At 59.4% G+C, this 110,955-nt stretch carries 113 protein-coding genes, 1 pseudogene and 1 riboswitch (2 of these 115 running past the window's edge); of the genes and pseudogenes, 76 read left to right on the top strand and 38 right to left on the bottom strand.

From position 1 onward, the window contains the following. The 8 genes from ACMG4N_RS07240 to ACMG4N_RS07205 all read right to left on the bottom strand — a co-directional run. Nucleotides 1–598: the start of an AAA family ATPase gene (locus ACMG4N_RS07240; protein ID WP_414433180.1), read on the bottom strand. Its footprint begins 1,118 nt before the window's first position; only the first 598 of its 1,716 coding nucleotides appear in the window; its start codon is at nucleotides 596–598; the stop codon falls past the left edge of the window. Nucleotides 599–630: 32 nt separating this feature from the next. Then, complete coding sequence (locus ACMG4N_RS07235; protein ID WP_414433179.1) at nucleotides 631–1,719, bottom strand: DUF4297 domain-containing protein; 1,089 nt, start codon at nucleotides 1,717–1,719, stop codon at nucleotides 631–633. 167 nt (nucleotides 1,720–1,886) lie between these two features. Further along, nucleotides 1,887–2,414: a hypothetical protein gene (locus tag ACMG4N_RS07230; protein WP_414433178.1), complete on the bottom strand. Its 528-nt coding sequence runs from the start codon at nucleotides 2,412–2,414 to the stop codon at nucleotides 1,887–1,889. A gap of 164 nt (nucleotides 2,415–2,578) precedes the next feature. Next, nucleotides 2,579–2,791, bottom strand: a complete 213-nt coding sequence (locus tag ACMG4N_RS07225) for a hypothetical protein (RefSeq protein ID WP_035249117.1) — start codon at nucleotides 2,789–2,791, stop codon at nucleotides 2,579–2,581. Nucleotides 2,792–3,072: 281 nt separating this feature from the next. After that, nucleotides 3,073–3,684: a TPM domain-containing protein gene (locus ACMG4N_RS07220; RefSeq protein ID WP_297770621.1), complete on the bottom strand. Its 612-nt coding sequence runs from the start codon at nucleotides 3,682–3,684 to the stop codon at nucleotides 3,073–3,075. Further along, the gene (locus ACMG4N_RS07215; RefSeq protein WP_297770618.1) at nucleotides 3,684–4,397 is read right to left on the bottom strand and encodes a TPM domain-containing protein; all 714 of its coding nucleotides are present in this window, start codon (nucleotides 4,395–4,397) and stop codon (nucleotides 3,684–3,686) included. Before ACMG4N_RS07215 ends, ACMG4N_RS07220 begins: the two co-directional genes overlap by 1 nt. 266 nt (nucleotides 4,398–4,663) lie before the next feature. Beyond that, on the bottom strand, nucleotides 4,664–5,254 hold the full coding sequence (locus ACMG4N_RS07210; RefSeq protein WP_297770616.1) for a LemA family protein: 591 nt from the start codon (nucleotides 5,252–5,254) through the stop codon (nucleotides 4,664–4,666). Continuing rightward, nucleotides 5,238–5,558, bottom strand: a complete 321-nt coding sequence (locus tag ACMG4N_RS07205) for a GIY-YIG nuclease family protein (protein ID WP_414433177.1) — start codon at nucleotides 5,556–5,558, stop codon at nucleotides 5,238–5,240. The genes ACMG4N_RS07210 and ACMG4N_RS07205 overlap by 17 nt, the downstream gene beginning before the upstream one ends. A 69-nt stretch (nucleotides 5,559–5,627) precedes the next feature. Here ACMG4N_RS07205 and ACMG4N_RS07200 point away from each other — a divergent pair, with 69 nt between their 5' ends. The 11 genes from ACMG4N_RS07200 to uca all read left to right on the top strand — a co-directional run bounded on the left by ACMG4N_RS07200 (nucleotide 5,628) and on the right by uca (nucleotide 16,641). Then, nucleotides 5,628–6,023, top strand: a complete 396-nt coding sequence (locus ACMG4N_RS07200; RefSeq protein ID WP_297770610.1) for a hypothetical protein — start codon at nucleotides 5,628–5,630, stop codon at nucleotides 6,021–6,023. Between the two features lie 131 nt (nucleotides 6,024–6,154). Continuing rightward, nucleotides 6,155–6,517, top strand: coding sequence for a HopJ type III effector protein (locus ACMG4N_RS07195; protein WP_414433176.1), 363 nt, complete (start codon nucleotides 6,155–6,157; stop codon nucleotides 6,515–6,517). Between the two features lie 71 nt (nucleotides 6,518–6,588). Continuing rightward, entirely contained in the window at nucleotides 6,589–7,131 is a 543-nt protein-coding gene (locus ACMG4N_RS07190; RefSeq protein ID WP_414433175.1) for a glutathione peroxidase, read from the top strand. A 78-nt stretch (nucleotides 7,132–7,209) separates the two neighbouring features. Further along, on the top strand, nucleotides 7,210–7,524 hold the full coding sequence (locus ACMG4N_RS07185) for a hypothetical protein (protein WP_035249130.1): 315 nt from the start codon (nucleotides 7,210–7,212) through the stop codon (nucleotides 7,522–7,524). A gap of 23 nt (nucleotides 7,525–7,547) precedes the next feature. Then, a complete protein-coding gene (locus ACMG4N_RS07180) occupies nucleotides 7,548–8,333 on the top strand; it encodes a dienelactone hydrolase family protein (RefSeq protein WP_414433174.1) in 786 nt (261 codons plus the stop codon). A gap of 243 nt (nucleotides 8,334–8,576) precedes the next feature. Further along, a riboswitch (guanidine-I (ykkC/yxkD leader) is annotated at nucleotides 8,577–8,719 on the top strand. Between the two features lie 56 nt (nucleotides 8,720–8,775). After that, a complete protein-coding gene (locus tag ACMG4N_RS07175) occupies nucleotides 8,776–9,840 on the top strand; it encodes a putative urea ABC transporter substrate-binding protein (protein WP_414433173.1) in 1,065 nt (354 codons plus the stop codon). Nucleotides 9,841–9,924: 84 nt separating this feature from the next. Further along, nucleotides 9,925–10,743 (top strand): ABC transporter permease, encoded by an 819-nt coding sequence (locus ACMG4N_RS07170; protein ID WP_035249136.1) that lies wholly within the window; start codon nucleotides 9,925–9,927, stop codon nucleotides 10,741–10,743. A 15-nt stretch (nucleotides 10,744–10,758) separates the two neighbouring features. Beyond that, nucleotides 10,759–11,550: an ABC transporter ATP-binding protein gene (locus ACMG4N_RS07165; RefSeq protein ID WP_035249140.1), complete on the top strand. Its 792-nt coding sequence runs from the start codon at nucleotides 10,759–10,761 to the stop codon at nucleotides 11,548–11,550. Between the two features lie 10 nt (nucleotides 11,551–11,560). Further along, nucleotides 11,561–12,277 (top strand): urea amidolyase associated protein UAAP1, encoded by a 717-nt coding sequence (locus ACMG4N_RS07160; RefSeq protein WP_414433172.1) that lies wholly within the window; start codon nucleotides 11,561–11,563, stop codon nucleotides 12,275–12,277. 46 nt (nucleotides 12,278–12,323) lie between these two features. Continuing rightward, entirely contained in the window at nucleotides 12,324–12,965 is a 642-nt protein-coding gene (locus ACMG4N_RS07155) for an urea amidolyase associated protein UAAP2 (protein ID WP_297770588.1), read from the top strand. Between the two features lie 85 nt (nucleotides 12,966–13,050). Continuing rightward, nucleotides 13,051–16,641: an urea carboxylase gene (gene uca, locus ACMG4N_RS07150; protein WP_414433307.1), complete on the top strand. Its 3,591-nt coding sequence runs from the start codon at nucleotides 13,051–13,053 to the stop codon at nucleotides 16,639–16,641. A 110-nt stretch (nucleotides 16,642–16,751) separates the two neighbouring features. Here the strand turns inward: uca and ACMG4N_RS07145 are convergent, their stop codons facing one another. The 3 genes from ACMG4N_RS07145 to ACMG4N_RS07135 are packed head-to-tail and all read right to left on the bottom strand — an operon-like array spanning nucleotide 16,752 to nucleotide 17,541. Then, on the bottom strand, nucleotides 16,752–16,943 hold the full coding sequence (locus ACMG4N_RS07145; RefSeq protein WP_035249149.1) for a DUF1272 domain-containing protein: 192 nt from the start codon (nucleotides 16,941–16,943) through the stop codon (nucleotides 16,752–16,754). Nucleotides 16,944–16,962: 19 nt separating this feature from the next. Beyond that, nucleotides 16,963–17,142, bottom strand: coding sequence for a hypothetical protein (locus tag ACMG4N_RS07140; RefSeq protein ID WP_035249151.1), 180 nt, complete (start codon nucleotides 17,140–17,142; stop codon nucleotides 16,963–16,965). A gap of 51 nt (nucleotides 17,143–17,193) precedes the next feature. Continuing rightward, entirely contained in the window at nucleotides 17,194–17,541 is a 348-nt protein-coding gene (locus tag ACMG4N_RS07135) for a DUF4345 family protein (RefSeq protein ID WP_414433171.1), read from the bottom strand. 195 nt (nucleotides 17,542–17,736) lie between these two features. Between ACMG4N_RS07135 and ACMG4N_RS07130 the strand changes: the two genes are divergently transcribed. From ACMG4N_RS07130 to ACMG4N_RS07115, 4 genes are all read left to right on the top strand, one after another. Then, entirely contained in the window at nucleotides 17,737–18,522 is a 786-nt protein-coding gene (locus tag ACMG4N_RS07130; RefSeq protein WP_414433170.1) for a helix-turn-helix domain-containing protein, read from the top strand. Between the two features lie 64 nt (nucleotides 18,523–18,586). Next, nucleotides 18,587–21,490: an RNA polymerase-associated protein RapA gene (gene rapA / locus ACMG4N_RS07125; RefSeq protein WP_414433169.1), complete on the top strand. Its 2,904-nt coding sequence runs from the start codon at nucleotides 18,587–18,589 to the stop codon at nucleotides 21,488–21,490. Nucleotides 21,491–21,742: 252 nt separating this feature from the next. After that, nucleotides 21,743–22,402: an alpha/beta hydrolase gene (locus ACMG4N_RS07120; protein WP_414433168.1), complete on the top strand. Its 660-nt coding sequence runs from the start codon at nucleotides 21,743–21,745 to the stop codon at nucleotides 22,400–22,402. A gap of 257 nt (nucleotides 22,403–22,659) precedes the next feature. Then, a complete protein-coding gene (locus tag ACMG4N_RS07115) occupies nucleotides 22,660–23,139 on the top strand; it encodes a hypothetical protein (protein ID WP_414433167.1) in 480 nt (159 codons plus the stop codon). Nucleotides 23,140–23,345: 206 nt separating this feature from the next. Here ACMG4N_RS07115 and ACMG4N_RS07110 read toward each other — a convergent pair whose 3' ends face one another. From ACMG4N_RS07110 to coxB, 4 genes are read right to left on the bottom strand one after another with little or no spacing between them, the layout of a single operon-like run. Continuing rightward, a complete protein-coding gene (locus tag ACMG4N_RS07110) occupies nucleotides 23,346–24,224 on the bottom strand; it encodes a cytochrome c oxidase subunit 3 (protein WP_414433166.1) in 879 nt (292 codons plus the stop codon). 29 nt (nucleotides 24,225–24,253) lie between these two features. Next, entirely contained in the window at nucleotides 24,254–24,829 is a 576-nt protein-coding gene (locus ACMG4N_RS07105; RefSeq protein ID WP_277673012.1) for a cytochrome c oxidase assembly protein, read from the bottom strand. Nucleotides 24,830–24,856: 27 nt separating this feature from the next. Then, nucleotides 24,857–26,464, bottom strand: a complete 1,608-nt coding sequence (gene ctaD, locus ACMG4N_RS07100; protein WP_290510014.1) for a cytochrome c oxidase subunit I — start codon at nucleotides 26,462–26,464, stop codon at nucleotides 24,857–24,859. A 14-nt stretch (nucleotides 26,465–26,478) separates the two neighbouring features. Next, a complete protein-coding gene (gene coxB, locus ACMG4N_RS07095; protein ID WP_414433165.1) occupies nucleotides 26,479–27,687 on the bottom strand; it encodes a cytochrome c oxidase subunit II in 1,209 nt (402 codons plus the stop codon). A gap of 400 nt (nucleotides 27,688–28,087) precedes the next feature. On the opposite strand from coxB, the gene ACMG4N_RS07090 reads away from it, so the two are divergent. Next, a complete protein-coding gene (locus tag ACMG4N_RS07090; RefSeq protein ID WP_297770556.1) occupies nucleotides 28,088–28,417 on the top strand; it encodes a DUF1820 family protein in 330 nt (109 codons plus the stop codon). 473 nt (nucleotides 28,418–28,890) lie between these two features. Here ACMG4N_RS07090 and ACMG4N_RS07085 read toward each other — a convergent pair whose 3' ends face one another. Next, on the bottom strand, nucleotides 28,891–29,148 hold the full coding sequence (locus ACMG4N_RS07085; protein WP_052042991.1) for a twin transmembrane helix small protein: 258 nt from the start codon (nucleotides 29,146–29,148) through the stop codon (nucleotides 28,891–28,893). A 161-nt stretch (nucleotides 29,149–29,309) separates the two neighbouring features. On the opposite strand from ACMG4N_RS07085, the gene ACMG4N_RS07080 reads away from it, so the two are divergent. The 8 genes from ACMG4N_RS07080 to ACMG4N_RS07045 all read left to right on the top strand — a co-directional run bounded on the left by ACMG4N_RS07080 (nucleotide 29,310) and on the right by ACMG4N_RS07045 (nucleotide 36,749). Further along, nucleotides 29,310–30,065 carry an SURF1 family protein gene (locus ACMG4N_RS07080; RefSeq protein WP_414433164.1) on the top strand — a complete coding sequence of 252 codons (756 nt, stop codon included), beginning with the start codon at nucleotides 29,310–29,312 and terminating at the stop codon, nucleotides 30,063–30,065. Beyond that, nucleotides 30,065–30,679, top strand: a complete 615-nt coding sequence (locus ACMG4N_RS07075) for an SCO family protein (protein WP_414433163.1) — start codon at nucleotides 30,065–30,067, stop codon at nucleotides 30,677–30,679. The genes ACMG4N_RS07080 and ACMG4N_RS07075 overlap by 1 nt, the downstream gene beginning before the upstream one ends. 13 nt (nucleotides 30,680–30,692) lie before the next feature. Continuing rightward, nucleotides 30,693–31,763, top strand: coding sequence for a COX15/CtaA family protein (locus ACMG4N_RS07070; protein WP_414433162.1), 1,071 nt, complete (start codon nucleotides 30,693–30,695; stop codon nucleotides 31,761–31,763). A 2-nt stretch (nucleotides 31,764–31,765) separates the two neighbouring features. Further along, a complete protein-coding gene (gene cyoE / locus ACMG4N_RS07065; RefSeq protein WP_414433161.1) occupies nucleotides 31,766–32,677 on the top strand; it encodes a heme o synthase in 912 nt (303 codons plus the stop codon). A 229-nt stretch (nucleotides 32,678–32,906) separates the two neighbouring features. Next, complete coding sequence (locus tag ACMG4N_RS07060; RefSeq protein ID WP_414433160.1) at nucleotides 32,907–33,362, top strand: DUF962 domain-containing protein; 456 nt, start codon at nucleotides 32,907–32,909, stop codon at nucleotides 33,360–33,362. 320 nt (nucleotides 33,363–33,682) lie between these two features. Continuing rightward, on the top strand, nucleotides 33,683–34,270 hold the full coding sequence (locus ACMG4N_RS07055) for a LemA family protein (protein WP_290510005.1): 588 nt from the start codon (nucleotides 33,683–33,685) through the stop codon (nucleotides 34,268–34,270). Nucleotides 34,271–34,280: 10 nt separating this feature from the next. Next, nucleotides 34,281–36,188, top strand: a complete 1,908-nt coding sequence (locus tag ACMG4N_RS07050) for a M48 family metallopeptidase (protein ID WP_414433159.1) — start codon at nucleotides 34,281–34,283, stop codon at nucleotides 36,186–36,188. A gap of 195 nt (nucleotides 36,189–36,383) precedes the next feature. After that, nucleotides 36,384–36,749, top strand: coding sequence for a hypothetical protein (locus tag ACMG4N_RS07045; RefSeq protein ID WP_297770533.1), 366 nt, complete (start codon nucleotides 36,384–36,386; stop codon nucleotides 36,747–36,749). A gap of 337 nt (nucleotides 36,750–37,086) precedes the next feature. Here the strand turns inward: ACMG4N_RS07045 and ACMG4N_RS07040 are convergent, their stop codons facing one another. Further along, a complete protein-coding gene (locus ACMG4N_RS07040; RefSeq protein WP_414433158.1) occupies nucleotides 37,087–38,133 on the bottom strand; it encodes a GNAT family N-acetyltransferase in 1,047 nt (348 codons plus the stop codon). A 268-nt stretch (nucleotides 38,134–38,401) separates the two neighbouring features. On the opposite strand from ACMG4N_RS07040, the gene ACMG4N_RS07035 reads away from it, so the two are divergent. Then, nucleotides 38,402–38,998 (top strand): cold-shock protein, encoded by a 597-nt coding sequence (locus tag ACMG4N_RS07035; protein WP_414433157.1) that lies wholly within the window; start codon nucleotides 38,402–38,404, stop codon nucleotides 38,996–38,998. 76 nt (nucleotides 38,999–39,074) lie between these two features. Further along, complete coding sequence (locus ACMG4N_RS07030) at nucleotides 39,075–40,619, top strand: sodium:solute symporter (RefSeq protein ID WP_414433156.1); 1,545 nt, start codon at nucleotides 39,075–39,077, stop codon at nucleotides 40,617–40,619. Here ACMG4N_RS07030 and ACMG4N_RS07025 read toward each other — a convergent pair. Further along, entirely contained in the window at nucleotides 40,571–41,221 is a 651-nt protein-coding gene (locus tag ACMG4N_RS07025; protein ID WP_414433155.1) for a hypothetical protein, read from the bottom strand. The genes ACMG4N_RS07030 and ACMG4N_RS07025 overlap by 49 nt on opposite strands. Continuing rightward, nucleotides 41,211–42,506, bottom strand: coding sequence for a sialidase family protein (locus tag ACMG4N_RS07020; protein WP_414433154.1), 1,296 nt, complete (start codon nucleotides 42,504–42,506; stop codon nucleotides 41,211–41,213). The genes ACMG4N_RS07025 and ACMG4N_RS07020 overlap by 11 nt, the downstream gene beginning before the upstream one ends. A gap of 244 nt (nucleotides 42,507–42,750) precedes the next feature. Here ACMG4N_RS07020 and ACMG4N_RS07015 point away from each other — a divergent pair, with 244 nt between their 5' ends. The 4 genes from ACMG4N_RS07015 (at nucleotide 42,751) to ACMG4N_RS07000 (ending at nucleotide 46,029) form a co-directional block, all read left to right on the top strand. Further along, nucleotides 42,751–43,458: an START domain-containing protein gene (locus tag ACMG4N_RS07015; protein ID WP_414433153.1), complete on the top strand. Its 708-nt coding sequence runs from the start codon at nucleotides 42,751–42,753 to the stop codon at nucleotides 43,456–43,458. Between the two features lie 96 nt (nucleotides 43,459–43,554). After that, entirely contained in the window at nucleotides 43,555–44,298 is a 744-nt protein-coding gene (locus tag ACMG4N_RS07010) for a lysophospholipid acyltransferase family protein (RefSeq protein WP_414433152.1), read from the top strand. A gap of 301 nt (nucleotides 44,299–44,599) precedes the next feature. Then, nucleotides 44,600–45,439 (top strand): SDR family NAD(P)-dependent oxidoreductase, encoded by an 840-nt coding sequence (locus ACMG4N_RS07005; RefSeq protein WP_297770514.1) that lies wholly within the window; start codon nucleotides 44,600–44,602, stop codon nucleotides 45,437–45,439. Continuing rightward, nucleotides 45,439–46,029, top strand: a complete 591-nt coding sequence (locus ACMG4N_RS07000) for a DUF938 domain-containing protein (protein WP_414433151.1) — start codon at nucleotides 45,439–45,441, stop codon at nucleotides 46,027–46,029. The genes ACMG4N_RS07005 and ACMG4N_RS07000 overlap by 1 nt, the downstream gene beginning before the upstream one ends. A gap of 8 nt (nucleotides 46,030–46,037) precedes the next feature. Here the strand turns inward: ACMG4N_RS07000 and ACMG4N_RS06995 are convergent, their stop codons facing one another. After that, entirely contained in the window at nucleotides 46,038–46,298 is a 261-nt protein-coding gene (locus tag ACMG4N_RS06995) for a DUF1145 domain-containing protein (RefSeq protein ID WP_052042996.1), read from the bottom strand. Between the two features lie 111 nt (nucleotides 46,299–46,409). On the opposite strand from ACMG4N_RS06995, the gene rhlB reads away from it, so the two are divergent. After that, the gene (rhlB, locus tag ACMG4N_RS06990) at nucleotides 46,410–47,666 is read left to right on the top strand and encodes an ATP-dependent RNA helicase RhlB (protein WP_297770507.1); all 1,257 of its coding nucleotides are present in this window, start codon (nucleotides 46,410–46,412) and stop codon (nucleotides 47,664–47,666) included. Next, nucleotides 47,641–47,961 (top strand): thiosulfate sulfurtransferase GlpE, encoded by a 321-nt coding sequence (gene glpE, locus ACMG4N_RS06985; RefSeq protein WP_297770504.1) that lies wholly within the window; start codon nucleotides 47,641–47,643, stop codon nucleotides 47,959–47,961. The genes rhlB and glpE overlap by 26 nt, the downstream gene beginning before the upstream one ends. A gap of 153 nt (nucleotides 47,962–48,114) precedes the next feature. Here glpE and ACMG4N_RS06980 read toward each other — a convergent pair whose 3' ends face one another. Next, complete coding sequence (locus ACMG4N_RS06980; protein WP_414433150.1) at nucleotides 48,115–48,798, bottom strand: OmpW/AlkL family protein; 684 nt, start codon at nucleotides 48,796–48,798, stop codon at nucleotides 48,115–48,117. 141 nt (nucleotides 48,799–48,939) lie between these two features. Here ACMG4N_RS06980 and ACMG4N_RS06975 point away from each other — a divergent pair, with 141 nt between their 5' ends. Beyond that, nucleotides 48,940–49,944 carry a hypothetical protein gene (locus ACMG4N_RS06975; RefSeq protein ID WP_414433149.1) on the top strand — a complete coding sequence of 335 codons (1,005 nt, stop codon included), beginning with the start codon at nucleotides 48,940–48,942 and terminating at the stop codon, nucleotides 49,942–49,944. Nucleotides 49,945–50,087: 143 nt separating this feature from the next. On the opposite strand, the gene ACMG4N_RS06970 is transcribed toward ACMG4N_RS06975, so the two are convergent. Next, entirely contained in the window at nucleotides 50,088–51,554 is a 1,467-nt protein-coding gene (locus ACMG4N_RS06970) for a PhoH family protein (RefSeq protein ID WP_297770492.1), read from the bottom strand. Nucleotides 51,555–51,880: 326 nt separating this feature from the next. Here ACMG4N_RS06970 and ACMG4N_RS06965 point away from each other — a divergent pair. After that, nucleotides 51,881–52,240 (top strand): annotated as a pseudogene (locus tag ACMG4N_RS06965) (methyltransferase family protein); the annotation flags it as partial. Here the strand turns inward: ACMG4N_RS06965 and ACMG4N_RS06960 are convergent. Next, complete coding sequence (locus ACMG4N_RS06960; RefSeq protein WP_414433148.1) at nucleotides 52,218–52,964, bottom strand: hypothetical protein; 747 nt, start codon at nucleotides 52,962–52,964, stop codon at nucleotides 52,218–52,220. The pseudogene ACMG4N_RS06965 and the gene ACMG4N_RS06960 overlap by 23 nt on opposite strands. Nucleotides 52,965–53,428: 464 nt before the next feature. Here ACMG4N_RS06960 and ACMG4N_RS06955 point away from each other — a divergent pair, with 464 nt between their 5' ends. From ACMG4N_RS06955 to ACMG4N_RS06945, 3 genes are all read left to right on the top strand, one after another. Next, nucleotides 53,429–54,475 carry a M14 family zinc carboxypeptidase gene (locus tag ACMG4N_RS06955; protein ID WP_414433147.1) on the top strand — a complete coding sequence of 349 codons (1,047 nt, stop codon included), beginning with the start codon at nucleotides 53,429–53,431 and terminating at the stop codon, nucleotides 54,473–54,475. Nucleotides 54,476–54,670: 195 nt separating this feature from the next. Continuing rightward, nucleotides 54,671–55,141, top strand: coding sequence for a hypothetical protein (locus tag ACMG4N_RS06950; RefSeq protein WP_035249227.1), 471 nt, complete (start codon nucleotides 54,671–54,673; stop codon nucleotides 55,139–55,141). A 217-nt stretch (nucleotides 55,142–55,358) separates the two neighbouring features. Further along, entirely contained in the window at nucleotides 55,359–56,063 is a 705-nt protein-coding gene (locus ACMG4N_RS06945; RefSeq protein ID WP_035249228.1) for a TorF family putative porin, read from the top strand. A gap of 148 nt (nucleotides 56,064–56,211) precedes the next feature. On the opposite strand, the gene ACMG4N_RS06940 is transcribed toward ACMG4N_RS06945, so the two are convergent. From ACMG4N_RS06940 to ACMG4N_RS06920, 5 genes are all read right to left on the bottom strand, one after another. Further along, a complete protein-coding gene (locus ACMG4N_RS06940; RefSeq protein ID WP_414433146.1) occupies nucleotides 56,212–57,066 on the bottom strand; it encodes an endonuclease/exonuclease/phosphatase family protein in 855 nt (284 codons plus the stop codon). Nucleotides 57,067–57,536: 470 nt separating this feature from the next. After that, nucleotides 57,537–57,944, bottom strand: a complete 408-nt coding sequence (locus ACMG4N_RS06935; RefSeq protein WP_414433145.1) for a hypothetical protein — start codon at nucleotides 57,942–57,944, stop codon at nucleotides 57,537–57,539. A 12-nt stretch (nucleotides 57,945–57,956) separates the two neighbouring features. After that, a complete protein-coding gene (locus ACMG4N_RS06930) occupies nucleotides 57,957–59,195 on the bottom strand; it encodes a hypothetical protein (protein WP_414433144.1) in 1,239 nt (412 codons plus the stop codon). 83 nt (nucleotides 59,196–59,278) lie between these two features. Further along, nucleotides 59,279–59,725 (bottom strand): copper chaperone PCu(A)C, encoded by a 447-nt coding sequence (locus ACMG4N_RS06925; protein ID WP_414433143.1) that lies wholly within the window; start codon nucleotides 59,723–59,725, stop codon nucleotides 59,279–59,281. Next, nucleotides 59,706–60,272 (bottom strand): SCO family protein, encoded by a 567-nt coding sequence (locus ACMG4N_RS06920; protein WP_414433142.1) that lies wholly within the window; start codon nucleotides 60,270–60,272, stop codon nucleotides 59,706–59,708. The genes ACMG4N_RS06925 and ACMG4N_RS06920 overlap by 20 nt, the downstream gene beginning before the upstream one ends. Before the next feature lie 91 nt (nucleotides 60,273–60,363). On the opposite strand from ACMG4N_RS06920, the gene miaB reads away from it, so the two are divergent. Next, nucleotides 60,364–61,701, top strand: a complete 1,338-nt coding sequence (gene miaB / locus ACMG4N_RS06915) for a tRNA (N6-isopentenyl adenosine(37)-C2)-methylthiotransferase MiaB (protein ID WP_414433141.1) — start codon at nucleotides 60,364–60,366, stop codon at nucleotides 61,699–61,701. 22 nt (nucleotides 61,702–61,723) lie between these two features. On the opposite strand, the gene ACMG4N_RS06910 is transcribed toward miaB, so the two are convergent. The 3 genes from ACMG4N_RS06910 to ACMG4N_RS06900 all read right to left on the bottom strand — a co-directional run bounded on the left by ACMG4N_RS06910 (nucleotide 61,724) and on the right by ACMG4N_RS06900 (nucleotide 65,095). Beyond that, complete coding sequence (locus ACMG4N_RS06910) at nucleotides 61,724–62,413, bottom strand: anti-sigma factor domain-containing protein (RefSeq protein ID WP_414433140.1); 690 nt, start codon at nucleotides 62,411–62,413, stop codon at nucleotides 61,724–61,726. Further along, nucleotides 62,410–62,964 carry an RNA polymerase sigma factor gene (locus ACMG4N_RS06905; protein ID WP_414433139.1) on the bottom strand — a complete coding sequence of 185 codons (555 nt, stop codon included), beginning with the start codon at nucleotides 62,962–62,964 and terminating at the stop codon, nucleotides 62,410–62,412. Before ACMG4N_RS06905 ends, ACMG4N_RS06910 begins: the two co-directional genes overlap by 4 nt. Before the next feature lie 130 nt (nucleotides 62,965–63,094). Further along, a complete protein-coding gene (locus tag ACMG4N_RS06900; RefSeq protein WP_414433138.1) occupies nucleotides 63,095–65,095 on the bottom strand; it encodes a hypothetical protein in 2,001 nt (666 codons plus the stop codon). Nucleotides 65,096–65,391: 296 nt separating this feature from the next. Here ACMG4N_RS06900 and ACMG4N_RS06895 point away from each other — a divergent pair, with 296 nt between their 5' ends. The 4 genes from ACMG4N_RS06895 to ACMG4N_RS06880 are packed head-to-tail and all read left to right on the top strand — an operon-like array spanning nucleotide 65,392 to nucleotide 69,112. Next, nucleotides 65,392–66,396 carry a PhoH family protein gene (locus tag ACMG4N_RS06895; RefSeq protein WP_297770457.1) on the top strand — a complete coding sequence of 335 codons (1,005 nt, stop codon included), beginning with the start codon at nucleotides 65,392–65,394 and terminating at the stop codon, nucleotides 66,394–66,396. Continuing rightward, nucleotides 66,368–66,877 (top strand): rRNA maturation RNase YbeY, encoded by a 510-nt coding sequence (ybeY, locus tag ACMG4N_RS06890; RefSeq protein WP_414433137.1) that lies wholly within the window; start codon nucleotides 66,368–66,370, stop codon nucleotides 66,875–66,877. Before ACMG4N_RS06895 ends, ybeY begins: the two co-directional genes overlap by 29 nt. Next, complete coding sequence (locus ACMG4N_RS06885) at nucleotides 66,877–67,758, top strand: HlyC/CorC family transporter (RefSeq protein WP_035249251.1); 882 nt, start codon at nucleotides 66,877–66,879, stop codon at nucleotides 67,756–67,758. Before ybeY ends, ACMG4N_RS06885 begins: the two co-directional genes overlap by 1 nt. Further along, on the top strand, nucleotides 67,730–69,112 hold the full coding sequence (locus tag ACMG4N_RS06880; RefSeq protein ID WP_414433136.1) for a rhomboid family intramembrane serine protease: 1,383 nt from the start codon (nucleotides 67,730–67,732) through the stop codon (nucleotides 69,110–69,112). The genes ACMG4N_RS06885 and ACMG4N_RS06880 overlap by 29 nt, the downstream gene beginning before the upstream one ends. A 343-nt stretch (nucleotides 69,113–69,455) precedes the next feature. Here the strand turns inward: ACMG4N_RS06880 and ACMG4N_RS06875 are convergent, their stop codons facing one another. Next, the gene (locus ACMG4N_RS06875) at nucleotides 69,456–70,832 is read right to left on the bottom strand and encodes a B-box zinc finger protein (protein ID WP_414433135.1); all 1,377 of its coding nucleotides are present in this window, start codon (nucleotides 70,830–70,832) and stop codon (nucleotides 69,456–69,458) included. Between the two features lie 186 nt (nucleotides 70,833–71,018). Here ACMG4N_RS06875 and lnt point away from each other — a divergent pair, with 186 nt between their 5' ends. The 6 genes from lnt (at nucleotide 71,019) to ACMG4N_RS06845 (ending at nucleotide 78,691) form a co-directional block, all read left to right on the top strand. After that, nucleotides 71,019–72,506 (top strand): apolipoprotein N-acyltransferase, encoded by a 1,488-nt coding sequence (lnt, locus tag ACMG4N_RS06870; protein ID WP_414433134.1) that lies wholly within the window; start codon nucleotides 71,019–71,021, stop codon nucleotides 72,504–72,506. 93 nt (nucleotides 72,507–72,599) lie between these two features. Continuing rightward, complete coding sequence (locus ACMG4N_RS06865) at nucleotides 72,600–73,466, top strand: MBL fold metallo-hydrolase (protein ID WP_297770446.1); 867 nt, start codon at nucleotides 72,600–72,602, stop codon at nucleotides 73,464–73,466. 12 nt (nucleotides 73,467–73,478) lie between these two features. Next, the gene (locus tag ACMG4N_RS06860) at nucleotides 73,479–74,702 is read left to right on the top strand and encodes a lycopene cyclase family protein (protein WP_414433133.1); all 1,224 of its coding nucleotides are present in this window, start codon (nucleotides 73,479–73,481) and stop codon (nucleotides 74,700–74,702) included. 26 nt (nucleotides 74,703–74,728) lie between these two features. Continuing rightward, nucleotides 74,729–76,477 carry a SulP family inorganic anion transporter gene (locus tag ACMG4N_RS06855; protein WP_414433132.1) on the top strand — a complete coding sequence of 583 codons (1,749 nt, stop codon included), beginning with the start codon at nucleotides 74,729–74,731 and terminating at the stop codon, nucleotides 76,475–76,477. Nucleotides 76,478–76,514: 37 nt separating this feature from the next. Further along, a complete protein-coding gene (locus ACMG4N_RS06850) occupies nucleotides 76,515–76,943 on the top strand; it encodes a TIGR01244 family sulfur transferase (protein ID WP_035249261.1) in 429 nt (142 codons plus the stop codon). A 2-nt stretch (nucleotides 76,944–76,945) separates the two neighbouring features. Continuing rightward, complete coding sequence (locus ACMG4N_RS06845; protein WP_414433131.1) at nucleotides 76,946–78,691, top strand: SulP family inorganic anion transporter; 1,746 nt, start codon at nucleotides 76,946–76,948, stop codon at nucleotides 78,689–78,691. Nucleotides 78,692–78,814: 123 nt separating this feature from the next. On the opposite strand, the gene ACMG4N_RS06840 is transcribed toward ACMG4N_RS06845, so the two are convergent. Further along, complete coding sequence (locus ACMG4N_RS06840; protein WP_297770436.1) at nucleotides 78,815–79,429, bottom strand: YdcF family protein; 615 nt, start codon at nucleotides 79,427–79,429, stop codon at nucleotides 78,815–78,817. Nucleotides 79,430–79,569: 140 nt separating this feature from the next. On the opposite strand from ACMG4N_RS06840, the gene leuS reads away from it, so the two are divergent. The 4 genes from leuS to ACMG4N_RS06820 all read left to right on the top strand — a co-directional run bounded on the left by leuS (nucleotide 79,570) and on the right by ACMG4N_RS06820 (nucleotide 84,761). Then, nucleotides 79,570–82,017, top strand: a complete 2,448-nt coding sequence (leuS, locus tag ACMG4N_RS06835; RefSeq protein WP_414433130.1) for a leucine--tRNA ligase — start codon at nucleotides 79,570–79,572, stop codon at nucleotides 82,015–82,017. 9 nt (nucleotides 82,018–82,026) lie between these two features. Beyond that, nucleotides 82,027–82,536, top strand: a complete 510-nt coding sequence (gene lptE / locus ACMG4N_RS06830; RefSeq protein ID WP_297770432.1) for an LPS assembly lipoprotein LptE — start codon at nucleotides 82,027–82,029, stop codon at nucleotides 82,534–82,536. Further along, on the top strand, nucleotides 82,536–83,537 hold the full coding sequence (gene holA, locus ACMG4N_RS06825) for a DNA polymerase III subunit delta (RefSeq protein WP_297770428.1): 1,002 nt from the start codon (nucleotides 82,536–82,538) through the stop codon (nucleotides 83,535–83,537). Before lptE ends, holA begins: the two co-directional genes overlap by 1 nt. A gap of 366 nt (nucleotides 83,538–83,903) precedes the next feature. Beyond that, nucleotides 83,904–84,761, top strand: coding sequence for a class I SAM-dependent methyltransferase (locus ACMG4N_RS06820; RefSeq protein WP_414433129.1), 858 nt, complete (start codon nucleotides 83,904–83,906; stop codon nucleotides 84,759–84,761). A 148-nt stretch (nucleotides 84,762–84,909) separates the two neighbouring features. On the opposite strand, the gene ACMG4N_RS06815 is transcribed toward ACMG4N_RS06820, so the two are convergent. Beyond that, nucleotides 84,910–86,199 carry an alpha/beta fold hydrolase gene (locus ACMG4N_RS06815; protein ID WP_297770423.1) on the bottom strand — a complete coding sequence of 430 codons (1,290 nt, stop codon included), beginning with the start codon at nucleotides 86,197–86,199 and terminating at the stop codon, nucleotides 84,910–84,912. 496 nt (nucleotides 86,200–86,695) lie between these two features. On the opposite strand from ACMG4N_RS06815, the gene ACMG4N_RS06810 reads away from it, so the two are divergent. The 23 genes from ACMG4N_RS06810 (at nucleotide 86,696) to ACMG4N_RS06700 (ending at nucleotide 107,140) form a co-directional block, all read left to right on the top strand. After that, nucleotides 86,696–87,952, top strand: coding sequence for a glutamate-5-semialdehyde dehydrogenase (locus ACMG4N_RS06810; RefSeq protein WP_297770421.1), 1,257 nt, complete (start codon nucleotides 86,696–86,698; stop codon nucleotides 87,950–87,952). After that, nucleotides 87,952–88,635 (top strand): nicotinate-nucleotide adenylyltransferase, encoded by a 684-nt coding sequence (gene nadD / locus ACMG4N_RS06805; protein WP_414433128.1) that lies wholly within the window; start codon nucleotides 87,952–87,954, stop codon nucleotides 88,633–88,635. Before ACMG4N_RS06810 ends, nadD begins: the two co-directional genes overlap by 1 nt. Next, nucleotides 88,625–88,981 carry a ribosome silencing factor gene (gene rsfS, locus ACMG4N_RS06800; RefSeq protein WP_035250109.1) on the top strand — a complete coding sequence of 119 codons (357 nt, stop codon included), beginning with the start codon at nucleotides 88,625–88,627 and terminating at the stop codon, nucleotides 88,979–88,981. Before nadD ends, rsfS begins: the two co-directional genes overlap by 11 nt. Continuing rightward, nucleotides 88,981–89,451 carry a 23S rRNA (pseudouridine(1915)-N(3))-methyltransferase RlmH gene (gene rlmH, locus ACMG4N_RS06795; RefSeq protein ID WP_297770418.1) on the top strand — a complete coding sequence of 157 codons (471 nt, stop codon included), beginning with the start codon at nucleotides 88,981–88,983 and terminating at the stop codon, nucleotides 89,449–89,451. Before rsfS ends, rlmH begins: the two co-directional genes overlap by 1 nt. A 27-nt stretch (nucleotides 89,452–89,478) precedes the next feature. Then, on the top strand, nucleotides 89,479–91,365 hold the full coding sequence (gene mrdA / locus ACMG4N_RS06790; RefSeq protein WP_414433127.1) for a penicillin-binding protein 2: 1,887 nt from the start codon (nucleotides 89,479–89,481) through the stop codon (nucleotides 91,363–91,365). Next, nucleotides 91,362–92,507, top strand: a complete 1,146-nt coding sequence (gene rodA, locus ACMG4N_RS06785; RefSeq protein ID WP_297770413.1) for a rod shape-determining protein RodA — start codon at nucleotides 91,362–91,364, stop codon at nucleotides 92,505–92,507. The genes mrdA and rodA overlap by 4 nt, the downstream gene beginning before the upstream one ends. Before the next feature lie 142 nt (nucleotides 92,508–92,649). Next, a complete protein-coding gene (gene mltB, locus ACMG4N_RS06780) occupies nucleotides 92,650–93,696 on the top strand; it encodes a lytic murein transglycosylase B (protein ID WP_297770411.1) in 1,047 nt (348 codons plus the stop codon). Continuing rightward, the gene (locus tag ACMG4N_RS06775; protein WP_297770408.1) at nucleotides 93,693–94,565 is read left to right on the top strand and encodes a septal ring lytic transglycosylase RlpA family protein; all 873 of its coding nucleotides are present in this window, start codon (nucleotides 93,693–93,695) and stop codon (nucleotides 94,563–94,565) included. The genes mltB and ACMG4N_RS06775 overlap by 4 nt, the downstream gene beginning before the upstream one ends. A 184-nt stretch (nucleotides 94,566–94,749) precedes the next feature. Then, the gene (locus ACMG4N_RS06770) at nucleotides 94,750–95,910 is read left to right on the top strand and encodes a D-alanyl-D-alanine carboxypeptidase family protein (protein ID WP_297770406.1); all 1,161 of its coding nucleotides are present in this window, start codon (nucleotides 94,750–94,752) and stop codon (nucleotides 95,908–95,910) included. 70 nt (nucleotides 95,911–95,980) lie between these two features. Next, the gene (locus tag ACMG4N_RS06765) at nucleotides 95,981–96,853 is read left to right on the top strand and encodes a D-amino acid aminotransferase (protein ID WP_297770403.1); all 873 of its coding nucleotides are present in this window, start codon (nucleotides 95,981–95,983) and stop codon (nucleotides 96,851–96,853) included. 3 nt (nucleotides 96,854–96,856) lie between these two features. Then, complete coding sequence (locus ACMG4N_RS06760; RefSeq protein ID WP_297770400.1) at nucleotides 96,857–97,126, top strand: YbeD family protein; 270 nt, start codon at nucleotides 96,857–96,859, stop codon at nucleotides 97,124–97,126. Between the two features lie 232 nt (nucleotides 97,127–97,358). Beyond that, a complete protein-coding gene (locus ACMG4N_RS06755) occupies nucleotides 97,359–97,661 on the top strand; it encodes a hypothetical protein (RefSeq protein WP_297770397.1) in 303 nt (100 codons plus the stop codon). Between the two features lie 480 nt (nucleotides 97,662–98,141). Further along, a complete protein-coding gene (lipB, locus tag ACMG4N_RS06750) occupies nucleotides 98,142–98,831 on the top strand; it encodes a lipoyl(octanoyl) transferase LipB (RefSeq protein ID WP_297770393.1) in 690 nt (229 codons plus the stop codon). Between the two features lie 16 nt (nucleotides 98,832–98,847). After that, nucleotides 98,848–99,828 carry a lipoyl synthase gene (lipA, locus tag ACMG4N_RS06745; protein WP_297770390.1) on the top strand — a complete coding sequence of 327 codons (981 nt, stop codon included), beginning with the start codon at nucleotides 98,848–98,850 and terminating at the stop codon, nucleotides 99,826–99,828. 149 nt (nucleotides 99,829–99,977) lie between these two features. After that, the gene (gene dacB / locus ACMG4N_RS06740) at nucleotides 99,978–101,486 is read left to right on the top strand and encodes a D-alanyl-D-alanine carboxypeptidase/D-alanyl-D-alanine-endopeptidase (protein WP_297770387.1); all 1,509 of its coding nucleotides are present in this window, start codon (nucleotides 99,978–99,980) and stop codon (nucleotides 101,484–101,486) included. Nucleotides 101,487–101,637: 151 nt separating this feature from the next. Continuing rightward, on the top strand, nucleotides 101,638–102,306 hold the full coding sequence (locus ACMG4N_RS06735) for a glutathione S-transferase family protein (RefSeq protein ID WP_297770385.1): 669 nt from the start codon (nucleotides 101,638–101,640) through the stop codon (nucleotides 102,304–102,306). 8 nt (nucleotides 102,307–102,314) lie between these two features. Continuing rightward, nucleotides 102,315–102,980, top strand: a complete 666-nt coding sequence (locus ACMG4N_RS06730; RefSeq protein WP_297770383.1) for a class I SAM-dependent methyltransferase — start codon at nucleotides 102,315–102,317, stop codon at nucleotides 102,978–102,980. Nucleotides 102,981–103,311: 331 nt separating this feature from the next. After that, nucleotides 103,312–103,749 carry a copper resistance protein NlpE gene (locus ACMG4N_RS06725; RefSeq protein ID WP_297770380.1) on the top strand — a complete coding sequence of 146 codons (438 nt, stop codon included), beginning with the start codon at nucleotides 103,312–103,314 and terminating at the stop codon, nucleotides 103,747–103,749. 374 nt (nucleotides 103,750–104,123) lie between these two features. Continuing rightward, nucleotides 104,124–104,795 carry a MotA/TolQ/ExbB proton channel family protein gene (locus ACMG4N_RS06720; RefSeq protein WP_272974393.1) on the top strand — a complete coding sequence of 224 codons (672 nt, stop codon included), beginning with the start codon at nucleotides 104,124–104,126 and terminating at the stop codon, nucleotides 104,793–104,795. Continuing rightward, nucleotides 104,785–105,165 (top strand): ExbD/TolR family protein, encoded by a 381-nt coding sequence (locus ACMG4N_RS06715; RefSeq protein WP_035250138.1) that lies wholly within the window; start codon nucleotides 104,785–104,787, stop codon nucleotides 105,163–105,165. Before ACMG4N_RS06720 ends, ACMG4N_RS06715 begins: the two co-directional genes overlap by 11 nt. Next, on the top strand, nucleotides 105,165–105,575 hold the full coding sequence (locus ACMG4N_RS06710) for an ExbD/TolR family protein (protein ID WP_297770839.1): 411 nt from the start codon (nucleotides 105,165–105,167) through the stop codon (nucleotides 105,573–105,575). Before ACMG4N_RS06715 ends, ACMG4N_RS06710 begins: the two co-directional genes overlap by 1 nt. After that, on the top strand, nucleotides 105,572–106,306 hold the full coding sequence (locus ACMG4N_RS06705) for an energy transducer TonB (RefSeq protein WP_297770375.1): 735 nt from the start codon (nucleotides 105,572–105,574) through the stop codon (nucleotides 106,304–106,306). The genes ACMG4N_RS06710 and ACMG4N_RS06705 overlap by 4 nt, the downstream gene beginning before the upstream one ends. A 114-nt stretch (nucleotides 106,307–106,420) precedes the next feature. Continuing rightward, nucleotides 106,421–107,140: a ZIP family metal transporter gene (locus ACMG4N_RS06700; RefSeq protein WP_297770372.1), complete on the top strand. Its 720-nt coding sequence runs from the start codon at nucleotides 106,421–106,423 to the stop codon at nucleotides 107,138–107,140. A 181-nt stretch (nucleotides 107,141–107,321) separates the two neighbouring features. On the opposite strand, the gene ACMG4N_RS06695 is transcribed toward ACMG4N_RS06700, so the two are convergent. The 4 genes from ACMG4N_RS06695 to ACMG4N_RS06680 all read right to left on the bottom strand — a co-directional run bounded on the left by ACMG4N_RS06695 (nucleotide 107,322) and on the right by ACMG4N_RS06680 (nucleotide 110,633). Further along, nucleotides 107,322–107,924 (bottom strand): flavin prenyltransferase UbiX, encoded by a 603-nt coding sequence (locus ACMG4N_RS06695; protein WP_297770369.1) that lies wholly within the window; start codon nucleotides 107,922–107,924, stop codon nucleotides 107,322–107,324. Beyond that, nucleotides 107,921–108,379, bottom strand: a complete 459-nt coding sequence (locus tag ACMG4N_RS06690; protein WP_297770366.1) for a DUF2214 family protein — start codon at nucleotides 108,377–108,379, stop codon at nucleotides 107,921–107,923. Before ACMG4N_RS06690 ends, ACMG4N_RS06695 begins: the two co-directional genes overlap by 4 nt. 35 nt (nucleotides 108,380–108,414) lie before the next feature. Then, on the bottom strand, nucleotides 108,415–109,767 hold the full coding sequence (gene mpl, locus ACMG4N_RS06685; protein WP_414433126.1) for a UDP-N-acetylmuramate:L-alanyl-gamma-D-glutamyl-meso-diaminopimelate ligase: 1,353 nt from the start codon (nucleotides 109,765–109,767) through the stop codon (nucleotides 108,415–108,417). Nucleotides 109,768–109,829: 62 nt separating this feature from the next. Continuing rightward, nucleotides 109,830–110,633 (bottom strand): helix-turn-helix domain-containing protein, encoded by an 804-nt coding sequence (locus tag ACMG4N_RS06680; protein WP_297770360.1) that lies wholly within the window; start codon nucleotides 110,631–110,633, stop codon nucleotides 109,830–109,832. 209 nt (nucleotides 110,634–110,842) lie between these two features. Between ACMG4N_RS06680 and ACMG4N_RS06675 the strand changes: the two genes are divergently transcribed. Continuing rightward, nucleotides 110,843–110,955 carry the beginning of an esterase/lipase family protein gene (locus ACMG4N_RS06675; RefSeq protein WP_414433125.1) on the top strand. It continues 844 nt past the right edge of the window, so only the first 113 of its 957 coding nucleotides appear in the window; the start codon lies at nucleotides 110,843–110,845; its stop codon lies beyond the right edge, outside the window.

The following is a 110,955-nucleotide window of genomic DNA, read 5'->3' as shown; positions in this document are numbered from 1 at the left end:
GGATTGTTAACTTGGCTGAAAGCTGATCTATTTTCTCGGACAAAAGAAAATACTCATTCGGTCTTATACCAGTAACGAAATTAATCAAATCTCTTTTGAATCCGCTGAACACACCGAGACCTTCAAATGAGTCCCATGGTTTTGTCCAGCTTTTATCTTGATCTATATAAAAAGGCAGAAACTGAATAGCCGGCGAAACAGGTATTCTTTGATTTGTTTGGGATTGTTTGAGCTTTAGTTTGTTATTAAAAAGCTTAGCAAAGTGAGGAGAAAGACCTTTAACAATACTGTTGAAAGATTGAATGAGATGGCCATTTTCATCAAAGAGGCCAAAATGATCTCTGGAGCGAAGCATCATGTAGTTTTTATTGCTGTATGAAAATGTAAGCAAGCTAATAGCGTCAGCTTTTTCCCATACACCATCAAAATGAACATCAGCCCCAAGGGAGTGATAGATTGACTTAATAATGGAGGATTTACCTACGTCATTCTCGCCTGTTATTAGGTTTCTTTGCGGGTGGAACGTCACTGTTTTTGCGGATTTCTCCGGTATCGACAGAATTGTTAGTTTCTTTATTAATAGCTGTTTTCGTTCCATTTTTTCGCAAATACCTTACAAGTTTTTTAAAATTATAACTGTTCACAGTATTGCCACAGAATGATGGAGTTTATGTAGTGGCCATCAAAAATACTTCCCACTTTTGACAGCTTTCCAGATATTTCTTTTCTAATTATCAAAATCACATCTTTAAAGGGTGGACTATCACCTAGCGAGGTTTTTCTCACTGCATCAGAAATGTCGCTTTCAAGGCTCTTCAGGGCATTATTGTCATAATCCAATCTATCAGTAGTGTATTTTTTCCAGCTACGCTGAAGTTTTATTAGCTCCTGAGGGGCGACCCCTTCATTTTGCAGCTGACATTTAATAATGTCCCAATTGTCGGCACCACTACTAGATCGGTTTACTCGATAAACAAAATCCTCTATTTCAGATTTAGTTATGCATTTATTACGAATCAAATCGTCAAATGATGTTATTTGATCTGACGGATAATTATTTTTTATTTTAATCTGGTCAGATATGGACTGATACCAAGGTGATACGGGGATATTATGTTCGATACCAAATAAGCTTTCAAAAAAGTTATGCAGAATACCCCGGATGTGTTTTTCATGGTCATCCACACTCAGGGTGCTTTGCTCTAGCCGGAGGGCGCTTAAATCCACAGTGCCATTCCCCAGCTGCGCCTGGACTGCACTTGTTATCTTATCTTGCTCTTTCTTTTCTAACTCATTAGCAATTGTAATAGGCGCTGGGTCAGTGAATGAAAAATAAGCATTGGTTACAAAGCGTAGTTGGCTGCTGTGCTCCGAGAAGTTTTTCTTATTTTCGTAAAGTTTACCGATTATTGATAGCTTATCTGGATTGCCGTTTTTGCCTTTTTCAGACTTAGTAAGTTGATTCACAGACCACTTCTGACCAGTTGTCTTTGTTTTCACTTGGACAAATTGCAGGCTAGATGGATTATCTTCTGAATCAAGTATTAATATGTCATCGTGAAACTCAAAGGCAAAGACATAATCCTTTCCTTGCAAATGATATTCGATCAGTTCTGCTAAAGCCCAGTTTCTCTGATATGCAAATCTTGCAGGGGAGCGATAGCCTGCAGTTTCAGTTTGATTCACTGTAATTAGGTCAGACTGAATTTTACTGTGCATTTTAAGAAGCCCAATTAGCAGTAAGGCATAACTGTTTTTTTGAACCGTAGCCAGTTGTCTCTATCAATTCAGTTTCCTTTTGGTTGAACCCCAGCATTAAGGGTCAGTGCGAGAATCTGGGGTCAGACCTTGCCCGGCACCCCACAGAACCGAATATCAGCGACCAATCAGTTAAACCGATACTCCAGCCCCAGCGTATACGCCTCCACATCCACCTCATCCAGTGAATAGCGGTCCACACTGCCGCGGAATTTCAGGTTATCGAGGCCGTAAGTGAAGCCCGCGCCCCAGAAGCCGTCGGTGCCGTCTTCGTCGCTGCCGTGGTCGAATTCTGCATCCCAGCGCAGGGCGCCGGCGCGCAGGAACAGGTCGGTGCCGGTGGCGATGCGGGCCTTGCCGATGGCGGCGGCTTCGATGCCGGAGATATCGACTTCATTGCCGTCGCCGTAGTCACCCAGCCACACAGCGCCGCCTTCAACGCCGACGGAGAAGGTATCGCGTGCCAGGGGAAAGCTGACGCCACCCAGCAGCGAGAAGGTGGTATCCGTGGTATCGGCCCCGGAGGGGATATCCCGGTCATCCAGGTTGGTCCAGCCGCCTTTGAGGACGCCATAGACACTGTGAGAGGCAAAGACTGGGGTGGAAAGAGTGATAGCGCCGAGGATGGCGGTGGTAGCAAGCAAAAGGGTTTTCATGTGTCGCTCCCTGCGATCATTATTGATTCAGGTACGACTTTATCACGAGGCAGGAAGGATGCCAGAGGGACAAATACTGCTGCGGGCGCCTGAGTGTTCGCCTGTAAAGGTTTACTGCTCTCCGGTTGCAGACGTCAGGGTATGTCGCAAGATCAACAATACTTTCAGGGGCGGATCACGAAGTAGTAATCGCCGCTGAGTTTCAGCCGCATGCAGCCGTGATCATCGGGGAGATCGTTTTCCCACTCCACGTCCTGGACGCCCAGATCGAAGGCGGCGGTGTTGCGGGCAATGGCTTTGAGGCGCTCCACGTCGTTGGACTCGGTGATCAACACCGGGGGGATGGCAGCAGCGCTCTTTTCGCGAAACAGTCTCATCGTCTCTCTCCTCGCTGTGTCAAAGCAGCTACATCAAGGCCCATGGCGACCCTGCTTTGAGGTGACGACCGCTCAGTCCTTGTTCGGGGTGAGCCGGTATTTTTATTCGTGCGTTTTACCTTTGCTCTCTCTTGTTACCGGAAGCCTTTGCCAGGTGCAATAACCCAGTTTGCTCATATTCAAGAAAATGCGAATTCGGTCAAATGCCTGATTTAACAGTAAAAAAGCCTGCACAGGGCAGGCTTTTTATCAGGAAAATTAAGGGGTTAACCATTCGTCGGTCAGAGCATGATCAGGTGGTTTGGCAGCTCATTTTTTTGTTCCGTGGCAGGCACATGGGTGGCCAGTTTGTCGCCGCAGGCGGCCACGCATTCCTGGAAGCCCTCGGCCACCCGGCCGGCTTTCACCCGGGCGATGAAGGCATCCACGATGGTCTGCCACTCGCTGTCGTCCACATGACGGGCGATGCCCTGGTCCGCCAGGATTTCCACGTAGTGTTCCGCTTCGCTGACGAAGATCAGCAGACCCGTGCCGCCACGGGTGCGGTGCAGGCCCTGCTCCAGGAACGCCTGCCGGGCCAGGCCGGCGGCGCGCATGCGTTGCAGCCGACGCGGCACCACCCGGAACTGCACCGGCTTGAGCCGGAACAGTACCGCCAGCACCAGCAGTACGCCCCATTGCAGGAGCAGGCCTTCAAAGGGAGTCAGCCAGACCGGCAGAAACAGCAGTGCCACCGGCACCAGCAGCGACAGCAAGGCCGCCCACAGCAGGGTCACGTAGCGGTAATCGTCTGCCTGGCGAGCCAGTACCGTTACCAGCTCTGCGTCGGTGCGTTTTTCCTGTTCACCGATGGTCTGGGACAGGGTTTCCTGTGCGTTTTTATCCAGCAACATTACCAACCTCCCGAGGCGCCACCGCCTCCGAATCCACCACCGCCGCCGCCGAAGCCGCCGCCACCAAAACCACCACCGCCGCCGAAGCCGCCCATGGGCACCGGCAGGAACATACCGCCACGACGGCCACCCCGGCCTCCGCCGCCACCAAAGGACAGCAGGAAGGTAACCACGACCATGCCGATCAGGATCAGCAGGGCCTTGAGTCCACTGGGTTTGTTGCGGGGCTGACGTTCGCCTTGATATTCGCCCTTGATGGCCGACTGAATGGCGGTGACACCGGCCTGGATGCCGCCATAGAACTGACCCTGGCGGAAGGCGGGCAGGATTTCCTGCTGGATGATGACGCTGGAAAGCGCATCGGTGAGCACCCCTTCCAGGCCGTAACCCACTTCGATGCGCACCTTGCGATCCTTGGGGGCCACGATCAGCAGGACACCGTTATCGGATTCCTTGCTGCCGATGCCCCAGTGGCGGCCCAGCTGGTAACCATAATCGGCGATCTCATAACCTTGCAGATCAGCCAGGGTCACCACGACCACCTGGTTGGAGGTGTTTTGTTCCGCCGAGGCCAGTGCCTGGGTGAGGCTCTGGCGCTGGGCAGCGGTCATCAGGTTGGCGTTGTCCACCACCCGGCCGGTGAGTTCGGGAAATTCCGGCGCCGCCCACAGGGGCGACGACAGAAGCAGTATAAGCAGGGTAAATAAGCGCATTAGGGCCTGCTCCCGCTATTTTTGTAGCCCCTGCTGGTGTCATTTTTTGTCCAGCGAGTTGCTATCGTTGTGCCGTGTAGCCAGCCTACATAAGCAGCGATAGCAGCTCGCTGGGCGGAAAAGGGCCCAGCCCTTCGGGTTGTGGCCCAAAACGCGCCACTCGGCGTTGTTCGTCGTTCATTTGGAAAAACCAAACATCTCTCCTCACGTCTAGATTGGCACGTTTTGGGCCGCAACAGGGGCCACAAAAATAGCGGGAGCAGGCCCTAGTTAAAGTTCACCGCCGGCGCCTGATCCGCATCTTCCGCGGTGGCTTCATAGGTGTCGCGCATTTCCATGTCGCTGTACAGGAAGCTGTGCCACAGCCGCCCGGGGAAAGTCCGGATTTCGGTGTTGTACTGCTGCACGGCGGCGATGTAATCACGGCGCGCCACGCTAATGCGGTTTTCCGTGCCTTCCAGCTGCGATTGCAGCGCCAGGAAATTCTGGTTGGCTTTCAGGTCCGGGTAGCGTTCCGCCACCACCATCAACCGTTGCAGAGCCGAGCCGAGCTGGCGCTGGGCCTGCTCGAACTGTTTCAGTTTTTCCGGATTCTCGAGCATGCTGCCGTCCACCTGGATGGAGCCCACCTTGGCACGGGCCTCGGTCACGTCCACCAGCACTTCCCTCTCGTGACTGGCATAGCCCTTCACGGTGTTGACCAGGTTGGGGATCAGGTCTGCCCGGCGCTGATACTGGTTTTCCACCTGCGACCAGGCGGCTTTTACCTGTTCATCGTAGGTGGGGATGTTGTTGATGCCACAGCCGCTGAGCCAGCCGGCCAGCATGACCAGAAAAAGGCTACGCCAAAGTGTCATGGTTCTCTGCTCCTTCAATCCAGAATGACAGCGGTTCCTTGCGCTTGTCGTCGCGCAGGCTCGCCAGTAACTGCTGTTTTTCGCCACGGGTCAACCGCTTGAGACGGGCTTCCAGCCGTGAGGCCGAGGCCCGATCGCCGGCGGGCACCAGCAACACCGGCTGTACCGGCCGGCGGGCACGGGTGTACCGTGCGCCCTTGGGGCTGTAATTATGCTCGTGAAAACGCCGGGCCGGTTCGGTACTGATACCGGTATACAGTGTCTGGTCCGCACAGCGCAGCATATACACCCACCACTCTTGCATGGTTTTTACATCCCACTTTTTACTGGCTGCTATGATGCCAGAGACGTTCAAGACAACAAGGATGAAAAAATGATTACCTACCTTTACTGGTTTCTCGTTGCAGTACTCGTCATCGGTGCCCTGTTTGGCATCGGCGTGCGGCTGGGCAAATGGAAGCCGGCGCTGATTATTGCCGCCGTGATCTGGTTGGTGGCGACCCTGGCCTACTACTTCTGGCTGGAACAGATTTTTGTGAAACGCTTTGGCGGCACCATGAACATCAAGGTGCCTGAAGAGCAGTACCACATCGGTGCCACCTGGAAGGGCGACAACCTGTGGATCCAGAATTACGATCCGCAAACCAACGAGTGCATCTTCCAGGAATATTCCCGGGGCAACATGCTCGAAGGCAAGGTCGTGCTAAAGAACTGTGACCCGCTGCAGGGCACCGGCATGGTGCTGCCGAAAGACCCGGCGCTTAAGTAACCGCCTCTCAGTAGAGGGCGGGACCACCAGCGAATGCAGCTCCACAGATAGCCGCTTCGGTTCCGCCCCCTTCCCCTGTTCCGATGATGCGGCTACCCTTCCGCCTTTCACTGACCGGAACAGGACGCCCCATGAGCAATTCCCTTCAAACCCTGATGTTTGCCTTGAACCTGGTACCCGATGCCGTCGCCTTCGAGCAGGTGCAAGAGGTGATTGCCGAGCACTACACCTACACCCCTACCCGCTTTACCAACGGCAGTGGCGATGACCAGGTGGTGAATGAGGCCGGCAGCAACGAGGGATCCTGCAAGATTTTTGCCTTCGCCAAACTCAACAAGCTGTCAGACGCCCAGACCCTGGCCTGCTTCGGGCATTTCTATCGGCATGACGTTCAGGGCAACCCGGACGGCACCGATCACGCCAATATCCGCACCTTCATGCGCCACGGCCTGAGCCAGGTGCAATTCGATGGCGACGCCCTCGTTCCTCGATAATGTGACCCCCTTCGCGCCATCTTGATCAGCTTTCGTGAATCCTGTGCAGACAATTTCATGGAGAGATCATCATGGCGCGCTATCTGGGCCTGCTGTTTGCGTTGTTACTGACCCCCGTGGCTCACGCGGCGGACGGCTGTGCCGACGCTCTGGATACCACCGTCAGAAAGCTGCATTCCCAGCAGACGCTGGATCTGTGTGCCCTGACCCGCAACAAGCTGACGCTGGTGGTGAACACCGCCAGTCAGTGTGGCTACACCCCGCAGTTCAAGGATCTGGAGGCACTGTACCAGAGCTATCGGGAACAGGGGCTGATTGTGGTGGGCTTCCCCTCGGATGATTTCCGCCAGGAGCTGAACAGCGAGTCCGATACCGCGGAAGTCTGCTATGTGAACTACGGTGTGACCTTCCCCATGGCCGCCACCAGTTCGGTAAAGGGCGACACTGCCAACCCGGTATTCCAGGCCCTTGGCACCGCCACCCAGGCGCCGGGCTGGAATTTCAACAAGTACCTGGTAGCCGCAGACGGCTCCCTCATTCGCCATTTCCCGGCAGCGGCGGAGCCGCGCGGTGGTGAGCTGGAAGCGGCCATCCGCGATGCATTGAACCGGTGACCTCAGCCAGGAGGTAGATGCCTCCGGCGGAGGCTGATATTGTGAACGGTCACCCATTATTACCCGGCGGTGAGTCCTGTGAAGGTTCGCAGCAGTAAAGAACAGCAACGCCATCAGCTTGAGCGCGATATGGAGCGCTATCTGTCCAAGGGCGGAGAGATCAAGGAGATCCCCCGTGGCGTCAGTGGTACCGACCCTGTACACGGGAAAGGGCACCAGACTGTGCTGTTCAACGGCCCCCGCCAGCCCCAGCGCACCGATCTGAGCCAGGTGGCCGCCACCATCGACGCGCGCAAGCACAAACCCCGCCGTCAACGACTCACCCACCGCCCCACCCGCAAGCTGATTTATGATGATTTCGGTGAACCGCTACGCTGGGTGTGGCACGACTGATAACACCTTGAGAAGGATCTGCAATGAAACGGCTATTGCTGCTGGTATCCCTGTTTATGATGAGTCAGACCGCGTTCAGCGACATCATTGAAACCCAGGTCACCCTGCCCGACGATCTGGGCACCGGCGTCATGTACCTGAATGACAAACAGAAAAAACCCGGGCCCGGGGTGATCGTGATCCACGAATGGTGGGGCCTGAACGATTACGCCCGCGATCGCGCACGCATGCTGGCCCGGGCCGGTTACACCGCCCTGGCGGTGGACATGTACGGCACCGGCAAGGTAGCCACTCACCCGAAGGATGCGGAAGCCTTCATGAAATCCGCCATGGCCGAGCCGGAAAAGATGAACGCCCGCTTCGAAGCCGCCCGCAAGATGATGCTGAAACAGCAGCAGGTAGAAGCAGGCCGTCTGTTCGCCATCGGCTACTGCTTCGGCGGTGGCGTGGTACTGAACCAGGCCCGCATGGGTACCGACCTGGCCGGCGTGGCCAGCTTCCATGGCACCCTGGGCACAGACACTCCCGCCCAGCCGGGTGACATCAAGGCGCGCATTCTGGCCGCCACCGGCCAGGCCGACCCGATGATTCCTGCCGAACAGGTCACCGGTTTCGTCAAGGAAATGACCGAGGCCGGCGCCGACTTCCAGCTGCTCAGCTTCCCCGGCGTCAAGCACAGCTTCACCAACCCGAAGGCGGATGCGGTAGCGGAACGCTTCGACATGCCGGTGGGCTACGATGCCCATGCGGACCAGGTAAGCTGGAAAGCGCTGGTGGATTTCATCGAACATAAATCCCACGCGGAATAACCGCACCAGTTAGGGGCATTGCCGTTGGCAGTGCCCCGTCACTGCCCACCTTTCTGCCCGATTCGTTTTCCCTCTGCGCCAACCCCCTGATTTTCCTCAGCCTCACCACTTGGCATCCCCTTTGCTTTACCAAAAGAAGAGGAATCGAATGGCCACGTTGCCATTAGGGAGCCTCTAAGTGACTCCTTGCATGCTCAGTCTTTAAGGGGTCATTCAGAGGCTCCCAACTCAACACAAGTTGCACCAATAGACCGCTAGGGTTCCGGTCGCCTGCGCCAACAAACCGCGCGCAGCCGATGCCTGGTCCGAGAGCAGTCGACCTTCTTGCAGTCGTTTCGCAGCACATGCGGCTGAAGGTTACACGGCGGGACAAAAGCCCGGGAGGACACGATGACCGCGTTGTCATTGGATTCCTCATCGTCCGTAGCCAAGGAGGTCCGAGATGACCCTTTCCGTACGTAAGACCGCTGCCGTTGCAGCACTTGCCCTGTCCACATCCCTGATGCCGGTCACCGCACTGGCCAAAGATTCCTTCAGCGTCTGCTGGTCCATCTATGTGGGCTGGATGCCGTGGGATTACGGCGCCCAACAGAAGATCGTCGACAAGTGGGCCGACAAGTACGACATCGAGATTGATGTGGTACAGATCAACGACTACGTGGAATCCATCAACCAGTACACCGCCGGTGCCTATGACGGCTGCGCCATGACCAATATGGATGCGTTGACCATTCCCGCTGCCGGCGGCGTGGATTCCACCGCCCTGATCGTGGGCGACTTCTCCAACGGTAACGACGGCGTGGTGCTCAAGGGCACTGACAAGCTGGCCGACATCAAGGGCCAGCAGGTCAACCTGGTAGAACTGTCCGTTTCCCACTACCTGCTGGCCCGTGCCCTGGAAACCGTGGGGCTGACTGAGCGCGACCTGACCGTGGTGAATACCTCGGACGCAGATCTGGTGTCCGCCTTCACCACCAAAGGCGTCACCGCCGTGGCTACCTGGAACCCGCTGCTCAGCGAAATCACCGCCATGCCGGACAGCCACAAGGTGTTCGACTCCGCGCAGATCCCCGGTGAAATCATCGACCTGATGGTGGTCAACACCGACACTCTGGAAGCCAACCCGGATTTCGGCAAGGCGCTCACCGGTGCCTGGTACGAGATCATGGCCACCATGTCCGCCGATGATGAGGCCGGCAAGGCCGCCCGTACCTTCATGGCCAATGCCTCCGGTACCGACCTGGCCGGCTATGAAGCCCAGCTGGATTCCACCCGCATGTTCTACCAGCCCGCCGAGGCCGTGGCCTTCGTCAACAGCCCGGCACTGAAAGACACCATGCAGAAGGTGGCGGAATTTTCCTTCCAGCACGGTTTGTTGGGTGAAGGCGCTCCGGATGCCGGCTTTGTGGGTATCGAAACCCCGGCGGGCATCTATGGCAGCGACAGCAATGTAACGCTGCGCTTTATCCCGGATTACATGGCCATGGCAGCAGAAGGAAAGCTGTAACACCGCAAACACGTCGCACGCTGGCACGCACCACGCCAGCGTGCGGGGTCCGGCCTGTTGCGAATTCAATCACCGGGAATTGCCATGAAAAAACTGATCAACCGTCAACCGGGACGTGTCGGTGCCTGGGCACTGGGCCTGCTGCCCTTCGTGCTGCTGCTGATTGTCTATATGGTGGCCTCCGATGCACGCCTGACGGAAAACCCCAACGACAAATTGCTGCCGGCGCTGGGCAGTTTTGTGGACGCCATCCAGCGTATGGCATTCGAACCCAGCAAGCGCAGCGGCGACTATCTGTTGCTGAACGACACCCTGGCCAGCCTGCAACGGCTTGGCATCGGCGTGGCCATCAGTGCGCTGGTTGCCCTGGTGGTGGGGATCGGCAACGGCACCATTCCCTATATCCGCTCGACCCTGTCACCGCTGGTGACCGGCCTGTCACTGGTACCGCCCATGGCGATCCTGCCGGTGCTGTTCATTATTTTCGGCCTGGGTGAACTGGCCAAGGTAATGCTGATCATCATCGGCATTACCCCCTTTCTGATTCGTGATCTGCAGCAACGGGCGTTGGAAATTCCGGAAGAGCAGATCATCAAGCTACAAACCCTGGGCGCCAATACCTGGCAGATCATTACCCGCCTGGTATGGCCGCAACTGATGCCGCGATTGATCGGCGCCGTGCGGTTGTCCCTGGGCCCGGCCTGGCTGTTCCTGATCGCCGCCGAGGCCATCGCCGCCACCGAAGGGCTGGGCTATCGCATCTTCCTGGTACGGCGCTATCTGGCCATGGATGTGATTCTGCCCTATGTGGTGTGGATCACCCTGCTGGCCTTTGCCATCGACTTTCTTCTGCGTCGTTACTCGCAATGGCGCTACCCCTGGTTCCATCAACAGGCTCATTAAGGGAGATCCGTGGTAATGGCTATCATCGAAATGAAAAACCTGTGGAAGGAATACGGCGACCAGGTAGTGCTGGAACGCCTCAACGCCACCGTCCAGGAAGGTGAGTTCGTCACCATCGTCGGCGCCTCCGGCTGTGGCAAAACCTCCTTCCTGAAACTGCTGCTGGGCACCGAACAGGCCAGCCGTGGTGAACTGCTGCTGGATGGCCAGCCCCTGCCCGGCGAACCAGACGACAGTCGTGGCATCGTGTTCCAGCGCTACTCGGTACTCAACCATCTGACCGCCCTGGAAAACGTCATGCTCGGCGGCGAACTGCAGCACAGCCCCTGGCTGGGTTTCAGTTTTGGCAAGCGTCGCAAGCAACTACAAAAAGACGCCCTGGCCATGCTGGAAAGCGTGGGCCTCAGCCACGCCGTGGACAAATACCCCCATGAACTCTCCGGCGGCATGCAACAACGCCTGGCCCTGGCTCAGGCGCTGATCAAGAAACCCCGCATCCTGCTGCTGGACGAACCCTTCGGCGCCCTGGACCCGGGCATTCGTGCCGACATGCACAAGCTGGTGCTGTCGCTGTGGAAAGAACAGCGACTCACCGTGTTCATGATCACCCATGACATCAACGAAGGCTTTTACTTGGGTACCCGGCTGTGGGTGTTCGACAAGCCCCGCCTGGACCCGCAGGCCCCCGGTGCCTATGGCGCCCGGGTGACCTACGACCTGCCGGTGGGTGATTGCGAAAGCGGCACCCTGACAAACATAAATCGAAGCGTGGGCAATACCAGCCGCGTTCTCCACGACATCCTCTAAGGAGCGCCTGATGAGCGACAGTCTTTACACCACCATCCTGCCCGGCAGCGCCCACTGGTCGATGCGGGTACGCCGTGGCATGCAACTGCGATTTACCGACGTGGAAGGTGGCGCCAACCTGTCCCTGCTGATGTACAACCCGGAAGACCTGCTGGAACGCTACAACGCCCCGGACACCTTGAAAGGCCAGCACACCTTCAAGCTGACCCGGGGCAACTGCCTCTACTCGGACATGGGCCGGGTGTTTGCCTCCATGGTGGACGATGATTTCGGCTGGCACGACACCGTCTGCGGCACGCTCAGCGAAAAAAGTCTGAAGGAAAAATATCAGGCGCGCTCCTACCAGGATTGTCACAACCAGTGGACCCTGAGTGGCGAACACAGCTTCCTTACCGAACTGGCCAAGTACGGCCTGGGCGAACGGGACCTGGCCGCCAACCTGAATCTTTTTTCCAAAGTCATCACCGACGATGACGGCAACCTGATCTTCGATGCCAGCGCCGCCCGCGCCGGTGCCAGCGTCACCCTGCGCTTCGAGATGGACACCCTGGTGATCCTGCATACCTGCCCGCACCCGCTGAACCCGGCGGCAGACTATCCGATGAAACCGGTACAGGTAGAAATGCTCAAAGCCGCCCCGCTGGCCGACGACGATTACTGCAAACACTTTCGCCCGGAAAACGGCCGGGCCTTTGAAAACAATCGCCTGTACCACCTCGGTTTGTAACCCGCCGTAGGAGCGTCCCTGGCGGCGCGATCCAGAGGAGAGAAACATGATCAAAGAAAGCCCAAGACAACCGGAACAGGCCAGCTTCCGTGAAGTGGTCGCCGCCGGGGATTACTTCATTCACACGGTAAAAAAAGGCCAGACCGTTCGCCTGCTCGATCTGCAAGGCAACCAGGCCGCCGACACCCTGTTCTACAGCGCTGCCGACCCGGCGGAACGCTACAGCGCCATGGACACCATTCGCGAGCAGGGCAACGTCTACCTCACCGCCGGTAGCGTGCTGATGTCCAACCGCATCAACCCGCTGCTGGAAATCGTCGCCGATACCTGTGGTCGCCACGACACCCTCGGCGGCGCCTGTGCCACGGAAAGCAACACCGTGCGCTACGACCTGGAAAAGCGCTGCATGCATGCCTGCCGGGACAGCTGGATGCTGGCCGTCAACCAGCACCCGGAGTTTGATCTGGGCAAACGGGACATCACCCATAACATCAACTTCTTCATGAATGTGCCGGTCACCGCCGACGGCGGCCTCACCTTCGAGGACGGCATTTCCGCCCCGGGAAAATATGTGGAACTGACCGCCTGCATGGATGTGGTAATGCTGATTTCCAACTGCCCGCAGCTCAACAATCCCTGCAACGGCTACAACCCCACACCCATTGAAGTGCTGATCTGGAATCACTGATTTATCCGCATTTCCCCGGGGACGACCCCGGCGGCCAGAGAATGCCATGACGGGACGACCCGTCAGCCGTCAAAGAGACATCGCCATGTTCAACAAAGTGTTGATTGCCAATCGCGGCGCCATTGCCACCCGTGTTATTGCCACCCTGAAAAAACTCGGCGTTACCGCCGTGGCCGTCTATGCGGAAGCAGACCGGGATTCCCTGCATGTGACCCAGGCCGACGAGGCCTACTGTCTGGGTGAAGGCAGCGCCCGCGACACCTATCTGAATCAGGATGCCCTGTTTGCCCTGATGGAACAGCACGGCATCGAGGCGGTGCACCCGGGCTACGGGTTTCTCAGTGAAAACCCGGATTTTGTGCAGGGCTGCGAAGCCCGTGGCATTGCCTTTATCGGCCCGACGCCACAACAGATGGACACCTTCGGCCTGAAACACACTGCCCGTGCTTTGGCGGAAAACACCGGTGTGCCCTTACTGCCCGGCACCGATCTGCTCAAGGACAAAAACACCGCGCTACAGGCCGCCGAACAGATCGGCTACCCGGTGATGCTGAAAAGCACCGCCGGTGGTGGTGGCATCGGCATGCAAATCTGTGAAAACGCCGACAGCCTGGACAAAGCCTGGGATACCGTGCGCCGATTGAGCGCCAACAACTTTTCCAACGATGGCGTTTTTATCGAAAAATATATCGCCCGTGCCCGTCATATCGAGGTGCAGGTTTTCGGTGATGGTCAAGGCCATGCGGTCACCCTCGGCGAGCGCGATTGCTCCGCCCAGCGCCGCCACCAGAAAGTGCTGGAAGAAACCCCCGCCCCCAACCTACCCGATGCGGTTCGCAGCGAACTGCAGGCCACCGCCAAGGCACTTATGGAAGCAGTCAGCTACCGTAATGCCGGCACCGTGGAATTCATTCTCGACCAGGACAGCAACGCCTTTTATTTTCTGGAAGTGAATACCCGCCTGCAGGTGGAGCACGGCGTCACCGAACAGGTTTACGGCGTAGACCTGGTGGAATGGATGCTGAAACTGGCCGCCGGTGAGTTGCCATCGCTGGATACCCTGGCCGCCAACCTGACCGTGTGCGGCCATGCCATCCAGGCGCGGCTGTATGCGGAAGATCCCAACAAGGATTTCCAACCCAGCGCCGGCCTGCTTACCGCTGTCACCTTTCCCCAGGCCGACGGCCTGGCACTGCGTATTGATCACTGGATCGAAGCCGGGCTCACCATCTCGCCTCTGTTCGACCCCATGCTGGCCAAGGTGATTGTTCATGAAGCCAGCCGCGACGCGGCGCTGGCCGCCCTGGACAAGAGCCTGGAAGAAACCCGTATCGAAGGCATCGAAACCAATCGTGATTATCTGCGCAGTATTCTTGCCGACCCGGTGTTTGCCGACGGCCAGATGACCACCCGCTATCTCAACGACTTCACCTACCAGCCGTTCACTCTGGACGTGCTGGCCGGCGGCACCCTGACCACGGTGCAGGATTACCCCGGGCGCAGTGGTTACTGGCCGGTGGGCGTGCCGCCGTCTGGCCCTTTCGATGCCCTGAGTTTTCGTTTGGGCAATCGCCTGCTGGGCAACGAGGAAAAGGCGGCGGGGCTGGAGTTCACTCTCAACGGCCCGACCCTGAAATTTAATCAGGCCACCCGCATCGCCCTCACCGGGGCAGACATGCAGGCAACCCTGGATGGCAACCCGGTTCCCGGTTATACCGCCATTGCCATACAGCCGGGCCAGACCCTGAAGCTGGGCAAGGTGGTCGGCGAAGGCGCCCGTGCCTACCTGGCCATTGCCGGTGGCATCCAGTGCTCCCCTTATCTGGGCTCGCGCAGCACCTTTACCCTGGGCCAGTTCGGTGGCCATGGGGGTCGCGCCCTGCGCACCGGAGATGTGCTGCACTTCTCCCCCGACAACGGCGCCGCCAGCGATCTTGTGGTGCCGGAGAATCTGAAGCCAGCGCTGAACAACCAGTGGACCCTGCGCGTGATCTACGGCCCCCACGGTGCGCCGGACTTCTTTACCGACGACGACATGGCCATGTTCTTCAGCACCGACTGGCAGGTGCACTACAACTCCAGCCGCACCGGCGTGCGCCTTGTCGGCCCCAAACCCGGCTGGGCCCGCAGTGACGGCGGCGAAGCCGGCATGCACCCGTCCAATATCCATGACAATGCCTACGCTGTGGGCACGGTGGATTTCACCGGTGACATGCCGGTGATCCTGGGCCCGGACGGCCCCTCCCTGGGCGGCTTTGTCTGCCCGGCCACGGTGATCCTGGCGGACCGCTGGAAACTGGGTCAGTTGAAGGCCGGCGACACCCTGCGCTTTGAGGCTATCAGCCTGGCCAATGCGGATGCGCTGGCCGCAGAACAGGACGCCTGTGTGGCCGCCCTGAGCGCACCGCAACAACAGGTCAACCCGGCTGCGATCACCACCCCGATTCTTAACCGCCTGAGTGAAAGCGACGCCGGTGTGGAGGTGGTCTATCGAGCCGCCGGCGACCGTTACCTGCTGGTGGAATACGGCCCGCTGGTGCTGGACCTGCGCCTGCGATTCCGTGCCCATGCGCTGATGCTATGGCTGCAGGAACAGCAACTCGATGGCGTCATCGAACTGACCCCGGGCATTCGCTCCCTGCAGATTCATTTCGATCCGCGGCAACTGCCCCGCACTGATCTGCTGGAAAAGCTGGCCCAGGCAGAACATGCCCTGCAACAGCAGGATGATCTGGAAGTGCCCTCGCGTATCGTCCATATCCCGTTAAGCTGGGATGACGAGGCCTGCCATCAGGCCATCGAGAAATACATGCAGTCGGTGCGCAAGGATGCGCCCTGGTGTCCGTCCAACCTGGAATTCATTCGCCGCATCAACGGCCTCGACAGTATCGATGAGGTTAAGAACATTCTGTTCAGTGCCCGCTATGTGGTGATGGGACTGGGCGATGTGTACCTGGGCGCGCCGGTGGCCACCCCTTACGATCCCCGCCACCGGCTGGTGACCACCAAGTACAACCCGGCCCGCACCTGGACTGCGGAAAACTCCGTGGGCATCGGCGGCGCCTACCTGTGCGTGTATGGCATGGAAGGCCCCGGCGGTTACCAGTTTGTCGGCCGCACCCTGCAGATGTGGAACCGTTACCGGCAGACCGAAGCGTTTGATCAGCCCTGGCTACTACGCTTCTTCGATCAGATTCGTTTCTATGAGGTGAGCCACGAGGAACTCAATCAGATTCGCCGGGATTTCCCCAAGGGTCAGTACCCGATCCGCATCGAAGAGACCACCTTCAGCCAGAAGGACTACCAGCAGTTTCTGGATGACAACCAGCAGGACATCACCACCTTCACTGATGCCCGTAACCGGGCCTTCGATGAAGAACTGCAACGCTGGGTGGCCAGCGGCCAGATCAACTTCCAGTCCGAGCAGGATCTGGATGCGGACAACAGCGACGAGTCGGTGGAAGGCACCCCGGTGGAATCGCCGGTGGCCGGCAACATCTGGAAGCTGAACGTGGCCGAAGGCGATACTGTGCAGGAAGGCGATGTGGTGGCGGTGCTGGAATCCATGAAGATGGAAATCGAGATCAGCGCCCCGCAGAGCGGTAAGGTGGTTGCCATCACCCGCCAGGAAGGCCAGCAGATCAATGCCGGCCAGGCGATCATGGTGCTGGACTGAAGCGATCAGACATCCCCCCCTCTCCTCTCAAGGGCGGAGAGGGAAGGATTGAAGGTCAGGCTCGGCGCCTGGCCATTACCATCGCAGCATTCGCACCAAGCCAGACCGGTTCAACCGCCTTCATTACTGGCCTCCTGACGACGGGGGCGGCGCACCAGTTCCCCCCGGCAATTGGGGCAACGGCTGGCATGAACGGTGCAACAATCCACACAGTAAGTGCATTCGTAGGAACAGATGTAAGCTTCTGCCTGGGCCGGCAGGGAACGCTGGCAGGTCTCGCACTGTGTTTTCATTTTCAGCATGGAATGTCCTTGCAGGCTGCTAATGAGCCTTCACTTTCTGTTTGTTGCAGCGTTCGCAACGATACACCGTCACCAGCTTTCCCTGCTTCACATCGAATTGCTTGTCCTTGCACACCACCCACTTATGAAAGCCATGCTGGCACATGCCTTTGCGCGGGGTTTTCTTTTCCGGTTTTTTGAACGGCAGAATATCGCCCATGACCACATTACATCTTGATAACGATCCACCGAGGATAGCGTAATTTCCCCTTCAAAGCGCCAATAGCAAGCCGGTGCCCAGCGCGGCCTCACCGACAAGAAACAGGGCCGGAAACCGCTCCAGTCGACCATCAATTCCCCAGGCGACCAGGCGACCCATCGCCATACCCAGCAGGGCCACGCCGACCGTCAACACCACCCCCGGCTGCCAGTGCGGCCAATGGCCACTCAATAACAGCAGGGCGCCCATGGCGACACCAAACCCTCCATACACGGCTCTGGCTTCGTTGCGCGCGGCCATGGGTAATGTGGGCAGGTCCACCATTCGGGTGATGCTTTGCGGAGCGATCAGCGCCAGCAGGCCCATGGCGAGAAAGGCGATTGCAGTAATCAGGATCATCGGTAATTCCCCTATTCAGATAGCGGTAGCCGGAAGCACGTCCAGACAGAGTGCGCCGCCGGTATGGTTAGGATAGATTCAGGTCAGAGTCCACTGATCAGGGAAGAGGAACAATTACCTCAGAGGTAATGGTGAAGCCTGTCGCCCTCTTTCATGCTTAACCGGAACTCAGACAACCACGCTCCAGGAGAGCCCATGCAAACCGGACAGATACTCGCTGAACTGCGCAAGACACGGCGACTGAGCCAACTGGATCTGGCCCTGCGTGCGGAGGTGTCCAGCCGTCACCTGAGCTTTATCGAAACCGGCCGCAGCCAGGCAAGCGCCCCTATGCTCAAGCGGCTGGCCATGGAGCTGGAGCTGAGCTGCCGGGACACCAACCGGCTGCTGCTGTCCGCCGGCTATGCTCCGGCCTTCAGCAACACCGATCTAGACAGCGACGCCATGGCACCGGTGCGCCAGGCGCTGGAGATCATGCTGGTCAATCACAACCCCTTCCCTGCCGTGGTGCTGGATGCCCACTGGAATGTACTGATGGCCAATCAGGCCCAGCAACAACTGATGAGCCTGATGATGCAGGAGCGCGGCCCCTTCCCACAGACCGCCAATGTGGTGGAGCTGGTGTTTCACCCCCAGGGCTACCGGCCCTTTCTGGTCAATTGGGAGGACGTGGCGAGCTTTCTGTTACGACGCCTGCACCGGGACCACCAGGCGAGACCGGATCCGGGGCTGGCTAGCCTGCTCAGACGCCTGGGTGAACTGGCAGATGTGGAGGCTCTGCTCCACCAGGAGCCGCCCGGTGACCGCAGCGAGCCCATGCTGGCCCTGGAAATTGACCTGGCCGGGCAGCGCCTGCGCAGTTTCTCCACCCTGGCCAGTTTCGGCACCGCTCTGGATGTGGTGATGGAAGAGCTGCGTATCGAGCATTATTTCCCCGCCGATGACGCCACCCGCCGCTGGTTTCGCAAGCAGATTCAATAAGCCCATCGAAGGGGCAGGCGCAAACCCGTATAATTCGCCCCCCGAGAATCAACCGGCAGTGATAATGACTGATTTTACCCCCGGCCAGCGCTGGCTGAGCGAATCCGAAACCGAACTGGGCCTCGGCATCATCAAGGAATTGGATTACCGACTGGTCACCGTGGGCTACCCGGCGGTAGAAGAGGAGCGCACCTACGCCATCAACAATGCGCCCCTGTCGCGGGTCATCTTCAGCACCGGCGACACCATCCGCACCGCCGACGAACTGGAGCTGGTGGTTACCGAGGTCAACGAACTCAACGGCCTCAAGGTCTACATGGCTCACCCGCTGGGCCAGCCGGAAGATATACAGCCGGTGCCGGAAACCCATCTGGGCCACAAACTGCGCCTGACCACCGCGCTGGATCGCCTATTGTCCAACCAGCTGTCCTCCAATCGCTGGTTTGAACTGCGTGTGGATGCGCTGAACGCGCATTGCCAGCAACAGCAGTCCACCATCAAGGGGCTGCGTGGCCCGCGCATCGACCTGATCGGCCACCAGCTCTACATTGCCGACCAGGTGGCCAATCGCTTCGCTCCCCGTGTACTGCTCGCCGACGAAGTGGGGCTGGGCAAGACCATCGAAGCCGGTCTGATTCTCCATCAGCAATTGCTCAGCGGCCGCGCCAAACGGGTGCTGGTGGTGGTGCCTTCGCCGCTGGTGCACCAGTGGTTTGTGGAAATGGTGCGTCGTTTCAATCTGCACTTTTCCATTTTCGATGCGGAACGGCTCAACGCTCTGCAGCCGCAAACCAGCATCAAGGACATGCTGGCGCAGATTATCGAAGAGGAAAAAGCGGCGGCGGAAAGCGAGGACGAGGATAACGAAGAAGACGCGCAGCAGACTTGGGACAACCCTTTCCTCAGTGAACAGCTGATCCTGTGCAGCACCGATTTTCTTGCCGAGTGCGACATCGACCAGCTGGCGGCGGCGGACTGGGATCTGCTGGTAGTGGATGAAGCTCACCACCTGGAATGGGCACCGGATGCCCCCAGCGACGACTACCAGCGGGTGGAAACCATCGCCCGCCAGGCCCGCGGCCTGCTGCTGCTCACCGCCACCCCGGAACAGCTCGGCCTGGAAAGCCACTATGCCCGCCTGCGCCTGCTGGACCCGGATCGCTACCCGAGCCTGGAGGCCTTCCGCGAGGAGCAGTCCCATTACCAGGAAATCGCCAGCCTGGCCGGCAAGCTCCACGACGAGGCCAGCTGGTCCGCAGACCTGAAAGCCGAAGCGGCCCGCCTGCTGCCAGACATGACCATCAACGAAGACCAGCGCGAGGCCATCCTGGCCGAACTGCTGGACCGCTCCGGCCCGGGCCGGGTGATGTTCCGCAACACCCGCCACAATATTGCCGGCTTCCCGGCGCGCCACGTCCACGGCATTCCGTTACCCCTGCCGGAGGAGTACCACTACGAGAGCGACGAGGAGCGGGAAGGCCACCTGCACCCGGAAACCCTGTTCCACGACGATCGCTGGTGCACCCTGGACCCGCGGGTGAACTGGCTGGAGCAGTTCTTCAAGCAGCACCGCAAAGAGAAGGTGCTGGTGATCTGCGCCAACCGCCATACCGCCACCGATCTGCATGCTCACTGCAACTACAAGCTGGGCATGAACGTGGCCATGTTCCATGAAGACATGGACCTGATTGAGCGCGACCGCGCCGCCGCCTTCTTCGCCGATGATGTGGATGGTGCCCAGGCGCTGATCTGTTCTGAAATCGGCTCCGAAGGCCGTAACTTCCAGTTTGCCCACCATCTGGTACTGCTTGACCTGCCGCTGAACCCGGACCTGCTGGAACAGCGTATCGGCCGGCTGGACCGTATCGGCCAGACCGAAGACATCCAGATCCATGTGCCCTACTTCGAGGCCCACGCCCAGGAAGTGCTGTTCCGCTGGTATCACGAAGGCATGGACGCCTTCGAACACACCAACCCGGCTGGCCACGACATCTACCTGCGCAGCCGCGATGCCCTGGAGCCGCTACTGTGTGGCGACCCGGAATACACCGCCATTGATGCCCTGGTGGCGGAAACCCGCACCGTTGCCGATGAGCTGCACACCCTGATGGAAACCGGCCGCGACCGGCTGCTGGAACTGAGCTCCTTTGACAGCGAGCGGGCCGAACAACTGAAACAGGCCCTGGCGGACTGTGACGACGACAGCCCCCTGCCCTTCATGCAACGCGTATTCGACCGCTATGGTGTGGATCAGGAAGACCATTCCGACACCGCCGTGATCCTCAAGCCCGGCCAGCACATGCGTGATGCCTTCCCGGGGCTTCCGGAAGAAGGGATCACCATGACCGACAGCCGGGCCACGGCCCTGGCTCGGGATGACATGCAGTTCCTCACCTGGGAACACCCCATGGTCACCGGCAGCCTGGAAATGCTGCTCACCGAACACCGTGGCAAGGCCGCCGTGAGCCTGCTGAAGAACCCCAAGATCAACCCCGGCACCCTTTTGATCGAGGCCATCTACACCATTGATGCCGTGGCGCCTAAATACCTGCAGGCGGACCGCTTCCTGCCTACCACGGTGATTCGCCACCTGCTCGATGCCAACGGCAAGAACATCAGCCAGGCAATCAGCCACGACGGGCTCAGCCAGCAGTGCCACAAGATGGACAAGCCGCTGAGCCGCAAGATCGTCGGCAGCCAGAAACCGCTGCTGGATAAACTGCTCAAGGCCGATGAAGCCCGCGCCGCCGAAGAAGCCCGCAGCACCATCGACGGCGCTCTGGAAAAAATGCGCCAGGAACAGGGCCATGAACTGGCTCGCCTGAAGGCGCTGCAGGCCAAGAACCCGGCGGTGCGAGACGAGGAAATTCAGGCCCTGGAAGCCCAGACTGAAGCCTTGGAGAAAGTGCTCGGCGAAGCCCGCTGTCAGCTGGAAGCCGTGCGCGTGATTGTGGCCGGCGGGGTTTAAGCACAGGCTGTTGCGCTGCCCCGGCGACACCCACGTGTTACCACGTGCCTACCGTAGGAACGGAGCGTAGCGGAGTAACGCATGTAGTTCCGTGCGGCCCGAAGGGTGAGCGAAGCGAATAACCATGCTTGCATGGCGAACCCGACCGCAGGTCGGCCCGCTAGCCGGTTCGCCATGCAAGCATAGCTCCTACAATGCCACTCATTCGCCGGGCGGGAAATTTCCCCCTCCGCGACCAGACAAGGACAAAGCATGAGCGAACTGTTGAAGTGTGTGGAAATCGAGCCGGCAGGCGACGCCACGGCTACCGTGATCTGGCTGCATGGCCTGGGGGCCAGTGGTCATGATTTCGAGCCCATCGTGCCGGAGTTGCAGCTGCCAGCCGGGCTGGATGTGCGTTTTGTGTTTCCCCATGCGCCGGAGATTCCCGTCACCGTCAACGGCGGCATGGTGATGCCCGCCTGGTACGACATTCTCGCCATGGATATCGACCGCAAGGTGGATGAGGCCGGGGTACTGGCATCCGCAGATGCCGTGGATGCCCTGATCGAACGGGAAATCCAGCGCGGCATTCCCGCCCACCGGATTGTTATCGCCGGCTTCTCCCAGGGCGGCGCCGTGGCCTATCAGGCCGCGCTTCGCTACCCGCAAAAACTGGCGGGTCTGCTGGCCCTGTCCACCTATATGGCCATGCCGGTCACGCCGTCCACCGCCAATGCGTCCCTGCCGGTGATGATCTGCCACGGCAGCCAGGACCCCATGGTGCCGGAAGTGCTCGGCCGCCGGGCAGCAGACACCCTGAGCAGCCTGGGTTATGCACCGGAGTACCTCACCTACCCCATGGAGCATATGGTCTGCCTGGAGCAGATTCGTGATATCGGGCAATGGCTGAGTAAGGTCCTCGCGGCCTGACCATCACCACTGCATATCCCCTCCCCGCAGTCGCTTTGCCCGCAAGGCGACTGTGGGGATCGCTATAGCCTGCAGTAGCTAGTTCAAACGCCTCCTCAAAAAAATGCATTTTATTGCATCCCCTCCTTTCACGACCGCCATGCCCCACAGACGCCAGGCGTTACGACGTTTTACGCTTCAAACAACGCCTGTCACAACAAAACGCCGCGTGTTGTTGTCAGATAGACACAAGCCTGTCGTATAAGTGAGGAATAGCGATGAAAGTAACCACATTACCCAAGCTGTTACTGCTGGGCAGCGCACTGAGTTTGCCACTGGCCAGCCTGGCACAACCACCGGCCTGGGCCGGCAAGGGAAAAGGCCCGGCGGGACAGCAACAGGAAAGCCACGAGCGGGAATACCGCCGTGATGACCGCCACCGGGATTACCTCGATTACCGCTACAGCGACCGTGAACGCGACGCTCTGCGACGCCATCTGAGCAACAGGGATTACCAGTCCCTGCCGCCGGGCCTACAAAAGAAAGTGGCCCGCGGCGGCCAGCTGCCGCCGGGTTGGCAGAAGAAACTCCAGGTTGGCCGCACCCTGCCCGATGATCTCTACTACCACGGGCAGCGTCTGCCGGTGTACGACGGCATGCGCCGTATTGACGGGGTGACTGATGTGATCATCGACAATGAGGCAGTGAGAATCATGGACGCCACCCAGACCATCATTGATGTGTTCGGGATTCGTTGATAAACGCCAAACGTGGAAACGGAGTCCTCTCGGTGGATTACGCCTTCGGCTAATCCACCCTACAGCAATATTCCCACCTATCCCGTAGGGTGGATTAGCCGAAGGCGTAATCCACCTGTGACTCACACAAACGAAAAAGCCGCGCCCTTTCGGAGCGCGGCTTTTTTCGTGTTACCTGCAGCGTGTTGCGTGCTGCTGCGACCTGCTTACAACCAGTAAACGGTCACGAACAGGAACAGCCATACCACGTCCACGAAGTGCCAGTACCAGGCCCCTGCTTCCCAGGCAAAGCAGTTATCCGGGCTGAAGTGCCCCTTGATAACACGGATCAGGGTGATGAACAGGAAGATGGTGCCGATGGTCACGTGGGCACCGTGGAAGCCGGTGAGCAGGAAGAACAGGCTGCCGTAGATACCCGCATCCAGGGTCAGACCCATGTCATAGGCGTGCACATATTCCAGACCTTGCAGGCCCAGGAAAATGGCGCCCAGTACCACGGTAATGGCCTGGAAAATGATCAGCTTGCCGCGCTGGTTTTCCAGCAGGGCATGGTGGGCAATGGTCAGGGTAATGGAGCTGACCAGCAGGATGGCAGTGTTGATCGCCGGCAGACCCCAGGCACCCATGGGGGTGGTGGTGGTACCGTCCGGGGTAACGGTCAGCGGCCACATGGCCTGGAAACCCGGCCACAGCACTTCGTGGGTCATGGCGTTGGAGCCTTCCCCGGACAGCCACGGAATGATCAACCAGCGGGTGTAGAACATGGCGCCAAAGAAGGCGGCAAAGAACATCACCTCGGAAAAGATGAACCACAACATGCCCTGGCGATAGGAGCCGCCCAGCTGATTGCTGTGCAGGCCGCCCACGGATTCCTTGATGGTATCGCGCCACCAGGCGGCAATCACCAGCAGCAACCAGGCCAGACCGATGAAGAACAGCGGCTTGCCGAAGAAGTTCGGCTCCATGGTATCCATGGTGCTCTGCTGGATGAACTTGGCACCGCCAATGGCGGTCATGAACAAGCCGATGGACGCGGTCAGCGGCCAGGGGCTGCTCTCGGGAACGTAATACTTTTCAGTAGCCATTCGAAAATCTCCTCTACAACCGGCTGTTATCAGTTCACAGCCACGCTGTTGTTTTTACCGGCGACCCGCTCTGTCACATCGAAGATCGTATAGGACAGAGTGAATTGGTTTATATGACGTGGAATTTCCGGGTCCAGATAGAAAATCATCGGCATGTCCTTACGCTCTCCTGCGGCCAGGGTCTGCTGGTCGAAGCAGAAGCACTGGGTCTTGTGCAGGTAGCGCGCAGCTTCCCCCGGTGTTACGGAAGGAATGCTCTGGGTAATCATGTCCTTTGAGGTCGGGTTGCTGGCGTAAAAATGTACCAGGGTAATTTCCCCCGGGTGCACCTTGACCCGCTTGGTCTCAGAGGTGAATTCACCGCTGATGCCGTCGCCTTTCTGGGTAATGAATTCCACCGTCACGGTACGATCCGCCACCACCTGTTCGGGAACGTCGGTGGCGGCCGTACTGGATGTCTTGCCGTTCAGGCCGGTGATGTCACAGATAACGTTATAGAACGGCACCATGAGGAAGGCGAAGCCAAACATGGCTACCGCCCAGATCAACAGCTTTTTCAGCGTACGCTTGTTGCGTTCTTCCACGCTGAGCTGTTTTTCACTCATGGTGCCCGCTCCTGCCCGTTACCGGACTTATTTGACCACCGGCGGGGTGTCGTAGGTGTGGAACGGCGCCGGAGACGGCACTTCCCATTCCAGACCTTCGGCCCCATCCCACGGCTTGGCCGCTGCTTTTTCGCCTTTCTTCATGGCGCACAGCACGGCGACCGCCAGGAACAGCAACTGGGACAGACCGAACCAGAAGCCACCAATGGAAATCCAGAAGTTGTAGTCCGCAAACTGCAGCGCGTAATCAGCGTAACGACGCGGCATGCCGGCCAGACCCACGAAGTGCATGGGGAAGAACAGCAGGTTGGCGGAAATCAGGGAGTTCCAGAAGTGCAGCTCACCCAGGGTCTTGTTGGGCATCACGCCGGACCACTTCGGCAGCCAGTAGTAGGCAGCGGCGAAGATGGAGAAGATGGCGCCGGTCACCAGTACATAGTGGAAGTGAGCCACTACGAAGTAGGTGTCGTGGTACTGGAAGTCCACCGGGGTAATCGCCAGCATCAGACCGGACAGACCGCCACAGGTAAACAGCACCACAAAGGCAATCGCCCACTTCATTGGCAGCTCAAAGCTCATGGAGCCGCGCCACATGGTGGCCACCCAGTTGAACACCTTCACACCGGTAGGTACGGAGATCAGCATGGTCATGTACATGAAGAACAGGGTACCGGCCAGCGGCATGCCTACGGTGAACATGTGGTGAGCCCATACCACGAAGGACAGCAGCGCAATGGACGCGGTGGCGTACACCATGGAGGCGTAACCAAACAGCGGCTTGCGGGCAAAGGCCGGGATGATCGCTGACACGATACCGAAGCTCGGCAGGATCATGATGTACACCTCGGGGTGCCCGAAGAACCAGAACACGTGCTGGAACAGTACCGGGTCACCGCCGCCGGCGGCATCGAAGAAGCTGGTGCCGAAGTGACGGTCGGTGAGCATCATGGTCACTGCACCGGCCAGTACCGGGATTACCGCGATCAGCAGGAAGGCGGTGATCAGCCAGGTCCAGACGAACAGCGGCATCTTCATCAGGGTCATGCCGGGGGCACGCATGTTGAAGACGGTAACGACCACGTTGATGGCACCCATGATGGAAGAAATACCCATCATGTGAACGGACAGGATAAACAGGTCCGTGGAATCCGGGCCATATTTGGTGGACAGCGGTGCGTAGAAGGTCCAGCCGAAGTTCGGCGCACTGGGGTTGCCATCACCGAACGCACTCATGATCACGGAACCGATCAGGATCGCGAAGGCGAAGGGCAGGATCCAGAAGGACCAGTTGTTCATCCGCGGCAGCGCCATATCCGGCGCACCAATCATCAATGGAATCATCCAGTTGGCCAGGCCAACCGTGGCGGGCATCACCGCACCAAACACCATGATAAGACCATGCACGGTGGTCATCTGGTTGAAGAATTCCGGATCGACAAACTGCATGCCGGGCTCGAGCAGCTCGGCACGGATCACCATGGCCATAAAGCCGCCAGCGAGGAACATGGCAAAGCTGAACCACAGGTACAAAGTACCGATATCTTTGTGGTTAGTGCTGAACAGCCAACGTTTCAGGCCGGTCGGGGCGTGGTGATGATCGTGGTGATCATCATGGGTTGCAGCTGCAGTAGACATTGCTATCCCCTCCCTTATTCGTGGTCGTTAACGTCGGCGGGCTGGATCAGATCGCCGGTATCGTTGCCGAAAGCGTTACGCTCGTAGGTGACCACTGCCGCAATCTGGCGCGGGGTCAACTGAGCCTTGAATGCAGGCATGGCAGCACGGCCATTTACCAGCACATCGATGTGTTCGTTCAGGTATTCCGGCTTGGTCGCGAAGTCAGTGCCCGCAAACGGCAGACCGATACCGCCTTCACCATTGGCACCGTGACACAGGGCACAGGCACTGGCGTAAGTCTGCTTGCCTTCTTCCATGGCCTGATCGAGGCCGGTGAACGGGGTCAGATCCGGACCGGAAGCGGCTTTCTCTTTCTCTTCAGCAACCCAGGTCTTGAACTCGTCTTGAGTGACTACCTCTACAGCAATGGGCATGAAGGCGTGGTTCTTGCCACACAATTCCGCACACTGACCGTAGTAAGTGCCTTCTTTACCTTCCGGCACCAGCGCCCACATTTCATTGACGAAACCGGGGATCGCGTCTTTCTTGCCGCCGAAATCAGGGATCCAGAAAGAGTGGATCACGTCGTCAGAGGTCACCAGGAAGCGAACTTTCTGGCCTGACGGGATGATCAGCTTGTTATCCACTTCCAGCTGGTAGTTGTGATCTTTCTCGGGAGCTTCCTTACCCACCAGCTCTTTCGCGGTGCCATAGGGGAACAGACCGCCGGCCAGAACCGGGTTGTTGTACTGCTCCGGCGGCGTGGCCAGGTTGGAGAAGAACGACACACCAATATCGTTATCGTCTTCGTAGGTCAGGTACTCGTAGCTCCACTTCCAGCGGTAGCCGGTTACCTTCACCGTCAGCTCGGACTCGGCGCTGTCGTCAATCTGCACCAGAACGCGGGTAGCAGGCACCGCCATGGCAATCAGAATCACGAAGGGGATCACGGTCCAGAGCACTTCCAGGAATACGTTTTCATGGAAGGAGGACGGATTGGGGTTCTTGGCGCGGCGGTGGCTGATCATGGAGTACACGATCAGGCCAAACACCAGCAGACCAATGACGGTCACAATCCAGAGAACGGTGGTGTGAAGATCTTGAATATCCTGACTGACCTGGGTCACCCCTGGTCGCAGGTCGAGTTCGGAACGTTCGGTCCAGTCGCTGGCGAAGGTCATACCACTGATCATCAGTGACGTCAGACCAACCGCCGCGCGGTGGAACAGAGTTGACTGCATGCGTTTGCTCCCTGTTTTCCCCAGCATGGCCTCGTAGGGCACGCTTGTTCTTTGCCGTCACCGGCACCTGGAAAGCGAAGTTTCAGGATGATGCCGTGGAGCCGCAGCCAACGCCTTGTCACGCAGACCTCAGTGACCAAGGGGGCGGCCACTAACAGGGATCGTGCGGACGGCAAAACCCAATAAAATCAAATAGCTAGAAATCAGCACGGTCGATTTCACCAGATCGCCACAGGTGCGGCAAATTGCCCCACTGCATATATGGGCGCCAACTCTAGTCATTCGCTTGGCCAAAGTCCAGCCGAAAGGTAGGGTTTATCAAGCCTTTCAGGCAGATACGAGCCCTCCTCATCGTGCTAGACTCCGCTCCCCTTTACCACACACAGCTTGTACCACATCCATGTCAAAACGACGTCAAATCTACCGGGTGATATTCCAGAATCAGGGTCATGTGTACGAGATCTATGCCTCTCAGATATACCAAAGCGACCTGTACGGGTTTGTCGAGGTTGAGGAGTTTCTCTTCGGGGAAAGGGCCAGCCTGGTGGTGGACCCGGGAGAGGAAAAGCTGAAGCGGGAATTCAACGACGTGATGCGTTCCTTTATTCCCCTGCACGCGGTCATCCGTATCGATGAGGTAGAAAAGGAAGGTGTCGGCAAGATCATCGAATCCAGTGGCGGCAACATCACGGCCTTCCCCATGCCCCCCGGGCCGGCGCCGAAGAAGTAAGGCCCCTCCTCTGTGGGCAACAGGCAAAAAAGAAGGGCGCCAGTCTCGCTGAACGCCCCGAGGGTTGCCTGATGTTACAAGAGGAGAAAACGTGTCTTGCTTACATGATTTGTCCGGCGAGAACGATAAAGGTTCCGTCAGCGGATAAAAAAATCACTATCGGCCTCAAACCCGGGATTTGAACGAATCCCGCAACGGCTCGCCGGTATTCAGCGCCACCTGCTCGGCGCGGGCCAGCAGCCGCACGAACAGAACCACCATGACTCGGGTCATCCATTCCATAACGCAGCCTCCAGACAATTAGGGGGTGGGGTGAAGCGCATCCTGCTCCCTGGTCATCCTTTACTGACCCTTCACCACATTTGCCCGCACCCGGCGGACTCAGAAGGTCAGAGGCCTGCCGAGGGGATAAGTTCGGGGTGGTAACGCGCTTTTACCTGACTTTTACAACCGCCTTCTATTAATAGAAGCGGCTATTGCGCCTGGTCGGTCTGCTCGATGGGCTGGCCATAACGCTTGGTGGGGTTCACATCATGGGGCTGAATCCAGCCCATCACCATGCTCAGCAGAATGAACAGGAAGATCACCGCCGAAAAGCCTACCCGCCAGGCCAGGGCACGCATGGTCTTGCCGGACTTGCCGTCGTCCTTGACCAGGGAGAACAGGGCCCGCCCCAGCGAAACCACTGCCGCAATCAACAGCACGATGACAATCAGTTTCACCCACCACATAAAATCACTCCGTCTCGATGGCCCCTTCACCCTCACTTGGCGGCAAATCGGGTTTTACTATGTACAATGTGCCGCCATTGTAATGGCCGCACCTGCCAGTGCACGCACTATTGCGCTGCACCCCGTTCAGAACGGATGCTGCAGCCGCGAGAGCAAAGATCATGTCAAACACCATGAGCCGCAACCCGGTTCTATCCTGGATCGCCTTTCTGGCCACCCTTGCGGTTGTCGCCCTTTGCCTGCGGCTGAGCTGGTGGCAACTGGAGCGGGCAGAGGAAAAGCGGCTGTGGCTGGCCGCTCAGGAAGAGAAAGCCCGTCAGCCTGCGGCAGATTTGTCTGCCTTGCTGGCCGACCCGGCGCCCCTGCACCGGCAAGCCGCCGTCTCCGGCAAGCTGGACAACACCCATAACGTGCTGCTGGACAACCGCATCCGCAACGGCATAGCCGGCTACCACCTGTTAACGCCCATGCAGACCCGGGACAACCACTGGGTACTGATCAATCGGGGCTGGCTGCCTCGCGGAGCCCGGCGGGAACAATTACCCGAGATCCCCGCCATCAACGACCGGATAACCGTGGCAGGGACGGTATATCGCCCTTCCCGGGAGACATTTGTGCTCCAAAACGCTCCATTGCCAGACAATCAGTGGCCTTTACGGGTACAGAAAGTGGATTTTGACGCCATTGGCGAAAAACTTGGGGTAGAATTGGCGCCCTTCGAAATCCGGGTGCGCCCGGATCTGGCTCTGGGCGGTCACCCTCCCTTGCCACGCCCCTGGCAGGACATCGCCCCCATGGGCCCGGACAAGCACAAGGCTTATGCGCTGCAGTGGTTTGCGCTGGCAATGGCAGCCCTGCTGATATATGTTGCCGCCGCCGTGCGCAACCGGCGAAAGACGCGAGAGGAACACGCCTAATGTCTCCACGCACCAAGAACATTGCCACCCTGTCGGCGATCGTTGCTCCTTTTGTCCTGTTCTTTCTGGCGGGCCGCTTTCTGATCGATCCGTGGGAACTGCCGCGGGAAAACAAGGGGCAGCTACTGATTCCCCATATCGACATGGCCACCCTGAAAGCGGTCAATGACGATGGCGACGCCTACACCGGCGACGACATGACCGGCCTTTGGACTATCCTTTATGTGGCTGGCAGCGAGTGCGACACCCGCTGCAAGAACGGCCTGTATTACCAGATGCGCCAGGTGCGCCAGACGCTCGGCGCAGACGTAGACCGGGTGCGACGGGTCATCCTGCATACCGCTCCGGCAGGGGACTCCCTCAACGAATTCCTCAACAACAACGTGAAAGGCATGGTATCGATCTATGCCGAACCACAAACCGTGAATAACGCCCTGGCGCCGGTGCATGAAACCACCGCCGGCGAACCGATTGGCGATATTTTCCTGGTCAGCCCGGACGGCCAGATCTTCATGCGTTACCCCACGCACGAGAACATGGATGCCACCCTGGAAGAGGCGGAAAACATCCGCGTCGATCTCAAACGCACCCTGAAAGGGTCTCTGATCGGTTAACGGAACGCTATCTATGCAAGCGCTTACTCCTTCACAAATCTGGCTGCGCCGACTGTCTTTGCTGGCGGTTTTCATGGTTGCCGTAGTGATTATCCTGGGAGCCTGGACCCGCCTTTCCGATGCCGGTCTGGGCTGTCCGGACTGGCCCGGCTGCTATGGTCACCTGGATGTCCGCAAGGCCATCGACCATGTGAATACCACCAACGAAACCCTGCCCGGCAGCCTGCGCGAAGCCCACAAGACCGTGCCGGAAATGGTGCACCGCTATTTCGCCTCTACCCTGGGCCTGGTGATACTGATCATCGCGGCTCTCTCCTTCATTAACCGCAAGCAGGAAAAGCAGCCGCTCAAGTTACCCCTGTTTCTGGTAGTGCTGGTGATTTTCCAGGGCATCCTCGGCAAATGGACCGTCACCATGGGGCTGCAGCCCACCATCGTCATGCTGCATCTGCTGGGCGGTTTCACCACCTTTACCCTGCTGGTGTTACTCACTGCCCGCCTCTACCGCTGGCCCCGCTTTCTCAATGATTGCGACGTGCGCATGCTCAAGCCGATTGCCTCCATCACCCTGATCGCCGTGATCGTGCAGATCGCCCTGGGCGGCTGGACCGCCAGCAACTACGCGGCGGTCGCCTGTACCGAACTGCCGGTGTGCGAAGAAGGATGGCAGGATCGGCTCGATTTCGACGAGGCCTTTATTTTCTGGGGCCACGAGCATGACAAACCGGACTACGAATTTGGCGTTCTGGATAACGATGCCCGCACCACCATCCACGTGATGCATCGCTTCGGTGCTCTGCTGGTGACCCTGCTGGTGCTGGCACTGGTAGCCAAGATCCTGATCCGCGCACGCAGTGTATTCTTCCGCAATTTCGCACTGGGAATCTTCGCCTTGCTGGTGGTGCAAATCGCCCTGGGGCTGAGTAATGTGATGTTTGCCGTGCCCCTGGATGTGGCCGTCGCCCACAATTTCGTGGCCGTACTGCTGCTCGCCAGTCTGGTACTCTTCATCCGCGCAATTAATGTGAAATGCGGCCAGAGCCAACCGTCTCCGTCCACATCGTCCAAAGCGCAAGGAGCGTGACCATGAGCCAACCCGCCACCTGGCGCGACTACCTGGCCCTGACCAAACCCGGGGTTGTCATGCTGCTGATGGTGACCGCCGTGGCCGGCATGTTTCTGGCCACCGAGCCGGCCGGCATGGTGCCGATGCACATCTTCATCCCGGCCTTTCTGGGGCTAACCCTGGCGATGATGTCGTCCGCGGCCATCAATCAGATCATGGACCAGAAAATCGATGCGATAATGAAGCGCACCGAGAAGCGCCCGCTGGTGGCCGGCAAGCTGAGCCCGAAAGCGGCCATTGCCTTCGCCATACTGCTGGCGGCGGCCTCCATGGTCATGCTGTATTTTCTGGTCAACCCGATTACTGCCTGGCTCACCCTGTTCGGCTTTGTCGGCTATGCCTTCATTTATACCCTCTATCTCAAACGCGCCACACCACAGAACATCGTGATTGGCGGTATCGCCGGCGCCATCCCGCCGTTGTTGGGCTGGGTCGCTGTCACCGGCGAGGTGCATCCCTATGCCTGGCTGCTGGTGTTGATCATCTTCGTCTGGACACCGCCGCACTTCTGGGCATTGGCCATTCACCGTCGCGACGAATACGCCAAGGCCGACATTCCCATGCTGCCGGTGACCCACGGCATCCCGTTCACCCGGGAGTCGGTGCTGTACTACACCATTTTGCTGTTTATCTGCACCCTGCTGCCCTACCTGACCGGCATGAGCGACCTGATCTATCTGCTCAGCGCCCTGATCCTGGGGCTGGTGTTTCTGTTCCACGCGGTGCGGCTGCGGTTTTCCGATGACCCGACACTGCCGATGAAAACCTTCGGCTATTCCATTACCTATCTCTTTGCGCTGTTTACCGCGCTGCTGGTCGACCACTATCTGCCGGTGACGCCACAGACCGTGGCCGGGTGGCTGGGAGCGTAAAAAGACCAATTGAGAATGGAGAATTGATAACTGGCGCGAGCCAGATTTTGAGATTCTCCAACCCAGGAGGCCGCGCTCAATGTCTGGGCGCGGCCTCTTTGCTTTCAGGCTACGGAGCAGCCCATCCGCGCCGTTATCGATTCTCAACTATCCACTATCAATTGCCCCTCGCATCCCGCCCACCTGTTGGCGTTATACTGGCTGTATAACGACAAACCGGGAGGACCTCATGACAACGCGCACCATGGATGAGTGGCTGGACGCCTACGGCGAAAGCCACCAGAACCCCACCAACAAGAAAGTCCACTTTGTCTGTGTACCAGTCATTTTCTTCAGCATCGTGGGTTTTCTGTGGGCCATCCCGGCCCCCTTCTTTGCCGGCTTCTGGGCGTTCCTCACTCTGGTTGGCGTCACCCTCTATTATGCTCGCCTTTCCCGTCCTATTGCCCTGGGCATGCTGGTTTTCAGTCTGGCCTGCCTGTTCGTCCTGTCACTGATCGCCGCTAGTGGCGCCAGCGTCTTCTGGGTATCCCTGGTTCTGTTTGTGGTGGCCTGGATCGGCCAGTTCTGGGGACACAAGGTGGAAGGCAAGAAACCCTCCTTCTTCGAGGACATCCAGTACCTGATGATCGGCCCGGCCTGGATCATGGGGTTTCTGTATCGGAAATGGGGCATCAGATACTGACAGCCTCTCTACGAAACCACTGTAGGAACGGAGCGTAGCGGAGTAACGCACGTAGTTCCGTGCGGCCCGAAGGGTGAGCGAAGCGAATAATACCTCTCGAGGTGCGAACCGAGCGATAGCGAGGGATGCGTTAGAGGTTAGCGCCAAAAGCATTTTATTGATAAAGCATTGAAGCAAGGATCACCGCTACTCCTTCGCCAGGGCTCAGATTCGCACCTCAAGAGGTGCTCCTACAGGCGCCTACTAGTACCGCCTTTCCCCATTAACACTTTTGCAGTAGTTTATAGCCACAATAAAACTGCACGGGGAAGGCTATCGTCATGGGGACTCTTATTTTTATCGGCGTTATCGTCGCCGTTATCATCTACATCATTGCCGTCTACAACCGCCTGATTGCCCTGAAGAACCGTTTCAAGAACGGCTTTGCGCAGATTGATGTGCAGCTGCAGCGCCGCCACGATCTGATCCCCAACCTGGTGGAAACCGCCAAGGCTTACATGAGCCACGAGAAGGACACCCTGACCCAGGTGATCGAGGCCCGTAATCAGGCAGTGAGTGCCAAGAAAGCGGCGGCGGAACACCCCGACGATGGTGGCGCGGTAAGCAATCTGGGCAAGGCTGAATCCCTGCTATCCGGCTCCCTCGCCAACTTCTTCGCGCTCAGCGAAAACTACCCGGATCTGAAAGCCAACGACACCATGGCCCAGTTGATGGAAGAGCTGAGCAGTACGGAAAACCGCATCGGCTTTGCCCGTCAGGCATTCAATGATGCGGTGATGAACTACAACACCTATCGCGAACAGTTCCCTCAGAACTTCATTGGCGGCCTGTTCGGCAGCTTCAAGGAAGCCCAGCTTCTGAAAATCGAGACCGAGGAAGCCCGCAAAGCAGTGAAAGTCAGCTTCTGAGTCGGCGACCATGGATTTCTTTCAGCATCAGGAGCGGGCTCGCCGCAAGACCGGGCTGCTGGTCCTGTATTTTTTCCTGGCCGTTGTTGCCATTCTGGTCTGTGTGAATCTGGCACTACTGCTGGCATTTGCCTGGATGGACGTGCAACTCCCTCCCGGCCAGTGGCTCACGCACCCCATGACACTGGGGATCAGCGTGTTCACCCTGCTGGTGATGCTGTGCGGCTGCCTGTTCAAGAGCTGGAAATTACGCAGGGGCGGCAAGGGCCTGGCCGCCATGCTGGGCGCTCGCCCGATTGACCCGGACACCCGCCACAGCGACGAAAAGAAACTGATCAATGTGGTGGAGGAAATGAGCATTGCCTCCGGCATCCCCGCCCCGCAGCTGTATGTACTGGACAAAGAAGAGGCCATTAACGCCTTTGTGGCCGGCTTTCGCCCTTCCGAAACCGTGCTGGTGGTTACCCACGGCACCTTGAAGAAACTCGACCGGGACGAACTGCAGGGCGTCATCGCCCACGAATTCAGCCATATTTTCAATGCCGACATGCGCCTCAACCTGCGCCTGATTGCCGTGCTGGCAGGCATTCTGGCGCTGGGCAAGATCGGCGAATTCATGCTGCGCGGCTCCTCCCGGCGAAGCACATCCAATCGCAAGGGTAACAGCCTGGTGCTGGTTGGCCTCGCGCTGGTGGTGGTGGGCTATCTGGGGTTGTTCTTCGGGCGGCTGATCAAGGCCGCCATTTCCCGACAGCGGGAATTGCTGGCTGACGCCTCGGCGGTGCAGTTCACCCGTAACCCGGCCGGGCTGGCCGGTGCGCTGATCAAGATCCGTAACGGCAATGGCTCCCATCTGGATTCCGTACACGCCGAAGACATGAGCCATATGTGCTTCGGAGAAACCCTGGGCTTTCGATTTCGCAATCTGCTGGCCACTCATCCACCGCTGGACGAACGCCTCGGCGCCCTGGGCAACGACTGGGTGGCCCGGGCACGCACACGGGCGCGCAGTGGCGGTCAGTCGGATGTTGCCCCCTCGGCGTCTGTGCCGGAAGGTGTGGCTGCGTTCAGTGGCGGCAGTGAAGCCAACAGCAGTGACTCGGCCGGGGCCGGCCCGTCACCTTCCCGCCGGGTGGGCACCGTCAGTGAGGCCGATGTGGGCTATGCCCGCTCGCTGCTGGAAGCCATTCCCGCAGATCTGCACAAGAAGCTTCACAACCCCGGTCAGGCAGAACTGGCCTTGTATGCCCTGATCATGAGCAGCTCGGACAGCGATCCGCAAAGCCTGCTCAAGAGCGCCGGCATGAGTGAGCACCTGCCTGCATTACAATCGTTGAGCCAGCAGTTGTCCGATCTGGGCAGCCGCCTGCGTCTGCCCATCATCGATCTGGCACTCCCCACACTTAAAGGACAACCCTCGGCCCAGCGCAGGGAGATTCTGGAGCGACTGGCCACCCTGACCCGGGCAGACCAGCGCACCACCCTGTTCGAGTGGGCACTGGTGGCCCTGGCCCGCCAGCAACTCGACGACCATGCACGGCGCAATCGCCATACCCGTTTCCACCGCTACCGCGCGGTAGCCGGCGAACTGCAACTGGCGTTTTCGGTGATGACCTGGGCCAGCGGCGCTCGCGACGAGCAGGCCCGGGCATTGTTCCGGCAAGCCAGCCATGGGCTGCTGCCCGAGGCCCGTACCTTGCTGCCACTGTCCCAGTGCAGCAGTCAGCGCCTGGGGCAGGCGCTGGATCGGCTTGCCGACCTGTCTCCCCTGCTTAAAGGCCCGGTGATCGACGGGCTGGCGGACCTGGTGCTAACTGACGGCAAGGTGCAGGTGAGTGAAGCCGAGATGCTGCGCGCCATGGCAGCCTTGATGGAGTGCCCGCTACCGCCGCTTTTTGCTGGCAATCAACACCGATAAATACGCACTTCAAAAAAATGAATAATGTTCATTTGTGCGATATTTCCTACACTCTTTGCAGCAAATCACCTCTGTGTTTGCCTGAGATTGCAGGCAAAATGCAGTCATCGCCAGAATCCTGCCACCGGTCGCAGGGGGGTGTGATAAGCAGTGATGATTCAGGGACGATCCAAGAGCAAGGCCGAGGAAGACGCCATGGAACCGAACAAAGCCAGCACCCGCAATGCCTGGGATGCCGTCGCCAGCACTACCACGCAACTCAGAGACGGCAGCCTGGACCCTGCCCTGACCGCCTGGGTGAAAACCCAAGGGTTCAATATCAATAGCACGGTTTTTTCCAGCGTCTGCCGTTTTGACGACGGGATTTATACCGGCACCCTGGTGGATCACCACGGCCATGCCTGGGAGTTTCTGGCAGACCTGAATGACCCGGCAGGTTCAGACCTGGAAGATGTCACCGCCAGCCTGGGCCCCAAATCCCCGGACCACCCCAACGCGGATCTCTGCGACCTGGTCACCATGGCACTTTACTACCAGCGCGAGCAGCAGGTGGCGGCCTGACGCCAAGGAAGAAACTGAAAAGCGGGAATTCTGGCAAGATATTCAACTTGTGCCGTAGGAGCGTCGCTGGCGGCGCGATTCCAGCCTTTGCGAGGATTTGAAGATTCAATGTAGGAGCACCGCTTGAGGTGCGAACCGAGCGTAGCGAAGAGACAGAAAGGTGGGCGGCTGCATTGTCTGAAACCTGTCGAGCTCTGAGATTCCTGATCGCCCTGCGGTCGATTTCCGCGCAAGCGCGGTTCGCCATGCAAGCATAGCTCCTACAGCGGCTTCGTAGAGAACACGAGGTTCGTGGGAACTTCTTGGCCTTTCCCTATCCAACAAGCGTAGCTCGTAGCTAGTCTCCGCCCCCTTTTCTGAACGGCAGCAGGGTCATGGCCTCTTCCCGGTAACGCTGCACGTGCGCCGCTTCTTCCCGGCAGAAATTCGCAATGGCGTCATGAAAAGCCGGTTCACGCAGATAGTGCATGGACCAGGTTATCACCGGCTCGAAGCCGCGCAGGATCTTGTGCTCCCCCTGCACCCCCGGATCAAACGCCGCCAGCTGCCGCTCGATGGCAAATTCGATGCCCTGGTAATAGCACAGCTCGAAATGCAGGCCGTCACGCTCCTCCAGGCATCCCCAGTAGCGCCCGTAAAGACACTCTGCGTCGAAAAAATATAGCGCCGCGGCCACCGGCCGGTCTCCATCCCGAGCCAGCACCAGCATCAGCTGACCCGCCAGCCGCTCGCCCACGGTGGAGAAGAAGGCCTCGTTCAGATAGGGCAGCTGACCCCGTTTCAGGTAGGTGCTGGCGTAGCATTGGTAGAAGAATGCCCAGTCGCTGGCGCTGATCTGCCCTCCCTGATGACGGGTAATGGTCAGCCCCTGTTCCTGAACCCGACGCCGTTCCTTGCGCAGGTTCTTGCGTTTGCGGGACTGAAACTGGCCCAGAAAATCATCGAAATCCCGATAATCCCGGTTAACCCAGCGAAAATGGCAGGCCTGGCGCGATACCAGCGGCAGTTCCTGTAACTGTTCCCGGCAGGCCGTATCCGGAAACAACAGGTGCCAGCCACTGGCCTGCTTTTCTCTCAGCGCCTCCTGCACCCCTCCCCAGAGCGAATCCGCAGAAATGTCACCCTGCCAGCGAGGACCCGTGACCGGCGTAAAGGGTATCGAGGTAACCAGTTTCGGGTAGTAATCCAGGCCATGGCGCTGATAGGCGTCCGCCCAGCTGTAATCGAACACATACTCGCCCCGGGAATGGCTGCGCGCATAGAGAGGCATCCAGCCGGCAGCGGTTTCCAGGTGGCAAGGCTGCCAGCCGGTTTTCGGGGTAACGGCGCCACAGCCTTGCAGGGCATCGAAAAAGGCGTCGCTGAGGAACGGATAAACAGACACTGTCACTCCAAATGAGCATGCCGCATGAGTTTCGCCGCCGGCTTGGGTACAATGCGCGAATTGTACGGCTCGATAACCTGTGCCGACGGCTGGGATCTCGTCGCAAACAGTGGCGCCGTGCAATACCGCCTCGTTTTCCGGCGGTTTACAGAGACTGTTTCAGGCCAGCGCCACCCATTGTGACCGCATATTCTTCGCGAAGCAGCGGCGTAATGGCCAGAAGCGGCTACTTTTATCACTCATTGCTCAACAAGGTAACGTCAATTTCATGAATGTCTCCAAACCCCTGACCGTTTTTTATGTCGTTGCAGCCCTGTTACTGGCCATTCCTGGCGCCTGGCTGCTGTTCGCTCCGGAAATGGCACTGGTCACCCTCCACGAGAATCTCGCCGTGGTGAAAATTTCCAACATTCACAGTCAGCAAACCGGCCTGGGCCTGTTACTGGCGGCCGTGGTAAACCTGGTCTGCCTGCTTGGCGGTGGTCAGCGTCTGCCTCTGCATGTGGCGGTGTTTTTCTACCTGGCCGGCCTGGTGGCCAGCCATGGCAGCGTGGTATTCGCGGATCAGTGGTGGCTGTGGCTGCCGGTGCTGGTCTACCTGCTGCCACTGTTGCCACTGGGTAAACTGATACCGGCCAAACTGCCCCTGGGCGGTAACGGCCAGCAGCGCGGCGAAGTGAAGTGGTTCAACCCCAACAAGGGCTTCGGCTTCATCCTCACCGACGGTGGCGAGGAACTGTTTGTACACTTCAAGGCCGTTCAGAACGGTGGTCGTCGCAGCCTGCGCACCGGCACCCGAGTCAGCTTTGATACCCGCATGTCCGACCGCGGCGAACAGGCCGATAACGTCTACATCGAACAGTAACGCATCACGCCACACGCAACATGCCGCACGCGGTAGTGTGTTGCGTGCAGCATGCTGCCTGTAGTGGAAAATAATAATGACATTGGCAACGGCTGACTGGGTGGTCCTGGCAGGCTACCTGTGTGTCGTACTGGGCATCGGTATCTACTTTTCCCGACGCAATACCAGTACCGAGGAATATTTCGTTGGCGGCCGTCGCTTTCGCGGCTGGGTCATCGGGCTGTCACTGGTGGGTACCTCCATCAGCTCCATTACCTTTCTGGCCTACCCCGCCGACGCCTTCAAGACCGACTGGCTACGCTATCTGCCCAACCTGGCCCTGTTGCCGGCCATGCTGGTAGCGGCCTTTGTCTTCCTGCCCTATTTCCGGCGCGGCAACATGACCAGCGCCTACGAATTTCTGGAACAACGCTACGGACCCTCGATCCGGGTGTATGGCGCGGTCGCCTTTCTGGTGGCACAGGTGGTGCGGCTGGCTATGATCCTGTGGCTGTTGTCCCTGCTGATTCAGCAGGTCACCGACTTGTCTCCTCCCACCGCCATTGTGCTGGGCGGCCTCTTTGTGGGGCTGTACACGGTGATTGGCGGGATCGATGCGGTGATCTGGACCGACGTGCTGCAGACTGTGGTGCTGTTACTCGGTGGCCTGCTGTGCCTGTGGGTGATACTCGATGCGCTCCCCGGCGGACTGGGGCAAATTGTTGATCAGGCCGGCAAGGCCGGCAAATTTGCCCTGGCTCCCTGGGAGGATGGCGCCCCCGGCGAGACCTCCTGGTCGCTGTCGCTGAGCGAAAAGACCGCCACCATGATGTTGCTGATCGGCCTGACCAACTGGCTCACCGAATATTCCAGCAACCAGAATACCGTGCAGCGTTACTGTGCCTCCCAATCCACCGCCGAAGCCCGCAAGGGGCTGTGGGTGTACCTGTTCACTGCCCTGCCGATCTGGGCCTTTTACATGTTTCTGGGCACCGCCCTGTGGGTCTTCTTTCAGGTCTACCCGGATGTGCAGGCCGGCGCCATTCTCAGCGGCGAGGCCCGTGCCGAAACCCTGATGCCCTACTTCATCACCAATTACCTGCCCGCAGGCGTTGCCGGTCTGGTAATTGCGGCGGCGTTGGCGGCTGCCATGAGCTCACTGGATTCCAGCATCAACTCGGTGACCACGGTGAGCGTGGTAGATCTGTACCGGCGCCACTTCAACCCCGGCCAGGATGACCGCCATTACCTGAAAGTCGCCTGGGGCATCGCCGTTGCCGTCACCGGCCTGATGATTGCCGGGGCACTGTGGCTGAACAAGGCGGACACCAAAACCCTGCAGGACACCTCCACCATTCTGGTATCGCTGCTGGGCGGCGGCATGCTGGGGTTGTATCTGCTGGGCTTTTTCAGCAAGCGGGGAGATGCCAGGGCAGCCTGGTGCGGGATTGCCTGCACACTGGTGTTCACCGGCTGGACTGTGCTGACCAACAAGGGGGTGTTGCCGGAGGCGCTAAGCGCCCCCTTCGATCTCTACTACACCGGTCTGATCGGCAATCTGCTGATGTTTGTGGTGGGGTATCTGGCGGCCAGCTACTGGCCGGCCAGAGCATCAGATTTGTCGGCCGATTCACGGGGCTGATTAACCTCAGAGGATGACTGTTGCGGGGCAGGTATGGCCCGCGCCTGCAACAGCCGATCCCGGATCAGCCAGCCCGCCGCCCAGAGTACCAACCAGGGATCAATCAGATAGTCCCACAGGTTGTCACTGACCAGCAGATCGGCACCAAAGGCCAGTTGCGCCGCCACCAGGATCAGACAGGTGGCATAAGCGCGCAGCACCCAGGCCAGCAATCCCAGCAACAACAGCGCGGTACTGAAGCCGAAATTGCCAAAGCCCAGGGCATAGGGGTCGGCATAACTGGACCCCATGCTCATCGGGTAGAACCACAACGCCATCAATACCAGCATCAGGCAGGCGCCCCTCAGCTGTTTCAGGGGGAGCCAGTAATGACCGGCAATGCGATGCTGGATCGCCAGGATTGCCAGCAGGCCCGATGTGATACTGAAGCCTGCCAGGTAGCTGATCACCCACGGGGCCAGCCCCCAGGGAAATGGCAGTACAGCCCAGACGAACACCAGCACGGACAGAATGATCCGCCCGCGCACGGATAACAGCGATGCACTGATACGCAACTGTACCGCCACCAGCACCAGGGCGCAGACCAGAATATCAAGCGTCATTATTCTGCTCCTTGCCGATGTTCTTGCTGGGAGAATCCGCTTTCAGCCAGACGTGGCGAATCGCGGTTTTGTTCCAGGTGTACACCATGTGCAGATCACCATTACGGGAACGAATCATGTAGGGGTAGTCGTACTGGAATTCACAGCCGAGTCGACCGTCACACTTGTTGTGACGAGCCCGATCCAGCAGCTGCTCCTCTTCTTCCGGCAAGACATCACTGTCCAGCTCCGGCTCAATCAACGCACTGAATTGCTGCTCGGTCATTTCCTCACCACGCCAGCGCTCCCGGTCATGGAAAGTCCAGCGTTCCTGCCAGCTTCTGCCACCATCACGGGTTTCCCGTATGCACAGATCGTCCCGCTCAAGACGATTGCAGTTAGCGGCTACCAGCCAGTGCCCTTCTTCCATCGCCAGACCGCTCAACGCTGCGCTGGGGTTTTCCAGGGAAGAATATTCCAGTGCCTCCCATTGCCAGCCACCGTCGTGGCTTTCTGACTGATAAAGAAAGCCGTTGTTGGGTTCATGCTCATTACGCAGGAAAGCAACCGCATGGGTAGGACTGTCTACCAGCACCAGAGGCTGGATGGCTTTGCGGCCATGGCCGATACGGGCCTTGCCGAGAATCTGACTATCCTTGTTCAGCCGCAGGATTTCGCCGAACTTGCCAATCATTTCATGATAAACCGGCAGACCGATGGTGCCATCGCTATAACGAATGGGAGCCGTTTTCACCAGGGTGCTGATATTGAGGAAGGGAGTGGTGATCAGCGCTTGATCGAAGCGCCAGTTCTTTCCCTGATCAAAGGATTCCATCACCACAAGCCGACTTGCTGCCCAGCCGCCAAAACTGACCGCCACTACAAACAGGCGCATACGGCCATCTTCATCAAGAACCGGCACCACATTGCCCAGCTTGCGGACATGCCGCCCCCACCCCTGGGCAATCTGCTCCCGGGTGATGACCGGCTCTTCATTGGACCAGGAACCCGACTGCGGATCGAACACCGAGGAGTGGATGGCCACATCCGCCGCCCCTTCACGGCTGCCAGAGAACCAGAAGGCGCGAAGGGTGCCATCCGGCAACTCCACCATGGAAGCGGCATGAACCAACGGGGTATCCCCGTCGGACACGAAGGCGCTACGCCATTGGGAGTTGTCAGGCACCTTGCCCTGTGGTTCCACCACCATGGTTGGGCCGGGCTGCCAGAGATGGGACGGCGAAGCGGCAAAATACCCCGCCACCAACGCAGCCCCAACAAATAGATGAAATGCACGTTTAAGCATAGATAGCTGGCCAAAAACCATTTTTATTGCGTCAGCGAATCGGGTGCGCCGACCTGCGGCAGGCAAGTCTAGCAAAACAGCATAAAATTGCCTGCCATCGAAGCGCCGAATGGCAACCGATTGTCCGAAGCGTGCGGCAGAAATATACGGCAACGGTCAAAATATGTTCAGCGGTATCTCAATAATGGCATAATGCCGCCGCACCTTATTCCAATAACAGGCATGCAAGGACACCCCCTTTTCTATGGACAGACTCATTGTTCTCTTTCTGGCACTCTTTGTTGCCATCTTTGCCCGAGCTGCCGACAGCGACGAACTCCAGGATTGGAAGCTGGTCAGCGACCGCAACGAGATTCAGGTCTATATGAAGCACCGGGATGAATCCCGACTGAAGACCTTCCGCGGCGTGACCCGCTTTACGCTGGCGGATGAATATTCCCTGGTCGCCCTGCTCAATGATTATCCGTCCTATCCCAAGTGGCTGCATTTTGTAGACAGTGCGGAAGAGTTCAACCGGATCAGCCCGCTGGATAGATCCCTGCGCTTTACCACGCAGCTTCCCTGGCCACTGGCAGATCGTGAAGCCGTTTTGCGGGCCAAGGTCACCCAGACCCTGACTGAAGACGAAGAATCGGTGATGGTGGACCTGATCAACCGTCCTGATGCCCTGCCCCCCAACAATGAGTATATCCGCTTCCCGGAAATGACCGGCAAGCTGGGCTTTCGCCGCCTGGGCGACCAGAAAGTGGAAATGACCTACGAGCTGATTCTCGACCCCGGCGGCTACATTCCCGCCTGGATCGCCAACATCCTGCTGCGTGACGCCCCCTACTTCACCCTGGAGCGGTTACGCCGCATCGTCAGCAAGCCGGAATACCAGAATCATTACTACGATTACCTGGACCTGCACGGGCCGGGTCGCCCGGCGGCCGTTTTGGACAGCAGCAAATAACCAAAACGTAACAAAGTGATTATCAGTCTGTCATTTTCGGCCAGCTCTCCCTTACCATAAGGAAAGACCTGAACAGGTACGGAGAGCTCTATCCCCATGCGGCTGTTTTTCTTCCTTTATAGCTGGCTGGTTTTTGTTCCGCTGATGGCAGCCACCACTCTGCTATTCGGAGCACTGTGCCTGTTGCTTGTGCCCTTTCTGCCCGCCGACCGCGTCGCCCGCCTGACTGCGATACCCTGGGCAAGGCTATGTCTGTTTTACAGTAACGTGCGCGTGGATGTGCATGGCCGCGAACACCTGCAGCCGGGCCAGAGCTATGTGATCGTCGCCAATCACCTCAGTCAGTTCGATATTTTTGTGCTCTATGGTTATCTCGGGGTGGATTTCCGCTGGGTGATGAAACACGAACTGCGAAAGATGCCGGTAATCGGTATCTGCTGCGAAAAGCTCGGTCATATCTTCATCAACCGCTCCGACACCCAGGCAGCCATTGCCAGCCTCCACCAGGCTCGCGCCCGTCTTGCCAACGGCGCCAGTGTGCTGTTCTTCCCGGAGGGCACCCGCAGCCGTACCGGGCAGCTCAAGCCGTTCAAGAAAGGCGCCTTCAAGATGGCCCAGGATCTGCAACTACCGGTGCTTCCCGTCACTCTAACCGGGACATTCGAAATATTGCCGCCGGGGACCGCACGGCTCCGTCCCGGCCAGCATGCGCAGATCACCCTGCACACGGCCATTGTTCCGGTGGGCTCCAGCGAGGCAGAACGGGTTCGATTAATGCACCAGAGCCAAACAGCCATTGCCGCCCCACTTGGCGAGGCCTGCCCGCAACTCAGTCTTTGAGCCGGTTATCCTCAGCGCCACCTCTGGGCGGCGCCATCGCCACGCTGGCCCTTCCTTGTCTGACAAGATTGGCCCATTCTGAAGTGACAAAGTGTCTACACTCGGTCGCCAAATCGAGTTGCAAGTTGAAAGTTCAAAGTTGAAAAGTGCAGGCGCCGGCAGTGCCAACTGAAAACCTCTGCCCCCGCGCTGCTACAACTTTGTTGCGCGGGCAGGGCATATCAGTTTCAAACAAGCCTGCCCGCGCCTTGAAACTTTGAACTTTCAACTTGCCACTGAATTAGCGGATACAGGAGTCATCATGAAGAATTTTAAAGACAAAGTTGCCGTTATCACCGGTGCCGGTTCCGGCATTGGCCGTGCTCTGGCTCAGGAACTGGCGTCCGCGGGTGCCAAGCTGGCCCTGTCCGACATCAACGAAACCGGGCTGAAGGAAACCGCCGACCTGCTGGGGCTGGGTGAAGACCGGCTGATGACCCGCAAACTGGATGTGGCCGACCGCCAGGCGTTTTATGATTTTGCCGACGATGTGGTCAACCACTTCGGCTACGCCAACATGATCTTCAACAACGCTGGCGTGGCACTGGGCGCCACCGTAGAGAAAATGAACTACGACGATTTCGAGTGGTTGATGAACATCAACTTCTGGGGCGTGGTTTACGGCACCAAGGCATTCCTGCCCTACCTGAAGGAAGCCGGCGAAGGCCACATCATCAACGTGTCTTCCGTGTTTGGCCTGATCGGCATTCCCACCCAGTCCGCCTATAACGCGGCCAAATTTGCCGTGCGCGGTTTTACCGAATCCCTGCGCCTTGAGCTGGAAATGGAACAATGCGGTGTATCCGCCACCTCCATTCACCCCGGCGGCATCAAGACCAACATCGCCAAGGCCGCCCGCATCAGCGATGACGTGGCCGCCATCACCGGGTCCAATCCGGAACAGTCCAAGGCAGATTTCGAGAAGATGTTCCGCACTACACCGGAAGAAGCCGCCAGCACCATCCTCAAGGGGGTTCGCCAGAACAAGCGTCGGGTACTGATCGGCTCTGACGCCCTGGCCATCGATACCATGCAGCGCCTGATGCCCACCAGCTACCAGCGCCTGATGGTGATGGGCCAGAAGTTCATGAACAAGAAGTAATGACAGAGCGCCCCTACTCTCAAGCCGCCGAAAACAACAAGGCCCCGATCCTTTCCGTGCTGCAACAGCATTGTCAGGCCCCGGGCGCCTTACTGGAGATCGGTGCTGGCACCGGCCAGCATGCGGCCTGGCTGTCGGGGCGCCTTCCCCATCTGCACTGGCAGCCCTCCGATGTGGCCGCCAACCTGCCCCATATACGGCAGTGGCTTAGTGACCCGGGGAGCCGGGCATTACCGCCAGTGGAACTGGATGTAGCCGCTCACTGGCCCACCGGCCCCTTCGATTACCTGTTTACCGCCAACACCTTCCACATCATGGCGGCAACCCTGGTGGAAACCTGTATCCAAGAGGGCTGCCGACAACTGACCGATCAGGGCAAGTTCCTGGTCTATGGCCCGTTCAACTACGATGGCCAGTACACCAGTGACTCCAACCGTCAATTTGATCAATGGTTGAAGGAAATGGACGACAAGCGCGGCATTCGCGACCATGAATGGGTGGTGGAACAGTTTGCCCGCCAGCAGAGACACCTGCTGGCCGACCACGAGATGCCCGCCAATAACCGGTTACTGGTGTTCGGCCGGGATTAGGCTGCTGCTTATACCGTACGCCGAATGGTTCGCATTCTGGGCTTGAGATAGGCCACCCCGAAGATCATGATCATCAGGGCATCGCGCCAGTGGAACAGGCCCCGTCGACGGATCCACACCATGAAGCCAATGCACTCCAGGAGATGCAGCACCGCTACCACCAGTCCGGCGCCCAACAGCAATCGATCAAACGGGGACGGCAGATCCAGGAAAATGGCTAACCCTACCGCCACCCAAAACACTACAATAACGCCGCGAAGCAAGCCCATACGAAACATCCTCTGACAGCGCTGGTTAATTTTTCTACAATACCCCGTTTTCAGCAGGAACGGGTGCCCGTAACGGTGGCACCAACACTTGCATTCAGACTGAGCGAATACATGCAAAAAGACAACACAAGCACCTGGACCCTGGATCAGTTCCCGGTGCCGGAAAAAGACGGCGAAACCCGCTTCCACGATTTCGATCTGGACCTGAGCCTGATGCGCGGCATCGCCGAGCAGGGCTTCCAGTACTGCACTCCCATCCAGGCGGAAGTGCTGGAACACACCCTGGCCGGCGCCGACGCCATCGGCCGGGCCCAGACCGGCACCGGCAAGACCGCTGCCTTCCTGATCACCGTGATCAACGACCTGCTGCGCCACCCCATTCAGGTGAAACGCTACGCCGGCGAGCCCCGCGCCCTGATTGTGGCCCCCACCCGGGAACTGGCCATGCAGATCGAGAAAGATGCCAGAGCGCTGGCCAAGTACACCGATCTGCAGGTCATGAGCGTGGTCGGCGGAATGAACTTCAACCGCCAGCAGGAACGCCTGCAAAACGAATTGATCGACATCCTGGTAGCCACCCCCGGTCGCCTGCTGGATTTCGCCAAGCGCCGCGACCTGTGGCTGGACCGGGTGGAGTTCCTGGTACTGGATGAAGCGGATCGCATGCTGGATATGGGCTTTATTCCCGATGTGAAACGCATCGTCGGCATGACCCCGAAGCCCCAGTACCGCCAGACCCAACTTTTCTCCGCCACTTTCAGTGACGATGTGATGAACCTGGCCAGCCGCTGGACCGAAGCTGCCGAAGTGGTGGAAATCGAGCCCACCCAGGTAACCACCGACACCGTGGAGCAGAAGGTCTACATCACCAACGCCGACGACAAGTTCACCCTGCTCTACAACCTGATCACCGGCATGAACATGGACAAGGTGATCGTATTCGCCAACCGCCGGGATATTACCCGCCGGGTCAGCGATCGCCTGCACAAGAAAGGGCTGAAGGTATCGCTGATCTCCGGTGATGTGCCGCAGACCCAGCGCATGAAGACCCTGGAACGCTTCCGCGCCGGTGATCTACAGGTGCTGATCGCCACCGACGTGGCCGGCCGCGGTATTCATATCGACGGCGTATCCCATGTGGTGAACTACAACCTGCCGGAAGACCCGGAAGACTACGTACACCGTATCGGCCGTACCGGCCGGGCCGGCGCCAGCGGCATGTCCATCAGCTTTGCCTGTGAAGACGATGCCTTCCTGCTGCCGGAACTGGAGAATGCCATCGGCATGAAACTGGAATGCGAGTACCCGCCGTCGGATCTGCTCGCCGAGAAGGACTCAGAGAATGGCAAAACGCATCAGCCCGGATGAGGGCAAAACCCGTTTCGAGCAGGGCGATGCCCTGTTCGTGGACATCCGCGACCCGGCCAGTTTTGCTGCTGGCCATTTACGCGGCGCCGTCCACCTGACCCAGGCCAACGTGGAACCGTTTCTGGCCGATACCGCTGCGGAAAAGCCACTGGTGATCTACTGCTACCACGGCAACAGCAGCCAGGGCGCCGCCGACTGGCTGAGCGAACAGGGATTCAATGACGTGGTCAGCCTGGACGGAGGCTATGAAGTCCTGCGCCAGCGCTTCCCGGAACTGCTGGAAGAGATGGCGTAACCACGCGAGAAGTAACACGCGGCACGCCATACAACACGGTTTGCAAACGCCAGACGGAGATGATTGCGGGCGCCCATGCCTTCAGGCAGCCATTCATCTCCGCCACTTTTCCCTCTGCAAGGTTCGGCCTCTGCATGATGCGTGCAGCGCCTTCTAGAACCGGTAGCCCAACCCCACCATGTAGACCCAGGGATCGATTTCCACATCGATCTTGTCCACGCGGGCATTATTCACGTACAGCCGCGCCTCGGTATCAATATCGATGTTCCAGACGCTGACGTTGAACAGCCAGTTGTCGTCGAGAGCAAAATCAGCCCCCACCTCCCAGGCAAAACCCATGGAGTTACTCAGCTTCACATCGGCATCGGCACCCCCCAATAGCGGGCTCACCACAGCATCATCAATGCGATCCTCAAAAAACAGGGTGTAGTTCAGGCCAGCCCCAACATAAGCCCGCATCGGCCCGATCTGTGGCGCATAGTATTGCGCCAGCAGCGTCGGAGGCAGATGGCTGGTTTCCCCAATGGCCACACCACCGCCCCCGGTCTCCAGAAGGATGTCATGGGAAAAGGGCGTGGCTCCCACCAGTTCAACACCGATCGAGTCGGTGACCATATAGGCCAGGGTCAGGCCTACCTGAGTGTCGTCATCCACATCCACACCCAGCCCCCCCACTGCCGGCAACGCCGGGTTGAAGGTCTCACTGCTGGCATCCGGGTCAACCTTGATCCCCCCCAGACGCACAATCACATCCCCCGCCTTGTGAGCCAGGGCAGGCCCGGCCATCAACACCCCAGTTAGCAGCAGCGCCGCTTTTCCTTGTCCTCGCAGTTGCATACAGTTCCCCTTTCTTCCAGCAAGATAGAGGCAGTGACCCGATACCCGACACGGGCTGTAATGGCCACCGCACCGGCACTATTGAAAGACCGATGGCGACCGGGGGTATTGTTCTAAATCAATAAAAAGAGGCTTTACTACATGTCATCCGCCGAACTCATCTCCGCCCTGCGTGATGCGCACCAGGCACACCTTTGTGCACAACTGCAAAATGAAGAGCACTGGCATGCCCTGATGGCCCAGGCCAGCGGCAACCTGGGAGCTGTACCGCTGGGCAAGCTGGTAGACAGTGATTCCCTGACCACCGTGGTGGATCAATGGCTGCAACAGGCACTCAGTGCCCAGGGATTACAGGGTGTGGTCAGCGATGTCAGCAAGGCGGTCTGGGAAGCTGCCGAAAAGGATCCCGCCACTGTCGGCGAGCTGCTCAGCGAAGAGCATTTCGAAGCGATCCTGGAGCAGGTGCTGAAGCTGCAAACCCTGCGCGAGAAAGCCATCCACGCGGCCATGAGCCATCCGCTGGTCAGCGAAATGGTCAGCGAGATGCTCTACACCGGCATCAAGAATTTTCTGCTGGAAGAAAACGCCCTGGCCAAACTGCCCGGCGTCAGCAGCGTCATGAAAATGGGCCGCAAGAGCATGGTGGGCAAGGCCATGGGCGGCATGGAAGAATCCATCCGCGACTACCTGAGAAAGAATATCCGTGTCACCCTGAAAACCGGTGAACAGTGGCTGAACAAGCAGCTCACCAACGAGCGCATCGAACAACTGGCCCGCGATGGCTATCAGCGTGTGGCTCCCCTGAAGCCCGCCAACTACCTGAAGCTGGTACCCGCCGGCACCATTGATGAAGTGATCAGCCAGAGCTGTGCCATCGGCGATGAAACGGCCCGTCTGGATTACACCCGCCGCCTGGTCAGCGTAGGCATCCACGCCGCCGTTGAATCCCTCAGCGATATGCCCCTGCAAACCCTGCTGGATGGCATGAAGATAAGCGAAAACCAAGTCCGAGACATCACCGCCCCCGCCCTGGCCCGCGGCGCCACTGTCCTGATCGAACAGGGTGTGCTGGCACCGTTTATCCAGTGGGTACTGGATGATTTTTATCAGTCGGAAGCGTGCAGAAAGATAATCAATAATGAATAGTGAATAATTAATAGCTGCGCGCTCTACGCCAGCTGTTTTTCAAAGCAAAGGGGCCGCGCCCAAAGGTTGGGCGCGGCCCCTTGCGTTTGTATGGCACGACCTCCCGATCGTGGCGTTATTAACTATTAATTATTCATTATTAATTAAAGAAACTGCTCCGCATACTCCGCCAGCAACGACCTCGGCACCCCGTTCAGCTGCACCGAGCCGCCATGGACGAAACGCTTGAAGCGTTCGGTCATGTAGGTGAGGCCAGAGCTGGTGGGTGACAGGTAGGGGGTGTCGATCTGGGCCAGGTTGCCCAGGCACACCACCTTGGAGCCTTCCCCGGCCCGGGTGATGATCGCCTTCATCTGATGGGGGGTCAGGTTCTGGCTTTCGTCGATCAGGATCAGGGATTTCTGGAAGCTGCGCCCGCGGATATAGTTCATGGCCTTGAACTGGATATTGGCCTTTTCCTTCACGTATTGAATGCTGCCCGAGGGATTTTCATCGTTCAGGTGCAGTGCCTCTATATTGTCGTTGATGGCTCCCAGCCAGGGATCCATTTTTTCCTCTTCCGTACCGGGCAGGAAGCCGTGCTCTTCCGCCAGCGGCGGCGTTGACCGGGTAGCAATGATCTTGTTGTAGCGCTTCTGTTCCACCGTCATTTCGATGGCGGCAGCCAGCGCCAGGATGGTCTTGCCGGAACCGGCCGCGCCGGTGAGGGTCACCAGGTGCACATCCGGGTCCATCAACAGTTGCAGCGCCATGGCCTGCTGCAGATTCTTGGGCCGCAGGCCCCAGACCTCCTGATCCAGCAAGCTGTCAGCCTTGTAGTGCCGCAAGGTCACAACCCCGTTATCCACATCCAGCACGCGCCCGACGAACCCTTGCTCATCGATGATGTACTGATTGGGATAGACTTCTTCACCGAGAATCTCGCTGACCAGCAACCCGTGGGACAGATGATGCAGGGTATCCGCGCCCACCTGCTCGGTTTCCACCTGGGTCACCTGATCCCAGAAGGAACCGGGCACTTCGAAATAGCCACGGGTCAGCTGCTTGATGTCCGTCACCAGCTGATCGTTGTGGTAATCCTCCGATTCGATGCCGCAGGCCCGCGCCTTGAGGCGCATGTTGATATCCTTGGTGACCAGAATGAAACGGCGCTCTGGCTGCCTGGACTGCATGGCCACCACATCATTGATAATGCGATTGTCGTTCAGGTCATTGGGCAGGGGGGTATTCAGCTCCCCGGACGTCGACATCAACACCGTCAGCGTGCCCTGGGTGACCGTCTCCGGCCCGCGGGGAATGGGGATGCCCGCTTCTACCTGCGCCGGCGTGGCGCTACCCAGCACCCGATCGATCTGCCGAATGGCCGCGCGACAATCCGCCGCCGTATGGGATTTGTTGCCGCTCTTCAGCTTGTCCAGTTCCTCCAGCACCGTCATGGGAATCACCACCCGATGTTCCTCAAAGTTGAGCAACGAGTTCGGATCGTGGATTAACACGTTGGTATCAATGACGTAGGTTTTTTGCTGTTCTTGCTCGAGGGTTGAATCGTTCTGGTTGGCGCTTGCGTGGTTGATGGAGAGGGTGTGAAGTCTGGCCGCGCGCTCTTCCATGCGTATCCCCTGTGACGGTTGCGTCTCGGGCGGCATTTGGCTGGGGCGTCAGATCTGGCTCTTACCTGATAAAGCGAGAGTGACGCCTGCGCCTGCCGCCATTGGTTTAAGCCTTTTGGCGGTTCAGTTGCAGCAGCTGTAACAGCTTTTGATCGCGATCACTCCCGCAATGGCGGGATTCGAATTACCATAACCCAGCTTTTTCGAAATGATCAATAGAAAACCTCGTAAAGTTTGCCACCGGGCAGGCGGACGGCTGTCATAGCGTTTAGAATTCTCACTGGTTGTTTGTCCTCACCTCCTTTTTCTGTCAACAGGTTATCGCCATGTCCCTTGAGCACCCGCACGTCATGATGCCGCCGCCAGCCCTGTACCTGGGCGGCCTGCTGATGGGCTATGGCATTGATCAAGCCCTTACCCTGCCCGCCCCGACGTTTCCCGGGGCCCGCTGGGTGATCCTGGCCCTGGCGGTGATCGGCACGGCCCTGGTGTTGGCCGCCGTCATCCAGCTGCGCCTGGCACGCACCACCCTGGTCCCCCATCGCCCGGCCAGCCAACTGCTTACCCGGGGCGTGTTCCGGCTGAGCCGCAATCCCATCTACCTGGGCTTTACTGCCCTGTACCTGGCCATGGCACTGAACCAGCACAGCACAGGGATGCTGATCATGCTGGCACCGATTGTCTGGGTGATCCAGCAGCATGTGATTGCGGCGGAAGAAGCCTTTCATGCTCAGCAGTTCGGGGAGCAATGGCAGGCTTATCGGCAACGGGTACGGCGCTGGCTGTAACACTGACACGGGCGCGGATAGCGATTGCCTGCGATCCGGCCTTGAGGAACTCCACCGCGCCCAGCTTGCCGTGTTGAAGTCGCATATGGCGGGATCCGAAATGCCCCGGCACCAGGGTGCTGGCACGGGTCTGGCGGGGCAACCAGCCCAGTCGTCGATAAAGTTCCGCCACCAGCTCCGAACAAAACCAGCCACGCTGATCCGGCTTGCGGGTAAAGCCTGTCAGCACATCCAGGGCATTGCACAGCACGTAGTTCTTGTAGGGACGATGAAGCAGGCGTTTTACCATCCGCGCCAGCAATTGCTGCTGGCGGTCACTCAAAGGGGGGCCATGCCGACGACGCAACGCCACAGTACCCGGGTAATCGCGCAACTTGTCCACCAAGGGTACCAACGCCACACCGGCCACCGGGCACCCCAGGGTCACATCCGACGATTCACTGAGGGTGGTGGATTCAAGAACCAGAGGGTCGGGATTGCCAGGCAGGTGCACCACCATGCCGATATGACTCCAGGGGCTGCGGGTAAAAACCCGGATCACCTCACTGGTAAAACCACGACCCGAGAACAATAACAAATCCCCGGTTCGCAGCGAGCAAGCAGACTCAAGAGGCATTGTCATGGGCATCGCCACAGGCTCTTATCCGTTGCAGGACTATCCTGGGCCCACACTAGGAAAATGACGTGACGGTTCGCTGACAGTGGCATCACGGTTTGGTGAAGAAAAACTGCCAATCTCTCTACAGCGCCGCGGTAGGAACGAAGCGTAGCGGAGTAACGCCCGCAGGGCGGCCCCGAAGGGGTGAGCGCAGCGAATAACACCTCTTGAGGTGCGAATCCGAGCGACAGCGAAGGAAATGTGCAAGGCAACCACCGGCTCCTTCTAGAGAAACCTGTCGAGCCCAGAAATCCCTGATCGCCCTTCGGTCGATTTCCTCGCTTCGCGAGGTTCGCGGCTCAAGATCCGCTCCTACAGCGGCTCCGTAGATACCCAGGTGATAACATGCAGGTCAGGCATCGTCACATTCCTGTTATCTACCGTCGTTACCCTGTGTGATCCTCTTTGCCTGTCCCCGTCCCCCGCCTATGGAAGACAAGCTCTACCTGCTGCAACGCCATCTGCCCGAGCTCCTGCACCTGGATGCCCTGATTCGTCATGGTGAACGTCACCTGCGCGTGTCCACGGTTCATGAGGTGCCCATGGGTGAGCTGTCATTGCCGGTGCGGGTGATCGAAATGGGCAGCACCTCTCCCGGCGTGCCGGTGATCGGTTTTTTTGGTGGCGTTCATGGTGTAGAGCGGATCGGTAGCCAGGTGCTGATGTCCTGGCTGCACAGTCTGATTCATCGTTTGCAGTGGGACGATCAGCTCCACCGGCGGCTGGAGCAGGTGCGGCTGGTGTTCATGCCGATGATCAATCCGGGCGGTATCTGGAAGCGCACCCGCAGCAACCCCAATGGCGTGGATCTGATGCGTAACGCCCCTATTGATGCCATGGGCAGGGTGCCCTTTCTGGTGGGCGGCCACCGCATCAGTCGCCATCTGCCCTGGTACCGGGGGAAAAGTGGCAACCCCATGGAGCCGGAAGCCCAGGCCGTGGCTCGCGTGGTACGCGAAAAGCTGATGCCGGCTCCATTTTCCATGAGCCTGGACTGTCACAGCGGCTTTGGCCGACGCGACCGGATCTGGTGCTGTTACGCCCGCAGCCATCGCCCCATTCCCCATATCGGCGAAGTATTCCGGCTCAAACAGCATTTTGAGGACACCTACCCTCACCATCATCCCTACCTGATCGAGCCACAGTCAGTGAACTACACCACCCATGGTGATCTGTGGGACTACCTTTACGACGACGCCCAGGAACGGGCACCGCATCACACCTTCCTGCCGTTCACCCTGGAAATGGGCTCCTGGCTATGGGTGCGCAAGAACCCGCGGCAGATGCTGGATTTCTTCGGATACTTCAACCCGGTAATCGGCCACCGCCATCACCGGGTACTGCGTCAGCACCTGCCCCTGTTCGAGTTTCTCACCGCCATGACTGCCAACGCCGGCAACTGGCTGCCCACTACCCGGGAAAAACCGGCACTGACCCGACAGGCCATTGCGCACTGGTTCGGGGACGCTGACTAACCGCTGATCTTTTGTAGGAGCTTGCTTGCAAGCGAATTCGCCTCCCTTCGCTTGCAAGCAAGCTCCTACACAGGTTTCTCACGCCATCTGCGAGGCCACCATCCATTCATGGCCCCGACCTTGCAACAGAAAAGCCCATTGGGTCCGCCGCCCGGCTGACTTACACTTTGCCAAACGCCTCGATAAGGACACACCATGAAAGCCCTGATACTTGCCCCCCTGGCCCTGCTGGCCGGCTGTCAGCACCTGAATTACCAGCCACCGACCAGTGGAGATACCGCCCAGGTCACCTTCACCAGCAACAATACAGCCGCTCAACCGGTGGTCTGTGTGCCCGGCAAGGGCTTCAAATCAACGGAATACGCGCTGTCGCAAAACCCGGTTAGCGGAGGAGCCCTGGACGATTTACTGAAAACAATGAAGAAAAGCCCCCAGGTCACCACTACGGTCGATATTGCCCCGGCTACCCGCATCGGCGTCATCTATAACCGCCGTCAGGCTGACAATAGCCGTGACCGCTGCAAAGTAGCCCTGCAGTTTGCCCCTCAGGCCGGCGGCGACTACCAGGCGCACTTTGTCCATGAGAACGGTCAATGTGGTTTGTCACTGAAAGACGCCAGCGGCGCCAGTGTGGATGCCGTGCTCACGGACTGGCAGTGCCCATAATATGCGCACCAATGCGGTGCGCAGCACCAATTTCGCGCACCGCATTGTCTGTTTCCCCTTTGTTAAACCCCCTTTTTCTTCCTACGAAACCATCAAGCCGCTGTTTTATATAAACAAAAAATAGTTGGCACGCTCTCTGCAATATCTTTTTCGAGCCGAAAAGGCGGTGCGTCACCAGCGCACATTGAACGAATTAGACTTGTTAAGAGGGTTGCACATGAAAAACGTATTTGGTCTGAAGAAAACCGTTTTGGCCGCTTCCATCGTGGCTGCCAGCCTGGCTCCGGCCATCGCTGCTGCTGAAGTCAGTGGTACCCTGGGCGCTTCCAGCCAGTACTTGTGGCGTGGTCAGCAACTGACCGACGGCGCTGCGGTGTACGGTAGCGTTGACTACTCCCACACTTCCGGTCTGTACGCTGGTGCCTGGGCATCTTCTGAAACCGACGACACCGAGTACGACCTGTACGCCGGTTTCGGTGGCGAGATTGAAGGTCTGAGCTACGACATCAGCTACATCGACTATAATTACACGACCGGTGGCACCACTGCGCCGGACCCGGCTTCCAGCGCGGACTTTGAGGAAGTCCATCTTGGTCTAGGCTTTGCCGGTTTCAGCGCTGATGCTTTCATCGGTGTTGGCGAAGTTGGCCGTGGCGACGATGCCGTAGACTACAAAGATGACTACTTTGCGCTGGGCTACGGCTACGACAAATACGGCATTAGCGCAGGTTATTACGATTACGACGGTGACCCTGAGGTAGACGGCACTCTCGCAGATTACACGCACGTGGATCTCAGCTACGCCGTTACCGAGCAATTCACCTTCACGGCATCCAAGATCGTAGATCAGGAAGACGTGAATGGCGTCGACACTTGGGATGACGACGTAGTATTGAGCGTTGCCTACGAGTTCGCTCTGTAAGCACCAAGAAAACGGGCGGCTCACGCCGCTCACTGTTTAACGCCGCGGGGCTCTCCCTGGTCCTCGCAAACACGCAAGCAACCCCGCGGCGTCTTTTTACCTTCCACGCAACATCCCCCGCGCTTCAGGCAACACGCCAAACCTGTCGTTACCTCTCTGCAGAAAAGTACACTACCAGCGCATCATGATCCGATACCGGCGCCACCCCCTGGCTGCCATAGAGGCTGTGATAGCGACCTGCATTGCCACGGCTTACCGCCATTGTGCTGACAGACGTTTCCAAATCCGGTGACACCCAGATATGGTCCAGGGCCTGTGGTCGGCAACGGTGACGAAAACTGTAACGTTCCCGCTTTGGCAGCCGTTGCCACAGATTGAACAGACCGGATTGCGCAAAACGCCTATAGCTTGCCGAGATACGCCCGGCGCCCCAGGTGCTGTTGAAATCACCGGCCATTATCAACGACCCACTTTGCTCAATGGCCCAGCTGGCCAGCAACGCGGCCTGACGCTGCCTTTTTTGCCGAACCCGTGACTTGTGCAGACCTCGCGCACTACGCAAGTGCACGACGACCAACTGCAACTGCCGAGGAGAGCGCACAGTCACGTGCAAGGGCGGACGGGAAAACAGTGAGTGGCCGTGAAATTCCTGCTCCGCAAACAGGCTTTCTACCGACACAATCCGTACCGGCTGCCGATAAAGCAGCCCCACATCCATGCCGGAAGGGTCATTGCCCTCTTTCAGTGCGACGCGGTAACGCCAGCCGTGCCTGGCAAGGCGTACCGCCAGGGCCTCGAGTAACTCACGATTTTCCACTTCCTGAACAGCCAGCATATGGGGCGCCTGCAAAGGGCCGGCAATAAACCCAGCCAGCGCCTGTATTCGCCTGTTCAACACAGCCTCGGAAAGCGGTTCATCCAGCCGGCTGTCTTTGCGGGTATCGCGAAGCCGCCACAGGTTCAGCGTCGCCAGAGTCCATTCATCCGCTGCGGGGGCGGGCACACCACGGTCGGGAGCAAGGCCTCGGCAATCCGCCCACAGCCCGGTCGCGACCAGCAAACATAAACAAAAAATCAGATATCGCATGCAGGCAGTGTATGAACGCCTAGCACATCGCAACAGTAGAAAACGCGGAGGTTTGTGTAGGAAAAGAGGACGAGATATAAGACACACCCGAAATGCTGCGTGGCCGAGCGTCAAGCTTTCGGCGTCAGCTAAAAGACCTTCGCGAATTAGCGGAAACTGGCTTGCCCCGGAACTTGCTTCCGGATGACAGGCCCCTGAACCCCTGACCGCAGCCAATAGCGTAGGGTGCCACTGAGCCTAAGGCGAACTGCACCGATCCGGCGTTTGATGGTGCAGTTCGCCTTAGGCACAGTGGCACCCTACGTTTTGCATCTATGCGAGGTTTGCGATCAAAAAAAGCCCGCCAATGAGGCGGGCAAGGGGTATGTGAACAACAACAGAAAACGTCAGGGCCGATAGACCACTTTCAGATCCGGGGTCACCAGTGATGCATCCAGATAACCGACAAAGTTACGGTTGCTGCCCACCAGCATAACCATCTCCTGTTCACTGGAGACTTCCCGGGGCGGCATGCCCCGGCCGGTAAAGATCATCCTCGCCCAATAACTTTTCATCTGCTCGGCACTCTTGCCGAGCACCTGCTGGTAAAAATCATCTCGAGCACGGCCCCGTGACGGCAAGTCCAGCGGCTTCACCGAGGCACCGGATACCCGGCGGGTCTGGCCATTGAAGATCTGTCGCACTTCATCCTGAGTCAGTGCATCGAGACCGCTGTTGGCGGACACCACCACCACCGGTTCTGCCTGGGCCGCTGCCGCCAGCATCAGGAGCAATGAAAATAGTATTTTTTTCATGGTCATTCCCCCTTAAAAAACCAGATCCGCGCTGAGGCGAATCACCGTGGCATGATCGTCTTCAAGCTGGCCTCCGTCGGTGAAGAAGAACCCGGACGTGGTAACATCACTATCGGAAAAATCGTAGTAATAACTCACCTCCCCTTTCAGGGCGATGGAGTCGGTGAGGGAATAGCGCAGCCCACCGGTCCAGCTCTTCTGTTGTTCCGCCAGGCCATTATTCAGGGCAGCCGGAAGGCTGCTATCCAGATCACGAGGCGTCACTTCTGCCCAGGTGACCATGGGCATCCACTTGCCCAGGTATTTGCCCACTGTGACGTAGCCACTCTCGCTGCTCGGGTACCAGTTATCAAAATCCAGCCGCGCCTTTTCCGCGGAGAAAAACCAGCTACCGTCATCGTATTGCAGCCCGACACCCGCAAAATAGGTGTAAACATCATCAAAGGACAGACCCAGCACGGCAGGCGGGAAACCAAGAGCACCCTGCAAGTCCTGCTGACTGACGGAAACATCCGCAGCGGTGTAGGCGGCTCTCGCCGTCCAGTTACGCCAGTAGCTGGTAAAGTTCAGGCCGCTCAAATCATCGGTCTGAAACTGGGCATTGGCCACACGCTCACCACCATCCACGGTACTGGAACCCCAAAAGCCGGACAGACGGTGAGAAACCGCCCCGGTGGTGAAACGCCAGGAGGCTTCCACCGCCTCCATGGTTTTCACCGGCGCCAGCTGATACACCTCCGCCGGCAGGCTGGCCCACGGGTAGGCATAGCCCACATCGATGTACTGGGAGTGCATGTAGAACGGCGCCACGATACGCCCCGCTTTCATGCTCACAGAATCGCTGACCTGATAATCCAGATAAGCCCACTGCAATTCCGCATTGAATTCGTCATCGCCGGACGCAAACAGCTGCACCACAGCTTCCGCCCGTTCGCTGAGCTCGGCATTGAACTGTACGCCAGCGCGAGTCAGGGAATCATGGCTCCATTTATCACTGGCGCCATCGATGTAGCTGGCAGAACCAGAGGTGGTGTCCACCTCGGCCCGGGACATGCCCGCAGAGAGAAAACCGTTGATACGGATCCGGTCAGCAGCATCGCTGAGGGTATTATCAAACTGCTGCTTTTCGAGCTGTTCCAGGCGCTGCTCATAATCACGCAGCCTCTGCTGGACATCACCTTCCGGAGTCTGGGCCCAGACAGGGCCCGCACTCAGTAAAGTACCCAGCATCACGGATAATGCCTTTTTCATAGATCCCCCACGCCTTTATAGCCGTTTTAATCACATAACGACTACGAATAAAGCATGGCATTATCCGTAAAAAAGAACCGGGTTCAACCGTCAGATTGGGACGCTCGTTTTACCGGGAACGCCGCGCAGGCATCCTGCCCGCCATTCAGATGAAAGCAAACTTCCACACTGTCCCCGGGAGCCGGGACCTGTGTGAGCTTCATCAGCATCAGATGCCTGTTCCCCGGTGCCAGTACCAGGCTCTCTCCGGCCGGGATTGCCAGGTGATGCAGGTGCACCATCCTGCGACTGCCGTCAGCGGCGGTTTCCACATCATGTAGCATGGTGTGGCCGGCAACGGGGGTGCTGACACCGGTGATGATCACGGTATCCTCGCCGGTATTGTTCAACGTGGCATAACCCGCCATGGTCGGCGACACCGGTGGCACCGCACGTAACCAGGGGTCGGAAAACGTCAGCTCCGCGTGAGCAGGCATGGCAAGGGCCAGCACGGCGCCTGCCAACAGAGCGTTAAAGCAGGCTTTTGGCATCAGTTACCACCTCGTCAATGGTGAAATCCGCCGGGTACAGTTTGCGCACCCGACCCTGGTCGTCCAGTAGGTAAATATAGTCACTGTGAGTGAACAGGTAATCCTGCTCCTCCTGATCCTTGATAAACACCACCCCGTATTGCGTTGCCACCTCGCGGATTTCCGCCAGGCTGCCGGTCAGGCCGATGATGTCCGCCTTGAACCAGGGCAAATACTCCTTCAGGTGCTCCGCTGTATCTCGCTCCGGGTCGAAGGTAATAAACACCGGCTGTACCTGGTCCGCTTCACCGGCCTCTTGCAACTGCCGATACACCTGGGCCACTCGGGCCAGCACCGCCGGGCAGATGTCAGGACAATGGGTGTAACCGAAGAACAGGATGGAAACCTTGCCCTTGAGCTGTGCCTGGCTGAAAGGCTCGCCGTTGTGGTCAGTTAGTGTAAACTCACCACCCAGCCTTGTATTGACTGGCAAGTCGCTTTCCTGCTTGCCACAGCCGGCAACCAGAAGGGCCAGAAGCACTGGCAGGATGTACGGCAGTTTTCGCATGATCTCTCCGGTTGGTATAATCCGCGCCCATTTAAGCGGACTCTAATTGCAGCCGCGCCCATTTTCACTCTATTCAACGGTTAGGCAACCCATGGCACGCAAGCTTTTCATTCAGACCCACGGCTGCCAGATGAACGAGTACGATTCCACTCGCATGGTGGACCTGCTCGAATCCAGCCACGGCCTGGAGCCCACCGACAATCCGGCAGAAGCAGACGTATTGCTGCTCAACACCTGCTCGATCCGCGAAAAGGCCCAGGAAAAAGTATTCCACCAGCTGGGTCGCTGGAAAAAGCTCAAGGACGCCAAACCGGACATGGTGATCGCGGTAGGCGGCTGCGTGGCCAGTCAGGAAGGCGATGCCATTCGTGACCGGGCCCCCTATGTGGACGTGGTGTTCGGCCCGCAGACCCTGCACCGTCTGCCCGGCCTGATCACCCAGGCCGCCACTACCCGGAAACTGGCCATCGATGTGACCTTCCCGGAAGTGGAAAAGTTCGACAACCTGCCGGAACCCAGCGTGGACGGCCCCAGTGCCTTCGTGTCGATCATGGAAGGCTGCTCCAAATACTGCACCTTCTGTGTGGTGCCCTACACCCGCGGTGAGGAAGTCAGTCGCCCGGTGCAGCCCGTGCTGAAAGAAGTGGAGCACTTGGCAGAAATGGGCGTGCGCGAGGTGAACCTGCTGGGTCAGAACGTGAATGCCTACCGGGGTGTGGGCGCCGACGGCGACACCCTGGACCTGGCCGACCTGATCCGGCTGATCCGCGACATCGACGGTATTGATCGCATCCGTTACACCACCAGCCACCCGGTGGAGTTCTCCGATGCGCTGATCCAGGTCTATGAAGACGTGCCAGAACTGGTCAATCACCTGCACCTGCCGGTGCAGTCCGGCTCCGACCGTATTCTTGCCATGATGAAGCGCAACCACATGGTGCTGGAATACAAGAGCAAGCTGCGCAAGCTCAAGCGCATCCGCCCGGACATCTCGTTCAGCTCCGATTTCATCATCGGCTTCCCCGGGGAAACCGACCGGGACTTCGAAGACACCATGAATCTGATCCACGACATCGGCTTCGACATGTCCTTCAGCTTCATCTACAGCGCCCGCCCCGGCACCCCGGCGGCAGACCTGCCCGATGATGTGCCCATGGAGGTGAAGAAACAGCGCCTGGCGATTCTGCAACAGCGCATCACCCAGAATGTGCAGGACATTTCCCGCAAGATGGTGGGCAGCACCCAGCGAATTCTGGTGGATGGTTTCTCCAAGAAAGACCCGGGCCAACTCAAGGGCCGCACGGAGAACAATCGGGTGGTTAACTTCCGCAGTGATGATACCGACCTGATCGGCAAATTCGTGGACATCACCATCGATCAGGCCTACAGCAACTCCCTGCTCGGCAGCGACCCGCGCAACCCGGGCTGACCCCGGGTTGCGACTTTGCCTGCTATAGCGCCACCGCCCGACCAATGAACAGAACCGGCCCGGTGGGTCGATCAGCGGGAGAGCCACCCGGCGGCTCCAGCGTCAGCTCGAACAGCTGGCCACTCTCCACCCCGCCCACGCGGCTGGCCGGTAACACCAACGGCTCGCCGGGCTGCACCAAGCCCAAGGAACGAGGGCCCAGTGCCGGGTCCGCCAGGGTCCAGAACTGGACACTGCGATTTGCCGGGTACTGACTCTCCGACAGCGGCGTCAGCTGCAAGTCCCCCTGCGCAGACACGGTCACTCGCCAGCTCGGGCTGGCGGCCTCACCCGGTGCCTGCAGCACCACGGTATAAACCGGCGCCGGCACCCGCAGTGGCCCCAGCAGCAACACTACCGCCACCAGCAAGGCAACACTGACGGTGCGCCAGAGCGTCAGGCTCTGCCACAACCACTGCCAGTCAAACCGGCCGCGGACATCCGCCGAAGCGGTTTGCCGGGAAATCTCGCGCCATACTCGCGGCGGCAACGGTACCGGTTCCAGCAGCTCTGCCGCCCCCAGCCAATGCTCCCGCCAGTGGCCGGCCAGTTGCGCAGCGTCCTCGTCCTGTTCCAGCCACTGCTCAATCTCTGCCGACTGCTCACGGGAATGGAGGCCGAGGACATACTCGGCAATCAACAGACGCTGTGCTTCAGGCTGTTCCGGAATCATAGTCGCAGACACTCCTGCAGCCCTTTCAAGCCGGATCGAACCCGGCTCTTGATAGTCCCCAGAGGAACGGCCAGGGTTTCGGCAATCTGTTCGTAGGTAAACCCCTGATAGAACGCCATGAGAATGGGGCGGCGGCGATCCATTTGCAGACCTTGCAGACAGTCGACGATGGCGCGTCGCTGATCCTGCTCCACGGAGCATTGCTCTGGGGAGGGGCCCGGATCAGGCCATTGATCCCCTGGCAGGGGCTCGAACGCATCCCGTCGGGAGCGGTGGTATTGGTTGATCAAGCGGTATCGCAATAATCCGAACAGCCAGGTCCGCGCGCAACCTCGCTGGCTTTGAAAGCGCCTGGCATTTTCCCAGACCTGAATAAAGGTATCCTGCAAGGCATCCTCAGCCAGTGATGACTCGCCGGTAAATCGACGCGCCAACGCCAGCATGCGTGGCGCTTCATTGAGATAAAGCTGATGAAATGCCTGTCGGTCGCCGCTGGCACAGGCCCGTACCAGGGCATTGCCTTCTTCCAGCTCAGCGCGTGAATCGTCCATGAACCTGCGTATCCAGTAAGAAGCAGAGTGAAGATGATTCACCAGAGTACGAGAAGAATGTGTCAACAAGAGGAAAACCGGGCCGCCGAAGCGGCCCGGAACAGGGAGCCGTAAAAGCGCTCCCCCGTGCTTACTCCGGCGCGCGGCCAAGATAATCCGCAATCAGCGACACCGATTCCGGCGACGACTGCATCCAGGTCTGCGAAGGCGTTACGTCACCACCGGCAGAATCCAGGATATTGTCAAAGCGCAGCACCATGCCCTGGGATTTCTCCGCCACATAGAGGTGCTCGCCATCAAAGGCGATATCCACCGGATTACCGAGCTGGGTGTTGCCCACCGTGCCGTTGTCGCCGTTATCGATATTTACAGTGACATCGGTGATGCCGTCAGCGGTGGAGCCGTTGTCCAGCACATACAACTTGCCGTCGGTAGGGTTAGCGCCACTCCCCACATCCGACAGGATCAGCTGGTCGGTTTCTGCCACATAGACAATGCCATGCAGGTTGGTCGGGGCGGTAAACGCCACACCCGCCTCGGCAGGGGTAATCACCCGGTCAGGGCCAGCGCTGCCACGCGCCGTGCTGTAGCTGTCAAAGACCGCTACCGTGCCATCGGTGAGGGCCACGAAGAGCTGATCGGAATCCGGGTCGTAATCCAGATCCCAGGGCGCCACGGACAGGCTGGTGGTGAACAAGGGAGCGGCATCGCCACCGGCCTGGGCGCCGAACACCCGCACGGACGGGTTACCGTTATCGGTGACCAGCACCCAGCCCAGCGAGTCCGCCACATCAAAGCCTTTCGGTGCCATCAGGCCGGTGCTCGCGCCTTCAATCACCCGGTCACGACTCACAGAGAACATCTCGCCATCGCGATCCGTCGCCAGGCGGTTGATCACAGCCAGGCCAGAGTCGTAGGTAATATAGGCATCGCCCAACTGGTTGAATGCCAGGCTTTCGCGATCCTGATTTGTGGAAAAGCCGCGCTGCATGGCGCCCAGATCCAGGTCCAGTACCACCACATCCGGGTCGCCTGGAGCGGCCGGCGGATTGCTGGTTACCGCCACGCCAGTGAAGGTGGTCCCGGCGATATCGATATCGGAAAGGCCCGGCTGCAAATCGGACCCATTAATAATGGCCAGGGATTCCGGTTTGATACTATCGACGACCCGGTTCGGCGCGATGTCCCCTGAACCGCCGGAAAACACGTTGCGGTACACCAGAATGGCATCGTTGGATTTTTCCGCGATGTAAACCGTGTTGCCATCCAGCACCAGGTCCACCGGGTTGCCCAGCTTGGTCGCCGGGCCGGCCAGGGTCCGTGCAGGCGTCACTGTGCCATCGGCAGTGGACGCATTCTCGATCACATACAGCTGGCCATCATCCGCCACCGCAGCATCACCCACATCACTGACCACCAGGGTGTCAGAGTCAGCCCGATAGGCGATGCCATGCATATTGGAGACGGTACCTGCCGTATCCGGGGTAATCACCCGGGCGGGGGTCGACATAAAACCTCCCGCGACATAGTCATCCACCACCATCACGGTGCCATTGGTCATGGCCAGGAACAAACGATCCGCCGCTTCGTCGTAGGCCAGGTCCCAGGTATTGCCTGACAGGGCGGTACTGGCCAGGGGCGTGGCACTTTCTCCCGCTGCAGTGCCGTAGACTTCGACACTATTGCCGCCGATATTGGCTGCCATGACCAGCCCGGCTTCATGGGCGATGGCAATCCCTTTCAGCGTCATGGAACCCGGTGCCGCAACACTACGGTCCAGAGTGGGCACCGCCGCAGAGCCGTCGGTTCGCTCAGCCAGCTGGTGCAGAACCTGTAACGTGCTGGGAGCCCCGGCACTGTCGTTGGCGGCGTAGAGATTGCCCAGCAGGTCCAGCGCAATGCCTTCATTGGCATCCGCATTGAAAGTCCCTTGCACTTCCAGGCCAGCATTCAGGCGGTCGATCTGGCCGGCATTACCACTACCATTGTGCATCACCAGCAATGACGGCCCCTGGGCCACACCAGGGGAATTGATCAGGGATCGGTCGCTGCCATTACCCCCACAGGCTGCCAGCGTTACCGCAACGGCCAGTGGCGACAGCCACAGCAAACCTTTGCCATTCACATTCATCTCATCTCTCCTTGGATAGCAATGCCGGCTTTTTGCCGGTCAGTCAGGACAACTCGCCCTACTTTTGATACCGCCACCGCAAAGAAACGGATGTAACAAGGCGTAATGATTCTCGCTTAAAAGGTAACCACCTCTGAGATCGTGCCGCCCTACCGGTTGTCCGACACCCCGCCATCAACGCTTGCGGCCCGCCACCCTCCGGGGCTAGGCTGCGCGGGTAATTTTTCTTCCCCGAAAACACGCTTCGGGGTATTCTGAAACTCTCCGCAACAGCCCGAGGGGCCACGTTTTCCATCTTGGACACACCACTCGCTTCTCAGCACATCAGCCTCGAACCCAACGATTCCCGTCGCCTGGCCAGTCTCTGCGGCCATCTGGACGAGCACATCAAGCAGATAGCCCAGCGCCTGCATGTGGATATCCACAATCGTGGTAACCAGTTTCATCTGGCAGGGCCATCCGCCTCCGTGGACGCCGCCGGGTCAATCCTCTACGAGCTCTATGATCAGACCCGCGATGGCACAGACCTGACGCCGGAAATGGTGCATCTGCAGCTGCAACAGTCCAACGTGGCCGACCATAGCGCAGCAAAAAGCACTGACAACACCGTGGCGTTCCCCAGCGATGACGTTGTCGTTCGTACCAAGCGGGTTCGCATCAAGCCCCGTGGCGCTCACCAGCGCGAGTATGTGAAACAGATCCGCAAACACGACATCAATTTCGGCGTCGGCCCGGCCGGCACCGGCAAAACCTGGCTGGCCGTAGCCTGCGCCGTGGATGCGCTGGAAAAAGCGGAAATTCAACGGATTCTGCTGGTACGCCCGGCGGTTGAGGCCGGCGAAAAGCTGGGCTTTCTGCCCGGCGACCTGGCAGAAAAAATCGACCCCTATTTACGCCCTCTCTACGATGCCCTCTACGAAATGCTCGGCTTTGAAACCGTGGCCAAGCTGATGGATCGCATGGTGATTGAGGTGGCACCGCTGGCCTACATGCGCGGGCGAACCCTGAACAACAGTTTCGTGATTCTGGATGAAGCCCAGAACACCACCCCGGAACAGATGAAGATGTTCCTCACCCGCATCGGGTTCGGGACCCGCGCCGTGATCACCGGGGACGTAACCCAGGTGGATCTGCCCCGCCATCAACGCTCCGGCCTGGTGAATACACTGGAAGTGCTGGACGGCGTAAAAGGGATCGGCGTGACCCGATTCGACAGCCGCGACGTGGTTCGCCACCCGCTGGTACAACGTATTGTAGAGGCCTACGACCGCCATGAACGGGATACCGACACCCAGCGTTGATATCCAGTGGGCCAGCGACGCCCCGGACGCCCCCGACGAATCCCGGTTATGCGACTGGGTGCGCCATGCCGCCCAGGTAGCCGGCGGCGTGGTCGGCGACATCACCCTGCGTATCGTCGATGAAGACGAAATCCGCACCCTCAACCGGGACTACCGCGACAAGGACAAGCCCACCAATGTGCTGTCCTTCCCGTTTGAAATGCCAGAAGGCCTTCCCGAAGATGCCATGGAGCCGCTGCTCGGCGACATCATTCTCTGTGCCCCGGTGGTACGCCGGGAGGCCGCTGAACAGAACAAGACCCTGCAGGCCCACTGGGCCCACATGGTCACCCATGGTGTACTGCACCTGCTGGGCTACGATCACATTGATGACGAGGACGCGCAGATCATGGAAGCCATGGAAATCCGCGCCCTTAACGAACAGGGTTTTGCCGACCCTTACAACATTGAGCCACACACCAATACGGAGCTTCACCCCTGATGTCGGACGACTATTCGGATAACGGTACCAGCCGAAGTTGGTTGGAGCGTGTCGGCCAGTTTTTCTCCTCCACGCCTGGCGACCGGAGTGAACTGCTGGACCTGATGCGCTCCATGCGCGATTCCCACATTATCGACGGGGACACCCTGGGCATTATCGAAGGCGCCGTCTGTGTCGCCGACATGCAGGTACGCGAAATCATGATTCCGCGTTCCCAGATGGTCAGCATCAAGGCCAGCTCCGACCCGCGGGATTTCCTGCCCACCATCATTGATTGCGCCCACTCCCGTTTCCCGGTACTCGGCGACGACCCGGATGAAGTGATCGGCATCCTGCTGGCCAAGGACCTGCTACCGTTAATCCTCGATCCGGCCCGCATGGACCGTTTCGCCATCAAGGATCATATTCGCTCTGCTATGGTGGTACCCGAGTCCAAACGGCTCGACTCACTGCTGCGCGAATTCCGCATCAGCCGCAATCACATGGCCATCGTGGTCAACGAATATGGCGGCGTGGCCGGGCTGGTCACCATCGAAGATGTACTGGAACAGATCGTCGGCGAAATTGAAGACGAACACGACGTGGAAGAAGAAGACTACCTGATCAAGGATCTGGATGATCAGGAGTACACCGTCAAGGCGCTGACGCCCATCGATGATTTCAACGAGCACTTTCACTGCCAGTTCAGCGATGAGGAATTCGACACTATCGGCGGTCTGGTCATGCAGAAATTCGGCCGCTTGCCCGGCCGCGATGAAAGCGTGGAACTGGATGGCTATCTCTTCACCGTGCTCAGCGCCGACGGCAGAACAATAAGATTGCTGCGGGTCACACCGCCGGGGGAAAACCAGGATGCCACTGCCACAGAGGTCGAAAGCTGACACCGTCAAAACCCTGTTGAAGGCTCCCTGGGTAATGGCCGTGATTGCCCTTGCCCTGCTACTGGGAGCCCTGTTCAATACGGCACAGGCACCCCAGCCAGCGCTAGGCTGGTATGCCGACAGCGGCCTGAAAACCCTGGAATGGGACAACTACCTGTCCTGGCTGCGCTTCAACGGGCACGGCGAACTGGCTGGCCAGCTGGAACAGCAACTGGCAAGCGGCGATGTTCACGCCTACAGCGCCGCGCTGCTGTCCCCCGCCTTCGTTAAAGACAGCGACCAGCGCGCCCGGGACTTCTGGTCCCCGGCCCAGATAGAACAATGGAAAGCGCTGCGCCAGCAAGCGCCCCAGCAGCTTGCCGTCAGCAACCTGTACCGCTGGGGGTTAGCCGACAGCCTCCCACGTCCGGCCCGTTTCTTTACCGCACCGCTTACCGGTGGCTCCCTGTGGCTGACTGCACTCGCCGTGCTTCTCCTGGTGCCACTGGCATCACCGCTGGAACGTCAGCTCGGCCATGGCCGGGTACTGACGCTCTGGCTACTCGGCACCCTGCTGGCCGGGGGCGGCTACCTGCTGCTGGCGCGGCCAGGGCAAATGCCGTTCCATGGTGCTACTGCTGCGCTGATGGTCTGGTACGGGGCCTTTCTCGGCCTGCAGGGCTGGCGCACCAACCTATCCGTCTGGTTACCCGGCAAGGAATGGATACGGATTCCCCTTCCCACCCCGGCTCTGGCGGCGATCCCTCTGACACTGCTCGGGTTACTGGCATGGCAAAGCCAGCCGGCCATGGCCAATCTGGCCGCCGGCGTACTGGCCCTCGTCGGCGGTATCCTGCTGATCCAGGTCATGCGCCCAGCGGAACCGTCCACGAGCATTGAAACGGCCACCCCTGCGGACCCACAGGATCAGCAGGCACTCCAACGGGGCTGGGATGCCCTCGCCCAACTACAGGCTGACGCTGCCAGCGACGCCTTTCAGCAAGTAGTGGACCGGCAGCGGGATCACTTTGATGCTCTAACCGGCCTGTTCAATGCTCGCCGCATGGGCCAGGACAGCAACGGCTGGATCGACATCGCCCATCGCCTGTTTGCCCACCCGGCCAACGATAAGGGACAAGCCCAACAAGTTGTCGGCTGCTGGCAGCAGTTCCGCCAGCAGCAGGGAGCCGACTTACCTCCATCCGTTGGCTGGCACCTGGTAACCACCCTGACTCTGGCCGGTGAATTTGCCCAGGCAGAGGCTCTGGCCGCCAGCCTGGATCACCACGACACCCGCAAACCTGCCCTGCAGGCCCTGCGCGATGCACTCCATCGGGAAGGACTGGGGCACCGGGCCAAGGCGCTTGAATCATAGCAGCAAGCCTCAAGCGACAAGCTGCAACGCGCGATATTATCCCCAACCTTCTTGTAGAAGCTTCGTTGGCGGCGCAATTGAGTTTTAGCGGTGTTTGGCGTCTTTCATGTAGGAGCTATGCTTGCATGGCGAACCGAGCGTAGCGAGACGACAAAGATCAACCTAACCGCCATTCTTTTCTGAAACCTGTCGAGCCCTGATATTCCTGATCGCCCTGCGGCCGATTTCCGCGCAAGCGCGGTTCGCCATGCAAGCATGGGCTCCTACAGCAGCTTCGTAGATATCTCGGAGCTTGAGGAACTTTTTGGCCCTTGCCCTATCCCTACAAGCGTAGCTCGTAGCCCTACCCCCACGCCGCCCGGTAGTCCGCCACCTGCTTGCGCAGTTTCGCATCCCGGCACTGGCTTTCCACAAAGCGCAGGTACTGCTCCGCCTTGCCGGCCAGTCCGAATTGCTCGGCAAGAATCTTTGCCAGTAACAGATAGGCGTCACCCAACTCGCTGAAATCCGGGTGCCGATCATGCAGATCCTTGAGCAGCCCCACGGCGACTTTCGGCTCCTGTTCATGGGTACCCCGGGCCAGGGCCAGACGCAGAGAGGGCGATGCGGGTAACCAGGTTGGTTCCATCTCCCGCTGACGGGCCAGCAACGCCAGCGCCTCGGTCCAGGCACCGGACACCACCAGCATTTCCAGATAGGACGGCGCGGCGGTGCGGCGCTCATCCTCCCGGTCGGTAATATCCAGCAGCCGGTCATAACGTTGCCAGTCCGCCACGGTGGCCTTTTTGTTCTTCAGGGTTTTGGCTGTGCTCAGCAACACCTTGTCAAAGCGCCCGGCACAAAGCTGTACCCGCTGGCGCCGCTCTTCCAGCGACGCGGTGACTTTCTTGCCTCCCTGATCCAGCCCCCAAAGACGTCCATGACGGGCCAGGATATCACCGCACAGGCAGGCCAGGGCCAGCCACCAGAGTGCCGCTAACGCCCCGGCCAGCCCCTGGGCAAGAGGTAGCGGCATCACATCCACGGCCACGGCAATCAGCGCCACACCCAACAGCCACCCCACTGATGCCAGAACAGCAGCCACCGCATAATCACGAGGTGCGGAGAAGATATAGGTCAGTGCCGCCGCATAGGAGCCAGGTTCCGGTCCCTGGGCCTGAATGGCGAGCCAGAAAGCCGGCACCAACAACAGGCCGACAGCACCGATCAGCAACCCCACCGGCACCGACACCATCACCAACACAAACCCGGCCGGCACCATCACCAGCAGGGCCGGCAAAGCCTGCAACAACGCTGCCTTCCAGCCCACCATATCAGACAGACAATCCCAGCCTGGAGTATGACTTTTGCGGGCTTTACCGGGATGGCTGCGCAAGGTCATCACCGCCCGGGCAAAGCCCCAGGCCGGCAGCCCTGCCAACACCACCACCGGCACCATTACCGGCAAGGGTGGCACCAGCGACGCCAACAACGCCCACACCACCAGCAGCGGTAACAGCACAGGGGTAAACGGGTAGCGCAGGTAACGATCCAGTTGCCGCCACAGAGGGCCACCCTGTCCCTGCTCACTGCTTTCCAGTTCCTGGTTGCAGAGCAGGCAACGGGCCTCTATCAGGCTGTCATTGCGGCCATCCACACATTGCTGACACAGATGCAATCCATCATGGCTGCAATACCACAGCGCTTGCGTCCCCGGATGGTACTTGCAATAGCGATTCACTATGATGCCCCCAAGCATTCACAAGGTAGCGGCCAACCCTGACGGCCCCCTACCGGCGCCCCGCATCCAACGACTGGCAGGGCGGGTTTGATTATTGGTTGTGATTGATACTTTATTCGTATTTTTGCAGCGACTCTAGCCGTATCAGCCAGGCGGCCTGCTCGCCATCATGAAACGAGGAATTCCATGCGCCACCGTCTGCTGGCCCTGATTGCCGGCCTGCTTTTCCCCCTTGCCTTCGCCCCCTATGACCTGTGGCCGCTGCTATTTGTCAGTGTCGCCGCCGGCTTCTGGTGCCAGCAGCAGGCCGGCTCCGGCAAGGAAGCCTTCCTGCGCGGCTGGCTCTATGGCCTGGGCATGTTCGGCTTCGGCGTGTCCTGGGTGCATGTCTCCATGCATGACTATGGCTTCATGCCGCTATGGATGGCGATTCCCTTTACGGCGATTTTCGCCGCCTTTCTGGCCCTGTTCTACGGCCTGACGTTTTCCCTGAGCTGGCGACTGGGGCGCTCGGCACTGGTGTTCACCGGTATCTGGCTGCTGCTGGACTGGCTGCGCGGCTGGCTGCTCACCGGCTTTCCCTGGCTGTATGCCGGTTATGGCCTGATCGATACCCCGCTGGCCAGCCTGGCGCCACTGGGCGGGGTCTGGCTGCTGACCCTGGCCACGGTGCTGCTCAGCGCCACCCTGATTCAGCTTCGCCAGCCCGGCACCCTCCGCTGGGTAGCCGCCGGCCTGTCAGTGCTGGTGCTGATCGCCGCCACTGCCGGCCATTTCCTCACGTTCACCCACGCCAACGGCCCGGAACAGAAAGTGGCGCTGGTGCAGGGCAATATTCCCCAGGACCTGAAGTGGCAGATTTCCATGCGCGACGAGACGCGCCGTATCTATCACGAGCTGACCCGGGAGATTCCCGCCGACACCCTGGTGCTGTGGCCGGAATCGGCCATGACCGAGTTCTACCAGACCATTACCGATTTTATCGAGGATGAGGGCAAGCAACTGGCAGACCGAAACGGCGCCCTGATTACCGGCATTCCCTGGCGCAGCGTCAGCGACGCCGGCATTACCTATCGCAACAGCATCGCTGCCATTCCGCTTCGCGATAATGAGAACGGCAGCGAGCGGGTTTACCACAAGCAGAAGCTGGTGCCCTTTGGTGAATACGTCCCCATGCAATCGCTGATTCGCGGCCTGATCCCCTTCTTCGACTTGCCCATGTCCGGCTTTACGCCGGGGGACCCCAGTCAGCCCAACCTGCAGGCCATGGGCCATACCGTGGCCCCCTTTATCTGCTACGAGATCCTCTACCCGCAACTGGTCGCCAGCCGCAGTCATGATGCCGATGTGCTGGTGACCATCAGCAACGACGCCTGGTTCGGCACCTCCGCCGGGCCGCTTCAGCATTTCCAGATGGCCCGTTTACGGGCGCTGGAAACCGGGCGCTGGCTGCTGCGCGGCACCAACAATGGGGTCACCGCCGTGATCGACCACCAGGGCCGGATCGTGGACGCCCTGCCCCAGTTCGAGCGTGATGTGCTTTACAGCCAGTACCAGCCACGTACCGGCATCACACCCTTTATGGCTCTGGGCGTCTGGCCCTGGCTGGTGCTCTCGGTGCTGTTGTTGCTGCCCGCAATGCTGGGAAGGAAGAAGAAGCAACCCTTTATATAACTTTTAAGTATAAGCTTATTACTAATTTGACTTTCCCCTGATGCCCTTCTATAACTGTGCATGAACGCTGCCCAGTCACAGGAGGGAACAAGCATGTCTCGTCCAACCGTCAAAGCCTTTTTCGACAACGACACCAACACCGTCAGCTATGTGGTGACAGACCCGCAAACCCGGCACTGCGCCATTGTCGATTCGGTGCTGGACTACGACCCCAAAGCTGGACGTACCCACCATGACAGTGCCCGCCAGATTGTGGCCTACGTCAAACAGGAAGGCCTTACCGTAGACTGGTTGCTGGAAACCCATGTGCATGCGGATCATCTTTCCGCCGCACCCTGGATCCAGCAACAAGTGGGCGGCAAGCTGGCCATCGGCGAGCATATACGCACCGTGCAGGACACCTTCGGCAAGGTCTTCAACGCCGGCACCGAGTTCGCTCGTGACGGCCGTCAGTTCGATCATCTGTTTGCCGATGGCGACACCTACAAGATCGGCAACATTGAGGCGCGGGCCATTCACACTCCGGGGCATACCCCGGCCTGCATGAGCCATGTGATCGGCGATGCGGTGTTTGTGGGCGACACCCTGTTCATGCCGGATTATGGCACCGCCCGCTGCGACTTCCCCGGCGGTGATGCCCGCACCCTGTACCAGTCCGTGCAAAAGCTGCTGGCCCTGCCGGACGACACCCGCATGTTCCTCTGCCACGACTATCTGCCGGAAAGCCGCAGCGAATACCAGTGGGAAACCACCGTGGGCGATCAGCGTCGCCACAATATCCACGTGCACGAAGGCGTTTCCGAGCAGGAGTTCGTCAGCATGCGCGAAAAACGCGATGCCACCCTGGATATGCCGCGACTGATTCTGCCTTCGGTGCAGATCAATATGCGCGCCGGCCACCTTCCTCCCGAGGAAGACAATGGCATTAGCTACCTGAAAATTCCGCTGAACGCACTGTAAGAGGCGATGACCATGACACCGACTCTGTGGGACGTAGTGGTGATCGGCGGCGGTGCCGCCGGCATTGCGGTGGCCGCCAGTATCCTCAAGCGCAAGCCGCACCTGTCCGTGGCCATCGTGGAGCCCAGCGACCGCCACTTCTATCAGCCCGCCTGGACCCTGGTGGGTGGCGGCTGTTTCAACCCGGCCAATACCTGCAAAGCCACCGGCAAGCTGATCCCAAACGGTGCCAAGTGGTTGCGCAGCCGGGTGACTGAAATGGAGCCGACGCACAACCGGGTAACTCTGGAAGACGGCCAGTTACTGAATTACCAGTTTCTGGTGGTTGCGCCGGGACTGGAGCTGAACCTGGGCGCCATCGAGGGCCTGGAAAGCAGCCTTGGCAAGCACGGGGTTACCAGCAACTATCTCTTTGAACTGGCGTCCTATACTTGGGAATGCGTGCGAAACCTGCAGCGTGGCCGAGCTCTGTTCACCCAACCGCCCATGCCTATCAAGTGTGCCGGCGCGCCGCAGAAGGCCATGTACCTGTCCTGCCACCACTGGGAAGAAACCGGCACCCTGGGCAACATTGATGTGCAGTTCCATAATGCCGGCGCCGTACTGTTCGGCGTGGCGGATTTTGTGCCGCCACTGATGGAATATGTGAAGCGCTACAACGCCAATCTGAATTTCAATAGCACCCTGATCGCCGTGGATGGCCCGGCCCGCGAAGCCACCTTCCGGCGTACCAATGGCGATGGCACCAGCACCGATTACACCGAGCCCTTCGACATGCTGCATGTGGTACCGCCGCAACGGGCCCCACAGTTTGTGCGCGACAGCGAGCTGGCCAACGAGGCCGGCTGGGTCGCCGTGGACGAAGCCACCCTGCAGCACCCCCGTTTTGCCAATGTATTCAGCCTGGGCGATGCCTGCGGGGCCAGCAATGCCAAAACCGCCGCCGCCGTGCGAAAGCAGGCGCCGGTGGTGGCCGAGAACCTCTGCGCGGTGCTGGAAAATCGTGCGCCGACAGCTCGCTATGAAGGCTATGGCGCCTGCCCGCTGACCGTGGAAAAAGGCAAGGTCGTGCTGGCCGAATTTGGCTATCAGGGCAAACTGCAACCCAGCTTCCCGCTCGATCCCACCGTACCGCGCCGGAGTATGTGGTGGCTGAAACGTCATGCCATGCCAAAGATCTACTTCGAGCTGATGCTAAAGGGCCATGAGTGGCTGGCCAGGCCAGGCAAACTCTGACGCGTGACACAATAAGGGATGGCAAGATGAAACTGCCCGCCTGGTTGGGCGCCGCCCAGTGGCTGCCCCACTACAACCGCGAGACCGCTGCCCGGGATAGCGTGGCAGCGGTGATCGTCACCATCATGCTGATTCCCCAGAGCCTGGCCTACGCCATGCTCGCCGGGCTGCCGCCGGAAGTCGGTCTCTACGCCAGTATCCTGCCACTGGTTGTCTATGCCCTGCTCGGTTCCAGCCGAACCCTGGCGGTGGGCCCGGTGGCAGTAGCATCGCTGATGACTGTTGCTGCGGCCAGTCAGGTAGCAACGGCCGGCAGTCAACAATACCTGGCAGCCACTATTATTCTGGCTTTTCTGTCCGGCACCATTCTTCTGGTGATGGCTCTGCTTCGACTGGGCTGGATTGCCAATCTGTTATCGCACCCTGTGGTGAGCGGCTTTATCAGTGCCTCCGGCCTGCTGATTGCCGCCAGTCAGCTCAAGCATCTGCTGGGAATCCCCCTGTCGGGCCATAACCTGGTAGAGCTTGGCCACTCCCTCGCACAGCATTTCCCTGAAACCCATTGGCCCACAGTGGTGCTCGGCGCGCTGGTTACGACCTTCCTGTTCTGGGTGCGCAAGGCGCTCAAGCCGCTGCTGCAAAAACTCGGCTTCAATGCCTTCTGGTCCGACCTGGTGAGTAAAGCAGGACCTGTCATCGCCGTGCTGGGTTCCACCCTGGCCGTGGCCATGCTGGAACTGGATAGCCGCGGCATGGCGATTGTCGGTCACATTCCAGAAGGCCTGCCCTCATTGTCATTACCTGTATTTGACGCTGACCTCTGGCAGGCACTACTGCTGCCCGCTCTGCTGATCAGCCTGATCGGCTTTGTGGAATCCATTTCTGTTGCTCAGACCCTGGCGGCCAAACGTCGCCAGCGCATCAATGCCAACCAGGAACTGATGGGGCTGGGCGGCGCAAACCTGGCCAGCGCCTTCAGCGGCGGCTTTCCGGTGACCGGAGGCTTCTCCCGCTCCGTGGTGAATTTCGATGCCGGCGCACAGACCCCCATGGCCGGCGTATTCACCGCCATAGGCATTGCCCTCACCGCGCTGTTTTTGACCGGCGCTTTCACCTTCCTGCCCAAGGCAACCCTGGCCGCCACCATTGTGGTCGCTGTGCTATCGCTGGTGGACCTTCCGGCGCTGAAACACACCTGGCATTTCTCCCGACTGGATTTCACCGCCATGGCCATCACCATGGTCGGAGTACTGGGCTGGGGCGTGGAAGCCGGTGTACTGGCCGGGGTGGTCACCTCCCTGGCGCTCTATCTATGGCGCACCAACCAGCCCCATGTCGCCGAAGTGGGCCAGGTTCCCGGCACCGAACATTTCCGCAATGTGCAGCGTCACCAGGTACGGGTGTCTCCCCGTGTGCTGAGCATGCGTATCGATGAATCCCTGTATTTTGCCAATGCCCGGGGCCTGGAAGACCGTATTTACGATGCTGCACTGCTGCGTCCGCAAACAGAACACGTGGTACTGATGGGCACCGCCATCAATCACCTGGATGCCAGTGCCGTGGATAGTCTGTTGAGCCTGAACCAACGTCTGGATGATGCCGGTATCCGCCTGCACCTTTCCGAAATCAAGGGGCCGGTCATGGACCAGTTGCAACACACCGCCCTGCCGGCATTACTGACCGGTCAGATATTCCTCACCCAATATCAGGCCGTTCGCACACTGGCACCGGAAAGCATCGAGGAAAATCCCGCTCCCCCTTGCAGCCCTGTCTGACACGGTTAAGCTGAGCGTTCATTCGCAAGGAGTTTTCATGGCTACCATCAATCGCCTTAACGAGAGTCTGTCTGTGGCACCGCAGCTGCAGCCTGAGGATATGGCCGAGCTGGCCAAGGCCGGGTTCAAGACCGTCCTCAACAACCGCCCCGATGGCGAAAGCGAAGACCAGCCCAGCAGCGCCGAGCTGGCCGCCGCGGCAGAAGCCGCTGGCCTTGAATATGCCCATCAACCAGTGGTCGGCAATAACATCAGCGACGTGGACATCGACGGTTTTGACGCCATCGTTTCTCTGGCAGAGCAACCGGTACTGGCCTTCTGCCGCACCGGCACTCGCTGCACCACCCTATGGGCTCTGACCCAGGCGGACGAGCAGGATAACGCCAGCATCCTGGCCACCGCCGAGCAGGCCGGCTATGACCTGAGCCAGCTTGCCGACCGACTCGACCAGCGCCGGGGCCAGTAAGCATGGCCGATGCCGGCCGCCGGTTTCGCTGGCTGCCGGCCAGTGACTGGCTCGCCAGCTACAACCGCGAGCAGGCGGCCGGGGACACCCTGGCTGCCATCATCGTCACCATCCTGCTGGTTCCCCAGGGTCTGGCCTACGCCATGCTCGCCGGCATGCCGCCGCAAACCGGCCTCTATGCCAGCATCCTGCCGCTGATTCTCTACGCCCTGTTCGGCACCAGTCGCACCCTGTCCGTGGGCCCCGCCGCCCTCACTTCACTGATCACCGCGTCCGCTGCCGGCACCTTGGCCCAGGGCGACCCGCAACTGTTTATCCAGGCCGCCATCGGCATGGGGCTGCTTTCCGGGCTGTTTCTGGTGGCCATGGCCCTATTGCGGCTGGGCTGGCTCACCAACTTGCTCAGCCACCCGGTGATCACCGGTTTCATTAGCGGCTGCGCCATTCTCATTGCCGCCAGTCAGCTCAAACACCTGTTGCGCATCGACGCCGCCGGCGAAGAACTGGTGACACTGGCACTGAGCCTGGCGCAACAGCTTGCGCAAACTCACTGGCTGACACTGGCCATCAGCCTGATCGCCATTGCCTGCCTGCTGATCCCGAAATACCTGGCCGCCCCACTCAAGGCCACCCGACTGCCCGGCTGGCTGGTGGCCTTTATCAGCAAGTGCGGACCGATTCTGGCCGTACTGGTCACCACCCTGCTCACCGTGTCCCTGGCACTGGATAGCCGTGGCCTTGCCGTGGTCGGGGCTATCCCCCCGGGGCTGCCCCATTTCACCCTGCCCGGGCTGGGCCGCGAACACTGGCAAAGCCTGGTTACCCCGGCCGCGTTACTGGCGCTGATCGGCATTGTAGAATCCATTTCCCTGGCCCAGGCCTTGGCGGCAAAGCGTCGCGAGCGGGTGGATGCCAACCGGGAACTGATGGGGCTGGGTCTGGCCAACATCGGCAGCGGCCTGTCCGGCGCCTTCGCCGTGACCGGCAGTTTTTCGCGCACCACAGTGAATTACGACGCCGGTGCACGCACCCCCATGGCCGGCCTGCTGACCGGTATCGGCATCGCTCTGGTGGCCCTGTTTTTCACCGGCTGGTTCCAGTACCTGCCACTGGCGGCCCTGGCTGCCATCATCGTGGTCGGCATCCTGCCACTGATCAATCTGGCGGAGCTGAAACATCTGTGGGCATTCAGTCGCCCGGATGCCCTGGCAATGGCTGCCACCCTGGCCGGAGTGCTGCTGATCAATGTGCAGAGTGGCTTATTGCTGGGGGTGGTACTTTCCGTGGCCTTGTTCATGTGGCGCACCAGCCAGCCTCATGTGGCCGAGCTGGGCCGCATTCCCGGCACCCATCATTTTCGCAACATGGATCGCCATAGCGTTGAACTCACCGAGGAGGTGCTATCCATCCGGGTGGACGAATCTCTCTATTTCGGCAATGCCCGCACCCTGGAAGACCGTATCTACGACGACGCCCAGGCCCACCCGCAGATTCAGCACGTGGTGCTGCACTGCTCCGGCATCAATCATCTGGATGCCAGCGCCGTGGAAAGTCTGGAAAGCCTGAACGAACGATTGAAAAACGCCGGGGTGACGCTAAACCTGTCTAACGTAAAGGGCCCGGTGATGGACGTACTGATAAAAACCGACTTTCAGAAGGTGCTGACCGGCAGGGTATATCTGAGCCACTATCAGGCTATGGAAGTACTGGCGCCGGAGAGTTTGCGGGAGGAAGAGCCTGACGCCTGATGCCCCGCGTCCGAGGGTGTATTCTTTTGTGGGAAGCGATGCTTGCATCGCGAAGATGTTGCTCAGGCGGGTCTTCTTCGCGATGCAAGCATCGATTCCCACAAGGATTTTCCGTCAGGCGCCCTATAGATACCGCAAGTGGTACCACACCAGCGCCAGCCACTCGTACCAGATCTCCGGCACCATGGATAACGCCCCGGCGGAGGGCACCCATTCCTGTTTCGGCAACCGTTTGCGCCAGGCAGCCTGGGCCAGCACCCCCTGGCTCTGAAAACACAGCAGAGCCCGTGGCAGGTGAGCCCGGTCGCTGACCAGCATGATCTCGTCGATGCCACGCTGGGCCAGCAGCTCGCCGCTGTGCACCGCATTTTCCCAGGTATTACGGCTTTGCCCTTCCTCAAGCACCGTCATGGTCGGCCAGCGTCGGCGCACCAGGTCCGCCATCAACTGTGCTTCGGAAGGCTCATTATCGGCATGGGGAGTGGTGCTGATGCCACCACTGACCAGCAGCGGCAAACCATGCTCATGGGCCAGCTCCGCGGCCAGCTGCAACCGCCGCAGGCCACGGGTGGTCAGGGAAAACTGACCATCACGCTGTCGCCGCCCGGCCCCCAGTACCACTACCGCCTGGGGAGTAATCCCGGTATTGCGTCGCGGCAGGGGCGGCAACAGGCTGCGGACCACTGCCGGCAGGGTTCCCCCTACCAGCACCAGCAGCACCAGGTAGGTCAACGCCATCGGCACTCCCGTTTGCGGTGATTATTCAGCCAACACTTTCGCGGTGCAGACCAGTGAGAAATCCGGGCTGAGCTCATGTATCCTATGTCCCCTTCGCAACCGCGATGTTCCCGTAAGTTTTTTTGATCAGTAGAGAGCCGATGGACGCACAGTATCGCCCCGATCAAGTCGAAGCCCAAGCCCAGCAGTACTGGGAGGATAACCAAAGCTTCAAGGTCACCGAAGAGCCCGGCAAGGAAAAGTTCTATTGCCTGAGCATGTTCCCCTACCCGTCCGGGCGACTGCACATGGGCCACGTGCGCAATTACAGCATCGGCGATGTGATCAGCCGCTACCAGCGCATGCTGGGCAAGAATGTGCTGCAGCCCATGGGCTGGGACGCCTTCGGCCTGCCCGCCGAGAACGCCGCCATCAAGAACAAGGTGGCGCCGGCCAAGTGGACTTTCGAGAACATCGACTACATGCGCGGGCAGCTGCAGCGCCTGGGCTTCGGCTACGACTGGGATCGTGAGCTGGCCACCTGCACCCCGGAATACTATCGCTGGGAACAGTGGTTCTTCACCAGGCTCTACGAGAAGGGCCTGGTGTATCGCAAGATGTCCACGGTGAACTGGGACCCGATCGATCAGACCGTACTGGCCAACGAGCAGGTCATTGATGGCCGCGGCTGGCGTTCCGGTGCCCTGGTGGAACAGAAAGAGATTCCCCAGTGGTTCATCAAGATCACCGACTACGCTGATGAATTGCTCAACGACCTGGATCAACTGGATGGCTGGCCGGAACAGGTCAAGACCATGCAGCGCAACTGGATCGGCCGCTCCGAAGGGGTGGAGATGGAATTCGCGATACAGGGCGAAGAGTCCCTGCGCGTCTACACCACCCGCCCGGACACTCTCATGGGCGTCAGCTACGTGGCCGTGGCCGCCGCTCACCCGCTGGCGAAAAAAGCCGCTGCCGCCAACCACGAAGTGGCGGACTTTGTGGAAGAGTGCCTGCACAACAAGGTGGCCGAAGCCGATATGGCCACCATGGAAAAGAAAGGCATCTACACCGGCCTTACCGCCACTCACCCGATCAGCGGCGAACAGGTCCCGGTCTGGGTAGCCAACTTCGTGCTGATGAGCTACGGCACCGGTGCCGTCATGGCCGTGCCCGCCCATGACCAGCGGGATTACGAATTTGCCCGCAAATACGGCCTGCCCATCAAGCAGGTAATTGAACCGGCCAATGGTGAGTCCATTGATCTGGACAGCGAAGCCTTCACCGAAAAAGGCAAACTGGTGAACTCCGGGGAATTCACCGGCAAGACCTCCGCCGAGGCCTTTGACGCCATCGCCACCTGGTTGAGCGAGCGCAACCTGGGCGAGAAGAAAGTGAATTATCGACTGCGCGACTGGGGTGTCTCCCGACAGCGCTACTGGGGCGCCCCCATTCCCATGGTGGAAACCGAAGACGGTGAACTGCACCCCACCCCGGAAGACCAGTTGCCTGTCGTGCTACCCACCGAGGTAGAGATGGACGGCGTGAAAAGCCCCATCAAGGCTGACCCGGAGTGGGCCAAGACCACCTTTGACGGTCAACCCGCCCTGCGCGAAACCGACACCTTCGACACCTTCATGGAATCGAGCTGGTACTACGCCCGTTACTGCTGCCCGCAGAACGACCAGGCCATGCTGGACCCGGCAGCCGCCAACTACTGGCTGCCCGTCGATCAATACGTGGGCGGCATTGAACACGCCATCCTGCACCTGCTCTACTCGCGCTTCTTCCACAAGCTGCTGCGCGACACCGGCCTGGTGGAATCCGACGAGCCCTTCAAGCAACTGCTGTGTCAGGGCATGGTGCTCAAAGACGGCGCCAAGATGTCCAAGTCCAAGGGCAACACCGTGGACCCCCAGGAAATGATCGAGGAATACGGTGCCGATACCGTACGCCTGTTCATGATGTTTGCGGCGCCGCCGGAGCAATCCCTGGAGTGGAACGACTCCGGTGTGGAAGGCGCCTTCCGTTTCCTCAAGCGCCTGTGGCGCCTGGTGGCCGAGCACGTGGAAGCTGGCAATGCGGGCACCCTGGATCCGGCCTCTCTGGATGACGCCGGCAAGGCCCTGCGTCGCAAGACCCACGAAACCATCCAGAAGGTCAGCGACGATTTCCATCGCCGCCACACCTTCAACACTGCCATCGCCGCGGTGATGGAACTGATCAACGAGGTGAGCCGCTTTGACGCTCAGGGCGATCAGGCCGCCGCCGTACGCCAGGAAGCCCTGGAAGCCGCCGTATTGCTACTGTCGCCAATTACCCCCCATGCTTCCCACAGCCTGTGGCAATCCCTGGGTCACGACGAGGCGGCATTGAACGCCGCCTGGCCCCAGGTGGATGAAAGCGCGCTGGTGAAGGACAGTCTCGAACTGGTGGTACAGGTAAACGGCAAGGTACGCGCCAAGCTCGAGGTCCCCGCCAACGCCGACAAGGACACCGTGGAAAACCTGGCCAAGACCGAGCCCAATGTGCAGAAATTCACCGACGGCAAAACCATCCGCAAGGTGATCGTTGTGCCGGGTAAACTGGTCAACATCGTTGCCAACTGAGAGGCGGTTATGACATCCAGCTTGCGCGCCACATCCCGTCTGACCCTGCTGCTGGTGCTGGGGTTTGTCCTCAGTGCCTGCGGCTGGCAACTGCGTGGCACCACCAGCACACCGTCCATGGAAACCCTGACGGTCAGTGGCGCCTCCACGGAGCTGCGCTACACCCTGGAAGACGAGCTGGAAGACCAGGGCGTGCTGGTACACAACGAGGCGCCCTACATCCTGGTCATCGATGACGAAGACTGGATGCGCCGCACCTCGGCGGTGGATGCCCAGGGTCGCCAGGCGGAAATCGAACTGCGCTACACCCTGCGCTGGCACATCAAGGACCGCAAAAGCGGCGCCCTGCTGACCACGCCAACGCGCATGATGACCCTGCGCAACCTGCCCTGGTACCCGGAAAACGCCACCGCCTCCTCCGACGAGGAGCAACTGGTCCGTGACGACCTGTTTCTGGACATGGCCTACCGGCTGATCAACCAGATCGCCGCTGCCTCCGAGGGCTGGGAGACCTACTGATGCGTCTGCGCCCGGAGCAGCTCGGCAAACACCTGGCGGATCGCCTGCTGCCCGCCTACCTGGTGGCCGGTGATGAGCCGCTGCAACAGGGCGAGCTGCTCGACGACCTGCGCCGCGCCGCCCGCGATCAGGGCTTTGACGAACGTCATCGCTTCTCTTCCGACACCGGTATCGACTGGAACTCCCTGCTCAACGAATCCCAGAGCATGAGCCTGTTCGGTGGTCGGCGGATTCTCGAACTGGTACTCAACGACAAGCGCCCGGACAAGGCCGGCAGCCAGATCCTTCGCGACATTCTGGCCAGCCCCGCCGATGACACCCTGCTGCTGATCCGCTGCTCCAAACTCGACCGTCGCAAGGACTGGAACAGCGCCTGGGTCAAAGCCCTGGATGAGGTCGGTGCAGTCATCGAAGTCTGGCCGGTGGAAGGCGCCGGCCTGCGCAACTGGCTGCAGGACCGCCTGGCCAGCCGCGGACTCAGTGCCAGCGAAGACGCCCTGGCCCTGCTGATCGAACGCAGCGAAGGTAACCTGCTGGCCGCCGCCCAGGAAGTGGACAAACTGACCCTGCTGGTGGAAGACGGCCAGGTGGGACCGGAAGACGTGCAGCAGGCGGTGGGCGATTCCAGCCGCTACTCGCCCTTCGATCTCACCGAAGCCACCGCCCAGGGCAATGCCCAGCGGGTGCTGCATATCATTCAGACCCTGCGCGCCGAGGGTGTGGAGCCGCCGGTGTTGCTATGGGCCCTGAGCCGCGACATCCGTATCCTCGACGGCATGCTCAGCGGCGGCCCACCACCCCGCTTGCCCCCTCAGCGGGTACGCGCCATGCAAGCCCAGGCACAGCGCCTCAACCCGCAACATCTGAAGGCCGCCCAGGCCAGCGCCATCCGCGCCGACCAGTGCGTCAAGGGCATGGCCAAAGGTGACCCCTGGCAGTACATCACCTCGTTGGCACTGCGCCTTGCAGGACATCCGCTACCGCGTAGCATGGAACGATGAAAAGCAGTGAATAGTTAATAATTAACAGTGAATAGCGGAAAAAACGGCAACACAAGACAGGGAAGTAGTGCCAACCAATAGCACTGCACCCCGAAAGTCGGCGTAGGAGCGTCGCTCGCGGCGCGATTCAGGCGCCTGTTCCGGGTGCGTATTTGCCGATCAGCCAAACCTGTCGAGTTCGGTAATTCCTGATCGCCCTGCGGGCGATTTCCGCAGTGATATCCACCACCATCGTGGGAGCGGTCGTTCGACCGCGAATACCCCAACCTCCGCACCGCTCGCCACCAATTTGGCACAAATTGCCATCACCCAATGGCATAATTCTGCTAGCCTGTCAGGCCTCAGTCACAACCAGCCAGAACAACAATGAGTGAACCCCGGGATACTTCATCGATCAGTTTTACCGCCCTCTACACCGGCCACGTGTGGACCCGCGACGGCATCTCCGCGCCCTTCTTCCGCACCAAAGGCGGTGCCTTCCTGTATGGCGCCCTGGCCCCCTTCGAGTACGTGGGCCGGCATATCGTCGGTGGCAACATCCGCACCTTTCTGTTGCAGCGCCACCACCTGATCGACCACCGGCTGCATCAACTGATCGACGACGGCGTGACCCAGGTGGTGGAAATCGCCTGCGGCCTGTCACCCCGGGGACACCGTTTCTGTGAGCAGTACCCGCAACTTACCTACATCGAAACCGACCTGCCGGACATGGCCCTGCGCAAGCAGCAACTGTTGAAAGAACACGGCGTGCTGAGCGAGCGCCATCGCGTACAGCCTATCAACATCTTCGCCGAAGACGGGGAACTCAGTCTGGATCATGTGCTGGCCCAGCTGGATCAGAGCAAACCTGTGGTAGTGATTACCGAAGGGCTGGTGAATTACTTCCCGCTGGCGGTGATTTCCGACTTCTGGCGCAAACTGGCCAGCGCCCTGGAAGCATTCCCCCAAGGCACCTACCTGACAGATAACTACCCGCTCTACAAAGGCATGCCCTTCTACCGGACCCTCAAGGTACTGGGGAACATGCTGGGCACCGTGTCCCGCAGCCAGGTCGGCTTTCACTTCCACTCCGACATGGAAGCCGTGGATCATTTCCATAGCCTTGGCTTTCACAGCCTGACCATCCACAACCCGACCGACTACTACGATCAGCTACCGATACCGAAGACGCGGGGCAATCCGATGGTTAGGATCATGGAAGGGACGGTAAGGGGCAGTGAATAGTTAATAGTGAACAGTTAACAGCGAAAAAAGAGAAACAAAACGAAAGAGGCCGCGCCCATGATTTGGGCGCGGCCTCTTTGCTGTCGGCCATGAGAAAACAATTCGCGAGCTGTTCACTGTTAACTATTAACTGTTAACTGCTTCCCGCTTATCCATAAATCCGATGCACATTCCCCTCGTTGTCCTGGCGCAGAAAATACTCGCCGTTTTTCAGCAGCTCGGTGAAACGTTCTGCCGCCTGGATGTTGCCGTGCTTGAACAGGCAGCGCAGGTAGCCGGCACCATCGTAATCGAATACCAGCAGCTCCAGTTTCAGCTCCGGACTCTCCATGTAGAGCGTGCAGTCACGGGCGTGGTCGGCAATGGAGAAGCCGGGCTCGCTGAGTTTGATCAGGCAGCCGAAGAAGTTGATGTCTACCACCTGCACCGGCTTGTTGAACCGGAAGCGGTCGCCCACCCGGGATTCGCTGGTCACGTGGCCATGATTGTTGCATGGCACCAACCGCTCGGCACGGCGCCGCTCGATGCGGTTGTACTCGCCTTTGCCGAAACGGCGGATACCTTGCACGGTGTCCAGTGATTCGCCGCGCAGGAAAGTGGAGAACAGATCCAGGGACACTTCCCGCTTTTCCAGCTGCGGCAAATGATCCGCTCCCTTGATCAGGGTGAACTGGGCATTGGGACATTTTTCGGCGAAAGAGGCGTTTTCCCAGGGCAGGGTAAAACTGTCGAACTCACCGGTGGTGACCAGCGTATCGCACTCCGGATAGCCCAGCAGACCTTCCACGGACAACAGCCGGCGGCCATTGATCTTGTAGCGCTCGCGCTCGTTGTCGGAAAGCCGCTTCATCTGCCGATAGAACAGCTTGCGGGCGGTGGGCGTAATACCGGTTTCCTTCATCTTGTCGTAGTTGACCAGATAGAGCACCACTGCCTGACTGAACTCATCCATGCGACCCTGTTCCAGGACTCGCACAGATTCCTCCACCAGCATGCGCCAGCTTTTGCGCGGCCGGGTGACGATACCTGCCACGATCAGCTTATCGGTGGCCTCGGGATACTTGTAGGCAAAGGTGCTGGCCACCGCAGAGCCCAGCGACAGCCCCATGAGGTGCACTTTTTTCAAGCCGGTTTGACAGGTGAATTCGTAAAGCAGGTCTGCCAGATCCTCCATGCTGAGGTCCGGGGCGATCTGTGTGTTGTTGCCCAGGGATGGCAGGTCCACCAGCACCACCGGAAAATCCTGGTAGATGCGTTCGACACAATATTTGTAAGAGGTAAAATTCTGGAAGGCACCACCCACCACCAGCAACGGCGGTTTGTGGGCATTGTCCGGATGCGAGAACGCCAGGTAATCAATACGCCACTGACCTACCCAGAGCTGAAACGGGGCGGCTTTAATGGCGGAGCGGGTATATTCCTGGTAGCGAATGGCCATAAGTGTCTGGCTCCGTTCAAGTTTTTTCTTGTTGTATCGGCTACCCTTTACCCGTCAGGATGAGGCAGTCCGTGTTGCGCCACACAAACAGTACATTCGTACCACAAAATCAAGGATTTAGGCCCTATTGTGTAGCAAAGGTTTTCAATTCTTCACCATTTGTGTGCAAGCGTAAAGAGCCGGTTGTCGTTATAATCCACCTTTCAGAGCCTGCTTGTGGTCTAGACACCACTGCGTTGCCGCTGAAAATGGCGTCAGGCTAGGCGCGGGCCGCAGGGCCTGGTGGGCCAAGCTCAAGGGCCGCAACACCGCCTGACGCCATTTGCAGCGCAACCCGAAGGGCCGGGACCATTTTCCGCCAGCCTGCGTTGCCGGTGATTGATGTAGAAGGACTACACTGCATCTGCGGCGCCACAACCTGACGAAAAAATGGTCTCCGGCGCAGCGGTGTGTAGATCGCAAACAGGCTCTTTAACCACTTTCAGCTTTGAGAATTATGGATATCCAGCAATACATGCAACGTCTTGGCGAACAGGCCCGTACGGCCTCTCGCGCCATGGCCCGGGCCAGTTCCGGTGACAAGGACAAGGCCCTGGCTGCCATCGCCGGCGCCCTGCGCAGCCACCGCAATGCGGTACTGCAAGCCAACCAGCAGGATCTGGATAAGGGACGCGAAAGCGGCCTGGATGCCGCCCTGCTTGATCGCCTTGAACTGACACCGGCTCGTTTTGACGCCATGGTGGAAGGCCTGGAACAGATCATTGCTCTGGCCGACCCAGTGGGTGTGATAACCGACCTGGCCTATCGCCCGTCGGGGATTCAGGTTGGCAAAATGCGTGTGCCGCTGGGTGTCATCGGCATTATTTACGAGTCACGCCCCAATGTGACCATTGATGCGGCAGCTCTGTGCCTGAAATCCGGGAATGCGGCCATCCTGCGTGGCGGCTCCGAAGCCATCAACGCCAACCAGGCCATCGCCGAGTGCATCCGTGTGGGCCTGCGCGAAGCCGGACTGCCGGATACTGCGGTACAGGTAGTGGAAACCACCGACCGGGCAGCGGTGGGCGAATTGATCACCCACCCCGAGTATGTGGACGTTATCGTACCGCGAGGCGGCAAGGGCCTGATCGAGCGCATCAGCAATGAGGCGCGGGTACCGGTGATCAAGCATCTGGATGGCAACTGCCACACCTATATTGATGACCAGGCGGATATTACCAAGGCCATCAACGTGGCCTACAACGCCAAAACCCAGCGCTACGGCACCTGCAATACCACCGAAACGCTGCTGGTGGCCAACGCCATCGCCCAGCAGGTACTGCCCGAACTGGCTGCCAAATACCGCGATGCCGGTGTGGAGCTACGCGGTTGCGAGAACGTTCGCAGCATTGTCGAGGGTATCCAGGAAGCCACCGAGGCCGACTGGGGCGAGGAATACCTGGCGCCGATTCTGGCGGTGAAGCTGGTCAAGGATCTGGACGAGGCGATTGATCATATCAACCGTTACAGCTCCGGCCACACCGAAGCCATCGTCACCGAAAACTACACCCGGGCGCGGCAGTTCCTCACCGAGGTGGATTCCAGCTCAGTGATGGTGAATGCCTCCACCCGTTTCGCAGACGGTTTCGAATACGGGCTGGGCGCGGAAATCGGTATCTCCACGGACAAGATCCACGCCCGTGGACCGGTGGGACTGGAAGGCCTGACCAGCCAGAAGTGGGTGGTGCTGGGCGACGGCCACATCCGCCAGTAGTGCGCGCCACTCACGACACCACACCGCTGGTGCTGTTCGGCGGCACCTTCGACCCCGTCCATCGGGCCCACATCAGTGCGGCCCGGTCGGTGTCCCGGGTGCTCGGCAATGCCCCCGTGCATTTGCTCCCCAACGCGGTGCCGCCGCATCGCCCGCAACCCCTGGCCGATGGTGAACAGCGTCTGGCCATGCTGGAGCTGGCCTGCGCGGACCACCCCTGCCTGATTCCCGACGACTGGGAACTGCAACAATCCGGCCCCAGTTACAGCCTGCTGACTCTGCAACACTACCGTGCGCAGATCGGTAATCGTCCGCTGGTTTTCATGATCGGCGCCGACAGCTTTGCCAGCCTGCATCACTGGCACCGCTGGCAGGACTATACAGGCCTGTGCCACCTGGCGGTGGTACCGCGCCCGGATAGCCCGCAGGCAACAGACACGGTGCTGGCCACCTTCCCGGAAACGCAACCCGAGCGCCTGATGCGTCACGCCAACGGTCTGCGCCTGATGCTGCATGGGCCGTTTCTGGATGTGTCCGCCACCGCCATTCGTCAGGCGCTGGCAGAAAAAGGCGATTGCCCGGCCCTGGAGCCGGCAGTTGTTGCCCATATTCACCGCCACCATCTGTATAATGTGGCGAAATCCTCTTCCCCCGAATCAGACACGAGGCCTCATGAGCGCTGACACCCCGCTACTGCAACTGGTTATTGACGCACTGGAAGAAGTCAAAGCCCAGAACATTACCCAACTGGACGTGCGTGAAATCACCAGTGTGGCCGACAACATGGTCATTGCCAGCGGCACCTCCAATCGCCACGTGAAAGCGTTGGCAGACAATGTATTGGAAACCGCAAAAGAAGCGGGTCACGAGCCTCTGGGCAGCGAAGGCCAGGACACCGGCGAGTGGATTCTGGTGGACCTGGGCGATGTCATCGTGCACCTGATGCTGCCCGCCACCCGCGAGTTCTATGACCTGGAGCGCCTGTGGCGCAATCCCCAGCATCACCCGGACCGTGAAAGCAAAGAGTAATGCGTCTTTTCCTGCTGGCGGTGGGCACCCGCATGCCCGCCTGGATCACCGAGGGCTTTGCCGAATACCAGAAACGCATGCCCCCGGACATGCGTCTGGAACTGGAAGAAATCCCCCTGCCGAAACGGAGCAAGGGGGATACCGCCAGCCAGGTTCGCAGCGAGGCTGACGCCATCCGCAAACGCCTGGAAAAGTACCCCGGCGCCAAAATCGTGGCACTGGAAGTTAACGGGCGAGCGCTGGACACCCCAGCACTCAGCCGTAAACTGGGCGAACTGAAAGATCTGGGTCAGGATCTGGTCCTGTTGGTAGGGGGGCCAGACGGCCTGTGCCCGCAATTGTCCGCCAGCGCCCACGAGCGCTGGAGCCTGTCGACCCTGACCCTGCCCCACCCGCTGGTGCGGGTGCTGTTGGCCGAACAGCTGTACCGGGGCTGGACGCTGCTCACCGGGCACCCCTATCATCGCTGACCTTCGCCCCCTGACACAGACGCCACCATGCGCCGACCGTTAACACTGAAAGACCACCACCACGAACAGCGTATCTTCAGCGTGCGCCTGGTCGTGGCTGTCTTTCTGGTGTTGCTGCTGACCCTGATTCTGATCAGCCGGATGATCTGGCTGCAGGTGATCCAGCACAGCCGCTATACCACCCTCAGTGATAACAACCGGGTACAGACCCTGGCGGTATCACCACCGCGGGGGCTGATCACCGACCGGGACGGCGTTATTCTGGCCGAAAACCGGCCCGACTTTTCCCTGGAGTTGATCATTGAGCAGGCCGGTGAGCTGGACCAGCTTATCGGCGAGCTGGGCAAATTGATCGAGCTGGACGAGGGCGATCTGGAACGCTTCCAGAAACGCCGCCTGACAGCGCGCCGTCCCTGGGAACCGGTGCCACTGCGCGGCCGTCTCAGCGAAGAGGAAATCGCCCGACTGGTCGTCAACCAGCATCGCCTTCCCGGCATCCGCATTTCCGCCGATCCGATCCGTCATTACCCCCATGGCATTTTGTTCTCCCACGTATTGGGCTATGTAAACCGGATCAACGCCCAGGATCTGGAGGCCATGACCCTGGACGAACAGCGCGACTACGCCGGCACCCACTTCTACGGTCGCTCCGGTATCGAGCGTTTCTACGAGGACCAGCTCCACGGCCAGGTGGGCTATCGCCAAGTGGAGACCAATGCCCGGGGGCGCATCTTGCGTGTCCTCGAAGAACAACCCCCGGTGCCGGGCGAAGACCTGCGCCTGCGCCTGTCCATGCGCGTACAAAAGGCGGCCTACGATGCGCTGGGCGATCGGCGTGGCGCCGTGGTGGCTATCGACCCACGCGATGGCAGCGTACTGGCCTTTGTCAGCCGTCCCGGTTTCGATCCCAATCTGTTCGTCACCGGCATTTCCTACAAGGATTACTCCGCCTACCAGAGCGACCCTGACAACCCGCTGTTTAACCGCGCCCTGCAGGGCCGTTACCCACCCGGCTCCACTATCAAGCCGATGCTGGGCATTGCCGGCCTGGATGCCGGCGTCACCAACTGGCAACGCACCATCTCGGACCCCGGCTATTACCAGTTGGAAAACGATCCGCACCGCTACCGGGACTGGAAACGCTGGGGCCATGGCCGCGTCGATCTGCACAAAGCGGTGGTTCAATCCTGCGACACCTACTTCTACGATATGGGTTTCAAGCTGGGCATTGCCCGCATGCATGAGTACATGAGTCAGTTTTCCCTGGGGGCACCGACCGGCATCGACCTGTATAACGAATCCAGCGGTATCATGCCCTCGAAGCAATGGAAGCGCGCCTATCGCAACCGGCCCTGGTTTCATGGCGATACCATTAACGCCAGCATCGGCCAGGGTTTCGTGCTCACCACACCGTTGCAGCTGGCCACCGCCACCGCCATTACCGCCAGCCATGGCAAGAAGGTGGTGCCGTCTATTGCCGGTGAAAAACAATCGGTGGAACGCACCGGCATCACACTGAATGATGAAAGCAACTGGGAAAAAATGACCGACGCCATGGTCGCCGTCACAGGCCCCAGAGGGACCGCCAGGGTAATGGCCGTAGACGCCCAATATGCCATTGCCGCCAAATCCGGCACCGCCCAGGTCTTCTCCGTAGGGCAGGACGAAACCTACAACGAGGACGAACTGGCCGAGCGAATGCTCGACCATGCCCTGATGGTCTCCTTCGGCCCTGCTGAACAGCCCGCCATCGCTGTGGGCGTATTGGTGGAAAACGGCCGCCACGGCGGCTCCACCGCCGGTCCCGTGGCCCGCCAGGTCATGGATGCCTGGCTGCTGAATGAAAACGGAGAGCTGGAGGTCCCGCCGGTGTTTGAAGAACACCCCGCACCTCCCGCCGAGGTCAGTCCATGAGTCAGCGCGAATACCTCCGTCAGATGCCAGGCCAGACCGGCGCCACCCTCTCCCCGGGGCTGGCCATGCGCCTGCACCTGGATGCGCCTCTGCTGGCCGGCCTGTTCGTGCTGATGCTGGGTGGGCTGGCGGTGCTGTACAGCGCCGGCGGCGAAAGCCTGGAAATGGTCATTCGCCAGTGCGTTCGTTTCAGCGCAGGGCTGACCGCTCTGTTCCTGCTGGCCCAGATTCCGCCGCGCAGTTACCGCTTCTGGGCTCCTTTCCTTTATTGCGGAGGGCTGGGCCTGCTGGTGCTGGTGTTGATTGCCGGCACCGAGGCCAAAGGCGCCCAGCGCTGGCTCAGTATTCCCGGCATCGGCCGTTTCCAGCCAGCAGAAGCCATGAAGCTGGCCGTACCCGCTATGGTGGCCTGGTATTTCAGTGAGCGCACCCTGCCCCCCAAACTGCTGGACGTGCTGGTTGCCCTGGCGCTACTCGGTGTACCGGCAGCACTGATCGGCATGCAACCGGATCTCGGCACCGCCATTTTGATTGCCGCCAGCGGACTGGTGGTGCTGTTCATGGCCGGGTTGTCCTGGCGACTGATTGCCGTGGCGGTACTTCTGGTAGTAACCGCCGCACCGCTGATGTATTTCTTTGTCATGCACGACTACCAGCGCAACCGGGTCGATACCTTCCTCAACCCGGAAGCAGACCCGCGCGGAACCGGCTGGAACATCATCCAGTCAAAAACCGCTATTGGCTCTGGTGGCGTGGATGGCAAGGGCTGGCTGGACGGTACCCAATCGCGTCTGGACTTCCTGCCGGAGTCCTCCACCGACTTTATCCTGGCAGTACTGAGCGAAGAATTCGGCCTGGTGGGTGTCAGCGTTCTGCTGATGATCTACCTGGTGATTGTCGGGCGAGGCTTCTTTATCAGTTGGCAGGCACAGGAGACCTTTTCACGCCTGCTTGCCTCCAGCCTGACGATGACATTTTTTATTTATATTTTTGTGAATATAGGCATGGTGTCCGGACTCTTGCCCGTGGTGGGGGTACCGTTACCCCTGATCAGCTATGGCGGCACCTCCATCGTTACCCTGCTGGCCAGCTTCGGCATGCTGATGTCGATCCACACCCATCGGCGGCTGATGAGTTACTAGCCGCGAGGAGCAAACCCTAAAAAAGATGGTTTTGCTCTTCGCTGCTTTCAACTGGCAACGCGTTTCTCGCCTTTTGCATTCAGCCGGGCACCAAACCGCTCTGACACGGTCTATGGGAATAATGAAAACAGGAGATCACCCTTTGCGTCGTTCCTACCAGGCCATTCTGGCCGCAGCACTGTCATTCACGTCCCTGCCAGCCCTGGCAGAGCACACCTGCCCGGAAAACAATGATTACCTGCAGCGAGATCTGGCCAAGACCATGATCCGCGAGCTGGTTTCCGAGGGTGGCGATGAAGCGCGCATCCGCCAGGTGCTGGGCAGCGCCCAGTGCCAGCCCAAGATCCTGGAATCCATCGCTCGCCCGGCAGAAAGAACCCATACCTGGGCCACCTATCAGAAAATCTTTCTGCAAGAGAGCCGCGTGCAAAAGGCGGTGGAATTTTCCCGCCAGCACGCAGACACCCTGGCCCGTGCAGAACAAACCTACGGCGTCCCCCGGGAAATTATTCTCGCCATCATCGGGGTGGAAACCCGCTACGGTCAGCACATGGGCACCTATCGTGTTGTCGACGCCCTGGCCACCCTGGGGTTTGACTATCCGCCCCGGGCCAGCTTCTTCCGCAAGCAGCTGAAAGCCCTGTTCGAACTGGAACAGCAGGCCCATATCGACGCCGACACCATTACCGGCTCCTATGCTGGCGCCATGGGTTACGGACAGTTCATTCCCACCAGCTACCAGGCCTATGCGGTAGATTTCGACAATGACGGGATCACCGATCTGGTCAACAACCCGGTGGATGCTATCGGCTCGGTGGCCAACTATTTCCATGAGCATCGCTGGCAGCCGGGTCACCCCGTGGCCGCCCGCGCCCGGGTGGAAGGGAACGGTTATCAGCCACTGGCGAAAAAAGGCTACAAGCCCTCCTTCAATCTGGACCGCGCTGGCCAGGCGGGTGTGACGGCAATCAGCTGTCAGGGCAGTGGCGTGATCAGCGAATACTGTTTTGATCTGCCAGGAGACACCCGCGTCGCCCTGTTGGACCTGGAGGGCCTGCAGGGCACCGAGTTCTGGCTGGCCACTGATAATTTCTATGTGATTACCCGCTATAACCACAGTCGCCTGTATGCCATGGCCGTGCTACAACTGTCCCGAGACATCGCGGCAGCCCTGGAGAGCCCACAATGATGCGACTGGCTTGTGCCGTAGCCACCTGCGCCCTGCTGGGCGCCTGCGCCACCAGCCCCGGGCCATCCTCGTCCGGAGGCCCGGTTAATAACGGTGCGCCGGGCTCGGACCGTTACAGCATGGCCCAGGACACCCCGCCCGAAGAACGGCGCGACATCTCGCAACTGCCGGAACCGGTACCCAGGGACGAGCCACGCAGCCGTTACGGCAACCCGGACACCTACAGTGTCTGGGGCAAGACCTATCGGGTACTGCCCAGCGCCGAGGGGTACCACGCGGAAGGTCTGGCCTCCTGGTATGGACAAAAATTCCATGGACACCGCACCTCCAGCGGGGAATCTTTCGACATGTACCGGTTCACCGCCGCCCATCGCAGCCTGCCGCTACCCACCTATGCCCGCGTCACAAACCTGGATAACGGCAAAAGCCTGGTGGTCCGGATCAACGATCGAGGCCCCTTCCATGAAGATCGCATCATCGATCTGTCCTGGGCGGCGGCCGTGCGGCTGGGCATAGAAGACGCCGGCACCGGCCGAGTCAGGGTGGAGACCATCAGTGCCACACCGGCCCCCAACACACCCTCCAGCAAGGTTCCCACCGCGGTCCGCGCCGCCGTGGACAGCCCGCCTCCGAACGCCGCCAGTACTACCCGGCTATTTCTGCAAGCGGGGGCCTTTCAGGACCGTGCTGCCGCCGAGCGGATGCAGCAGACCCTGCTTGAACAGTTGGGGCTAGGCAGTGAAATTCGCTCAATCAACGAGCTACACCGGGTCTGGATCGGCCCCTATGCAGACGATCAGCAGCGCCAACAGGTGCGCCAGAGCATGGCCGACGCCGGTTTTGAGCGGCCCGTGCCGGTCACGCCCTGATCGGTTTACGCAAACTAAGCCGTTCCTCCGGTTAACAGCTCGGTTGCGCTCCTCTAGAATGCAGCCATCCCGTGATGTCAGGGGACTTTTTGCCCTTATCTCTGTCTAAGACGCTCAGGGCTTCCCCCCGACTCACAAATCCCTGAATTTTCAGGCCGACAAGGACACAACAGGCAGGAAATCCATGCGCCCCCAGTCGTTTCGCTCCACCTTCTTTATCGTATTTGCCCTCATCGGCACCCTGATTTCCGTGCAGGCTCAGGCAAACACCGTGCCTCGCGCACCGCAGATTGATGCCCGTGGCTATCTGCTGATGGATGCCGCCAGTGGCAACATCATCGTCGAGCACAATGCCGACCAGCGCCTGCCCCCGGCCAGTCTGACCAAGATGATGACCGCCTATATTGCCGAAGCAGAACTGCAGAAAGGCAACATTTCCGAACAGGATATGGCGCCCATCAGCGTGCAGGCCTGGAAAATGGGCGGCTCCCGGATGTTTGTCCGCGAAGGCACCCGGGTGTCCGTAGGCGAGCTGCTGCGCGGCATCATTATCCAGTCCGGCAACGATGCCAGCGTGGCCATGGCGGAGTTCATCGCCGGCTCAGAGGATGCCTTCGCCGATCTGATGAACCAGCACGCCCGTCGCCTGGGTATGAATGACAGCCACTTCGTCAATTCCACCGGCTGGCCCGCCGAGAACCATTACACCACCGCCCGCGACATGGCCCTTCTGGCTCGCGCCATTACTCGCGACTTTCCCGAACACTACGACATCTACGCGGAAAAGGAATATACCTACAACGGGATCACCCAGCAGAACCGTAACCTGCTGCTATGGCGTGACCCCAGTGTGGACGGCCTGAAAACCGGCCATACCGAGGAAGCCGGTTATTGCCTGGTGTCTTCCGCCAAGAAAGACGGCATGCGTCTGATTACCGTGGTCATGGGCACCGACTCCGAATCCGCCCGCGCACGGGAATCCCAGAAACTGCTCACCTACGGTTTCCGCTTCTTTGAGACCTACAAGGCCTACAGTGCCGGAGACATCCTCGACACCGTGGATGTCTGGATGGGCGAGAGCAAACAGCTGCGCCTGGGCCTGGCCGAAGACCTGGTTCTGACCATTCCCCGTGACAGCCATGAAAGTCTGAAAGCGGAAATCACCGTGAACCCGCAACTGAAAGCCCCCATCGCGCAAGGTCAGCAGTACGGCACCGTGACGGTACGCCAGAACAATGATGTACTGATGGAGAAGCCGCTGGTGGCCCTGGAGAACATCGAAGAAGCCGGCATCTTTACCAAGCTCTGGCATCATGTTCTGCTGTTCTTCAAGGGGTTGTTTTAAGCACGCCTGACGCTCGACGCCTGACACCCCGCTGGCGGCGCCGGGTGTCAGACTCGTCAAAGGAAACGACATGTCCCAGGTCTATCTCAATGGCGCTTTCATGGCGCTGGAAGAGGCACGGATCTCCCCAATGGATCGGGGCTTTTTGTTTGCGGACGGCATTTACGAAGTGGTTCCGGCCTACAACAGCGTACTGTTCCGTTTTGACGAACACCTGGAACGCCTGGAACGCTCCTTGCGGGAAGTGGAAATCAGTAATCCCCATGACCGCCAGCAGTGGCAGGTTCTGTGCGAGGAACTGATTGCACGCAATGGCGGCGGCAACCTGTCTGTGTATCTACAGATCACTCGGGGCGCCGCCACAAAACGCGATCATGCCTTTCCCGAGCCGCCTGTTGCCCCCACCGTTTTCATGATGACCAGTCCCATTGCCGTGCCCGCCGCCGACAGCCCGGACACCGCCAGCGGGGGCAAGGCAATCACCCGGGATGACACCCGTTGGGCCCGCTGTGACATCAAATCCATCTCGCTGTTGCCCAACAGCCTGCTGCGTCAACAGGCCGTGTCGGCCGGCGCCATGGAAGCCATTCTGCTGCACGATGGTTTCGTCACCGAAGGCTCCGCCAGCAATGTCTTCATCGTGCACGACGGTGTGATCGTTACCCCACCAAAAAATCATGCCATTCTGGGCGGCATCACCCGCGACCTGATAGTAGAATTGTGCGGACAACATGCCCTGCCCTTCGCGGAAAGGGAAATCACCGAGGCAGAACTGCGTCAGGCGGATGAGATCTGGATTACCAGCTCCACCCGGGAAGTCGTACCGATCACACAACTGAACGAGGCGGCGGTTGGCGATGGCAAGCCTGGCGCCATGTGGAAAACAGTGGCCCGCCACTATGTGGATTTCAAACGCCGCCTGTGCGGCCTGGAGCAGGAGTAACCAATGGCGATTCAGGAACACCTCTGGGAATTTCCCCACGACATGCAGCTCAAGGTCATGGGCCTGACGGACTCACCGCTGGAAACCGCAGTGATCGAGATTCTCGAAATGCATCTGGAGGATTTTGACGCCGACAAACATCTGGCGAGCAAACCCAGCAGTAAAGGCAACTTTGTCTCGATCACCGCCCAGGTGACCATGCGCAACCGCGAACAGGTGGAAGCGATTTATAAAGCGCTCAATGAGTGCCCCCATGTGAAGATGAGCCTCTGATTCCGGCAAACGATAGCCATTCCTGAAAGAGCGGGTGCAAGCCATGACGGCGTTACCTGTCACCCGCTACTCGCTTCTCGCTCCTTTTTACCTGTGACTGGCCATCGTCCTCATTACACAAATTAACCCTCGGTCACAGCCCGACACGCAAGCCTCACCAAGCCACCATTGGTTTGGCACCTGCGTGCCCGTATCGTGATTCTTATAAGAAGAACGTAACGGGATCACAAAAATGAAAATGCTGACCTTGCTGTGCTTGTGCAGTTGCTTGCTTATTCTGGTCGCAGCTGATCTACCGAGCCACACCTCCCAGGTTGTCCATACCTCCACCATGCCCAATTCTGCGGACATTATTCCGACCATGCCGCGCAGCCCGCACATCCAGCAAAGCGTGCATGGCACCCCCGTTCATTTCGACGCCTTTGAAACCATCAAACTCCGCGAGCAGGACCAGGACGGTATCGAGTTCGGCATCAGTGTTCAGGAACTGAATCTGCATCTGGTAAACCAGAGGACAGGGAATCGCCTGATATAGGCTAGTTATTCTGGTTCGATCGTTGTTACCCCGTAAGGGGTCTGCCTTAAGCCCGGCTTTGCCGGGCTTTTTTTATGTTAGCTTCAAGCGACAAGCGTCAAGCTGCAACGCGAAGAAGCTCCTGTGCCTCATGAATTCCCACAGGACACCGCACTGCCAGCATGAAAGCCATCTGTAGGAGTTCCTCTTGAGGGACGAACCGAGCGCAGCGAGGCAAGAGAGACACGGGTTACTCCATTCTTTTCTGAAACCTGCCGAGCTCTGAAATTCCTGATCGCCCTCCGGTCGATTTCCGCGCAAGCGCGGTTCGCACCTCAAGAGGTGTTATTCGCTGCGCTCACCCTTCGGGCCGCACGGAACTACGTGCGTTACTCCGCTACGCTCCGTTCCTACAGCGGCTTCGCAGAAATGCCGAGGTTCAGGCCTTTCCCTATCCAACAAGCGTAGCTTGTAGCTTGTAGCTGCCTTTATACTTCCCCCATGAACGACGCCTTGATTCGCTATTTCCCCCGGGTGGATTACACACCCTGCTGGCAGGCCATGCGCACGCTGACCGATGGCCGTACCGTCGACACTGCCGACGAGCTCTGGGTGCTCGAACATCCCCCCGTGTTCACCCTGGGTCAGGCCGGCAAGCCGGAACATGTGCTCAATGCCGGGGATATCCCGGTGGTCAACAGCGACCGGGGCGGACAGGTGACCTACCACGGCCCCGGGCAGACGGTGGTCTACCTGATGCTGGACATCAAACGCCTGGGGCTCGGTAGTCGGGGGCTGGTCAGCGCCATCGAACAGGGCATCATCGATTTTCTTGCCAGCCACGGCATCAACGCCGCGAACCGGGACGATGCTCCCGGTGTCTACGTCAACGGTGCCAAGATCGCCTCTCTGGGGCTGCGCATCCGCCGGGGAGCCAGCTACCATGGCCTGGCCATCAACCGGGACATGGATCTGTCACCCTGGCAGCGCATCAACCCCTGCGGCCATGTGGGCCAACCCATGACCACCCTCAGCGAGCAGGGCGTGGTGCTGGATCGCCACACCATGGAGCAGCAACTGGTGACGTTATTAGCCAAACGTCTGGGCCTGATGCCACGGACAGCGCCCGCGCCCGACTGGTACAATGACATTTCCGAATTTCCGCCGGCCCAACACAGCCCGGCACCCTGACAGTAACGGACACCCCATGAGCGAGCAGGCACAGGCCAAGCGCAAGGTTCAGATCGGCGACAAGCTGCGTGGCGCGGACAAGGTACGCACCATTCCCATGGTCAATGATGAGACCGGCTACCAGCGTAAACCGGACTGGATTCGCGTACGCGTTCCCGCCAACGGCGAAATCCAGCGCATCAAGTCGATGCTGCGCGAACAGAAGCTGCATACGGTCTGCGAGGAAGCCGCCTGTCCCAACCTGCCAGAGTGTTTCGGTGGCGGCACCGCCACCTTCATGATCATGGGTGACATCTGTACCCGTCGTTGCGCTTTCTGTGATGTGGGCTTCGGCCGCCCCAACACGCTGGACCCGGAAGAGCCGCTGCATCTGGCAGAATCCGTGGACAACCTTGGCCTCAAGTATGTGGTGATTACCTCCGTGGACCGGGACGACCTGGCCGACGGTGGCGCCGAGCACTTTGCCGAATGCATTCGCCAGGTTCGCGCCCGCACCCCGCAGACCAAGATCGAAATCCTCACCCCGGATTTCCGTCCCTGCCTGGATACTGCCGTGGATATTCTGGTGGAGACTGCCCCGGACGTGTTCAACCACAACATCGAGACCGTTCCGGAGTTGTACAAACACATCCGCCCCGGCGCCCGCTACCAGCATTCGCTGGACCTGCTGCAGCGCTACAAGGCACGGCGCCCGGACGTGAGTACCAAAAGCGGCATCATGGTGGGCCTGGGCGAGACCTACGAGCAGGTCATCAACACCATCAAGGACCTGCGCGCCCACGATGTGGACATGCTGACCATCGGCCAGTACCTGCAGCCCAGCAAACACCATGCTCCGGTGGACCGTTTCGTCCACCCGGACGAATTCCGCGACTATGCCCGTGTCGCCAACGAGCTGGGTTTTCGCTCCGTAGCCTCCGGCCCCATGGTGCGCAGCTCCTACCATGCGGACCTGCAACACAAGGGTATTGATGTCGGCATGCATAAGCCCGGCTGATCCCTCACCATCACGAGTACGCAACAGGCGATGAAATTTACATTTCATCGCTGCTCTCCCCACTGACCCGGCCACGGCTTTGGTTTAGTCTAGACGCAATTATTTTTCGTATTGTTCTACTTTCTGCCACTGCGTGGCCAGGTCCGCTAATGTCTCACCCAGTTGCCTCCAGGGCGCGCTTTCTCCAGTTCTTCCCCGCTCTGTCATGCCTCATCCTGCTGGGTGCCGTGGCCGTCACGCCGCTCCATGCCGGTGCGCCCACGCCCTTGCTGGCGCCGGTACTGGAGGCCGCCAGAAACCTGAAACTGGCCGACGAGCATCTGGCAGTCACCGCCATCCCCCTGAACGGCCCTGGGGAAGCCCGCTTCCTGAATGCGGATATGCCTTTCAATCCCGGCTCGATCATGAAGGTAGTGACCACCTATGCGGCGCTGGAACTGCTCGGCCCCACCTACCAGTGGCATACCCGCCTGTACACTGATGGCAAGATCAGTGGCAGCACCTTGCACGGCAATCTTTACTTTGTTGGCAGTGGCGACCCGAAACTGACTGAAGAGCGACTCTGGCTGCTGATGCGCGAGTTGCGCGCCATGGGCATTGCCCACATCCAGGGGGACTTGGTGCTGGATGCCAGCGCCTTCAATTTACCTAACGGCATCCCCGATTTCGACGACGACGGCGACAACCCCAACGCGCCATTTCTGGTGGAGCCCCATGCCCTGCTCACTAACCTGAACGTACTGCGTATCCGATCCCGGGCCGATGAGCGTGGCATTCATACCTGGACCGAACCCTCCCTCAACGGTGTGGACATCGATAACCGTATGGTCTTCAAGGACTATGGTCACTGCCCGCGCCGCTACCAGTTTGACTACCAACCGACGATTACCGATAGCGGCCATACCCGCATCACGCTCACCGGCGTTCTGCCCAAGGGCTGCTCCACCAGCAGCTACCTGTCTGTCATGGATCAGGGCGACTACACCGGCGCCCTGCTCACCAGCCTGTGGCAGCAGCTGGGTGGCACTCTCACCGGTCAGATCCGCCAGGGCCTGCGCCCCCGCGACACCAGCACAGAACTGCTGGCCACCACGTCCTCACGGGACCTGGTGACCATGGTTCGCGACATCAACAAGTGGAGCAATAACGTGATGGTGCGTCAGTTGTTCCTCAGCCTGGGCGCCAAACACCGCCAACCCGGCGACCGGGATGATCTGGCCGCAGCGGAAAGAACCATCCGGGAGTGGCTGGAAACCAAGGGGATCAACAGCCAGGGTATCGTTTTCGAAAACGGTTCCGGCCTTTCCCGGATAGAACGCATTTCCGCACGTCAGATGGCCAGCCTGTTGCAGCAAGCCTGGGAAAGCCGCTTTGCCGCCGAGCTGATTGCATCCCTGCCGCTGGTGGCTATGGATGGCACCATGCGCCGCCGGCTTGGCAAGGCGGGCATGGCCGGCATGGGCCATATAAAAACCGGATCGCTCAGGGATGTTCGCTCCATTGCCGGCTTCACCCGTGACGAAAACAACACCACCTGGGCTGTGGTAGCCATGGTCAACCACAGTCAGGCCTGGCGTACGGAAACCATTCTCGACTCGGTGATCGAACAGGTGCATCTGGCAGCACGCCCACCCAGTATCGATACAGCCGGGCATTAAAATATCCCCCTATAATCTGTCCAGGGTGCAATGAACACGAAACCGCACCCTGCGCACGTTTTCAGCCAGACGCTCGGGCTACGGCACCAAACGCTCCTTTCTTTCCAAGTCTGCTATGCTGCCCGGCAACATCGTATTAGCGAGGCAGCCCATGATCACCCTTCACCACCTGGAAAATTCCCGCTCCCTGCGCATCGTCTGGCTACTGGAAGAATTGGGGCTGGACTACGAAATTCGCCACTACGCCCGCGACAGCAAAACCATGCTGGCACCGCCGGAACTCAAACAAGTGCATCCCCTGGGCAAATCCCCGGTGATCACCGACGGTGACATCACCGTGCCTGAGTCCGGCGCCATCATCGAATATCTGATACAGCGATACGGCAACGACAGCTGGAAAATCAGCGCCGACGATCCACGCTGGGTGCAGGAGCGATACTGGCTACACTATGCAGAAGGCTCGCTGATGCCCCTGCTGGTGATGAAGCTGATATTCAGCCGCATTCCCAAATCGCCCATGCCCTTTATCGCCCGCCCGGTTGCCAAGGGCATCAGCGGCAAGGTCATCGGCACCTTTATCGACCCGCAACTGGAAACCCAGCTGGCCATTATCGAGGCACACCTGGGCACCCAGAGCTGGTTTACCGGCGACACCCCCAGCGCAGCGGATATCATCATGAGCTTCCCGCTGCAGGCGGCCTCCGCCCGTGCAGACCTGAGCCAATTACCCGCCATACAGCGTTTTCTGCAACAGATGGAGGCTCGCCCCGCCTACCAGCGCGCCGTGGAACGGGCAGGCCCACTGACCCCAATGCGCTAACAGGCACCATGACACCGGAACAACGCATCCTTGCCAGCTGGCATGACAATGCCCTGCCCTGGATTCGTCTGATACAGCAACAGGGCATTGCCAGCCGCCGCACCAGCGATCCGGCCATTGAACGGGCCATCATCGCCCGGCAGACAGACCGGGTTCTGGATGTGGGGTGCGGCGAAGGCTGGCTTTGCCGCCGCCTGGCCGCCCGGGGCATTCACACCACCGGCATTGATGCCGTCCCCTCACTGGTGGACAGCGCCCGCCAGCAACACCCGGACGGGGATTACCGCTGTCTGTCATTCAGCGAACTGGACACCGGCCTCACCGAATCCTTCGGTGTGGTTGTCTGCAACTTCTCCCTGTTCGGCGAACGATCCGTGGAGCAGTTGCTTGCCACCCTGAAGACACGATTGACCCCCAGCGGGGTGCTACTGGTACAAACCCTGCACCCGTTGATGGCCTGTGATGGGGACTACCGGAGTGGCTGGCGGGAAACCCGCTGGCCCGGGTCCGGCAGCGATTTCGGTGCAGCTCCACCCTGGTATTTTCGGACTCTGGAAAACTGGCTCGCCCTGTTTCAGCGCGCGGGCTACCGGGTCAACCTGGAAGAACCCCTGGACCCGCAACAAAAGCTGCCGGTATCGGTGATCTTTCACGCTGTCGCCGACCATCAATAACAGTAAACCAACAACTGATAACAAAGTGTTGCTGGTTGAAACCAGGATCCAGCCCTAGCCTGTTGGCACAACAAAAACAGGGTGGATGAGGCATGATTCTTCTTTATTTCCTGATTGTGTTTGTTTTCTTTCTTGCAATCATGCAGTGGGTTTTTCGCCGGATCGACGCTCGTCACAGTCTCTCTTCAGCGGCTGGCGCCGAGAGCATCCTGTCTACAGAACAACGCGCAAACACACGATAGAATTATCAAAAACTGTTAAAACGGCGAACCAAACACAAAATCTTTATTCTAAGCAGTATCTTTACAGGAGCTGTCAGGGAGTAAACGACATGAAAACTTATCTCGCCGCCGCCATCTTGGGTAGTGCCGTCCTCGTTACCGGCTGCCAGAGCCAGCAACCGGAAGAACCCATTAACCCCACTGCCCAGAAAATCATTTACAGCGGCATGCTGCCCTGCGCTGACTGCTCAGGTATCCGCACCACCCTGACGCTGTATCGGGATCAGTACGACAACCCCTCCCGCTTTGAACTGCGCGAAGAATACCTGAGCGGATCCAAGGTGGAGCTGAGCGCCTCGGAGCGAGGCAGCTGGGAATCCGAAAAGCGCCTGCAAGGCAACATGGAATACGACGTCTACACGATCAATCCTGACGACCCGGATGCCGATCGCCAGTACATCAAGGATGCCGTCAACGCCATTGAACAACTGGACCAGAGCGGTAACCGCATCGAATCCAACATGAACTATCGCTTGCTGCTCAAGTAAGCCTGCGAGGGCGCTTCGGCGCCCTCTGCCATGCCGGGCAAGCGCTACCCGCCTGCCAACCAATATCCTGCCCCACCACACCTGCTTTCTGCCCTTGTAATTACCCTTACCCCCAGTAACCAAAACCCACTGTTCGCTAGTGCGCAGGGCCATTACCGTGAATAGACCGCAAATAGGAATGACTTGCATTAAGAAGCCTATGAACCTATTATTGCGAACCGAATTCGGGCCTTCGCGCTGAGGGCCACAAGTCTGTGTTTCCCGGTTCCTTTCTCAGTCACCGGGATGCCACAACCGCGTGCCAGACTCTACGCACGCTTTTTTGTATTAATGACCGGGCCTTCAACTGATTCGCCCGCAGCAGGAGTGTTTCCATGCCCCCGATTTCCCTGCACCTGCCCGACTGGTTTGTCAGCGGCGGCGCCACCATGTGGGTCCTCGCCTTCATGTCCGTCATTGCCCTGGCCACTCTGATCTCCAAGATTCTGCAATTCGCCCGCGTCCGCCCAGGCAGTGCTCGTCAGGCAGACCGTCTGCTGGACGCCCTGGCCAAGGGTCAGCAGCCCGGCAAACCCGGCAAACTGACCAGCCCCATCGACCAGGTGGTATGGCAATGCTGGCAGAACAGCAAGCTGGAAGAAGCCGCCTGGCAGGAAGAAAGCCTGCGCCTGGCACGCAGCTCACTGGATAACCTGCGCGGGGGCCTGCGTATCCTCGAAGTGATCAGCGCCGTGGCACCCCTGCTCGGCCTTCTGGGCACCGTATTCGGCATGATCGGCGCCTTCCAGGCCCTGGAAACCGCCGGTTCTCAGGTCGACCCCTCTATCCTCTCTGGCGGTATCTGGGAAGCCCTGCTGACCACCGCTGCCGGTCTGACCGTAGCCATTCCCACGCTGGCCGCCTTCCATTGGGCGGATCGCAGTCTTGAACTGTGCCGGGAGAAAATGCAGGACCGTCTGTCCCGTCTCAAGGTACTGCGCAACAATCACGCGGAATCCGAGCCCCTGGAAGAGGACCGCGACCCATCGGTGGCGCATGCATATTGAACCGGAGCGTCACCGCACGCCCTTTATCAGCCTGACACCACTGATTGATGTAGTATTTATTCTGTTGGTGTTCTTTATGCTGGCCACCCGCTTCGGGCAGTTCTACGACCTGCCGGTGAACGTACAGCCCGCAGACAGCATCAACAAACCCGATGACAAGTGGCTGGTGATCGAAGTGGAAGCCGATGGCGACCTGAACCTGAACGGTGTCAGCTTTACCCCTGATGCGGTAGCCGATCGACTCGACACCCAGAAAAGCAAGGTGTGGGTCACCGTCAGCGCCGACGCCACCCTGCAGCAGGCCCTGGCCGCCGTGGACGCCATCAAGGCCGCCGGCGTCAAGGACGTACAACTGGAGCTGTTGCCGTGATGATCATGGAAACCTCTTCCCGTCGCCCGCCGCTGGAACCGGTGCTGCCGCTGATCAATGTGGTGTTTCTGCTGTTGATCTTCTTCATGCTGGCCGGCCAGCTGGCCAAGAGCCCCACCGTGTCTGTGGATACCCCACTGAGCCAGAGCGCCAATGGCCCCGAAGCCCGTGACAAACTGCTGCTGGTGTTGCAGCAGGATGGCCAGTGGTTCGCCGAAGATAACGACACCGCACTCACCAAAGCCACCCTGCAGGAGTACCTGAGTGAACGCCAGGAGGGTGCGCAAGTGCGTCTGCAAGCGGATGCCGGTGTCACCATGACCACCCTTCGCAAACGTCTGGAAACCCTGCAGGGCCTGGGCGTGGAACAGGTGCGCCTGGTGACCCGTAATGACGGGGGAGGCCAATGACATCCCGTACCCTGTTTGCCTGGGTCGCCTCTGCCCTGATTCATGCCAGCGTGCTGGTCACCGTAGGCGCACTGACCCTGGCCGGCGGACGCCCGAGTAAACCCGGCGTCACCGAAATGGTAGTGAACCTGTCTGCGCCGCCAGCGGAAAAGCCTGCTGCGCCGCCCGCTCCGGCGAAACCGGATCCGGCCCCCAAACCCGAGCCGAAACCCAAGCCCAAGGTGAAGCCAAAACCGAAACCGGTGGCGAAACCCAAACCGGAGCCAAAGCCGGAGCCCGAGCCCGAGCCTGTGGTGGCCAAGAGCGACGTCGTAGAGGAACAGGACACCCAGGAAGACACCGAGAGTGAGCAGGCCGCCAGCCAAACGCAGCCCGTAGGCGCCAAGGGCATGGCCGGTGATCCGGGCGAAGGGGTGCATCAATCCGGAGACACGGAAAACGCCCTGAACAAGTACCTGGCCAAGGTTCGCGATACCATCGACTACAACAAGCAGTATCCGCACCGCGCCCGCATGCGTCGCCAGGAGGGCACGGTAAAAGTGTCGTTCTGGATCAACGCCGCCGGGCGGGCGGAAAAAGTGGCCGTGGTAGAAAGCTCCGGCAGTCGTATCCTGGATCGGGCGACCCAGGAGCTTGTCTCCCGTCTGCGCTTTGATGCCCCACCCAAAAATCTGGACAGCATCCCGGTGGAAATCCTCGCCCCAGTGGATTACGACCTCAGCAATAGTTGATCCCTGCTCTGCCAGCCCTTATGTTCAACCTGACCGGTGATTGCCACACGGATCAGGTTGAACCAATGGCAGGCCTCCCTTTCCTGCCCCACTTCTACAGAAAGGATTCCCCCCATGAGCCCTCTGAGCCTCGCGTTACTGCTCAGTCTGGCCGCTGGCCTGAGCATGGCCATCGGCGCCCTTATCGGCGTCAAACAACACATCGCCCGGGGCTGGCTGGAACAGGAAGTCCGCCATACGGTTATCGCCTTCGGCGGCGGCGCCCTGCTGGCGGCGGTGGCCCTGGTGCTGGTGCCGGAAGGCGCCCAGCACCATAACCCCCTATCCGCCACCCTGCTGTTTGTTGGCGGCGGCGTTGCTTTCATGGTGGTGGATCGAGCCCTGGCGGCCCATGGCAGTGCCATGTCCCAACTGCTGGCCATGCTGCTGGACTTTATCCCGGAAGCCATCGCCCTGGGGGCAGCACTGGCAGTGGGTGGCGGCCAGGCTTACCTGCTGGCATTCCTGATCGGCATGCAGAACCTGCCGGAAGGCTTTAACGCCTACCGGGAAATCCGCAACAGCAAGAGCAACACTCTCTCTTCTGGCAAGATCATCCTGGCGTTCGCCGCCCTGGCCTTGCTCGGCCCGGCCAGCGCCGCCCTCGGTTTTCTGGTGCTGGTGGATAGCCCCCTGATTCTGGGCGGCATCATGCTGTTTGCCAGCGGCGGGATTCTCTATCTGGTGTTCCAGGACATCGCCCCACAGGTGCCCCTGAAGAAACACTGGGCGCCCGCCCAGGGCGCAGTGGCCGGCTTTGCGCTGGGGTTGGTGGGGCATCTTCTGGTGCATTGAGGGGTAACGGCGCTGTAGGAGCTATGCTTGCATGGCGAACCGCGCTTGCGCGGAAATCGCCCGCAGGGTGATCAGGACTTTCAGTGATCGACAGGTTCCAGAAAACTGGCTGGCAGACTGTGAACGTTACCGTTCGCCATGCAAGCATAGCTCCTACAGGGGCATTCATCGGTGCGGAGGGTTACTCCCCCCAGCGCTTTACCAGCGTCTGTTCTACCCCCAGATGATCCAGCAACCGGGCGACGATGAAATCCACCAGATCCTGTACCGTCTGCGGCTGGTGATAGAAGCCCGGCGCTGCGGGCATGATGGTCACGCCCAGGCGGGACAGCTTGAGCATGTTCTCAAGATGAAGGGGGGAGAACGGCGCTTCCCGGGGCACTAGAATCAGCTTGCGCCCTTCCTTGATGGCCACGTCCGCCGCCCGCTCGATCAGATTGTCACTGGCGCCACAGGCGATGGCGGACAGGGTGCCAGTGGAGCACGGGCACACCACCATGGCGGCAGGTGCACCACTGCCGGATGCCACCGCAGCGGTCCACTGCTCCAGCCCGCACACTACCAGGGTGCCACGGCCAGTCTGCACCCAGTCGCGCAGGGCCTGTTCGGCCTTACCGGTGCCGGCCGGCAGCTTCAGCTCGGTTTCCATGCCGATCACCACCCGCGCCGCCTTGGAGAGAATCACGAACACTTCGCAATCCGCTTGCAGAAGGCACTGCAGCAGGCGCAGTCCATAGGGCGCCCCTGAGGCGCCGGTAAAAGCCAGGGTTATTCGTTTGCTCATACACCCATTCCTACACCACGGGCCATCAACGCCGCGAGAATTGGCATCAGTACCACCAAGTGGAGTTCGGCTACCAACACACCGCGCAGATTACGTTGCAGCGTGGCATCAATCTCGGGGACATGTCCGGCCTTCACGGTTTTTCGCCAGCCCAACAGGACCTTGGTGGGATACAGACTCAACAGCGCGATCAGAATAAACAGGGTCACCTTGCCATGAAACCAGGGGCTGGACAGATAAAAATCCCAGCCTTTTTCCGTCCAGCCAGCCCGCGCAATACCGCTTACCAGAACCATCAATGCGGACAGGCCATAACCGATATCCAGCCATAGCAGAGTGCGCACATTGCGTTCGGAAATACCGGTCCGCCACAGCAACAGCTCCCCGTAGAGAAAACCAAACAGCATCAGCATGCTGAGGTAATGCACCGATGCCCAGAACACGGACCAGAACATGACAGTCTCCTCGCAAAAACCCGCAGAAATCGCGGTTAATCCGCCAGCGCATCCAGCAGCTTCTGATGAATGCCGCCAAAGCCGCCGTTACTCATCACCACCACGCTCAGTGGTTCGCCTTTGCGTGCCACCACCCGGGCAATGATGTCGTCAATGTCATTGCTCACCGATGCCGGTACCGGCGATTCGCTGACCACCGGCTCTAGCGACCAGTCCAGCCCCGGCGGCTGATACCAGACTACCTCATCCGCCGCCCCGGTGCTGGCCGCCAGCGCCTCCTTATGGCTACCCATACGCATGGTGTTGGAACGGGGTTCGATCACCGCGAGAATTTTCCCATCGCCCACCTTGCGACGCAGGCCATCCAGGGTGGTGGCAATGGCCGTGGGGTGATGGGCAAAGTCGTCGTACACGCGCACACCATCCACTTCCCCACGCAATTCCATACGCCGTTTCACGCCCAGAAACTCGCACAGGGCAGCGGCACCATCCGCCAGAGTGACACCCACATGGCGGGCCGCCAGCAACGCGGCCATGCCATTGTTGACACTATGCTGACCGGTCTGGTCCCAGCGTACCTGGGCCACCGGTTCGCCATTTTCCAGAACGGTAAAGGCAGACCCATCCGCGTTATCCAGCCGATAGCCCAGCTGCTCGTTTTCGCCGAAGCGTTCAATTTCGCTCCAGCAGCCTTTTTCCAGTGTCTCTTCCAGGGCGGTTTCACCGTGGGGGAGAATCAGCCGCCCGGTGGCGGGCACAGTACGAATCAGGTGATGGAACTGGGTCTGGATGGCAGCCAGGTCGGCAAAGATGTCCGCGTGGTCGAATTCCAGGTTATTGAGAATGACGGTGCGCGGGCGGTAGTGAACAAACTTGCTTCGCTTGTCGAAGAAGGCGGTGTCGTATTCGTCCGCTTCCACCACAAAAAACGGCGTCTCACCGAGTCGAGCAGACACACCAAAATTGCCCGGCACACCGCCAATCAGATAACCGGGGCTGAGCCCGGCGTGTTCCAGAATCCACGCCAGCATGGAGCTGGTGGTGGTCTTGCCGTGGGTGCCGGCCACCGCCAGCACCCAACGCCCAGGCAGAATCACATCCTCCAGCAACTGGGCACCAGAGGTATAGGGCAGGCCCCGATCCAGCACGGCTTCCACGGCTGGATTTCCCCGGCTCAGGGCATTGCCAACCACCACCAGATCCGGCGCTGGTTCCAGTTGCCCCGGATCATAGCCCTGGGTCAGTTCGATGCCCGCCGCTTGCAGTTGGTCGCTCATGGGCGGATAGACGTTCTGGTCACTACCGGTAACACGATGGCCCTGAGCCTTGGCCAGTTGTGCCAATGACCCCATGAAGGTGCCGCAGATGCCGAGGATATGGATATGCATGGGAATAAACCGATCAAAAGAATCCCTGCACCTTAACGGCAAGGGCCCGTCAGGTGAAGAGATCAGTGATCCCCTCCCACCAGAATCCGTACCTGTCGGGAGCGGCGCAGCACCGCCGAGGGACTCATGCCGAGCATACTCTTGAATACATGGGTCAGATGGGAGGAGTCGGAAAACCCTGCGGCCAGCGCCGCATCGGTCAGCGTGCTGCCCATGGCCATCATTGATGAGGTGACAAACAGCCGGTGCCAGAGACGATAGCGGCGGATCGGGATACCGGTGGTTTGCTTGAACAGCCGCTGCAAACGATCCCCGGACAGCCCCACCTGTTCCGCCAGCGCCTCATTGGACAGATTGTCCGCCGGGTCAGCACGGATCAATTCAACCACTCGCGCAATCCTGGCATCCGGTTCAAAACCGGCCACCGGCTCGCTATCACCGGGGAAGACCAGGCCCCGCAACCGGGCATAGGCCTCGGCGGCCTCTGTGGCACCATCATGGAGGGTCCGCAACATTTCCAGTTGATCGGCTTCCCGACCGGAATCCCGATAGACGCCACATCCCTCTGCGGTCATCGTCGGCGCATGAAACAACAAGTCCTTGCCCAACGGGTCCAGAAAACAGCAGGCGATACGCTTACCCAGCGACTCCGCCGAGAACAGTGCTCCGGCCGGAATCAGGTAGGAACGCGCAGAAAACGTCTGCCCCTCTACCGTCAGTGGAATCACATCATCCAGCCCGAACAGCAGGGTATGCGCTCCCTGAGAGTGTGATGACAGGCGTTCAATCCGCCCCAGATAAAGCGTTCGCTGCCGCCACAGATACAGCGTAGACGCAGGCAAACCGGTTTTCGCTGACAAGGTCATTGTTGTTTTTTTCCGAGTCGTCAAGCACGCGGCAGAATCGCGAGCGGGATCACAGTTTTTCTGTTTATGACAAAACGAGGCACCAATTCCTACAAGTTACTACCACCCAACCTGCTTATAGTCCAATCGTCGACAAAAAACACAGCCCTGGCGCCGGCTGTTCATGAAGGCCGGGAGAGGCCTAAAAATAACAAGACAGGAGAAAACCCATGTCGATCCGACTCCCTGGGCTGCTGGCAGCCCTGACTCTGCTCGTTACCACCACTCAGGCTCACGCCTGGTGGCCATTTGGCAAGGACACCAGCTACGCCGACACCCGTTA

The organism is Alcanivorax sp. IL2 (genome assembly GCF_047495475.1).
Classification (GTDB): domain Bacteria; phylum Pseudomonadota; class Gammaproteobacteria; order Pseudomonadales; family Alcanivoracaceae; genus Alcanivorax.
The sequence above is the reverse complement of the archived record's forward strand: the minus strand, read 5'-3'. Positions and strand labels throughout refer to the sequence as shown.

What these genes read in the sequence shown, in the direction of transcription:
- ACMG4N_RS06905 (WP_414433139.1), bottom strand. Translation starts at nt 62,964, where the DNA reads ATGGACGATTCACGCGCTGAGCTGGAAGAAGGCAATGCCCTGGTACGG.
- ACMG4N_RS07225 (WP_035249117.1), bottom strand. Translation starts at nt 2,791, where the DNA reads ATGAGACTGTTTCGCGAAAAGAGCGCTGCTGCCATCCCCCCGGTGTTG.
- ACMG4N_RS06820 (WP_414433129.1), top strand. Translation starts at nt 83,904, where the DNA reads ATGAGTGAACCCCGGGATACTTCATCGATCAGTTTTACCGCCCTCTAC.
- ACMG4N_RS06910 (WP_414433140.1), bottom strand. Translation starts at nt 62,413, where the DNA reads ATGATTCCGGAACAGCCTGAAGCACAGCGTCTGTTGATTGCCGAGTAT.
- ACMG4N_RS06710 (WP_297770839.1), top strand. Translation starts at nt 105,165, where the DNA reads ATGATCATGGAAACCTCTTCCCGTCGCCCGCCGCTGGAACCGGTGCTG.
- rapA (WP_414433169.1), top strand. Translation starts at nt 18,587, where the DNA reads ATGACTGATTTTACCCCCGGCCAGCGCTGGCTGAGCGAATCCGAAACC.
- ACMG4N_RS06810 (WP_297770421.1), top strand. Translation starts at nt 86,696, where the DNA reads ATGGATATCCAGCAATACATGCAACGTCTTGGCGAACAGGCCCGTACG.
- ACMG4N_RS06815 (WP_297770423.1), bottom strand. Translation starts at nt 86,199, where the DNA reads ATGGCCATTCGCTACCAGGAATATACCCGCTCCGCCATTAAAGCCGCC.
- ACMG4N_RS06690 (WP_297770366.1), bottom strand. Translation starts at nt 108,379, where the DNA reads ATGTTCTGGTCCGTGTTCTGGGCATCGGTGCATTACCTCAGCATGCTG.
- ACMG4N_RS07145 (WP_035249149.1), bottom strand. Translation starts at nt 16,943, where the DNA reads ATGCTGAAAATGAAAACACAGTGCGAGACCTGCCAGCGTTCCCTGCCG.
- ACMG4N_RS06950 (WP_035249227.1), top strand. Translation starts at nt 54,671, where the DNA reads ATGAAAGCCCTGATACTTGCCCCCCTGGCCCTGCTGGCCGGCTGTCAG.
- ACMG4N_RS06930 (WP_414433144.1), bottom strand. Translation starts at nt 59,195, where the DNA reads ATGAAAAAGGCATTATCCGTGATGCTGGGTACTTTACTGAGTGCGGGC.
- ACMG4N_RS06840 (WP_297770436.1), bottom strand. Translation starts at nt 79,429, where the DNA reads ATGGCGTTGACCTACCTGGTGCTGCTGGTGCTGGTAGGGGGAACCCTG.
- ACMG4N_RS07025 (WP_414433155.1), bottom strand. Translation starts at nt 41,221, where the DNA reads ATGACGCTTGATATTCTGGTCTGCGCCCTGGTGCTGGTGGCGGTACAG.
- rsfS (WP_035250109.1), top strand. Translation starts at nt 88,625, where the DNA reads ATGAGCGCTGACACCCCGCTACTGCAACTGGTTATTGACGCACTGGAA.
- ACMG4N_RS07180 (WP_414433174.1), top strand. Translation starts at nt 7,548, where the DNA reads ATGAAACGGCTATTGCTGCTGGTATCCCTGTTTATGATGAGTCAGACC.
- ACMG4N_RS06865 (WP_297770446.1), top strand. Translation starts at nt 72,600, where the DNA reads ATGTCTCGTCCAACCGTCAAAGCCTTTTTCGACAACGACACCAACACC.
- ybeY (WP_414433137.1), top strand. Translation starts at nt 66,368, where the DNA reads ATGAACGGGATACCGACACCCAGCGTTGATATCCAGTGGGCCAGCGAC.
- ACMG4N_RS07105 (WP_277673012.1), bottom strand. Translation starts at nt 24,829, where the DNA reads ATGAGTGAAAAACAGCTCAGCGTGGAAGAACGCAACAAGCGTACGCTG.
- ACMG4N_RS07210 (WP_297770616.1), bottom strand. Translation starts at nt 5,254, where the DNA reads ATGACACTTTGGCGTAGCCTTTTTCTGGTCATGCTGGCCGGCTGGCTC.
- ACMG4N_RS07165 (WP_035249140.1), top strand. Translation starts at nt 10,759, where the DNA reads ATGGCTATCATCGAAATGAAAAACCTGTGGAAGGAATACGGCGACCAG.
- ACMG4N_RS06720 (WP_272974393.1), top strand. Translation starts at nt 104,124, where the DNA reads ATGCCCCCGATTTCCCTGCACCTGCCCGACTGGTTTGTCAGCGGCGGC.
- leuS (WP_414433130.1), top strand. Translation starts at nt 79,570, where the DNA reads ATGGACGCACAGTATCGCCCCGATCAAGTCGAAGCCCAAGCCCAGCAG.
- ACMG4N_RS07045 (WP_297770533.1), top strand. Translation starts at nt 36,384, where the DNA reads ATGGAACCGAACAAAGCCAGCACCCGCAATGCCTGGGATGCCGTCGCC.
- ACMG4N_RS06970 (WP_297770492.1), bottom strand. Translation starts at nt 51,554, where the DNA reads ATGGAAGAGCGCGCGGCCAGACTTCACACCCTCTCCATCAACCACGCA.
- ACMG4N_RS06775 (WP_297770408.1), top strand. Translation starts at nt 93,693, where the DNA reads ATGATGCGACTGGCTTGTGCCGTAGCCACCTGCGCCCTGCTGGGCGCC.
- ACMG4N_RS07200 (WP_297770610.1), top strand. Translation starts at nt 5,628, where the DNA reads ATGATTACCTACCTTTACTGGTTTCTCGTTGCAGTACTCGTCATCGGT.
- mrdA (WP_414433127.1), top strand. Translation starts at nt 89,479, where the DNA reads ATGCGCCGACCGTTAACACTGAAAGACCACCACCACGAACAGCGTATC.
- ACMG4N_RS07035 (WP_414433157.1), top strand. Translation starts at nt 38,402, where the DNA reads ATGAATGTCTCCAAACCCCTGACCGTTTTTTATGTCGTTGCAGCCCTG.
- ACMG4N_RS07170 (WP_035249136.1), top strand. Translation starts at nt 9,925, where the DNA reads ATGAAAAAACTGATCAACCGTCAACCGGGACGTGTCGGTGCCTGGGCA.
- ACMG4N_RS06730 (WP_297770383.1), top strand. Translation starts at nt 102,315, where the DNA reads ATGACACCGGAACAACGCATCCTTGCCAGCTGGCATGACAATGCCCTG.
- ACMG4N_RS07130 (WP_414433170.1), top strand. Translation starts at nt 17,737, where the DNA reads ATGCAAACCGGACAGATACTCGCTGAACTGCGCAAGACACGGCGACTG.
- ACMG4N_RS06735 (WP_297770385.1), top strand. Translation starts at nt 101,638, where the DNA reads ATGATCACCCTTCACCACCTGGAAAATTCCCGCTCCCTGCGCATCGTC.
- ACMG4N_RS07140 (WP_035249151.1), bottom strand. Translation starts at nt 17,142, where the DNA reads ATGGGCGATATTCTGCCGTTCAAAAAACCGGAAAAGAAAACCCCGCGC.
- lptE (WP_297770432.1), top strand. Translation starts at nt 82,027, where the DNA reads ATGACATCCAGCTTGCGCGCCACATCCCGTCTGACCCTGCTGCTGGTG.
- ACMG4N_RS07050 (WP_414433159.1), top strand. Translation starts at nt 34,281, where the DNA reads ATGGATTTCTTTCAGCATCAGGAGCGGGCTCGCCGCAAGACCGGGCTG.
- dacB (WP_297770387.1), top strand. Translation starts at nt 99,978, where the DNA reads ATGTCTCACCCAGTTGCCTCCAGGGCGCGCTTTCTCCAGTTCTTCCCC.
- ACMG4N_RS07230 (WP_414433178.1), bottom strand. Translation starts at nt 2,414, where the DNA reads ATGAAAACCCTTTTGCTTGCTACCACCGCCATCCTCGGCGCTATCACT.
- ACMG4N_RS07195 (WP_414433176.1), top strand. Translation starts at nt 6,155, where the DNA reads ATGAGCAATTCCCTTCAAACCCTGATGTTTGCCTTGAACCTGGTACCC.
- uca (WP_414433307.1), top strand. Translation starts at nt 13,051, where the DNA reads ATGTTCAACAAAGTGTTGATTGCCAATCGCGGCGCCATTGCCACCCGT.
- ACMG4N_RS07120 (WP_414433168.1), top strand. Translation starts at nt 21,743, where the DNA reads ATGAGCGAACTGTTGAAGTGTGTGGAAATCGAGCCGGCAGGCGACGCC.
- ACMG4N_RS06880 (WP_414433136.1), top strand. Translation starts at nt 67,730, where the DNA reads ATGCCACTGCCACAGAGGTCGAAAGCTGACACCGTCAAAACCCTGTTG.
- ACMG4N_RS06700 (WP_297770372.1), top strand. Translation starts at nt 106,421, where the DNA reads ATGAGCCCTCTGAGCCTCGCGTTACTGCTCAGTCTGGCCGCTGGCCTG.
- ctaD (WP_290510014.1), bottom strand. Translation starts at nt 26,464, where the DNA reads ATGTCTACTGCAGCTGCAACCCATGATGATCACCACGATCATCACCAC.
- ACMG4N_RS07085 (WP_052042991.1), bottom strand. Translation starts at nt 29,148, where the DNA reads ATGTGGTGGGTGAAACTGATTGTCATCGTGCTGTTGATTGCGGCAGTG.
- ACMG4N_RS07070 (WP_414433162.1), top strand. Translation starts at nt 30,693, where the DNA reads ATGCAAGCGCTTACTCCTTCACAAATCTGGCTGCGCCGACTGTCTTTG.
- ACMG4N_RS06715 (WP_035250138.1), top strand. Translation starts at nt 104,785, where the DNA reads ATGCATATTGAACCGGAGCGTCACCGCACGCCCTTTATCAGCCTGACA.
- ACMG4N_RS07015 (WP_414433153.1), top strand. Translation starts at nt 42,751, where the DNA reads ATGGACAGACTCATTGTTCTCTTTCTGGCACTCTTTGTTGCCATCTTT.
- rhlB (WP_297770507.1), top strand. Translation starts at nt 46,410, where the DNA reads ATGCAAAAAGACAACACAAGCACCTGGACCCTGGATCAGTTCCCGGTG.
- ACMG4N_RS07030 (WP_414433156.1), top strand. Translation starts at nt 39,075, where the DNA reads ATGACATTGGCAACGGCTGACTGGGTGGTCCTGGCAGGCTACCTGTGT.
- holA (WP_297770428.1), top strand. Translation starts at nt 82,536, where the DNA reads ATGCGTCTGCGCCCGGAGCAGCTCGGCAAACACCTGGCGGATCGCCTG.
- rodA (WP_297770413.1), top strand. Translation starts at nt 91,362, where the DNA reads ATGAGTCAGCGCGAATACCTCCGTCAGATGCCAGGCCAGACCGGCGCC.
- ACMG4N_RS06975 (WP_414433149.1), top strand. Translation starts at nt 48,940, where the DNA reads ATGTCATCCGCCGAACTCATCTCCGCCCTGCGTGATGCGCACCAGGCA.
- ACMG4N_RS06680 (WP_297770360.1), bottom strand. Translation starts at nt 110,633, where the DNA reads ATGACCTTGTCAGCGAAAACCGGTTTGCCTGCGTCTACGCTGTATCTG.
- ACMG4N_RS07215 (WP_297770618.1), bottom strand. Translation starts at nt 4,397, where the DNA reads ATGCGCTTATTTACCCTGCTTATACTGCTTCTGTCGTCGCCCCTGTGG.
- lipB (WP_297770393.1), top strand. Translation starts at nt 98,142, where the DNA reads ATGAACGACGCCTTGATTCGCTATTTCCCCCGGGTGGATTACACACCC.
- ACMG4N_RS06770 (WP_297770406.1), top strand. Translation starts at nt 94,750, where the DNA reads ATGCGCCCCCAGTCGTTTCGCTCCACCTTCTTTATCGTATTTGCCCTC.
- ACMG4N_RS06695 (WP_297770369.1), bottom strand. Translation starts at nt 107,924, where the DNA reads ATGAGCAAACGAATAACCCTGGCTTTTACCGGCGCCTCAGGGGCGCCC.
- ACMG4N_RS07075 (WP_414433163.1), top strand. Translation starts at nt 30,065, where the DNA reads ATGTCTCCACGCACCAAGAACATTGCCACCCTGTCGGCGATCGTTGCT.
- ACMG4N_RS07090 (WP_297770556.1), top strand. Translation starts at nt 28,088, where the DNA reads ATGTCAAAACGACGTCAAATCTACCGGGTGATATTCCAGAATCAGGGT.
- ACMG4N_RS06845 (WP_414433131.1), top strand. Translation starts at nt 76,946, where the DNA reads ATGGCCGATGCCGGCCGCCGGTTTCGCTGGCTGCCGGCCAGTGACTGG.
- ACMG4N_RS07000 (WP_414433151.1), top strand. Translation starts at nt 45,439, where the DNA reads ATGACAGAGCGCCCCTACTCTCAAGCCGCCGAAAACAACAAGGCCCCG.
- ACMG4N_RS07060 (WP_414433160.1), top strand. Translation starts at nt 32,907, where the DNA reads ATGACAACGCGCACCATGGATGAGTGGCTGGACGCCTACGGCGAAAGC.
- ACMG4N_RS07155 (WP_297770588.1), top strand. Translation starts at nt 12,324, where the DNA reads ATGATCAAAGAAAGCCCAAGACAACCGGAACAGGCCAGCTTCCGTGAA.
- ACMG4N_RS06995 (WP_052042996.1), bottom strand. Translation starts at nt 46,298, where the DNA reads ATGGGCTTGCTTCGCGGCGTTATTGTAGTGTTTTGGGTGGCGGTAGGG.
- ACMG4N_RS07190 (WP_414433175.1), top strand. Translation starts at nt 6,589, where the DNA reads ATGGCGCGCTATCTGGGCCTGCTGTTTGCGTTGTTACTGACCCCCGTG.
- ACMG4N_RS06885 (WP_035249251.1), top strand. Translation starts at nt 66,877, where the DNA reads ATGTCGGACGACTATTCGGATAACGGTACCAGCCGAAGTTGGTTGGAG.
- ACMG4N_RS06860 (WP_414433133.1), top strand. Translation starts at nt 73,479, where the DNA reads ATGACACCGACTCTGTGGGACGTAGTGGTGATCGGCGGCGGTGCCGCC.
- ACMG4N_RS06960 (WP_414433148.1), bottom strand. Translation starts at nt 52,964, where the DNA reads ATGACAATGCCTCTTGAGTCTGCTTGCTCGCTGCGAACCGGGGATTTG.
- lipA (WP_297770390.1), top strand. Translation starts at nt 98,848, where the DNA reads ATGAGCGAGCAGGCACAGGCCAAGCGCAAGGTTCAGATCGGCGACAAG.
- ACMG4N_RS07205 (WP_414433177.1), bottom strand. Translation starts at nt 5,558, where the DNA reads ATGCAAGAGTGGTGGGTGTATATGCTGCGCTGTGCGGACCAGACACTG.
- ACMG4N_RS07175 (WP_414433173.1), top strand. Translation starts at nt 8,776, where the DNA reads ATGACCCTTTCCGTACGTAAGACCGCTGCCGTTGCAGCACTTGCCCTG.
- ACMG4N_RS06760 (WP_297770400.1), top strand. Translation starts at nt 96,857, where the DNA reads ATGGCGATTCAGGAACACCTCTGGGAATTTCCCCACGACATGCAGCTC.
- mpl (WP_414433126.1), bottom strand. Translation starts at nt 109,767, where the DNA reads ATGCATATCCATATCCTCGGCATCTGCGGCACCTTCATGGGGTCATTG.
- ACMG4N_RS07005 (WP_297770514.1), top strand. Translation starts at nt 44,600, where the DNA reads ATGAAGAATTTTAAAGACAAAGTTGCCGTTATCACCGGTGCCGGTTCC.
- ACMG4N_RS06755 (WP_297770397.1), top strand. Translation starts at nt 97,359, where the DNA reads ATGAAAATGCTGACCTTGCTGTGCTTGTGCAGTTGCTTGCTTATTCTG.
- lnt (WP_414433134.1), top strand. Translation starts at nt 71,019, where the DNA reads ATGCGCCACCGTCTGCTGGCCCTGATTGCCGGCCTGCTTTTCCCCCTT.
- ACMG4N_RS07235 (WP_414433179.1), bottom strand. Translation starts at nt 1,719, where the DNA reads ATGCACAGTAAAATTCAGTCTGACCTAATTACAGTGAATCAAACTGAA.
- glpE (WP_297770504.1), top strand. Translation starts at nt 47,641, where the DNA reads ATGGCAAAACGCATCAGCCCGGATGAGGGCAAAACCCGTTTCGAGCAG.
- ACMG4N_RS06980 (WP_414433150.1), bottom strand. Translation starts at nt 48,798, where the DNA reads ATGCAACTGCGAGGACAAGGAAAAGCGGCGCTGCTGCTAACTGGGGTG.
- ACMG4N_RS06850 (WP_035249261.1), top strand. Translation starts at nt 76,515, where the DNA reads ATGGCTACCATCAATCGCCTTAACGAGAGTCTGTCTGTGGCACCGCAG.
- ACMG4N_RS06925 (WP_414433143.1), bottom strand. Translation starts at nt 59,725, where the DNA reads ATGCCAAAAGCCTGCTTTAACGCTCTGTTGGCAGGCGCCGTGCTGGCC.
- ACMG4N_RS07020 (WP_414433154.1), bottom strand. Translation starts at nt 42,506, where the DNA reads ATGCTTAAACGTGCATTTCATCTATTTGTTGGGGCTGCGTTGGTGGCG.
- ACMG4N_RS07135 (WP_414433171.1), bottom strand. Translation starts at nt 17,541, where the DNA reads ATGATCCTGATTACTGCAATCGCCTTTCTCGCCATGGGCCTGCTGGCG.
- ACMG4N_RS07160 (WP_414433172.1), top strand. Translation starts at nt 11,561, where the DNA reads ATGAGCGACAGTCTTTACACCACCATCCTGCCCGGCAGCGCCCACTGG.
- ACMG4N_RS07080 (WP_414433164.1), top strand. Translation starts at nt 29,310, where the DNA reads ATGTCAAACACCATGAGCCGCAACCCGGTTCTATCCTGGATCGCCTTT.
- ACMG4N_RS06900 (WP_414433138.1), bottom strand. Translation starts at nt 65,095, where the DNA reads ATGAATGTGAATGGCAAAGGTTTGCTGTGGCTGTCGCCACTGGCCGTT.
- ACMG4N_RS06765 (WP_297770403.1), top strand. Translation starts at nt 95,981, where the DNA reads ATGTCCCAGGTCTATCTCAATGGCGCTTTCATGGCGCTGGAAGAGGCA.
- ACMG4N_RS06935 (WP_414433145.1), bottom strand. Translation starts at nt 57,944, where the DNA reads ATGAAAAAAATACTATTTTCATTGCTCCTGATGCTGGCGGCAGCGGCC.
- ACMG4N_RS07055 (WP_290510005.1), top strand. Translation starts at nt 33,683, where the DNA reads ATGGGGACTCTTATTTTTATCGGCGTTATCGTCGCCGTTATCATCTAC.
- ACMG4N_RS06955 (WP_414433147.1), top strand. Translation starts at nt 53,429, where the DNA reads ATGGAAGACAAGCTCTACCTGCTGCAACGCCATCTGCCCGAGCTCCTG.
- ACMG4N_RS06945 (WP_035249228.1), top strand. Translation starts at nt 55,359, where the DNA reads ATGAAAAACGTATTTGGTCTGAAGAAAACCGTTTTGGCCGCTTCCATC.
- ACMG4N_RS06725 (WP_297770380.1), top strand. Translation starts at nt 103,312, where the DNA reads ATGAAAACTTATCTCGCCGCCGCCATCTTGGGTAGTGCCGTCCTCGTT.
- ACMG4N_RS07220 (WP_297770621.1), bottom strand. Translation starts at nt 3,684, where the DNA reads ATGTTGCTGGATAAAAACGCACAGGAAACCCTGTCCCAGACCATCGGT.
- ACMG4N_RS07110 (WP_414433166.1), bottom strand. Translation starts at nt 24,224, where the DNA reads ATGGCTACTGAAAAGTATTACGTTCCCGAGAGCAGCCCCTGGCCGCTG.
- miaB (WP_414433141.1), top strand. Translation starts at nt 60,364, where the DNA reads ATGGCACGCAAGCTTTTCATTCAGACCCACGGCTGCCAGATGAACGAG.
- cyoE (WP_414433161.1), top strand. Translation starts at nt 31,766, where the DNA reads ATGAGCCAACCCGCCACCTGGCGCGACTACCTGGCCCTGACCAAACCC.
- ACMG4N_RS07010 (WP_414433152.1), top strand. Translation starts at nt 43,555, where the DNA reads ATGCGGCTGTTTTTCTTCCTTTATAGCTGGCTGGTTTTTGTTCCGCTG.
- ACMG4N_RS06920 (WP_414433142.1), bottom strand. Translation starts at nt 60,272, where the DNA reads ATGCGAAAACTGCCGTACATCCTGCCAGTGCTTCTGGCCCTTCTGGTT.
- ACMG4N_RS06855 (WP_414433132.1), top strand. Translation starts at nt 74,729, where the DNA reads ATGAAACTGCCCGCCTGGTTGGGCGCCGCCCAGTGGCTGCCCCACTAC.
- coxB (WP_414433165.1), bottom strand. Translation starts at nt 27,687, where the DNA reads ATGCAGTCAACTCTGTTCCACCGCGCGGCGGTTGGTCTGACGTCACTG.
- rlmH (WP_297770418.1), top strand. Translation starts at nt 88,981, where the DNA reads ATGCGTCTTTTCCTGCTGGCGGTGGGCACCCGCATGCCCGCCTGGATC.
- ACMG4N_RS07115 (WP_414433167.1), top strand. Translation starts at nt 22,660, where the DNA reads ATGAAAGTAACCACATTACCCAAGCTGTTACTGCTGGGCAGCGCACTG.
- ACMG4N_RS06705 (WP_297770375.1), top strand. Translation starts at nt 105,572, where the DNA reads ATGACATCCCGTACCCTGTTTGCCTGGGTCGCCTCTGCCCTGATTCAT.